We start from the raw sequence: 115,343 nt of genomic DNA, 5'->3' as shown, positions 1-115,343 counted from the left end.
TTCCAGGTCGCCCGGCGGACGCTGAACGAGGAGCTGGGGCTGGAGCCGTGCCGCGCCCTGCAGGACCTGCAGCGCGCCATCCTCACCGCCGACGACCAGCTGGAACTGTACGCGGCCGCGGTCTGACCCGGCCCGCCGCGCCCCGACGAAGTGGGAGATCATGACTGAGAGCCTCGTCTCCGAGCCCCCGGCCCCGGCCGAGCCGCCCGCCTTCCCCGAGGCGCGGGGCTGCCCGATGGACCCGCCCGACCGGTACGCCGAGTACCGGGCGCGGGAGCCGGTCAAGAAGATCACGCTGCCCACCGGGCGGACCGCCTGGCTCGTCCAGGGGCACGAGCACGTCCGGCGGATCCTCAACGACCCGCGGGTCAGCGTGGACCGGCTCACCGACGGCTACCCGCACCTGGTCGAGATGAACCCGCAGGCGCTGGCCCTGCTCGGGAAGATCAACAACTCGCTGATCGGGCTGGACCCGCCGCGGCACACCCTGCACCGGCGCATGATGATCAACGAGTTCACGGTCCGCCGGTTCCGCTCGATGCGGCCGGTCGTGCAGCGGATCGTGGACGAGCGGATCGACCGGATGCTGGCGCAGGGCCCGCCGGTGGACCTCGTCCAGGCGCTGTCGCTGCCGGTGCCGTCCCTGATGATCTGCGGGCTGCTCGGCGTCCCCTACGAGGACCACGACTTCTTCGAGGGCAAGACCCACGTCATCCTGGACCGCACGTTCACCACCGAGCAGCGCATCGCCGCGTTCCTCGAACTCATGGGGTACATGGACGAGCTGGTCACGTCCAAGGAGCGGGACCCGGGCGACGACCTGATCGGCCGGCTGGTGGTGAAGTACCGCGACCAGGACGCCTACGACCACGAGCACATGCTCGGCCTGGCCATGCTGATGCTGATGGCCGGGCACGAGACCAGCGCGAGCATGATCTCGCTGGGCACGCTCGCCCTGCTCCAGCACCCCGACCAGCTCGCGCTGCTCAAGCGCGACCCGGGCGTGACGCCCCGGGCCGTGGAGGAGCTGCTGCGGTACTGGAGCATCGCCGACATCGCCAGCGGGTCGCGGGTCGCCACCGCCGACATCGAGATCGCGGGCCAGGTCATCCGCGCCGGCGACGGCGTGGTGGCGCTGCTCAGCGGCGCCAACCGCGACCCGGAGGTGTTCCCGGACCCGGCCGAGCTCTCGCTGGAGCGCGGCGCCCGGCACCACGTCGCGTTCGGCTTCGGCATCCACCAGTGCCTCGGCCAGAACCTGGTGCGGCTGGAGCTGGAGATCGTGTTCGACACGCTGTTCGCCCGCATCCCGGACCTGCGCCTCGCGAAGCCGCTGGAGGAGCTGGAGTTCAAGGACGACGCCAGCATCTACGGCGTCCACGAGCTGCCGGTCGCCTGGTAGCGGAGGGGCCGTCATGAGGATCGACATCGACCGGGACAAGTGCATCGGGTCGGGCATGTGCGTGCTCACCGAGGACACCGTGTTCGACCAGAGCGACGAGGACGGCCGCGTCCTGCTGCTGAACGAGCGGCCGGGGGACGACCTGGCCGACGAGGTGCGGTACGCCGTCAAGTGGTGCCCCGGACGCGCGCTCACGCTCATCGAAGACTGAACGGGAACACGAAGGAGGGCGGCCCCGCCGTGGGGCCGCCCTCCTTCGTGTCCGAGAACCGCTCGCGTTCGGGGTCAGTTGCCGGGGAGCGCGCCGCGCAGCCGGGCGGCCCGCCACAGCAGGTCGAACACGGCCCGCTGCGGGAGCCCGGCCCCGCTCATCCGGACCAGCTCACGCAGGCACCACAGCTGGGTCTCGACGGTGTGCGCGGGCGAGCCGTGCACGTCGTCGTGCACGAGCATGCGCAGGTCGCGGACGCGGGAGGGCAGCCGCGCCGCCTCGGCGGGCGGGATGATCTCGTCCCGGGAGCTGGCCACGTACCGGACGGGGACGGCCAGCTCGGCGAGCTCCGCGTCGCTCAGCGCGAACGCGGCCAGTTCGCCGCCGAGTTCGTCGGTCGGCACGCCCGCCATGTGGGCGAGAGTGTCCATCGTGATGCGCGGGACGCGGGGCCGCCAGGCCGTGTCGGTGAAGAACTCCCGCACCGGCGCGCCCGTCGTGATGACGCCCCTGATCCGCGAGTCGTCCAGCGCCGCGCGCAGCGCCATGTGCCCGCTGAAGCTCAGCGTCATCGCGTAGGCGCGGGACGCGTCGGCGCGGCCGGCCACCGCGTCCAGCACCGCGGACAGCATCCGCGGGCTCTTGGCGTCGTACCGCAGCGTGTTCTCGCCGGTGCCGGGCATCTCGGTGACGATGCCCGCCATGCCGAGCCGCCCGACGCGGGCGAGCACGGGCGCCCACTGCTCCTTCACGGTGACGATCCCGCCCATGATGAGCAGCACGGGACGCGGCCGGTCGGCGGACAGCCCGGCGGTCCAGCAGCGCACCAGGCCGCCGACGGTCTCGACGTCCAGCCGCTCCACCCCGGCGGGCCTGGCCTGCTCGAACGCGGCGGTGCAACGTTCCAGCGCCCGCTGCCGGGCGGGCCCGTCCACGTAGGGGAAGCGGGCCATGGCGTAGGCGCGGCACGCGTCCATCGCGCGCCCTTCGGCGCCCAGCCGCTCGGCCGCCGCCGACCATTCGCCGACCCAGGAGCCGGGGGCGTCCCCGTCGTCGGTCTCGATGCGCGCCAGCACCTCCCGGTAGCCCGGGAGGTTCCCGCTGCGCGCGTGGACGACCGCGAACCGCTTCAGTTCCGCGACGTCGTTCATGGGGCCACCGCCTCCAGTCCGTCCTTGATCTCGGCGAGCACGTCGGCGGCCTCCGCGCCGTCGACCACCCGGTGGTCGAAGGTGAGGCTCAGCCGCATCACCGGGGCGACGGCGACCGCCCCGTCCCGGACCACCGGCCGGTCCGCCACCCGCCCGACGCCCAGCGTCACGGCGGTGCCGCCGTAGGAGTGGAAGGCGTCCACGGGCCGGTGCCCCAGCGAGGTGACCGCGACGGTGCCGAACACCGCCGGGCGGCGGCCGAGCGGCCCGGTCACCGCGCGGTACAGCAGCGACCCGGCGGGCCACGGCAGCCGGTGCAGCAGCCGCGCGCCCGCGAACTCGGGCGCGGTGCGGGGGTCGGCGTCCCGGAACCGGTCGATCTCGTCCTGGATCCGGTCGAGGCCGGCGGTGTCGAGGTCGGGCAGCAGCGCGGCGAGCACGACCCGGTTGCCGTTCAGCGTCCGGTCGAGGGTCAGCTTCCCGGTCACCGACGGGTAGCGCGCGACGCGCGGCCAGGGCCCGCCGCCGATCGCGGCGTTGGCCTCCGGGTGGTTCGCCAGGACGCGGCCCGCCGTCCGCAGCACGTACGCCACCAGCGAGTACTTGCGGGCGGTCTCGCGGTGCCGCAGCACGCCGCCCATGTCCACCTCGGTGTCGAGGTACACCGGCGCGGCCGGGCGGACGGCGCGCAGGAAGTGCAGGGTGTGCCGCCGCTCGCGGGCCACGGGCGCGGTGGTCATGTGCCGACCGCCAGCGCGTACACGTCCCGCAGGCTGGTGGCCTCCAGCATCTCGGGCAGCGGCACCCGCCGCCCGGTCCGCCGCTCCACGGCGGCGAGCAGCGCCAGCATGTGCAGCGAGTCCCACCCGGCCAGCTCGTCGAAGTGCCGCCCGGCCTCCTCCGCCGTGACCGGCAGGCCGAGTTCCTCCTCCACCAGGAGCATGAAGTCGTCGATGGTGTTCAACGGGGGTCCCCCTCCAGGTCCGCTTCCAGGTCCGCGGTCAGCTCCAGATGCCCCGGCACGCCGACGATCTCGGCGAGGTCGTGCCGGAAGGTCCGCGGCCACGGCCCGTCCCCGGCGGGCGCGAAGCCGTACCGCGGGTACAGGTCGGCGACCTTGGCGTTCCGGGGGCTCTCCCGGTACCCGGCGAGCACCGCGCGGGCGCCGGTCGCGCGCGCGTGCCGCAGCACCGCCGCCAGGCACGCCTGTTCGAGGCCGCGGGCGAACACCCGGCAGCTCAGCAGGAAGTTGTCGATGTGCAGCTCGTCGCCGTCCCGGCGCAGGAACAGCGCGCCGACCAGGCCGTTCTCGCCGAACCGGTCGCCGCTGCGCAGGGTGAGGACGAGCGCGTCCGGGTCGTCGGCGAATGCCCGCACCTCGGGCCGCTGCAGCCGCCGGGTCGTGAGGTTGAACTGGTTGGTGCGCAGGGTCAGCTGCGCGACGCGGGCGGCGTCCTCGTCCCGCATCCGCTCCAGCCGCGCCCGCACCCCGAGTTCGCGCAGGTAGTCCTCGATGGAGTCGAAGGTGTCGAGGAAGTCCTTGCGGTCGAGCTCCGCGCGGTACCGGGCCGCGCGGGCGCGGTCCTCGGCGGTCAGCTCCAGGACGTCGAACCACCCGTCGTACAGCAGCCGCTCCAGGTGCAGCGCGGGCTCGCCGTCGATGTCGACGACGGCGGTGCCGGGCAGCGAGTGCCGGACGAGCCCGCGCTCGTAGGGGCTGTCGTCCACGAAGACGAAGGAGTCGGCGCCGACGTTGAGCGCGGCGGCCAGCTCGGTGAGCGCCTCGGGCTTGGGCCGCCAGCTCGCCGCGACGCGGACGAAGTCGTCCTCCCGCAGCGTCATCCCCGGATGGTCGCGGAGCATCGCGCGGACCGGCTCCGGGTCGTTCTTGCTGACCGCCGCGAGGAGCGGGCCCTGCGACCCGAGCTGCTTGACCACCCGCTGGAAGGCGGTGAACGCCTCGCCGCGGTAGCCCTCGGAGACCGCCAGGCCCTCCGGGCCGTCCTCGCCGAGGACGCCGCCCCACAGGGTGTCGTCGAGGTCCAGGGCGAGGCACTTCTTCGTCCGGCCGGCCAGATGCCGGGCCAGGTGCCCTAGCTCGCGGGCGTACCTGCCGAGCAGCTCGGCCGACAGGTGCGCCTTCGCGTACAGGCTCAGCCGGACGTCGTCGGCGGGATGCCCCTCGGCCACGAGCGGGTCGAGGTCCACGACGGCGACGGACGGGTGCTCCTCGGCCAGCCGCAGCAGCCCGATGTTGAACTCGCGCCAGCGCACGCCGAGCCCGGCCCGGGAGGCGTGGTCGACCAGCTGGGCCCGGTACCGCTGCGGCAGCGGGACGGTGTTGAACACCAGCGTCCCCCGGCCGGTCTCCTGGTAGCGGGCGGCGAGGCGGCGCAGTTCGGCGAGCCGCCCGGCGGCGGCCTCGGCGACGTCCTCGACCCGCCACGGGACGGGCAGCCGGCCGAAGACGAGGTCGGCGTCCAGCACGCACACCACCAGGTCCGGGTCGGCCGCGTACAGCTCGCTCTCCGGGTCGCCGAGCGCGAACACGTGCCCGTCGTACTCGGTCACATGGGGGCGCATCAGCAGGCCGTGCCGCGCGAGCTGCCCGGTCAGCGCCGGGACGAGCGCGGCGAGCGTGCCGTGCCCGGTGACCGCGACGGTGACGGCCCGCACCCCCGGGTGGGCGCGCGTCACCGCGGCCGGGTCGAGCCGGGCGAGCAGCCGCCCCGCCGAGGCCAGCTCCTCGTCGGACAGGCCGTCCAGCAGCCGGACGGCCGCCGGGAAGCGGTCCGCGAGCTGCCCGTCGCGGTGCAGGCGCAGCAGCTCCGCGTGCGCCGGCGGGGCGCCGTCCATCCGGCCTTGTCCGGTCATCCGGCCTTCTCCAGGGCGAAGCCCGCCTTGATCCACTTGCTCGACTCCACCGCGACGCCGACGACGCGGTCGCCCTCCACGAGCTGCGGCAGGACCCGTTCGAGCTGGAAGAACGGCAGCGCGTTGCCGGTGTTGCCGGTCTCGGCGACGCAGTTCACCTGGCCCGCGCCGGGCAGGTCCAGCGCCGCCGCGATCCGCTCGGTCATCCGGCCGGAGAGCTGCGGCGGCAGCAGCCGGTCCACGTCGGTCTCCGCCCAGCCGAGCTCCTCCAGGATCTCCTCGAGGATCTCCACGGCCATCTTCGGCACGGACTCCTCGATCGCCTTGTAGTCCTCGCTGAGCGGCTGCCGGCCGGAGTCCCGGTCGCCGCGCCCGAACCACTCCACGATCTGGCCGGGCTCCCGGTTGAGGCCGGTCAGCCGGACCATCGTGTGGCGCAGCACGGCCGAGCCGGGGCCGGGTTCGGTGGACAGCACCGCCGCGCCCGCCCCGTCGCCGAACAGCACGCCGTTGACCTGCTCGGCGTGCGGCAGCGCGGCCGCGTCCACGGTGAGGTCCATGTGCTTGGCGCAGGTGTCGGCGCCCAGCACCAGCGCGGTGCGGTACGCGCCGGTGCCGAGCAGCCGCCGGGCCAGCTCCAGCGCCTGGACGGCGCCGCTGCACCCGGACTGCAGCTGGTAGGTGGGGATCTGGTCGATGCCGAGCCGGTCGGCGACGACGTTGACGGTGCCCGGCATCAGCCGGTCCGGCGACGACGTGCCGAGCACCATCAGGTCGATCTGCGACGGCCGCGTCCGCGCCGCCGACAGCGCCCGCAGCGCCGCCGTCTCGCCGAGGTCGGCGAGGGTGTGCCGGATCTCGCCGGTGTCGAGGTCGAGGGCGAAGTGACGGGTGCGGATGCCGATGAAGGAGTCGATCCACTGCTCCCAGACCGGCGGCATGCCGAACCGGCGGGTGAGGGCGGCGTTGTCGACCGGCGGGCCGGGGAGCGCCGTGCCTACCCCGAGCAGGTGGACGTCGGGACCGTTCGTCATGCCCCCATCGTCGGACGCGGGGCTAAAGACGCCCTTGCGCGCCGGCGGGGACCGGGTCGCCGAACCAGGCGGCGAGGGCGTCGCGGAGCCCGGCCGCGCCGCCGTCCCCGGCCGCCCACGCGACCCTCCCGTCCGGGCGCAGCAGCAGCGCCGTCGCGCCGATCTCGGCGGACGGCGCGGCGCGGACGACGTCGACCCGGCCGGCCCAGCCCGCGGCCTCCTCGGCGGGCACGTCACCGTCGCCGAGGACCAGCAGCACCCCGCGCGCGGCGTGCAGCGTCCCGGCGAGGCCGATCCCGCCGGACGCGGTGGTGAGCGGCACGTCGGGCAGCCGGCCGCCGACCAGCGGGTGGTCCAGTCCGAACGCGTAGCGGACGTCGCGGGCCGCCGCCATGTCCACCAGGAACTCGTTGACCTGGGGCAGCTCGACGAGTTCGGCGAACAGCTCGCGCAGCGGCGCGATCCGGTCCATCGGGTGCATGAGCGCCGACTGCGCCAGCGTCGTGCGAAGCGCGCGGGCCGCCACCGGGTGGCGTTCGGCCTCGTAGGTGTCCAGGAGCCCGGCCGGGGCGTCGCCGCGCAGCGCGGCGGCCAGCTTCCAGGCGAGGTTGACGGCGTCCTCGATGCCGGTGCTGAGCGCCTGCCCGCCGAGCGGGAAGATCACGTGCGCGGCGTCCCCGGCGAGCAGCACCCGCCCGTCCCGGTAGCGCTCGGCCTGGCGGGTGCGGTGCCCCCAGCGGGCGAGCCAGTGCGGTTCGGGGAGGTCGAGGTCCCGGCCGGTGAGCCGCCGGGCGGCGTCCCGCAGCTCGGCGACGCCGGCCGGGGCGGCCGCGTCCGCCGGCTCGACGCCGAACTCGCCGGTGGAGACGCGGAGCACGCCGGGGGCGGACGGCGCGACGGTGAACATGCCGCGGTCGAGCTGGTGCGCGCCGAACCAGGCGGACAGCGCGTCGGTGGCGGGCAGGTCCCCGGTGATGCCGTGGAACGGCAGGTCCTCGCCGGGGAAGCCGATCCCGGCGAGCGACCGGACGGTGCTGTCGGCGCCGTCGCAGCCGACGAGGTAGGCGGCGCGGACCGGCTCGTCCTCGGCGCCACCGGACGTCCGCACCCGGACGGTCACCCCGGTGCTGTCCTGGCTCAGGCCGACGACCTCCGTCCCGCGCCGGACCTCGATGCCGAGTTCGGCCGCGCGCTCCTCCAGCCTGCGTTCGAGCCGCGCCTGCGGGACGATGAAGTTGTTCTCGCGGCGCCCGGTCAGCCGGGCGGGGTCCAGCGGGACGTGCGCGAAGTGCGCGGCGGGCCACGACAGGCCGTGGGGGCGCAGCCCGTCCATGAGGCCGCGCTGGTGGAGCAGTTCCACGACGGTCGCGTTGATGGCCATGCCCAGCGCGTCCCGCCGCGGCTCGGGGGACCGCTCCAGCACGACCACCTCCATCCCGGCGACGCTGAGCTCGCAGGCCAGCATCAGGCCGACGGGCCCGGCTCCGGCGACGGCGACTGCAGGACTCATGGCGGTGTTCCTTCCGTTGTCAGTGCTCTTCGGCGGCGACCGGGCCGGCGGCGCCGAGCTGCGCGCTCAGCCGCCGCGCGAGGGCCGCCGGGGTCGGGTCGTCGTACACCTGGACGGGCGGGAGGCTCAGCCCGGCCGCGCTCAGCCGGTTGCTCAGCTCCAGCGCGGTGAACGAGGAGAAGCCGAGATCCAGCAGGTTGCCGTCGGCCTCGATCTCGGCGGCGGACGGCAGGCCGAGCACGGCGGCGGCGTGCCCGCGCAGCAGCTCGGTGAGGATCTCCCGGCGCTCGGCGTCCGGCGCCGCGGCCAGCCGTCCGGCCAGTTCGGCGTCGGGCGTCACGGCGGTGGCGTCGGCGACGCGCCGCGCCTCCGGGACGTCGCGGACCAGCGGCGCGGGCCGCTCGGCGGTGAGCGCGGGGAGCAGCAGCGGCCAGTCGAGGTCGGCGACCAGCACGGTGCCGCCGGCGGACGCGGCGTCCTCCAGCACGGCCATCGCCTGGTCGGGGACGACGGGGTTCAGCCCGCGGGCGCGCAGCACGTCGGCGGCGGGATGGCCGTCCCAGGGCCCCCACGCGACGGCGAGGGCGGGCGCGGACCGGGCGCGGCGGCGCCGTGCCAGCGCCTCCGCGAACGCCTGGCCGGGGGCGGTGCCGCCGAGGCCGGGGCCGCCGAGGACGGCGTCGGCGGAGCAGAGGACCACGAACGCGTCCACGTCGCCGGCCAGTTCGTCGAGGTTGGCCGCCGCCCGCACCGCCGGGTCGTCCATGCCCCGGCCGGCGGCCTCCGCCGCGACGTGCACGACGGCGGTCACCGGATGCTCGGCGAGCAGCGCGGCGAGCGCGTCGCGGTCCGCGGGGTCGCAGTCCACGGCCGTGCCGGGGCCGTCCGGGTCGGCCCCGCCGGTCACCAGGACGCGTTCGGCGCCGTGCCCGGCCAGCCAGCGCGCCGCCGCCGCGCCGAGCGCGGTGCCGCCCCCGGTCACGAGCACGGTGCCGCTGGGACGCCAGCCGCCTTCGCCGTGCCCGAGCCGGGTGCGCAGCAGCCTGCGGCCGAACACGCGGTCGTCCCTTATCGCGACTTGGTCTTCGCCGGACGCGCCCGCCAGCACTGCGGCCAGCCGCCGCCGTGCGGCGGGGCCGGGCTCGGCGGGCAGGTCGACCAGACCGCCCCAATGGCGCGGCCATTCCGCGGCCAGGACGGAACCCAGGCCCCACAGCGCTGCTTGGTCGGGCGCGGTGAGCGGGTCGTCGTCGCCGACGGAGACCGCGCCGCGCGTCAGCACCCAGAGCGGCCCGCCCAGCCCGGCCGGTTCCAGCGCCGTCGCGAGCCGCGCCGCGAGGTCCAGGTCGGGCGGGCAGAGGATCCCCGGCCCGGAGGCCCCGGTGGTCCCGGCCGCGCGGCGCAGCCGTCCGGCCAGTTCGTCCGCGTCGGCTCCGGCGGGCAGCGGCACGGCGGTCACCTCGGCGCCGTGCTCGGCCAGTGCTTCGGCCGCCGTCGCGACGAGCGGGTCAGCCGCGCCGTCGCCCGCGTTCTCGGGGACGACGGCGAGCCACGCGGCCGTCCGGGCCGGGGCCGGGACGTCGGGCAGCGGGGTCCAGCCGATCCGGTAGCCCCAGTCGCGCCGCCTGCGGAACGCCGACAGCGCGGGGAGCAGCGACTCCAGGGCGCCCCGCTGCCCGCCGGACAGCTGGAGCCGGTCCGCGAGCCCGCCCAGGTCGCCCTTCTCGACCGCGTCCCAGAAGCCGTGCTCGTCGCCGGGCCGTGCCGGGGCGGCCGGGTCGAGCCGGTACCGCCGCCGCTGGAAGGCGTAGGTCGGCAGCGCGATGCGGCGGGGCGGTTCACCGGGGAACCACGCCGACCAGTCCACCGGATGCCCGGACACGTGCAGGTGGGCGAGGGCGGTGAGCGCGGTCCGCGGCTCGGGCCTGCGCGCCCGCAGCACCGGTGCGAGCGCCGCGGGCGGCGCGTCCAGGCACTCCTGGACCATCGCGGTGAGCACGGCGTCCGGCCCGACCTCCAGGTAGCGGGTGACGCGCCGGTCGTGGAGCGCGCGGACGCCGTCGGCGAAGCGCACCGTCCGCCGGATGTGGTCGGCCCAGTAGGCGGGTGAGCACAGCTGCTCGTCGGTGGCGATGTCGCCGGTCACGTTGGACACGACCGGGATCGCGGGCGGGCTCATCGGGATCTCCCCGGCGGCCTTCTGGAACTCCGCGAGGATCCCGTCCATGTGCGGGGAGTGGAAGGCGTGGCCGACGCGGAGCCTGCGGGTGCGGCGGCCTTCGGCCTTCCACCGCGCGGCCAGCTCCAGCACCGCGCGCTCGTCCCCGGAGACCACCGTCGCGGCGGGGCCGTTCACCGCGGCGATCGCGACCTCGTCCTCCCGACCGGCGATGGCCGCCGCGACGGCGTCGGCGGGCGCGCGCACCGCCACCATGGCCCCGGCGGCCCGCGCAGAGCCCATGAGGCGGCCGCGCAGCGCGACCAGGCGGCAGGCGTCGGCGAGCGAGAACACCCCGGCGGCGTGCGCGGCGGCCAGCTCGCCGATCGAATGCCCGGCCAGGTAGTCGGGGCGGACGCCCCACGACTCCAGCAGCCGGAACACGGCGGTCTCCACCGCGAACAGCGCGGCCTGGGTGTACTCGGTGCGGTGCAGCGCGTCGTCGTCTGAGTCGCTGTCGCCGTCGCCGAAGACCACGTCCTTGAGCGGACGGTCGAGGTGCGCGTCGAAGTGCTCGCAGGCCGCGTCGAAGGCACGGGCGAAGGCGGGGGCGGTCTCGTACAGCTCGCGGCCCATGCCGGGACGCTGGCTGCCCTGTCCGGTGAACAGGAACGCGAGCTTGCCGCCCGGCACGGCCCTTCCCTGGACGAGCAGCGGATGCGGTTCACCGCGTCCGAGGGCGCCGAGCCCGTCGCGGAAGTCGTCGTCGCGGTCGGCAATGAGGACCGCGCGGTGCTCGAACGGCGTGCGCGTCGCCGCGAGGGCGTGCCCGACGTCCCGGACGGGAGCGTCCGGAAGCTGCGCCGCGAGCCGGGACGCCTGGTCGCGCAGCGCCTGCCCGGTCTTGGCCGAGACGAGCCAGGGGAGCACGCCCGGCATCGGGGCGTCGCTGACGTCGGCGTCCTCTGCTTGGCCTGCTCGCTCCTCGTCCTTGGGAGGGGCTTCGAGGATGATGTGGGCGTTCGTGCCGCTGATCCCGAAGGACGACACCCCGGCGCGGCGGGGCCGCCCGGTGTCGGGCCAGGGGGCGGCCTCGGTGAGGAGGGAGACCGCGCCCGCCGTCCAGTCGACGTGCGGGGACGGCTCGTCCACGTGGAGCGTCTTGGGCAGGACGCCTTCCCGCATGGCCATGACCATCTTGATGATCCCGGCGACGCCTGCGGCGGCCTGCGTGTGCCCGATGTTGGACTTGATGGACCCGAGCCGCAGGGGCCGGTCGTCCGGCCGGTTCTGCCCGTAGGCGGCGAGGAGGGCCTGGGCTTCGATCGGGTCGCCGAGCGTGGTGCCGGTGCCGTGGGCTTCGACGGCGTCCACGTCGGCGGGCCCCAGCCCGGCGTCGGCGAGCGCCGCCCGGATCAGCCGCTCCTGGGACGGCCCGTTCGGTGCGGTCAGCCCGTTGCTGGCGCCGTCCTGGTTGACGGCGCTGCCGCGGATCACCGCGAGGATCGGATGGCCGCCCGCCCGGGCGTCCGAGAGCCGCTGAAGCACGACGATCCCCGCGCCTTCGGACCAGCCCGCGCCGTCGGCGGCGGCGGAGAAGGACTTGCAGCGGCCGTCCGGCGACAGCCCGCGCTGCCGGCTGAACTCGATGAAGACCGTGGGGGTGGCCATGACGGTGACGCCGCCCGCGAGCGCGAGGTCGCATTCGCCGTTCTGGAGCGCCTGCGCGGCGAGATGCAGGGCGACCAGCGAGGACGAGCAGGCCGTGTCGACCGTGACGGCCGGGCCCTCGAACCCGAACGTGTAGGCCACCCGGCCGGACGCGACGCTGCCCGCGCTGCCGTTGCCGAGCAGGCCCTCGAACCCGTCGGGGACGTGGTGGAGGAGCCGCGCCGCGTAGTCCCCGTACATGACGCCCGCGAAGACGCCCGTCCGGGAGCCGCGCAGCGACGCCGGGTCGATCCCGGCCCGCTCGACGGCCTCCCACGCGGTCTCCAGCAGCAACCGCTGCTGCGGGTCGATCGCGAGGGCCTCACGGGGGCTGATGCCGAAGAACGCGGGGTCGAAGTGGTCGGCGTCGTACAGGAACCCGCCCTCGCGCGCGTACGTCGTGCCGGGATGGTCGGGGTCCGGGTCGTACAGCGCCGGCAGGTCCCAGCCCCGGTCGGCGGGCAGGCCCGAGACCGCGTCGGTCTCCTCGGCGACGAGCCGCCACAGCTGCTCGGGCGACCGGACGCCGCCGGGGTAGCGGCAGCTCATCGCCACGATCGCGACCGGCTCGCGGCGGCCCGCCTCGGCGTCCCGCAGCCGCTCGCGGGTCCGGTGCAGGTCGGCGGTCACCCAGCGCAGGTAGTCGAGGAGTCGCTCTTGGCTCGGCATCCGGCATCAGCCCCAGAACTGGTGGTGTGGTCGGCCCGGCCGGTCAGGACCGGCCGAGTTCCCGGTCGATGAATTCCAAGATCTCGTCGGCGGAGGCCGCCTGGATGCGGTCCGCGACCGCGGCGGACTCGGCCCGTTCCGTGCCGCCCCACTTGGCCGCGAGGGCGTGGAGCCGGGCCGGCACCGCGGGGTCGGCGCCGCCCGCGCGGTCGGCCGGCGCGGCGGCGAGCGCCCGTTCCAGCTCGTCCAGCGCCGCCAGCACCGGGTCCTGCGGGACGGCGGGCTCGGCGGGCGCGAGCCGTTCCCGCAGGTGGGCGGCGAGTGCGGTGGCGGTGGGGTGGTCGAAGGCGAGGGTGGGGGGCAGGCGGAGTCCGGTGGCGGCGTTGAGGCGGTTGCGGAGTTCGACGGTGGTGAGGGAGTCGAACCCGAGGTCCTTGAAGGCGCGGTCGGGGTCGATGGTGTCGGACGTGGAGTGGCTGAGGACGGCGGCGGTCTGGGTGCGGACCAGGTCGAGCAGCAGCGCGTGCTGCTCGTCGTCCGGCAGCCCGGCCAGGCGCCGGACGAGCGACGCGGCGTCGGCCTCGGTGCGCCGGGCGGGCAGCCGCACCAGCCCCCGGAACAGCGGCGGGAGCAGCCCGCCGGCCGCCATGCCGCGCAGCGCCCTCGGGTCCAGCCGCGCGGTGACGAGGTGCGGCCGGTCGGGGAGCGCGAGGGCGGCGTCGAGCAGCTCCAGCGCCGCGTCCGCGTCCATCGGGACGATGCCGTTGCGCGCCATCCGCGTCTGGTCGGCCCCGCTCAGGCCCTCGGTCATCGTGCTGGTGTCGGCCCACAGCCCCCAGGCGAGCGACTGGGCGGGCAGCCCTTGCGCCTGCCGGTGGTGGGCGAGGGCGTCGAGGTAGGTGTTGGCGGCGGCGTAGTTGGCCTGGCCCGCGCTCCCCACCGTGGCGGCGATGGACGAGTAGAGGACGAAGGCGGCCAGCGGACGGTCCTTGGTGAGTTCGTGCAGGTTCCAGGCGCCGTCGACTTTGGGGCGTAGGACGGTGTCGAGGTGCTCGGGTGTGAGGGTGGGGAGTGTGGCGTCGTCGAGGTGTCCTGCGGTGTGGACGACGGCGGTGAGGTCGGGGAGGGTGCCGAGCAGGTCGGCGAGGGCGGCGCGGTCGGCGGTGTCGCAGGCGGCGATGGTGACCTCCGCGCCGAAATCGGTGAGTTCGGCGGCGAGGTGGGTGGCGCCGGGCGCGTTGCGGCCTTGGCGGCTGATGAGGGTCAGCTTGCGGACGCCGTGGGTTGTGACGAGGTGGCGGGCGAGGAGGGTGCCGAGGGTGCCGGTGCCGCCGGTGATCAGGACGGTTCCGTCGCCGAACGCGGACGGCCGGTCGCCGGCGCTTGCGGCCGGGGAACGGGTGAGGCGCGGCGCGTAGAGGCGCCCTTCGCGGATCGCCAGCTGAGGCTCGCCGGTGGCCACCGCGCGGGAGAGCCGGTCGCGGCTCAGGCCGGGGTCGTCCACGTCGACGAGGAAGAACCGGTCGGGGTGCTCGCTCTGCGCCGACCGGACCAGCCCCCAGACCACGGAGGCGGGCAGGTCGTCCACCCGCTCGCCGGGCGCCGCCGCGACCGCGCCCGCGGTGACGACGGCCACCCGGGCGGTCTCGTCCGCCAGCGCGTTCTGCACGACGGCGAGCACCTCCCCGGCCGCCGCGTGCGCCGCAGCGACCGGATCGCCGCTTCCCGCGCCCGCGTCGCCGGTCGCGATCGGGACGACCACCAGGCCGGGGACGGGCTCGGCGTCGGGCTGCTCCTTCACCGGCGTCCAGTCGATCTGGAACAGCGCGTCGTCCGTGCCGCCGGGCGGGCGGAGCCGGTCCGGGCTGATCGGGCGGACGGTCAGGGCGTCGGCGGTGAGGACCGGTAGGCCGTCCTCGTCCATGAGCGCCACGGCGACGCTGTCCGGGCCCGCCTCCGTGAGCCGGGCCCGCACGGCGACCGCGCCGGGGCGGTGCAGCGTGACGCCGCGCCAGGCGAACGGCAGGCGGACGCCCTCCTCGCCCTGGTCGGCGTCGATCGCCATGGCGTGCAGCGCGGCGTCCAGCAGCGCCGGGTGGACGCCGAACTCGCGGGCCTGCTCGTGCTGCTCGGCAGGCAGCGCCACTTCGGCGAGCGTCGCGCCGTCCGGTCGCCAGGCGGCGCGCAGGCCCTGGAACACCGGGCCGTAGTCGAGGCCGGTCACCGCCAGGCGGGGGTAGAGGTCGGTCACGTCCACCGCCGCCGCGTCGGCGGGCGGCCATGGGAAGTCGGCGGGGTCGTCGGCGGGCGCTTCGGTGAGGGTGCCGGTGGCGTGCAGCGTCCAGTCGCCGGACGCGTCGTCGTCCGCTGCGCGGGAGTGGACGGTGAGGGTGCGGTCGCCGGACGCGTCCGGCTCGCCCACCCGGACCTGGAGCCGGACGGCCTCCTGACCGGGCAGCACCAGCGGCGCTTGCAGCGTCAGCTCCTCGACGCGTCCGGCGCCGACCTGGGCGCCGGCGTGCAGGGCGAGTTCGAGGAAGGCCGTGCCGGGCAGCAGCACGGTCCCGAGGACGGCATGGTCGACCAGCCAGGGCTGGGCGCTCTGCGAGAGCCGCCCGGTGAACAGGTGCCCGCCGTCGGGCAGGGCCGTGGCAGCGGCCAACAGCGGATGGCCCCCGGAATTCAGCCCGGCGGCATTCATGTCCCCCGTTCCCGACTGTCCGATCAACCAGTAGCGCTGGTGTTGGAAGGGGTAGGTGGGGAGTTTGTGTGGGGGTGTTTTGTGTGTGGGTTGGTGGTTCCAGGTGGGGGTGGTGCCGTGGGTGTGTGTTTGGGCGAGGTGTTTGTGGAATTGGGTGGGGGCGTGGGTGTTGCGGGTGAGGGTGGGGATGGTGGTGGTGTGGTGGTGGTTGTGGTGTTGGTGGGTTTGTTGGGTGGGGAGTTGGAGGATGGGGTGGGGGCTTGTTTCGATGAAGATGTGGTGGTGTTGGGTGGTGAGGGTGTGGATGGTTTGTGCGTAGTGGACGGGGTGGCGGAGGTTGTCGTACCAGTATTGGGCGTTGAGTTGGGTGGTGTTGTGGGGGGTTTGTGCGGGGTGGAGGGTGGAGTAGAAGGGGGTGGTGGCGGGTTGGGGTTGGATGTGGGCGAGTTGGGTGAGGAGTTGGTGTTTGAGGGGTTGGATGTGGGGTGAGTGGGAGGCGTAGTCGACGGGTATTTTTCGGGCGTTGATGTTGTGGTTGGTGTAGTGGGTGATGAGTTGGTCGATGGTGTGGGGGTCGGCGGAGATGACGGTGTGGGTGGGGCTGTTGATGGCGGCGATGGTGGCGTTGGTGTTGGTGGTGGTGAGGTGTTGTTGGATGTGGTGGTGGGGGAGGGGGATGGCGGCCATGGCGCCGGTGCCGGCGAGGGTGGTGAGGGCGTGGGCGCGGGTGGTGATGATGGTGGCGGCGTCGGTGAGGGTGAGGGCTCCGGCGGTGTAGGCGGCGGCGATTTCGCCTTGGGAGTGTCCGATGACGGCGTGGGGGTGGATGCCGTGTGTTTTCCAGAGGTGGGCGAGGCTGGTGGTGATGGCGAATAGGAGGGGTTGGATGATGTGGGGTGGTTGGTGGGTGGGGTCCAGGGTGGTGAGGGTGTGGATGAGGTCGGTTCCGGTGTGGGGTTTCAGTGCTTGGTTGCAGGCGTCCATGTGCTCGGCGAACGCGGGCTCGGCATCGAGGAGGTCGACGGCCATGCCGGGCCATTGCGATCCCTGCCCCGGAAAGATGAACACGATCTTCGGATCGTCGCCGAAGAATTCTCCGGAGACGACGTTCTCCGCGGGTTCGCCTTCGGCGAATGCGCGCAGGCCGTCCAAGAAGTCTTTTCGCGTGGAGCCGATGACTACGGCGCGATGGTCGAATACCGCTCGCTTCGACGTGAGTGAATGACTTACCTCGGCGGGAACGAGTTCGGGGTCGGCGGCGGCGAATTCCGCGAGCCGCGCCGCCTGATCGCGCAGCGCCTTCTCGGACTTCGCCGAAATGGGCCACGGCACGATTCTCGCCTCTGAAGCGTCGCCGTCCTCCCCGTCGCCGATCTCCTCCGAGGAGTCGCCTTCTTCGGCGGTCGGCGGGGATTCGAGGATGATGTGGGCGTTGGTGCCGCTGATCCCGAACGACGACACCCCGGCCCGGCGGGGGCGTCCGGTGTCGGGCCAGGCGGTGGTCTCGGTGAGGAGGGAGACCGCACCGGATTCCCAGTCGACGTGCGGGGACGGCTCGTCCACGTGCAGGGTCTTGGGCAGGACGCCCTCCTGCATCGCCATGACCATCTTGATGATTCCGGCGATACCTGCGGCGGCCTGCGTATGCCCGATGTTCGACTTGATGGACCCGAGCCGCAGGGGCTGGCCGTCCGGCCGGTTCTGCCCGTAGGTGGCCAGGAGCGCTTGCGCCTCGATCGGGTCACCGAGTGTGGTGCCCGTACCGTGGGCTTCGACGGCATCGATCTCGTCAGGGGTGAGGCGCGCATCAGCCAGCGCAGCCCGGATGACGCGCTGCTGTGACGGCCCGTTCGGTGCGGTGAGCCCGTTGCTGGCGCCGTCCTGGTTGAGGGCGCTGCCCCGGACGACCGCGAGGATGTGGTGGCCCTTGCGCCGGGCCTCCGAGAGGCGTTCGAGCACGACCAGGCCGACGCCTTCGCCCCATCCGGTGCCGTCGGCGGCGGCGGCGAACGGCTTGCAGCGGCCGTCGGGGGCGAGGCCGCGCTGCCGGCTGAACTCGGTGAAGACCATCGGCACCGACAGGACGGTGGCGCCGCCCGCCAGGGCCATGTCGCATTCGCCCTTGCGCAGCGCCTGGCAGGCCAGATGCAGGGCGACGAGCGAGGACGAGCACGCCGTGTCGATCGTGAGGGCGGGCCCCTCGAACCCCAGGGTGTAGGCGATGCGGCCGGAGGCGACGCTGGTCGTCGTCCCGGTGACCAGGTACCCGTCGGTGCTCTCCGGCAGGTTCGCGCCGACCGCGTAGTGCTGCGCGATGACGCCGGCGAACACGCCGGTGCGGCTGCCGCGCAGGATCCCCGGGTCGATCCCGGCGCGCTCGACGGCCTCCCAGGCGGTCTCCAGCAGCAGCCGGTGCTGCGGGTCGGTGGCGAGGGCCTCGCGGGGGCTGATCCCGAAGAACTCGGCGTCGAAGTCGCCCGCGTCGTAGAGGAACCCGCCCTCGCGGACGTAGGTCTTGCCGCGCCGCCCGGGGGCCGGGTCGTACAGCGCGGACACGTCCCAGCCCCGGTCGGTGGGCAGTCCGGAGACGGCGTCGCGGCCTTCGGCGAGCAACTCCCAGAGTTCCTCGGGGGTCCGCACCCCGCCGGGGAACCGGCAGCCCATGCCGACGATCGCGATCGGCTCGTCCGGCTCGGCGGCGGTGACGGGCGCCGCCGCGGCCGCGTCCGCCTCGCCGAGCAGCCGCGCCCGCAGATACGGCGCCAGCAGGGCGGGCGTCGGGTAGTCGAAGGCGAGCGTGGCGGGCAGCCGCAGCCCCGTGGCGGCGTTGAGCCGGTTGCGCAGCTCGACGGCGGTGAGCGAGTCGAAGCCGAGGTCCTGGAAGGGCCGGTCCGGCGGGACGGAGCCGAGGCCGTCGTGCCGGAGGACGGAGGCGACCTGCGTCCGCACGAACTCCAGCAGCATGCTCTGCTGCTCGTCCTCCGCCAGTCCCCGGAGCCGTTCCGTCAGCTGCCCGCCGCCCGCGTCCAGCCGCCGGAGAGGCGCGCGGAACAGTCCCCGGAGCAGCGGCGGCACCTCGCCGTCGGCCGTCCGCGCACGCAGCGCGGCGGTGTTGAGCTGCGCGGGGATGAGGGTGGGCCGGTCGCTGGCGAGTGCGATGTCGAGGAGGGCGAGGGCCTGGTGGGTGCTGAGGGGGGTCAGCGGGCTGCGGTCGACGTCGATCTGCTGGGTGAGGGCGCTGGCCTGTTGCCAGAGTCCCCAGGCGAGGGAGGTGGCGGGGAGTCCTTGTGCGTGGCGGTGGTGGGCGAGGGCGTCGAGGTAGGTGTTGGCGGCGGCGTAGTTGGCTTGTCCTGGGTTGCCGAGGGTTCCTGCGGCGGAGGAGTAGAGGACGAAGGCCGACAGGTCGCGGTCTCGGGTGAGCTCGTGCAAGTGCCAGGCCGCATCGACCTTCGGACGCATCACCGCGTCCAGGCGGTCGGGCGTGAGGTTCGGAACGGTGGCGTCGTCGATGACGCCGGCGGTGTGGATGACGGCGGTCAGGTCCGGCACGCCGTCCAGGAGGCGGGCAAGGGCGGCGCGGTCGCTGGTGTCGCAGGCGGTGACGGTGACGTCGGCGCCCAGCTCGGTGAGTTCGGTGGCGAGTTCGTTCGCGCCGGGGGCGTCCGGGCCTCGGCGGCTGACGAGCAGCAGCTTCCGGACGCCGTGCCGGGTGACGAGGTGGCGGGCGGCGAGGGCGCCGAGGGTGCCGGTGCCGCCGGTGACCAGGACCGTGCCGTCGGCGTCCAGGCCAGAGGGCCGGTCGTCGGCCGGGGGCTGCGCACGGACCAGCCGCGGCGCGTGGACACGCCCGTCCCGGACGGCCAGCTGCGGCTCGTCGGTGGCCAGCGCCGCCGGGACAGCGGACTCGTCCGTGCCGTCCAGGTCGATGAGGACGAAGGCGTCCGGGTTCTCGTTCTGCGCCACCCGGACCAGGCCCCAGACCACCGCCGCCACCGGATCGTCGACCGCGCCGCGAGTGAGCAGGACGAGACGGGAACCGTCCAGCCGGTCGTCGGCGAGCCACTCCTGAAGGAGGGCGAGCGTTTCGCGGGCGAGCGCGTGCGGGTCGTCGCCGGCGCAGTGGACGAAGACGGTGTCCGGGAGGTCGGCGCCTTCCGCGATGGCCGACCGCAACGCGGCGATGCCGGGGTGGGCGGGGCCGACCGGCCGTGCCGGTGCCGAGGCCGGGGCGGAGACCGGCGTCCACTCCAGCTGGAGGAGCGAGTCGCGCAGCCGGATGCGGTCGCGCTCGGCGGCGGCGAGCGGACGGAACGCGGCGCTCTCGACGGCGGCCACGAGCGTGCCCGACGGGTCGGTGAGGGAGAGCGCGCCGGACGGTGACCGGTGCACGCGCAGGCTGGTCGCACCGGTGGCGTGGAGGGTGATCCCCGACCACGAGAACGGCCGTTCGTCCGCGTCGGCGACGGCACGGTGCGCCGCCTCCAGGAGCGCCGGGTGGACGCCGAAGCGGGCGGCCTGCGGGTGCAGTTCCTCGGGCAGCGCCACGTCGGCGTCCCGCCCGCCGCCGTCCCGCGAATCCACGGGCGGGGCTTCACCGAGGTCGCCGAGCGTCCCGGTGGCGTGGCAGATCCAGGCCCCGTCGTCGCCCTGCGCCGCGACGGGCCGGGAGTGGACGGTCAGGGCGCGGTGGCCGGTGTCGTCGGGGGCGGCGACGGCGACCTGAAGCTGGACGGCGCCGCCGTCGCCGGACAGGTCGAGCGGCTCCCGCAACTCCAGTTCGGCGACCCGGTCGGCGCCGGTCTGGCGGGCGGCGTGCAGGGCCAGCTCGACGAACACGCCGCCCGGCAGCACCGGGTCGTCGGCCAGCCACGGGGACGTCCGGGCGGAGACGCGTCCGGTGAGCAGGTGGCCGTCGCCGGTCGCGAGGGTGAGGGCGGCGCCGAGGAGGGGATGGTCGGCGGTGTCCAGGCCGAGGCTGCCGGGCTCTCCGGCGCCGACCGCGCTCTCCGGCCAGTACCGCTGCCGCTGGAACGGGTAGGTGGGCAGCGGCACGGCGCGACGGGCGGCGGCCGGGGCGGGGCCGGGGAAGAACGTCCCCCAGTCGACGTGGACGCCGTGCGTGTGGGCGTCCGCCAGTGCGGTGACCAGGCTTTCGGGTTCGGGCGTCCGTCCGCGCAGCGCCGCGATCAGGACGGCCCGGTCGCCGTCCGGGGCGTCGGACAGGGCGTCGGTGCCCATCGCGGTGAGGGTGCCGCCGGGCCCGAGTTCGAGGAAGGCGACCGTGCCCGCATCGTGCAGCGCCCGGACGCCGTCGCGGAACCGGACCGGCATGCGGATGTGGTCGGCCCAGTAGCCGGGGGTGCGGATCAGGTCCGGGTCGGCGATCCCGCCGGTCAGGTTCGACACGATCGGGATCTGCGGCGCGTCGTACCGCAGTTCGGCGGCGATCGCGCGGAACTCGTCCAGCACCGGGTCCATGTGCGGGGAGTGGAAGGCGTGGCTGACGTTCAGCCGCTTGCTCTTGCGGCCCTGCTCGGCCCAGTGGGCGGCGACCGCCAGCACGGCCTCCTCGTCCCCGGAGATCACGGTGGAGCGCGAGCCGTTGACGGCGGCGATCGCGACGGTGCCCGCGCGTCCGTCCAGCGACCCGAGGACCTCCTCCTCGGACGCCTGGACGGTGAGCATGATCCCGTCCGCCGGGGCGCTCTGCATGAGCCGCCCGCGCGCCGCGACGAGGACGCACGCGTCGTCCAGCGAGAGCACTCCGGCGGCGTGGGCCGCGGTGACCTCGCCGATGGAGTGCCCGGCGAGGTGGTCGGGCCGCAGCCCCCAGTGGGTCACGAGCCGGAACAGCGCGGTCTCCAGGGCGAAGAGGGCCGCCTGGGTGTAGCGGGTCTGGTCGAGCAGGTCCCCGTCGCCGAACATGACCTCCTTGAGGGGACGGTCGAGGTGCGGGTCCATGCGTTCGCACACGGCGTCGAGCGCCTCGGCGAACATGGGGAACGCCTCGTACAGTCCGCGGCCCATGCCGGGGCGCTGGCTGCCCTGGCCGGTGAACAGGAAGGCCGTCTTGCCGTCGCGGGCCTGCCGCGCGGTGATCTCGGCCAGCCCGGACACGAGCTGTTCGCGGGTCCGGCCGACGACGGCGGCGCGGTGCTCGTGGTGGGCTCTGGCGGTGGCCAGCGTGCGGGCGACGTCGGCGGCGTCGAGGCCGGGATGCCGGTCGAGGTGCTCGGCGAGGCGGGCGGCCTGGTCGTGCACCGCCTGCTCGGTCTTGCCCGACAGCACCCACGGGACGATCTCCGGCTCGGGCGCGTCCGCCGGTCCGGTGGGCGTCTCCTCGGCGTCGGCTTCGGGCGGGGCTTCGAGGATGATGTGGGCGTTGGTGCCGCTGATCCCGAACGACGACACCCCGGCCCGGCGCGGATGGTCGGTCTCCGGCCAGGCGGTGTTCTCGGTCAGGAGGGAGACCGCACCGGATTCCCAGTCGACGTGCGGTGTGGGCTCGTCCACGTGCAGTGTCTTGGGCAGGACGCCCTCCTGCATGGCCATGACCATCTTGATGATCCCGGCGACGCCTGCGGCGGCCTGCGTGTGCCCGATGTTCGACTTGACCGACCCGAGCCAGAGGGGACGGTCGTCCGGCCTGTTCTGCCCGTAGGTGGCCAGCAGCGCCTGGGCCTCGATCGGGTCGCCGAGCGTGGTGCCCGTCCCGTGGGCCTCGACGGCGTCGATCCCGTCGGGGGAGACGTGCGCGTCGGCGAGCGCCGCCCGGATGACGCGCTGCTGCGACGGCCCGTTCGGCGCGGTGAGCCCGTTGCTGGCGCCGTCCTGGTTGACGGCGCTGCCGCGGATCACCGCCAGGATCTGGTGCCCGTTCGCCTGCGCGTCCGACAGCCGCTCCAGCAGCAGCAGACCCGCGCCCTCGCCCCACCCGGTGCCGTCGGCGGCGGCGGCGAACGCCTTGATCCGGCCGTCGGGGGCGAGGCCGCGCTGCCGGCTGAACTCGGTGAAGATGGCCGGGGTCGCCATGACGGTGACACCACCGGCGAGGGCCATGTCGCACTCGCGGCCGCGGAGGGCCTGGCACGCCAGATGGGTCGCCACGAGCGACGCCGAGCAGGCGGTGTCCACCGTGACCGCGGGGCCGTGGAACCCGAAGGTGTAGGCGATCCGGCCGGACACCACGCTGGCGGACGTGCCGGTCACCAGGTAGCCCTCGACGGTCTCCAGGTCGTTCAGCAGCCGCCGCGCGTAGTCCTGGCCGTTGCCGCCGACGAACACCCCGGTGCGGCTGCCGCGCAGCGCGTCCGGGACGAGCCCGCCGCGCTCGAACGCCTCCCAGGCGGTCTCCAGCAGGATCCGCTGCTGCGGGTCCATCGCGAGGGCCTCGCGGGGGCTGATGCCGAAGAACCCGGCGTCGAACCGGTCCGCGCCGTCCAGGAACGCGCCCCGGCGGACGTAGGTCCGGCCGGTGCTGCCCGGGTCGGGGTCGTAGAGTTCGCCGGCGTCCCAGCCGCGGTCGGCGGGCAGGTCCGACAGGACGTCGGCGCCGTCCACCAGGAGCCGCCACAGCTCCTCGGGCGACCCGGCGCCGCCGGGGAACCGGCAGCCCGCCGAGACGATCGCGATCGGCTCGTGCTCCCGCGACTCGGCCTCCCGCAACCGCCGGTTCGCCTGGCGCAGATCGGCCGTCGCGCGCTTGAGGTAGTCGCGCAGGCGCTGCTCGTTCACCGCGTTCATGCAGACCTCACCAAGGGTTCAGGAGATTCCGAGCTCGTTGTCGAGGACGCCGAACAGCTCCTCGTCGGACACGGCCGCCAGGTCCTCCTCGGCGCCGGACCCTTCGTCGAACTTCCACACCAGGGCGCGCAGCCGCGCGGCGAACCGCGAGCGCGCCTCCTCGTCGAGCGCGGCGCCGGCGAGCGCGGCCTCCAGCGCGTCGAGTTCGGCCAGCCCCGGCCCGGCCTCCGCGGGCGGCGCCACCCGCTCGCCGAGGAACCCGGCCAGCGCGGCGGGCGTCGGGTGGTCGAACACGGCGGTCGCGGGCAGCCGCACCCCGGAGACGATGCCGAGCCGGTTGCGCAGCTCCACCGCGGTGAGCGAGTCGAAGCCGAGGTCCCGGAACGGCCGCTCCGCGGCGACCGCGTCCGCCGAGCCGTGCCCGAGGACGGCGGAGATCTGGCCGCGCACCAGATCGAGCAGCAGCTCCGCCCGCTCGGCCTCCGCCAGCCCCGCCAGCCGCCGCGCGAGCGAGGAGGCGTCCGCCCCGGCACGGCGCGGCGGCAGCCGCAGCAGGTGGCGGAGCATCCCGGGCACGGCCGTGTCGGCGGCGCGGGCGCGCAGCGCCACGAGGTCCAGCCGGGCGGGGACGAGGTGCGGCCGGTCGGGGAGCGCGAGGGCGGCGTCGAACAGCTCCAGGCCCTCCGCCGATGCGAGCGGCATGATCCCGCCGCGGCGCAGGCGGACCTGCCCGGCCTGGTCGAGCCGCGCCGTCATCGTGCTGGTCTCGGCCCACAGCCCCCAGGCGAGCGACTGGGCGGGCAGCCCTTGCGCCCGGCGGTGCGCGGTGAGCGCGTCCACGAAGGCGTTGGCGGCGGCGTAGTTGGCCTGGCCGGCGTTGCCGAGCGTCCCGGTGGTCGACGAGTAGACGATGAACGACTGGAGCCCGCGGTCCTTGGTGAGTTCGTGCAGGTTCCAGGCGCCGTCGGCCTTGGGGCGTAGGACGGTGTCGAGGTGGTGGGGGGTGAGGGTGGGGAGTGTGGCGTCGTCGAGGTGTCCTGCGGTGTGGACGACGGCGGTGAGGTCGGGGAGGGCGTCGAGGAGTGCGGCGAGGGCGGCGCGGTCGGCGGTGTCGCAGGCGGCGATGGTGACCTCCGCGCCGAGGCCGGTGAGTTCGGCGGCGAGGTGGGTGGCGCCGGGCGCGTTGGGGCCTTGGCGGCTGGTGAGCGTCAGTTTGCGGACGCCGTGGGTTGTGACGAGGTGGCGGGCGAGGAGGGTGCCGAGGGTGCCGGTGCCGCCGGTGATCAGGACGGTGCCGTCGCCGAACGCGGACGGCCGTTCGCCGGGGTCCGCGGCCGGGGAACGGGTGAGGCGCGGTGCGTAGAGGCGGCCTTCACGGATCGCCAGTTGAGGCTCCCCGGTCGCGAGGGCGGCGGGCAGTGCTGCGGCGGAGGCGTCCGTCTCGTCCAGGTCCACGAGGACGAACCGGTCGGGGTGCTCGGCCTGCGCGGCGCGGAGCAGCCCCCACACGGCGGCGGCCGGGAGGTCGCGGACGTCCTCGTCCGGACGGGCGGCGACCGCGTTCCGCGTCACGACGGCGAGCGGGGTGTCGGCGGTCCGCTCGTCGCTGATCCAGTCCTGGAGCAGCGCCAGCATCCGGTGCGTGAGGGCGCGCGTCCGCGCGGGCGGCTCGGTTTCGCCGTCCTCGCCGGTGGCCTCTTGGACGCACAAGACTGCGGCCGGGGACGTTGTCGCGCCGGTGTCGAGAGCGGCGCGGAGCGCGTCGGCGTCCGGGTGCAGTGTGACCTCCGCTGCCGCCGCCGTGGCCGGGGTGGAGACGGCGTGCCACTCCACCTCGAACAGGGCGTCGTGGGTGCCGGTCCGGCGCGGTAGGTCGGCGGGGGAGAACGGCTTCAACGTCACCGCGTCGATGTGGGCGACCGGGGCGCCGTCCGCGTCGGTGAGGAAGACCGTGACGGTGTCGTCCCCGGCCGTGGAGATCCGCGCCTTGAGCGCGGTCGCGCCGGGCGCGCCGAGCAGGGTCACGCCGGTCAGCGCGGAGGGCAGCCGCAGCGCGCCGTCGTCGTCGCCGTCGAGTAGCACCGGCTGTAGGACGGCGTCGAGCAGCGCCGGGTGGACGCCGAAGTCCGCTGCGGTGGCGTCCTCGGGGAGGTCCGCCTCGACCAGCACGTCGGTGCCGTCGCGCCATGCCGCCCGGACGCCCTGGAACACCGGGCCGTGGCCGAGGCCGGTCCGCAGCAGCCGGTCGTAGAGGCCGGCAACGTCGATCGGGCGCGCTCCGGGTCCGGGCGTGACGGACCGCTCGGCGGTCGCGCCGCCGCTGCCGATCACGCCGGTGGCGTGCAGAGTCCAGGGGGCGTCGTCCGCCTCCCTCGCATGCAGGGTCAGCTCGGGAGCGGTGACCGTCACGCGCAGCTGCACCGACCCGTCCTCGGGGAGGACCAGCGGGGTGCGGATCGCCAGTTCCTCGACGCGGTCGCCGCCTTCGCGCAGCGCGGCGAACAGGGCGAGCTCGGTGATCGCGGAGGCGGGCAGGACGACCGCGTCCAGCACGGCGTGGTCGGCCAGCCACGTCTGGTCCTTGACGGACAGGCGGCCGGTGAAAACCGTCCCCTTCCCCTCGGGGAGTTCCACCGCCGTGCTCAAGAGCGGATGCCCGGTGGGCGTCAATCCCGCTGCGGAGACGTCTCCATTGCCGGGCGGAGTATCCAGCCAGTAGCGCTGGTGTTGGAAGGGGTAGGTGGGGAGTTTGTGCGCGGGTGTTTTGTGTGTGGGTTGGTGGTTCCAGGTAGGGGTGGTGCCGTGGGTGTGTGTTTGGGCGAGGTGTTTGTGGAATTGGGTGGGGGCGTGGGTGTTGCGGGTGAGGGTGGGGATGGTGGTGGTGTGGTGGTGGTTGTGGTGTTGGTGGGTTTGTTGGGTGGGGATGAGGAGGATGGGGTGGGGGCTGGTTTCGATGAAGATGTGGTGGTGTTGGGTGGTGAGGGTGTGGATGGTTTGTGCGTAGTGGACGGGGTGGCGGAGGTTGTCGTACCAGTATTGGGCGTTGAGTTGGGTGGTGTTGTGGGGGGTGGTTGCGGGGTGGAGGGTGGAGTAGAAGGGGGTGGTTGAGGGTTGGGGTTGGATGTGGGCGAGTTGGGTGAGGAGTTGGTGTTTGAGGGGTTGGATGTGGGGTGAGTGGGAGGCGTAGTCGACGGGTATTTTTCGGGCGTTGATGTTGTGGTGGGTGTAGTGGGTGATGAGTTGGTCGATGGTGTGGGGGTCGGCGGAGATGACGGTGTGGGTAGGGCTGTTGATGGCGGCGATGGTGGCGTTGGTGTTGGTGGTGGTGAGGTGTTGTTGGATGTGGTGGTGGGAGAGGGGGATGGCGGCCATGGCGCCGGTGCCGGCGAGGGTGGTGAGGGCGTGGGCGCGGGTGGTGATGATGGTGGCGGCGTCGGTGAGGGTGAGTGCTCCGGCGGTGTAGGCGGCGGCGATTTCGCCTTGGGAGTGTCCGATGACGGCGTGGGGGTGGATGCCGTGTGTTTTCCAGAGGTGGGCGAGGCTGGTGGTGATGGCGAAGAGGAGGGGTTGGATGATGTGGGGTGGTTGGTGGGTGGGGTCCAGGGTGGTGAGGGTGTGGATGAGGTCGGTTCCGGTGAGGGATTTCAGGGCTTGGTTGCAGGCGTCCATGTGCTCGGCGAACGCGGGTTCTGCGTCCAGGAGGTCGACGGCCATGCCGGGCCATTGCGACCCCTGCCCCGGAAAAATGAATACGACCTTGGGTTGACTGCTATTCGCAACACCCTGCACCACGAGCGAGCTTGGCTCTCCCCGGCGCAATGCGTCGAGCCCTTCGCGGAATTCCTCGGGTCGGGAGGCGACCACTGCGGCCCGGTGCGGGAAATGCGTGCGCGTGGTCGCCAATGCGTGAGCTATCTCGGCGGGATCGGCATCATCCGGAACGTGCTCCGCCAGACGCGCGGCCTGGTCGCGAACGGCCTGCTCGCTCTTTCCTGAAAGAACCCATGCCACGGGACGCGGCTCAGGGTTTTCCTGCCGTTCGGCAACGGCCTTTTCAGGGGCGGCTTCGAGGATGATGTGGGCGTTGGTGCCGCTGATCCCGAACGACGACACCCCGGCCCGGCGCGGCCGTCCGGTGTCGGGCCAGGCGGTCGTCTCGGTGAGGAGGGAGACCGCGCCGGATTCCCAGTCGACATGGGGCGTGGGCTCGTCCACGTGCAGGGTCTTGGGCAGGACGCCCTCCTGCATGGCCAGGACCATCTTGATGATCCCGGCGACACCGGCGGCGGCCTGCGTGTGCCCGATGTTCGACTTGACCGACCCCAGCCACAGCGGTGCCGCACCGTCGCGGTGCTGCCCGTAGGTGGCCAACAGCGCTTGCGCCTCGATCGGGTCACCGAGTGTCGTGCCCGTCCCGTGGGCTTCGACGGCGTCGATCTCGGCAGGGGTGAGGCGTGCGTCGGCCAACGCCGCGCGGATGACGCGCTGCTGCGACGGCCCGTTCGGCGCGGTCAGCTGGCTGCTGGCCCCGTCCTGGTTGACCGCCGAGCCCCGGACGATCCCGAGGACCTGATGGCCGTTGGCCTCCGCGTCCGACAGCCGCTCCAGCACCAGCAGCCCGACGCCCTCGCCCCAGCCGACCCCGTCGGCACCGGCCGAGAACGCCTTGCAGCGGCCGTCCGGTGAGAGGCCGCGCTGCCGGCTGAACTCGACGAACAGGCTCGGCGTCGCCATCACCGTGACGCCGCCCGCGAGGGCCAGGTCGCACTCGTCGGAACGCAGCGCCCGGCACGCCTGGTGGACGGCCACGAGCGACGACGAGCACGCCGTGTCGATGCTGACGGCGGGCCCCTCGAAGCCGAACGTGTAAGCCACCCGTCCGGACGCGACGCTGTAGGAGCTGCCCGTGCCGATGAACCCCTCGAACTCCGCGGGAACCCGTTCGATCATCCGTCCCGCGTAGTCGCCGTACATGATGCCGCTGAACACGCCGGTCCGGCTGCCGCGCAGGCCGTCCGGGACGATCCCGGCCCGTTCGACGGCCTCCCAGGCGGTCTCCAGGAGGAGTCGTTGTTGGGGGTCGATGGCGAGTGCTTCGCGGGGGCTGATGCCGAAGAAGGCGGGGTCGAAGTGGTCGGCGTTGTGGAGGAATCCGCCGTGGCGGGTGTAGGTGGTGCCGGTGTGGTCGGGGTCGGGGTTGTAGAGGTGGTCGGTGTTCCAGCCGCGTTGGGTGGGGAAGTCGGTGATGGCGTCGGTGCCGTCTGCGACCAGTCGCCATAGTTCCTCGGGTGTGGTGACGCCGCCGGGGTAGCGGCAGGCCATCCCCACGATCGCGACCGGCTCCCGCGACGCCTCGGAGAGGCGCTGGTTCTGCTTGCGCAGCCGCTCGTTCTCCAGCAGGGACGCGCGCAGCGCCTCGACGAGTTTCTCTTCAGCAGGCATCAGGAATCCCCGGTGTGCGTCACGTGTCGGTGTTGGCCAGCGCGATCTCGATCAGGTCGGCCGCGCCGGCCTCCGCGATGGCCTTCGCCTGGTCGGCGCCGGCACCGGCGTCCGCCGGTTCCGCAGTGGTCGCGGTCGCGGTGAGCCCGGCCAGCCGCGTCAGCACCTCCATCAGCCCGGCCTCGCGGAGCCGCTCCAGCGGGATCGCGGCGATCGCGCGGCGCAGCTCTTCGTCCTGCGCGGCGCCGTCCCCGCCGGCGACCCCCAACTCGCCGTGCAGGTAGCGGGCCAGCGCCAGCGGCGTCGGGTAGTCGAAGGCGACGGTGGGCGGCAGCCGCAGGCCCGTCGCGGCGTTGAGCCGGTTACGGAACTCCACGGCGGTGAGGGAGTCGAAACCGAGGTCGAGCAGGCCCCGCTCCGCCTCCACCTCGCCGGGGTCGGCGTACCCGAGCACCGTGCTGATCTGCTCGCGCAGGAACTCCAGCAGCATCCGCTCCTGCTCGGCGCCGTCCCGGCCGGTCAGCCGCCGGACCAGCGTGTCCCGCGCCACCGCGCCCCGGCGGGCCGGCTCGCGGACCAGGCCGCGCAGCGGGGGCGGCAGCATCCCCGCCGCCGCCACCGCGCGGAGCGCGGCCGTGTCGAGCCTGGCCGGGACGAGCAGTGCCCGGTCCTTCGTCTGGAGCGCCATGTCGAGCAGGGCGAGCCCTTCCTCGCTGGAGAGCGGAGTGAGTCCGCTGCGGGTGAGTCGTGCGTGATCGGCTTCGTTAAGAGCCTGCGTGATCCCGCTTGAGTCCTCCCAAAGGCCCCACGCGAGGGAGATCGCGGGAAGCCCTTGCGTGCGGCGGTGGTGGGCGAGGGCGTCGAGGTAGGTGTTGGCGGCGGCGTAGTTGCCCTGCCCGGGGTTGCCGAGCGTTCCGGCGGCGGAGGAGTAGAGGACGAAGGCCGACAGGTCGCGGTTCTGGGTGAGGTCGTGCAGATTCCAGGCGGCGTCGACTTTGGGGCGCAGGACGGTGTCGAGGCGCTCCGGCGTGAGGTTGGCGATGGTTGCGTCGTCGATGGCGCCGGCGGTGTGGATGACGGCGGTCAGGTCGGGGATGGTGTCGAGGAGGTCGGCCAGGGCGGTGCGGTCGGTCAGGTCGCAGGCGGTGATGGTGACGTCCGCGCCGAGGTCGGTGAGTTCGGTGGCGAGTTCGTTCGCGCCCGGGGCGTCCGGGCCTCGGCGGCTGACGAGGATGAGCTTCCGGACGCCGTGGCGGGTGATGAGGTGGCGGGCGGCGAGGGAGCCGAGGGTGCCGGTGCCGCCGGTGACCAGGACGGTGCCGTCCGCGTCCAGCGTGACCGCGTCGTCCGCACCGGGCGCGGACGCGCGACCCAGCCTCGGGACGTAAAGGCGCCCGTCCCGGACGGCCACCTGCGGCTCCCCGGACGAGGCGACCGCCCGGACCAGTTCGGGTGCGAGGTCGTCGGGAGCGTCGATCAGGACCAGCCTTTCCGGGGCCTCCCCCTGCGCCGACCTGACCAGCCCCCAGACGGCGGCGCCCGGCAGGTCGGTGACGTCCTCCCGAGAGCCGATCGCGACGGCGCCCCGGGTCACGACCGCGAGGCGTCCCGTGGCGTCCCCGGCCAGGAACTCCCGCACCTGCTCCAGCGTGTCCGCGACGGCGGTGTGGACGGCCGCCACCGGGTCGGCGCGTTCGGGCGTCCGGTAGGCGAACACGGTCGGCTCTGGCTCGGTCGTGTCTGCTGTCGCAGCGGTGGCGAGCGGCGTCCAGCCGAGCTCGAACAGGGCTCCGGTGGGCGCGAGCTGCTCGGACCGGACGGCGCGGACGGTGAGCGACTTCGCCGTCAGCACCGGCGCCCCGGACGCATCGGTCAGCTCAAGGGACACGGTGTCGTTCCCGGTCCGGGACAGCCGCGCCAGCAACGTCGTCGTGGTGGGCGCGGCGTAGAAGGCGACGCCCTGCCAGGCGAACGGCAGCCGTGCCCCGCCCTCGTCGCTCAGGAGCGCGATGCCGTGCAGCGCCGCGTCGAGCAGCGCCGGGTGGACGCCGAACGCGCCGCCCTCCAACTCGTCGGGAAGCCCGATCTCGGCGATGACGGCGTCTTCGTCCCGCCAGGCCTTCTGGAGGCCCTGGAAGGACGAGCCGTAGACCATCCCCGCGTCGGCGAAGCGCTCGTAGAGGTCGTCGACGTTCACGCGGGCGGCCTCTTCGGGGCGCGGCGCCGCGGGCGCCTCCCGGGGCTCGTCCGCGGTTTGCGCGAGCACGCCGTCGGCATGGCGCGTCCAGTCGCCGTTCTCTGAGCGCGACTGGACCGTGATCGTCCGATGCCCGCGTTCGTCCTCTGCCCCGATGGCCACCTGGAGTTGGGTGCCGTGGTCTTGGTGGAGAGGGAGCGGGGTGTGGAGGGTGAGGTCGTGGACGTGGGGCGTGCCGGTGGTGTTCGCGGCGTGGAGGACGAGGTCGAGGAGCGCGGTGGCCGGAACGAGTATGTGGTCCTGGATGGTGTGGTCGCCGAGCCAGGGGTGTTCCTGGGTGGTGATGCGCCCGGTGAAGAGGTGCCCACCGTCGGGGAGCGCGGTCTGCGCGTGGAGGAAGGGGTGGTCGGCGCTGTCGAGCCCGGCCGCTGAGATGTCGGTGCCCTGTGCGGGGTTGAGCCAGTAGGGCTGGTGCTGGAAGGGGTAGGTGGGCAGGTCGGTGGGTGTGCCGTTGAGGACGGTGTCCCAGTTGGGCGAATGGCCGTGGGTGTGGAGTTCGGCTAGCGCTGTGACGGCTGCGTGGACTTCGTCGCTGCTGGGATTTTGCGCGGCGGTGGTGGTGGGTTCGGGATCGGTGAGGTTGGTGTTCTGGGTGAGTGTGGTGAGGGTGTCGTCGGGTCCGATTTCGAGGTAGTGGGTGATTTGGTGCTGGTGGACGGTCGTGATCGCGTGGTGGTAGTCGACGGTGTTGCGGATGTGGTTGGTCCAGTAGTCGGGTGTGGTGATGTCTCCGGGGTTGGTCGTGGTGACGGGGATTTGCGGCGGGTGGTAGGTGATCTGCTCGGCGGCCTCCCGGAACTCCTCCAGGATTGGGTTCATGAGTGGGGAGTGGAAGGCGTGGCTGACGTTGAGGCTTTTGGTTTTGCGGCCTTGGTCGGTGAAGCGTGCGGCGACGGCGTGGGCCTGGTCGTGGTCGCCGGAGATGACCAGGGAGTGAGGGGTGTTGATGGCGGCGATGGCCAACTCGTCGGTGAGGTGAGGTTCGATCTCTTGGGCGGTGGCTTGGATGGCGATCATGGCGCCGGTGGCGGGGAGTTGCTGCATGAGGTGGCCGCGGATGGTGACCAGGTGTGCGGCGTCGGGGAGGGTGAGGGTGCCGGCGATGTGGGCGGCGGTGATTTCGCCGATGGAGTGTCCGGTGAGGTGGTCGGGCCGTAGGCCCCAGTGCTCGTAGAGCCGGTACAGCGCGGTCTCGAACGCGAACAGCGCCGGTTGGGCGTTCCCGGTCTGGTGCAGGTCGGGACTGTCGCTGAACATCAACTCTTTCAGGCCATCGGGCAGGTGCTGCATGGCCTCATCGAGAGCGTCCGCGAAGACGGGGAATGCCTCGTAGAGTTCGCGACCCATGCCGGGACGTTGGCTCCCCTGTCCGGTGAACAGAACCGCGAGTTTTCCGGGCTGGGTGCGGGTGGGAGTCAGTGCGGTGAGCCCGGAGAGGAGTTCGTCGCGGGAGCGTCCGACCACGGCGGCGCGGTAATCGAAATGCGCCCGAGTCCTCGCCAGTGAGAAGGCGATGTCGCCAATATTCGCTTCGGGATGGCGGTTGAGGTGTTCGGTGAGGCGGGTGGCCTGGTCGCGGACGGCCTGCTCGGTCTTACCTGACAGCACCCAGGGGACGATCTCCGGCTCGGGTGCACCCTCAGGCTCGTCGGTCTTCTCGGCGAAGGCTTCGAGGATGATGTGGGCGTTCGTCCCGCTGATGCCGAACGACGAGACCCCGGCGCGGCGCGGGTGGTCGGTCTCCGGCCAGGACGTGTTCTCGGTCAGCAGTTCCACGGCTCCGGCCGACCAGTCGACCTGCGGTGACGGTTCGTCCGCGTGCAGGGTCTTGGGCAGGACGCCTTCCCGCATGGCCATGACCATCTTGATGATCCCGGCGACGCCTGCGGCGGCCTGGGTGTGCCCGATGTTCGACTTGATCGAGCCGAGCCGCAGGGGACGGTCGTCCGGCCGGTCCTGCCCGTAGGTGGCCAGGAGCGCTTGCGCCTCGATCGGGTCGCCGAGCGTGGTGCCCGTCCCGTGGGCTTCGATGGCGTCCACCTCGGCAGGAGTGAGCCGAGCGTTCGCCAGGGCGGCACGGATGACGCGCTGCTGCGACGGCCCGTTCGGTGCGGTGAGCCCGTTGCTGGCGCCGTCCTGGTTGATCGCGCTGCCGCGCACCACCGCCAACACACGATGGCCGTTGCGTCGGGCGTCCGACAGCCGCTCCACCAGGAGCATGCCCACGCCCTCGCCCCAGCCGACGCCGTCGGCACCGGCGGCGAAGGACTTGCAGCGGCCGTCAGGTGAGAGGCCGCGCTGCCGGCTGAACTCAAGGAAGGTGGCCGGGGTCGCCATGACGGTGACGCCGCCGGCGAGCGCCATGTCGCACTCGCCGTTCCGCAGCGCCTGCGCGGCCAGGTGCAGGGCGACCAGGGAGGACGAGCAGGCGGTGTCCACGGTCATCGCCGGGCCCTCGAAGCCGAACGTGTAAGCCACTCGCCCGGACGCGACGCTGTACGCGCTGCCCGTCCCGATGTAGCCCTCGAACCCGTCCGGGGCGCGCTGGATCAACCGGGTGCCGTAGTCCCCGTACATGACGCCTGCGAAGACGCCCGTCCGGGAGCCGCGCAGCGTTCCCGGGTCGATCCCGGCGCGCTCCAGCGTCTCCCAGGTGGCCTCCAGGAGGAGTCGTTGTTGGGGGTCGATGGCGAGTGCTTCGCGGGGGCTGATGCCGAAGAAGGCGGGGTCGAAGTGTTCGGCGTTGTGGAGGAAGCCGCCGTGGCGGGTGTAGGTGGTGCCGGTGTGGTCGGGGTCGGGGTTGTAGAGGTGGTCGGTGTTCCAGCCGCGTTGGGTGGGGAAGTCGGTGATGGCGTCGGTGCCGTCGGCGACCAGTCGCCACAGCTCCTCGGGTGTGGTGACATCGCCGGGGTAGCGGCAGGCCATCCCCACGATGGCGATCGGTTCGTCGGGTGCCGCCGTCCCGACGGTGGTCACGGGCGCGCTTCGGTCCGCGCCGGTCTGGAGGAGTTCGTCGCGCAGGTGGGCGGCGAGTGCGGTGGCGGTGGGGTGGTCGAAGGCGAGGGTGGGGGGCAGGCGGAGTCCGGTGGCGGCGTTGAGGCGGTTGCGGAGTTCGACGGTGGTGAGGGAGTCGAACCCGAAGTCTTTGAAGGCGCGGTCGGGGTCGATGGTGTCGGATGTCGAGTGGCTGAGGACGGCTGCGGTCTGGGTGCGGACCAGGTCGAGCAGCAGCGCGTGCTGGTCGTCGTCCGCCAACCCCGCCAGCCGCCGGATCAGTGACGTGGTGGCCGCGCCCGAAGCGCGGGTCTTCGCCCGCACCAGCCCGCTGAACAGCGCGGGAAGAGATCCCGCCGTCGCCTGGGCGCGCAGGGCGCCGAGGTCCAGGCGGGCGGGCACTAGGGCCGGACGGTCGGGCAGGGCCAGGGCGGTGTCGAGCAGCGCGAGTCCCTGCTCAGCGGTGAGGGGGACCATTCCGGCACGGTTGATCCTCGCCTTGCCGGCGTCGTCGAGCATCTCGGTGAGCCCGCCGGCCTGTTCCCACAGACCCCACGCGAGTGAGGCGGCGGGGAGGCCCGCCTGGCGGCGGTGGTGGGCGAGGGCGTCGAGGTAGGTGTTGGCGGCCGCGTAGTTGGCCTGCCCCGGGTTGCCGGTGACTCCGGCGGCGGAGGAGTACAGCACGAACGCGGACAGGTCGCGGTCTTGGGTGAGTTCGTGCAGGTTCCAGGCGGCGTCCACCTTCGGGCGCAGCACTGCGTCGAGGCGTTCGGGCGTCAGGTTGGGGATGGTGGCGTCGTCGATGACGCCGGCGGTGTGGATGACGGCGGTCAGATCCGGGACGTTCTCCAGCAGGCGCGCAACGGCGGTGCGGTCGGTCAGGTCGCAGGCGGCAATCGTGACGTCCGCGCCGAGGTCGGTGAGTTCGGCGGTGAGTTCGTCGGTGCCGGGTGCGTCCGGGCCTCGGCGGCTGACGAGCAGCAGCTTCCGGACGCCGTGCCGGGTGACGAGGTGGCGGGCGGCGAGGGCACCGAGGGTGCCGGTGCCGCCGGTGACCAGGACCGTGCCGTCCGCGTCCAGCGTGACCGCGTCGTCCGCACCGGCTGCGGTACGGCTCAGGCGCGGGGCGAGCAGGTCGCCGCCGCGGATCGCGACGCGCGGTTCCCCGGTGGCGACGACCGCCGCGATGTCGACGTCGCCGGCCTCGGCATCGGTGTCGATGAGCAGGAACCGGTCGGGGTTCTCGTTCTGCGCGGCCCCGACGAGTCCCCACAGCGGCGATCCCGGCAGGTCGCGCACCTCGTCGCCGGTCCCGGTGGACACCGCGCCTCGGGTGACGACCGCGAGGCGCGCGGTGCCGAACCGGTCGTCCGCCAGGAACCGCTGCAGGACGGCCAGCACCCGCTGCGCGGCGGAGTGGGCGTCCGCCACCGGATCGGCGTCGGCGGGCGAGGCGCAGTGCAGCACCAGCACGTCGGGGACGTCGGTGATGTCCTCCAAGTCCCCGTCCAGCGGTGCCCAATTGACGGGGGTGGTCTCGCCGGATGCTGCGGCCGACCAGGTGAGCTCGTACATCGGCTCGGACCGCCGGGCATGCGTCTCGCGGGTCAGCAGCGTCCCGACGGACAGCAGCGCGGCACCGGAGTCATCGATCAGCTCCAGCGAGATCCCATCCTCAGCGGACGCGGACGCAGGGGTGAGTCGCGCCCGCAGCCGAGTGGTCGCGGGCGCGTGCACGGTGATGTCGCGCCAGGCGAACGGCAGCCGCACCGCTCGGCCCGGTTCGATGCCGGACAGCACGCCCGGATGCAGGACGGCGTCGAGCAGCGCCGGGTGCACCGTGAAACCGGCGACGGGCGTGTCCTCGGGGAGCCGCACCTCGACGTAGGAGGTGTCGCCGTCCCGCCACGCGGCCTGGACGTTCTGGAAGAGCGGACCGTACTCGTAGCCGTGCGCGGCGAGCCGTTCGTAGAGGTCCTCGACCGCGACGAGTTCGGCGCCCGGAGGCGGCCATGAACCCGCGTCGGCGGGCGGCGGCTCGGCCGCGCCGTCGACGCCGAGCGCGCCGGAGGCCAGCGTCGTCCAGGGGCGTTCGGGGTCGTCCGACTCGTCGGGCCGCGAGTGGACGGTGAGCGCGCGCAGCCCGCCTTCGTCCGGTTCCGCCACGGTGACGCGGAGCTGGAGGGCGCCGCGTTCGGGCAGGACGAGCGGCGCGTGCAGGGTGAGTTCGTCGATCCGAGCAGCGCCGACCCGCGCGGCGGCGTGCGCGGCGAGGTCAAGGAACGCCGTCCCGGGCAGCAGCACGACGTCGTTGACCGCGTGGTCGGCCAGCCACGGATGCGTCGCGAGCGAGAGCCGCCCGGAGAGCACCGTGCCCGCCCCGTCCGGCAGATCGACGGCCGCGCCGAGGAAGGGATGACCGGTCGCGTCCAAGCCCAGGTTTCCGGCGGTGCCCGCACCGCTGCCCCGCGCCACCCAGAAGCGTTCGCGCTGGAACGCGTACGGGGGGAGGTCCACGCGGCGTGCGCCGGTGCCGTCGAACAGCCGCGTCCAGTCGGGCGAGAGGCCGAGCGCGTGGAGCCGGGCCACGGCCGTCAGCACCGCCTCCGGCTCGGGATGGCCGGACCGCAGCGTGGGGATCGCGGGTGGCGCGACGTCCGGGAGGCACTCCTCCGTGAGCGGGCTCAGCACCGCGTCGGGACCGATCTCCAGGTAGACGGTGGCGCCGTCCTCGTGGAGGGTCCGCACGCCGTCGCCGAACCGGACGGCGCGCCGGATGTGCTCGGTCCAGTAGTCGGGCGAGCGGAGCTCGTCCGGCGTCGCGGTGCGGCCGGTGAGCGTGGAGACGAGCGGGATGCGGGGCGGCTCGACCGTCAGCGACGCTGCGACCTCGCGGAACGCCGCGAGGATCGGGTCCATCCGGGGCGAGTGGAACGCGTGGCTGACCCGCAGCCGGCGGGTCTTGCGGCCCTGCTCCGCGAGCTGTTCGGCGACGCGCCGCACGGCGTCCTCGTCGCCGGACACCACGACGGACTGCGGACCGTTGACGGCGGCGATGTCCACCCGATCCCGGATGCCGTCGCCCAGCCCGTCCAGGACCGTCCGCACGGCCTCCTCCGAAGCGCGGACGGACACCATGGCGCCGCCCTCCGGAAGCTCCTGCATGAGCCGCCCGCGCGCCGCGACCAGCCGGGACGCGTCGGCGAGCGGCAGCACCCCGGCGGCGTGCGCGGCGGCGATCTCCCCGATGGAGTGCCCGGCCAGCCGGTCCGGGCGCAGGCCCCACGACTCCAGCAGCCGGTAGAGCGCGACCTCCAGGGCGAACAGCGCGGGCTGGGTGTAGCGGGTCTGGTGGATCAGCTCCGCCTCGGGCGTCCCGTCGGCGGTGAACACCACCGCCGCGAGGGGCTGCTCCAGGTGCGCGTCGAGATGCCCGCAGACCTCGTCGAAGGCCCGCGCGAACACCGGGAACGCCTCGTACAGTTCCCGGCCCATGCCCGGCCGCTGGCTGCCCTGCCCGGTGAACAGGAAGGCGACCCGGTGCTCGCCGGAGACCTCGGCCCCGGCGAGCCCGGAGCCGGGACGCCCCTCCGCCAGTGCCGCCACCGCGGCCAGCAGTTCCTCGCGGCTCCGGCCGACGGCGGCGGCCCGGTGGTCGAAGGCGGTGCGCGAGACGGCGAGGGAGTGACCGACGTCGGCGGGACGCAGCGCGGGGTCGGCGGCGACGAACTCGTGCAGCCGCCGCGCCTGCGCGCGCAGCGCCTCACCAAACCTGGCGGAGATCGGCCAGATCACCGGCGCGGCGGCCTCGTCCGGTGCGTCTTCCGTCTTCGCCGGGCGGGCGGGGGCCTGCTCGATGATGACGTGCGCGTTGGTGCCGCTCACGCCGAACGACGAGACCCCGGCGCGGCGCGGATGGCCGTAGTCCGGCCACGGGCGCGCCTCGGTGAGCAGGGAGACCGCCCCCGCGTCCCACTCGACGTACGGGGAGGGCTCCTCGGCGTGCAGCGTCTTCGGCAGCGTCCCGTGCCGCATCGCCAGCACCATCTTCATGACCCCGCCGATTCCGGCGGCGGCCACCGCGTGCCCGATGTTGGACTTGATCGAGCCCAGCCACACGGGCCGGTCCCCGGACCGCTTCCCGTACGTGGCGAGAAGCGCCTGCGCCTCGATCGGGTCGCCGAGGGACGTGCCGGTGCCGTGCGCCTCCACCGCGTCCACGTCGTCGGTCCCCAGCCCGGCGTCGGCGAGCGCGGCGCGGATGACGCGCTGCTGCGACGGACCGTTGGGCGCGGTGAGCCCGTTGCTGGCGCCGTCCTGGTTGATCGCGGTGCCGCGCACCAGCGCCAGGACGGGCAGGCCGTCGCGGCGCGCCACCGACAGCGGCGCGAGGACGAGCGTGCCCGCGCCCTCGCTCCACGCGACGCCGTCGGCGGCCGCGGAGAACGACTTGCTGCGGCCGTCCGGGGCCAGCCCCCGCAGCCGGCTGAACTCCTGGAACATGCCGGGCGAGGACTGGATCGTCGACCCGCCGACCAGGGCGATCGGGCATTCGCCGGAGCGCAGCGAACGCACGGCCAGGTGCAGCGCCACCAGGGAGGACGAGCAGGCGGTGTCCACGCTGAACGTCGGCCCCTCCAGGCCGAGCGTGTAGGCGATGCGCCCGGACGCGACGCTCGGCGAGTTCCCGGTCAGCAGGTACCCCTCGACGTCCTCCGGACCGAGGTGGCCGAGCGCGAGGTACTCCTGCGCGGAGATCCCGATGAAGACGCCGGTGCGGCTGCCGCGCAGGCCGTCCGGGGCGATCCCGGCCCGCTCCAGCGCCTCCCAGGACGTCTCCAGCAGCAGCCGCTGCTGCGGCTCGATCGCCAGCGCCTCCCGCGGGCTGATCCCGAAGAAGGCGGCGTCGAACCGGTCCGCGTCGTGCACGAACCCGCCGTGCATCGTGTACGTCTTGCCCGGCGCGTCCGGGTCCGGGTCGTACAGCGCGTCGAGGTCCCAGCCCCGGTTGCCGGGGAACGCCGAGATCGCGTCCCGGCCCTCGGCGAGCAGCTCCCAGAGTGCCTCGGGCGAGTCCGCGCCGCCGGGGAACCGGCAGGCCATGCCCACGATCGCGATCGGCTCGTCGGCGGCGGGCGCGGCGCGGAGGCGGCCCGGACGGGCCGTCTCCTCCGGTTCCGGCTCGGGGTCGGCGCCCGTGATCTCGGTGACCAGGTACTCGGCCAGCGCGGCGGGCGTCGGGTAGTCGAACAGCGCCGTCGCGGGCAGCCGCAGCCCCGCGGCGGCCTTGAGCTGGTTGCGCAGCTCGACGGCGGTGAGGGAGTCGAAGCCGAGGTTCTGGAACGCCTCACCGGGCGCGACCGCGTCCGGCGAGTCATGGCCGAGGGCGCGGGCGGCGTGCGCGCGGACCAGATCCAGCAGGACCCGGGTGCGCTCCGCCTCGTCCTTCCCGGCCAGCTCCCGCCGCAGCCCGGACGCGTCCGCGCCGCCCCCCTGCGCGGCGGCCCGCCGGACGGGCGTCCGCACCAGGTCGCCGTAGATCCGCGCGAGCCGCCCGGCGCGCGCCTGCCGCTGCAGCGCGGCGGTGTTGAGCTGCGCTGGGACGAGCGTGGGCTGGTCGGTGGCGAGCGCGGCGTCGAGGAGGGAGAGACCTTGCCGGGTGGTGAGGGGAGTGAGGGCGGTGCGGTTGGGATCGATCTGTTGGGTGAGGGTGCTGGCCTGTTGCCAGAGTCCCCAGGCGAGGGAGGTGGCGGGGAGGCCGTGTGCGTGGCGGTGGTGGGCGAGGGCGTCGAGGTAGGTGTTGGCGGCGGCGTAGTTGGCTTGTCCTGGGTTGCCGAGGGTTCCGGCTGCGGAGGAGTAGAGGACGAAGGCGGACAGGTCGCGGTCTTGGGTGAGTTCGTGCAGGTTCCAGGCGGCGTCGACCTTGGGGCGCAGGACGGTGTCGAGCTGTTCGGGGGTGAGGTTGAGGACGGTGGCATCGTCGATGATGCCGGCGGTGTGGATGACGGCGGTCAGGTCGGGGATGGTGTCGAGGAGGTCGGCCAGGGCGGTGCGGTCGGTCAGGTCGCAGGCGGTGATGGTGACGTCCGCGCCGAGGTCGGTGAGTTCGGTGGCGAGTTCGTTCGCGCCGGGGGCGTCCGGGCCTCGGCGGCTGACGAGCACCAGTTTCTGGACGCCGTGGTGGGTGATGAGGTGGCGGGCGGCGAGGGCGCCGAGGGTGCCGGTGCCGCCGGTGATCAGGACGGTGCCGTCGGTGTCCAGGCCAGAGGGCCGGTCGTCGGCCGGGGGCTGCGCGCGGACCAATCGCGGGACGTAGACACGTCCGTCCCGGACGGCCAGCTGCGGCTCTTCCGCCAGCAGAGCAGGGGAGACGAGCACTTCGCCGGGCTCGCCCCCGGCGCGGTCGATCAGGAGCAGCCGGTCGGGGTTCTCGTTCTGCGCCACCCGGACCAGGCCCCAGATCGTTGCGGCGGCCAGGTCGCGGAGCGGGTCGTCCGCGCCGATCGCGACGGCGCCGCGCGTGACGACCGCGAGCCGGCCGGTCGAGTCCTCGTCCGCGAGGAACTTCTGGACGCGTCCCAGGACGTGCCGGGCGGCGGCGTGGGCGGCCTCGACGGGGGCGACGCCGTCAGGCGACTCCCACGACAGCACCTCCAGATGGGGAGCCTCGTCCAGGCTGACGAGGTCGGCGTCATCGGCTTCGACCGGCTTCCAGGCCGCGACATGAAGGGGGAGGCTCCCGCCGCTGAGCTGCGCCGGGTCGGCCTGCCTCGTCACGAGGGACTCCACCGTCAGCACCGGCGCACCCGCAGTGTCGACGATCTCCAGCGACATGGTGTCGGCGTCCACGACGCGCACACGGGCGCGCAACCGGCTGCCGCCGCGCGCGTGCAGTGCCACACCGCTCCAGGAGAACGGCACCCCGAGCCGCACGTTCGGGTCCTGCCGGAACTTCTCCGCGATGAAGGACTGGAGAGCGGCGTCCAGGAGCCCGGGATGCACACTGAACGCCCCGGCTCCGGTGCCTTCGGGGAGCTCCAGCTCGCTGTAGATCGTGTCGCCGTCCAGCCAGGCGGACTTCAAGCCGAGGAACAGCGGCCCGTAGCCGAACCCCATCGCGGCGAGCCCGTGCTGCATCTCCTCGACGTCCAGCGGCGTCGCCTCGGCGGACGGCGGCCACGGCACGGACGCGACCGGCGCGGGCTCGCCGGAGGCCAGCGTCCCGGTGGCGTGCCGGGTCCATTCGGTGTCGGGCAGCGCGTCGGCCGGCCGGGAGTGCAGCGTCACGGAACGGCGCCCCGACGCGTCCGCGACCGACACGGCCAGCCGCAGATGCAGCGCACCCCGCTCGGGAACCGCGAGGAAGGCGTGGTGGGTCAGCTCCTCGATGTGCCCGCCGCCGGTCTCCTCCGCAGCACGCAGCAGGAGATCGACGTACGCGGCGCCGGGGACGACGGCCACACCGTTGATGAGGTGCTCGGAAAGCCACGGGTGCGTGGCCGTGGACAGGCGCCCGGTGAAGACGTGCCCTTCCTCATCGGCCAACTCGATCGCGGCGTCGAGGAGCGGATGGTCGACGTCGCTCTGCCCCAGCTCGCCCGGACTGACCGCGACCGTGGAGTTGAGCCAGTAGGGCTGGTGCTGGAAGGGGTAGGTGGGCAGGTCGGTGGATGTGCCGTTGAGGACGGTGTCCCAGTTGGGATTGACCCCATGGGTGTGGAGCTCGGCCAGCGCTGTGAGGGCTGCTTGGACTTCGTCGCTGTTGGGCTTTTGTGCGGCGGTGGTGGTGGGTTCGGGGTCGATGAGGCCGGTGTTCTGGGTGAGTGTGGTGAGGGTGTTGTCGGGTCCGATTTCGAGGTAGTGGGCGATCTGGTGTTGCTGGTGGAGGGTCGTGACGGCGTGGTGGTAGTCAACGGTGTTGCGGATGTGGTTGGTCCAGTAATCAGGTGTGGTGATGTCTCCGGGGTTAGTTGTAGTGATCGGAATCTGCGGTGCGTGATAAGTGATTTGCTCGGCGGCTTCCCGAAATTCCTCCAGGATCGGTTCCATGAGGGGGGAGTGGAAGGCGTGGCTGACGTTGAGGGTTTTGGTTTTGCGGCCTTGGTCGGTGAAGTGTGCGGCGACGGTGTGGGCTTGGTCGTGGTCGCCGGAGATGACCAGGGAGTGGGGGGTGTTGATGGCGGCGATGCTGAGCTGGTCGGTCAGGTGTGGCTGGAGTTCTTGGGCGGTGGCTTGGATGGCGATCATGGCGCCGGTGGCGGGGAGTTGCTGCATGAGCCGGCCGCGGAGGGTGACCAGGTGGGCGGCGTCGGGGAGGGTGAGGGTGCCGGCGATGTGGGCGGCGGTGATTTCGCCGATGGAGTGTCCGGCGAGGTGGTCGGGCCGCAGGCCCCAGTGCTCGTAGAGCCGGTACAGCGCGGTCTCGAACGCGAACAGCGCGGGTTGGGCGTTCCCGGTCTGGTGCAGGTCGGGACTGTCGCTGAACATCAGCTCTTTCAGGCCATCGGGCAGGTGCTGCATGGCCTGATCGAGAGCGTCCGCGAAGACGGGGAATGCCTCGTAGAGTTCGCGACCCATGCCGGGACGTTGGCTGCCCTGGCCCGTGAAAAGAACCGCGAGTTTCCCGCTGCGGGCCTGCTGCACGGTAATCTCGGCAAGCCCCGCGAGCATTTCCTCACGCGTGCGTCCAATGACGGCAGCACGATGATCGAAATGTGCTCGGGTCGTCGCCAGTGAATAGGCGACATCACCGATATTTGCTTCGGGGTGCCGGTTCAGGTGTTCGGTGAGGCGGATGGCCTGGTCGTGCACGGCCTGCTCGGTCTTGCCCGACAGCACCCAAGGCACGATCACCGGCTCCGGTGCGTCCTCCGGCTCTTCGGACTCCTCGGCCTCCTCAGCAGCGGCCTCCAGGATGAGGTGGGCGTTGGTGCCGCTGATCCCGAAGGACGACACTCCGGCGCGGCGGGGGCGTCCGGTATCGGGCCAAGGCGTGGCCTCCGACAGCAGCTCCACGGCTCCCGCAGACCAGTCGACCTGCGGGGACGGCTCGTCCACATGCAGCGTCTTGGGCAGAACGCCCTCCTGCATGGCCATGACCATCTTGATGATCCCGGCGACCCCGGCCGCCGCCTGTGCATGGCCGATGTTCGATTTGATCGACCCGAGCCACAACGGCGCCGCGCCGTCCCGGCCCTGCCCGTAGGTGGCCAGCAGCGCTTGCGCCTCGATCGGGTCGCCGAGCCGGGTGCCCGTACCGTGCGCCTCGACCGCGTCCACCCCTTCCGGGGGTAGTTCGGCGTTGGCGAGGGCCTGGCGGATGACCTGTTCCTGGGCGGGGCCGTTGGGGGCGGTGAGCCCGTTGCTGGCGCCGTCCTGGTTGATCGCGCTGCCGCGCACCACCGCCAACACGCGGTGCCCGTTCCGGACCGCGTCCGACAGTCGCTCCAGCACGAACATGCCCGCGCCTTCGGCCCAGGCCGTGCCGTCTGCGCCGGCGGCGAAGGACTTGCAGCGGCCGTCCGGTGAGAGGCCGCGCTGACGGCTGAACTCCAGGAAGATCCCGGGGCTCGGCATCACCGTGGCGCCGCCCGCCAGCGCCATGTCACACTCACCGTGCCGGAGCGACTGGCAGGCCAAGTGCAGGGCGACCAGCGAGGACGAGCACGCCGTGTCCACCGTGACGGCCGGGCCTTCGAAGCCGAACGTGTAGGCGACCCGCCCGGACGCGACGCTCGCCGCGATGCCGGTCAGGACGTACCCCTCCGCCTCCTCGGGCGCCGGGTACCGCAGGGACGCGTACTCCTGCGCGGCGACGCCCGTGAACACGCCGGTGCCGCTGCCGCGCAGCGCCGACGGGTCGATGCCGCCGCGTTCGAGCGCCTCCCAGGTCGTCTCCAGCAGCAGCCGCTGCTGCGGGTCCATCGCCAGGGCCTCGCGCGGGCTGATGCCGAAGAATCCCGCATCGAAGCGGTCGGCGTCGTGGAGGAAGCCGCCGTGCCGGACGTAAGTCTTCCCCGGCGCGTCCGGGTCGGGGTCGTAGAGGTCGTCCACCGCCCAGCCGCGGTTGCGCGGGAACGCGGTGACCGCGTCGCGCTCCTCGGCGACGAGCCGCCACAGCGCCTCGGGGGAGTCCGCGCCGCCGGGGAAGCGGCAGGCCATCCCGACGATCGCGACCGGTTCGGGCCGCCGGTCCTGCTCCAGTTCCTTGAGCCGCCGGCGCGCCTGTGCGAGGTCGGCGGTCACCCGCTTCAGGTAGTCGCGCAGCTTCTCTTCGTTGGCAGTCGCCATCGAGCCCGCCCCCTTCGTCACAGTTCGTTGTCGATGAAGCTGAAGATCTCCTCGTCGCTGGCCGCGTCGAGCGCCGCCGCCGGATCGGACGGCGGCCCCTCGGCGGACTCGGCGGGGTCCTCAGCGGCGGCTCCGGCGAGCTCGTTGAGCCGGAACAGGAAGTCCTTGAGGCGGCCGGTGAGCCGGTCGCGCAGTTCGGCGTCGGGCGGGGCGGCGAGCACCCCGGCCTCCAGCCGCTCCAGTTCGGCGAGCGCGGCGGGGGCGGCGGCCTCCTCGGTGGGAGCCAGCGCACCCGCCAGGTATTCGGCGAGTTCGACCGGCGTCGGGTGGTCGAAGATCAGCGCCGCGGGCAGGCGGCGGCCGACGGCGGCCCCCAGCCGGTTGCGCAGCTCCACGGCGGTCAGCGAGTCGAAGCCCGCGTCCTTGAATGCGGTGTCGGGATCGACGGCGTCACCGTCCGCGTGTCCGAGGACTGCGGCGGCCTCGTCCCGCACCAACTGGAGCAGTGCCTCCGTGCGGCGTGCCGGGGGAAGCGCCGCCCAGTGCGCCTCCGCCGTCCGCCCGTCCCGGACGGCCGGGCTTCCGGTGGCGGCGGCGCGCGGCGGGCGGCTGCGGACCGTGCCGCCGGTCAGCGCGGGCCCGAGCCGGGCCGGGACCACGGTCGCCCGCGCGGACGGGACGGCCCGGTCGAACAGCGCGAGCCCGTCGTCCGGCGACATCGGCAGGATGCCCGTGCGGGCCATGCGGTCCCGGTCGGCGGCGGACAGGTCGCCGGCCATCCCGCCCGGCTGCTCCCACAGGCCCCAGGCCAGCGAGACGGCGGGCAGGCCGCGGGCGCGGCGCTCGTGCGCGACGGCGTCCAGGGCGGCGTTGGCGGCGGCATAGGCGGACTGGCCCGCGTTGCCGAGCGTCCCGGCCAGCGAGGAGAACAGGACGAACGCGGCCAGGTCGGCCCCGGCGGTGAGCTCGTCCAGGTGCCGGGCGGCCGTGGCCTTGGCGGCCATGACCCGGTCGAGCCGGTCCGGGGTGAGGGACGCGAAGGTCCCGTCGTGCAGGACGCCCGCCGCGTGCACGACGCCGGTCAGCGGATGCTCGGCCGGGATCGCGTCCAGCGCCGCCGCGAGCGCGTCCCGGTCGGAGACGTCGCAGGCGGCGACCGTCACCGTCGCGCCCAGTTCGCCGAGCGCCGAGGCCAGCTCGGCGGTGGACCCGGCGTCCGGGCCGCTGCGGCTGACCAGCAGCAGGTGCCGGACGCCGTGCGCGGCCGCCAGATGCCGGGCCACCAGCCCGCCCAGCGCCCCGGTGCCGCCCGTGACGAGCACCGTGCCCTCGGGGTCGAACGGCGCGGGGACGGTCAGCACCACCTTGCCGATGTGCCGGGCCTGGCTGACGAACCGGAACGCCTCCGGCGCCCGGCGCACGTCCCAGGCGGTGACCGGCGGCGGCGCCAGCACCCCGCGCTCGAACAGCCCGACCAGGTCGGTGAGCATGCTCTGCACCAGGTCCGGGTCGGCGTCGGCGAGGTCGAACGGCCGATACTCGACGTCCGGGTGCCCGGCCGCCACGTCCTCGGCGGAACGGAGGTCGGTCTTGCCCATCTCCAGGAAACCGCCGCCGCGCGGCAGCAGCCGCAGCGACGCGTCCACGAAGTCCCCGGCGAGCGAGTTCAGCACCACGTCCACGCCCTCGCCGCGCGTGGCGGCCTTCACGTCGGCCTCGAAGCCGAGCGTGCGCGAGTCCGCGAGGTGGTCGCCGTCGAAGCCGAGGGCCGCCCGCAGCACCGCGTGCTTGCCGGTGCTCGCCGTGCCGAAGACCTCGGCGCCCCAGTGCCGGGCGAGCTGGACGGCGGCCATGCCGACCCCGCCCGCAGCGGCGTGCACCAGCAGCCGCTGCCCGCGCCGCAGACCCGCCAGCTCCTTCAGCCCGTAGTAGGCGGTGAGGAACACGACCGGCACGGCGGCGGCCTCGGCGAAGGTCCAGCCGGACGGCATCCGGGTCACGCACCGCCGGTCGGCGACCGCGACCGGTCCCATCGCGCCCGGGAACAGGCCCATCACCCGGTCGCCGACGCCGACCCCGGTGACGTCCGCCCCCACCTCGGTCACCACGCCCGCGGCCTCGCCGCCGATCGACACCGCGCCCGGATACATGCCGAGCGCCATCAGGACGTCCCGGAAGTTCAGCCCGGCGGCGCGGACTGCGATCCGCACCTCACCCGGTCCCAGCGGACGGACGCCCTCGGGCGCGGGGACGAGCGCCAGTCCGGTGAGCGCGCCCGGCTCGACGGCGTCCACCCGCCAGGCGGGCGCGTCCGCCGGCGGCACCAGCTCCGCGTCGTCGGCGCCGGAGCTGAGCCGCGGCGCCAGGAACGCGCCGTCCCGCAGTGCTAGCTGCTCCTCGCCGGTCGCGAGCAGCAGGGCCACCGGCAGCGCATCGAGGTCACCGTCGATGCCGGTGTCGATGTCGGCCAGGACGATCCGGCCGGGCTCCTCCCGCTGGACCGCGCGGACCAGACCCCACACACCGGCGGCGCCGGGATCGGTGATCCGCTCGCCTTCGCGCGCCGCGACGGCGTGCCCGGTGACGACCACGAGCCGCTCGTCGGCGGGCGGCTCAGCGGCCAGCCAGTCCTGGACGAGCGTGAGCGCGTCGTGAACACCGTCGGGTCGGACGATCTCGTACGGGCCCGTGGACGGCTCCGGCGGCACCGCGACCGGCACCCAGTCCAGGCGGTACAGGGGGTCGTCGACCTCGAGCGCTGCGGCCAGCCGGCCGGGCGTCACGGGACGGACGGTCAGCGACTCGACCGTGGCCACCGGCGCGCCCGTGGTGTCGGTGAGCGTGAGTGACCATGCGTCGGGACCGACCGGCGACAGCGTCACCCGCACATGAGCGGCGCCGACCGCATGTAGGGCGACCCCGGACCATGCGAACGGCAGCACGACCGCACCGGGCGTCGTGCCCGGCGCCAGACCGAGCGGATGCAGCGCGGCGTCCAGGAGCGCCGGATGGATGCCGAAGCCACCGATCTCGCCGGGCAGCTCCACCTCGGCGTGCAGCGTCGTCCCGTCCTGCCAGACCGCGCGCAACCCTTGGAACGCGGGACCGTAGTCGAGGCCCAGCTCGGCGAGGACTTCATATGGGTCCGTCTCGACCCGCACGGCACCAGGCGGCGGCCATGCCGTTGTGGAGGCGGGTACATCAACCTCTGGCGCGTCCTGCGCGAGCACACCCGTCGCGTGCTCCACCCACGCCGCGTCAGGCCCGGACCGCGAACGGACGGAACACGACCGCCGACCGTCCTCGCCCTCTGCTCCGACAGTGATCTGGAGGTGGGTGTCGTGGTCTTGATGGAGCACGAGCGGGGTCTGGAGCGTGAGGTCGTGGATGTGGGGAGTGCCGATGGTCTCTGCGGCGTGGAGGACGAGGTCGAGGAGAGCGGTGCCGGGGAGCAGCGTGTGGTTGTGGACGGTGTGGTCGTGGAGCCACGGGTGGTCGTGGGTGCTGATGCGTCCGGTGAAGAGGTGCCCGCCGTCTGGGAGGTCAGCGCGCGCGTGGAGGAACGGGTGGTCGGTCGTGTCGAGCCCGAGGCCGCGCGCGTCGCTGGGGGCGGTGGAGGCGTGGAGCCAGTAGGGGTGGCGTTGGAAGGCGTAGGTGGGCAGGTCGGTGGGTTTACCGGTGATGACGGCGTCCCAGTCGGGGGTGACCCCGTGGGTGTGGAGTTCGGCTAGCGCATCGACGGCTGCGTGTACTTCGTTGGTTTTGGGCTTTTGTGCGGCGGTGATGCTGGGTTCGGGGTCGGTGAGTCCGGTGTTCTGAGTGAGTGTGGTGAGGGTGTTGTCGGGTCCGATTTCGAGGTAGTGGGCGATGTGGTGTTGCTGGTGGAGGGTCGTGACGGCGTGGTGGTAGTCGACGGTGTTGCGGATGTGGTTGGTCCAGTAATCAGGTGTGGTGATGTCTCCGGAGTTGGTGGTGGTGACGGGTATTTGCGGTGGGTGGTAGGTGATCTGCTCGGCGGCTTCCCGGAATTCCTCCAGGATCGGTTCCATGTGTGGGGAGTGGAAGGCGTGGCTGACGTTGAGGTTTTTGGTTTTGCGGCCTTGGTCGGTGAAGTGTGCGGCGACGGTGTGGGCTTGGTCGTGGTCGCCGGAGATGACCAGGGAGTGGGGGGTGTTGATGGCGGCGATGCTGAGTTGGTCGGTCAGGTGGGGCTGGAGTTCTTGGGCGGTGGCTTGGATGGCGATCATGGCGCCGGTGGCGGGGAGTTGCTGCATGAGGTGGCCGCGGATGGTGACCAGGTGTGCGGCGTCGGGGAGGGTGAGGGTGCCGGCGATGTGGGCGGCAGTGATTTCGCCGATGGAGTGTCCGGCGAGGTGGTCGGGCCGCAGGCCCCAGTGCTCGTAGAGCCGGTAGAGGGCGGTTTCGAACGCGAACAGGGCGGGTTGGGCGTTCCCGGTCTGGTGCAGGTCGGCGCTGTCGCTGAACATCAGCTCTTTCAGACCATCGGGCAGGTACTGCATGGCCTCATCGAGAGCGTCCCCGAAGACGGGGAATGCCTCGTAGAGGTCGCGTCCCATGCCAGGACGTTGGCTCCCCTGGCCCGTGAACAGCACCGCGATTTTTCCGCTGCGGGCCTGCTGTACGGTGATTTCGGCAAGCCCTGCCAGCATCTCCTCGCGGGTGCCCCCGACAACGGCCGCACGCTGATCGAAATTCGCCCGAGTCGTCGCCAGTGAATAGGCGATATCGCCGATGTTCAGTTCAGGGTGTGCGTGGATGTGTTCGGCGAGGCGGGCAGCCTGATCCCGCACGGCCTGTTCGGTCTTGCCCGACAGCACCCAAGGCACGATCACCGGCTCCGGTGCGTCCACCGGCTCCTCGGTCTCCCCGTCGGCGGCCTCCAGGATGATGTGGGCGTTGGTGCCGCTGATCCCGAAGGACGACACTCCGGCGCGGCGCGGGTGGTCGGTCTCCGGCCAGGGGGTGTTCTCCGTGAGAAGGGAGACCGCGCCCGATTCCCAATCGACGTGCGGGGACGGTTCGTCCACGTGCAGCGTCTTGGGCAGGACGCCCTCCCGCATGCTCATGACCATCTTGATGATCCCGGCGACCCCGGCCGCCGCCTGCGCATGCCCGATGTTCGACTTGACCGACCCCAGCCACAGCGGCGCGGCGCCGTCCCGCCCCTGCCCGTAGGTGGCCAGCAGAGCCTGGGCCTCGATCGGGTCGCCCAGCTTGGTGCCCGTCCCGTGCGCCTCGACCGCGTCGATGTCCTCGGTGGTGAGTCCGGCGTCGGTCAGGGCGGCTCGGATGACGCGCTGCTGCGACGGTCCGTTCGGTGCGGAGAGCTGGCTGCTCGCGCCGTCCTGGTTGACCGCGCTGCCGCGGATCACCGCGAGGATCCGGTGCCCGTTCGCCTGCGCGTCCGACAGTTTCTCCAGCAGCAGCAGGCCGGCGCCTTCGCCGAGGATCGTGCCGTCCGCCGCCGCCGCGAAGGCTTTCACGCGGGCGTCGGCGGCGAGGCCGCGCTGACGGCTGAACTCCAGGAAGCTGGCCGGGGTCGCCATGACGGTGACGCCGCCCGCGAGGGCCATGTCGCACTCGCCGTTCCGCAATGCCTGCGCCGCCAGGTGGACGGCCACGAGCGACGATGAGCACGCCGTGTCCACCGTGACCGCCGGGCCCTCCAGCCCGAGCGTGTACGCGACCCGCCCGGACGCGACACTGTAGGCGCTGCCCGTGCCGAGGTACGCCTCGAACTCCTCCGGGGGACGGTGCCAGAGCCGGCCGCCGTAGTCCCCGTACATGACGCCCGCGAAGACGCCCGTCCGGGAACCGCGCAGCGTCCCCGGGTCGATCCCGGCCCGCTCGAACGCCTCCCAGGCGGTCTCCAGCAGCAACCGCTGCTGCGGGTCGATCGCGAGGGCCTCGCGCGGGCTGATGCCGAAGAAGGCAGCGTCGAAGTGGTCGGCGTCCTCCAGGAAGCCGCCCTCGCGGACGTAGCAGCGGCCCGCGGCGGCGGGGTCGGGGTCGTACAGGCCGGCGTCCCAGCCGCGGTCGGCGGGGAAGGGGCGGATCGAGTCCCGCCCCTCGGCGACCAGCCGCCACAGCCCCTCCGGGGAGTCCACGCCGCCGGGGTAGCGGCAGCTCATCGCCACGACCGCGACCGGCTCCGGTCCGGCGGCGGCCTCCGCGAGCCGCCGCCGGGTCCGGTGCAGCTCGGTCGTCACCCGCTTCAGGTAGTCGCGGAGGCGTTCCTCGGCGGAGGCCGCAGGCGTGGACGACTCGGAAATGGACATCGGCGGCTGACCCTTCGCACTGGCGGACATCAGGTGATTCCGAGCTCCTTGTCGATGAAGTCGAAGACCTCGTCGTCGGTGGCGGACTCGATCCGGGCGCCGACCGCGGCGGCCGGGTCGGCGCCGGTCAGCTTCAGCAGGAAGTCCTCGAGGCGGGCGGCGAGTTCGGCGCGGGCCTCGCGGGTGACGGCGGGCAGCAGCGGCTCCAGCCGGCTGATCTCGTCCAGGACGGGCTGGGCGCCGGCGGCCTCGCGCGGTGCGAGCCGTTCGTCCAGGTGGCCGGCCAGCGCCGCCGGGTCGGGGTAGTCGAAGCCCATCGTGGCGGGCAGCCGCAGACCGGTCGCCGCGGCCAGGCGGTTGCGGAGCTCCACCGCGGTCAGCGAGTCGAAGCCCATGTCCAGGAAGCCGCGCTCGGGATCGACGCGGTCCGGGGAGCCGTGCCCCAGGACCACGGCGGCCTCGCCGCGCACCAGCGCGAGCAGCTCCGCGCGGCGCTCCGCCGCGTCCAGCCCGGTCAGGCGCCGTTTCAGGCCACCGTCGCCGGTCGCCGCCGCGCGTCCCGCCGGTACGCGGACGAGTCCGCTCAGCAGCGGCGGCAGCAGACCGGCGGCGGCCTGCTCGCGCAGCCGCGCGCGGTCCAGCCGCAGCGGCACGGCCACGGCCTCGTCCAGTGCGAGCGCGGCGTCGAAGGCGGCGAGCCCGGCGGCGGTGTCCAGCGGGGCGAGGCCGGTCCGGGCGAGGCGTGCCCGGTCGGCGCCGCTCAGGTCGCGGGTCATGCCGGTGTCCTGCTCCCACAGCCCCCAGGCGAGCGAGAGGGCGGGGAGGCCGAGCGCCCGGCGGTGCGAGGCCAGCGCGTCGAGGTAGGCGTTGGCGGCGGCGTAGCCGCCCTGCCCGGCCGTGCCGAGCACCCCGGCGGACGAGGAGTACAGGACGAAGGCCGACAGGTCGCGGTCTTGGGTGAGCTCGTGCAGGTTCCAGGCGGCGTCCGCCTTGGCCCGCAGCACGCCGTCCACCTGACCGGGGCTGAGCGACATGGCGGTGCCGTCGTCGCGGACTCCGGCGGCGTGCACCACCGCCGTCAGGTCCGGCAGCCCGGCGAGCAGTGTGGCGAGCGCGTCCCGGTCGGCGGCGTCGCAGGCGGCGACCGTGACCTCGGCGCCCGCCGCGGCCAGCTCGTCGCACAGTTCGGCGGCGCCCGGTGCGGCCGGGCCGCGCCGGCCGGCCAGCACCAGCCGCCGGGTGCCGTGGCGCTCCACCAGGTGGCGGGCGAGGGCGCCGCCCAGCGTCCCGGTGCCGCCGGTGATGAGCACCGAGTCGAAGGAGGGGGCCGCGCCGCCTCCGTCCGGCGGCGCGGCCCGGACCAGTCGCGGCACCCGGACGGCACCGTCCCGCAGAGCCAGCTGCGGTTCGTCTCCGGCCAACGCGGCGGGCAGCGCCACAGCGGACGCGTCCGTCCCGTCGAGATCGACGACGGTGACCCGGCCCGGGTGCTCGCTCTGGACGGACCTGACCAGACCCCACACCGCAGCGGCGGACAGATCGGGCTCGCCAGCGCCCGCGACCGCGTCCCGCGTCACCAGAACCAGCCGGGAGCCGGTGAAGCGGTCGTCGCCGAGCCAGCCCTGGAGCAGCGCGAGCGCTTCCCGCACGGTCGCGTGCACCTCGCCGCCCGTGATCGGGACGAGGACGGCCGAGGGGACCGGGGCGCCCGCGTCCACGGCGGCACGCAGCTCGTCGAGGCCGGAGTGCGTCCGTCCCGCGAGGCCGCCGAGCCGCAGAGCCGCGCGGGCCGCGTCGCCGCCGACCACCGCCCACGCCCGGCCCGGTGCGGTGCCCCCCTGAATCGGGGCGGCGACCCAGTCGACCCGGTGGAGCACACCGCCCGCGTCCCCGGACGGACGCAGCCGCTCGGGGCTGATGGCCCGGATCACGAGGGACTCGACCGTGACGACCGGACGGCCGTCCGCGTCGGTCGCCTCCAGCGAGACCGAGTCGTCGCTTGTCTGCGTGAGGCGCACGCGGAGCGCGGTGGGCGCGGCCGAATGGCACGTCACGCCCGTCCAGGCGAACGGCAGCGGCACGCCATCGGCACCCTGGCTCGCCGCCGGGCGCAGGAACACCGTGTGCAGGGCGGCGTCCAGCAGTGCGGGGTGGAGGAGATGGCCGCCTGTGTCGAGGTCTGGGCCTAGTTCAACCTCGGCGTAGACGTCGTCGGCGTGGCGCCAGGCGGCGCGCAGACCTTGGAAGGCGGGACCGTAGCCGAGGCCCTGGTCGAGCAGCCTCTCGTAGAGGTCGTCCACGGCAACCGGCTCGGCCCCAGGCGGCGGCCACGCCTCGGTGTTCTGCGGCCCGTCCACAGCCGAGACCGGGGCCAGGGTGCCGGTGGCGTGCTGCTCCCACCCGGCGTCCTCGGCACCGGACGGCCGGGACCGGACGGTCAGCGCACGCCGGCCGTCCGCGCCCGACTGCGGCCCAGCGAGCATCTGCACCTGAACGCCGCCGCCCTCCGGGATGACCAGCGGCGTGTGCAGGGTCAGGTCGTCCACGCGCCCGCATCCGACGCGTGCCGCCACGTGCAGGGCCAGGTCGGCGAGCGCCGCCCCGGGCAGCAGCACCACGTCCAGCACCCGGTGGTCGGCCAGCCACGGGTGGTCGTCCTGCGAGAGCCGTCCGGTGAACAGCCGTCCGCCGTCCGGAAGCTCGGTCGCGGCCGCCAGCAGCGGATGGTCCTGCGGGTCGAGCCCGGCCGCGGTGACACCCGCCGCCGCGTCCGTCTCGGGCGGCGCGTCCAGCCAGTAGGGCCGGTGCTGGAAGGCGTAGGTGGGCAGCTCCGGCACCGGCTCGCCGTCCCGGCCGGCGAAGATCTGGTCCCAGTGCACCGGCAGGCCGTGCGCGTGGGCCTGGGCGAGCGAGGTCAGCAGGCGGGACGCCCCGCCGTCGTCGCGCCGCAGCGTGCCGAGCGCGGCGGCGCCGGGACCCGCGTCCTCGGCGGTCTCCTCGACCGGCCCGGTCAGCACCGGATGCGGGCTCGCCTCGACGAACAGGCCGTAGCCGTCCGCCAGCAGCAGCCGGACGGCCTCTTCGAACCGCACCGGCCGCCGCAGGTTCCGGTACCAGTAGGCGGCGTCGAGCTCGGCGGTGTCGATCCGGGCGGCGGTGACGGAGGAGTAGAACGGGACCTCCGGAGCCTGCGGCCGGACGTGCGCCAGCTCGGCGAGCAGCCGCTCCTCGACCGCCTCCACGTGGTGGCAGTGGGACGCGTAGTCCACCGGGATCGTCCGGGCCCGGACGCCCGCGCTCCGGCAGTCCGCGACCAGCCGCGCGACCGCGTCCGGGTCGCCCGCGACGACGGTGGCGGACGGGCCGTTGACCGCCGCGACCCGCACCTGCTCGTACGCGCCCGCGAGCATGTCGCGGACCCGCGCGGCGGGCAGCGGCACCGCCGCCATCGCCCCCGTCCCGGCGAGCGCGGTGATCGCCCGGCTGCGGATCGCCACCACGGCGGCGGCGTCCTCCAGGCCGAGCGCCCCGGCGACGTGGGCGGCGGCGATCTCGCCCTGGGAGTGGCCGAGCACCGCGTCCGGGCGGATGCCGCACGCCTCCCACACCCGGGCGAGGGAGACCATCACGGCGAACAGCGCGGGCTGCACGACATCGACCCGCTCCAGCGGGGGTGCGTCCGGCGCGCCGCGCAGCACGTCCTCCAGCGACCAGTCGACGTGCGGGGCCAGCGCTTCGGCGCAGGCGCGCATGTGCCGCCGGAACAGCGGCGAGGCGTCCAGCAGCTCGACCGCCATGCCCTCCCATTGCGAGCCCTGGCCGGGGAAGACGAACACGGTCCCGCCGGACGCGCCTGCGGCGGCCGTGCCCCGGACGAGCGCGGTCGCGGGCTCGTCCCGAATGAGCGAGTCCAGTGCGTCGCGCAGGACGTCCGGCGTGCTGCCGACGATCACGGCGCGGTGGTCGTGGTGGGTGCGCGCGGCGAGGGCCCGCCCGACCGCCACGGGGTCGGACGCCGCCGGGTCGGTCTCCGTGGTGATGAAGTCCAGGAGGCGGGCGGCCTGGTCGCGGAGCGCGTCCGGGCTCTTGCCGGAGAGCAGCCAGGGCGTGACGGCGTCCGCCAAGACGGCGGGGGTGTCGTCGCGGGTGGCCTCGGCGTCCGCCGGTGCGGGCGGCGGCGGTGGCGACTCCAGCACGACGTGGGCGTTCGTGCCGCTGACCCCGAACGACGAGACGCCCGCCCGGAGGGGACGGTCCGCCTCCGGCCACGGAACCGGCTCGGTGAGCAGCCGGACCGCGCCCGCCGCCCAGTCCACGTGCGAGGTCGGCCGGTCCACGTGCAGCGTCCGGGGCAGCACGCCCGCCCGCATCGCCATGACCATCTTGATCACTCCGGCGACGCCGGCGGCGGCCTGCGCGTGCCCGATGTTCGACTTGATCGACCCGAGCCACAGCGGACGGTCGTCCGGCCGGTCCTGCCCGTAGGCGGCGAGGAGGGCCTGGGCCTCGATCGGGTCGCCGAGCGTGGTCCCGGTCCCGTGCGCCTCCACCGCGTCGACCTCGTGCGGGGCCACCCCGGCGGCGGCGAGCGCGGCGCGGATCACCCGCTGCTGCGACGGCCCGTTCGGCGCGGTCAGCCCGTTGCTGGCGCCGTCCTGGTTGACCGCGCTGCCGCGCACCACGGCGAGGACGCGGTGCCCGTTGCGCCGCGCGTCCGACAGGCGCTCCACCAGCAGCATGCCGATCCCCTCGGAGAAGCCCGTGCCGTCGGCGGCGTCCGCGAACGGCTTGCACCGGCCGTCGGGCGCGAGGCCGCGCTGCCGGCTGAACTCGATGAACGTCATCGGCGTCGCCATGACGGTGACGCCGCCGGCGAGGGCCATGTCGCACTCGCCGTTCCGCAGCGCCTGCGCCGCGAGATGCAGGGCCACCAGCGAGGACGAGCAGGCCGTGTCGACCGTGACGGCCGGGCCCTCGAAGCCGAACGTGTAGGCGACCCGGCCGGACGCCACGCTGCCGTGGCTCCCGTTGCGCAGGTATCCCTCCAGCTCCTCGGGGGCCGTCCGGAGCCGCGCCCCGTAGTCGCCGTACATCACCCCGGCGAAGACCCCGGTGCGGCTGCCGCGCGCCGTGTCCGGATCGATCCCGGCGTGCTCGAACGCTTCCCAGCTGGTCTCCAGCAGGAGCCGCTGCTGCGGGTCCGTGGCCAGGGCCTCGCGCGGGCTCATCCCGAAGAAGTCGGCGTCGAACAGCTCGGCGCCGTCGAGGAACCCGCCGTGCCGGGTGGTGCTGGTGCCCGGCCGGTCCGGGTCCGGGTCGTAGAGCTCCTCGACGTTCCAGCCGCGGTGCTCGGGGAAGGCGCCGATGGCGTCCCGGTCCGCCGCGACGAGCCGCCACAGGTCCCGGGCCGAACGCACGCCCCCGGGGAAGCGGCACGCCATGCCGACGATCGCGATCGGCTCGTCGGCCGCCGCGGACGCGGCGGCCGTGGGGGCGCCGTCCTCCGGGCCGCCGGTCAGCTCCGCCCGCAGGCGCGAGGCCAGCGCGGTGGGGGTCGGATGGTCGAAGACCAGCGTCGCCGGGAGCCGCAGCCCCGTCGCCGCCGTCAGCCGGTTGCGCAGCTCGACCGCCGTCAGCGAGTCGATGCCCAGCTCCTTGAACGCGCGGTCGCCGTCGGCGCGCTCGCCGGGCGCGTGGCCGAGCACCGCCGCCGTGTGGGTGCGGACCAGGTCCAGCAGCGCGCGCTCCCGCTCTTCGGGGGAAAGCGCCGCCAGCCGCGCCGGCCAGTCCGCCGGGCCGGTCGCGCCCGTCGCGGTTCGGCGCGCGGGCGTGCGGACTAGGCCGCGCAGGACGGCAGGGACCCCGGCGCGGTCCCTGCCACGGAACGCATTGGCGTCGATCCGGGCCGGGACCGGCACGGCCGTGTCGGTCGTCAGCGCGGCGTCCAGCAGCGCCAGCCCCTGGTCGGTGGGCAGCGGCAGGACGCCGCCGCGCGCCATCCGCGCCAGGTCGGCGGCGTCGAGGTGGCCGGTCATGCCGCTCGCCTCGGCCCACAGGCCCCAGGCAAGCGACCGCGCCGGCAGGCCCTCGGCGCGGCGCTGCTCGGCGAGCGCGTCCAGGAACCGGTTCGCGGCGGCGTAGCCGGCCTGGCCCGGCGTGCCGACCGTCCCGGCCACGGACGAGAACAGGACGAAGCCAGCCAGATCCAGGTCGCGGGTCAGCTCGTGCAGGTGCCAGGCCGCGTCCGCCTTCGGACGCAGCACCGTGTCGAGCCGGTCCGGGGTGAGCGCGCCGACCACGCCGTCATCGAGCGTCCCGGCCGCGTGCACGACGGCGACGAGCGGACGGTCGGCGGGCACCGCGCCGAGGACGGCGGCGAGCGCGTCGCGGTCGGCCGCGTCGCAGGCGGCGAACGTCGCGGCGGCGCCGTGCGCGGCGAGTTCGGCCTCCAGCTCCCGCGCGCCGGGCGCGTCCGCGCCGCGCCTGCTGAGCAGCAGCAGGTGACGGACGCCGTGCTCGGCCGCCAGATGGCGCGCCACCAGCCCGCCGAGGGTGCCGCTCGCCCCGGTGATCAGGACGGTTCCGTCACCGAACCGGGGAAGCGGCCGGGTGCCCGGCGTCGTCCGGACGAGCCGTGGTGCTCGTGCACCGTCGGCGCGCAGGGCGAGCTCAGGTTCGCCGGTCGCCAGCGCCGCCGCCACGTTCTCGGCATCCTCGGCATCGAGCAGGACGAACCGGCCGGGGTTCTCCCGCTCGGCGGAGCGGACCAGCCCCCACACCACGGCGGCGGCGGGATCGGGTGCCTCGTCCGGAGACACGGCCACGGCCCGCCGGGTGCGCACCACCAGCCGCGCCTCGGCGAAGCGGTCGTCGGACAGCCATCGCTGCACCGCCTCAAGGGCGGCGTGAGCGGCCGACCGCGCCGCGTCCGGCGGGGAGGTCTCGGGTGCTGCGGTCGGGGGTGTGTAGAGGACGAACTCCGGGACGGCCGCGTCCGACGGGAGGACGTCCTCGAACAGGGCCACCGCGACGGCGCCGTCCTCGGAGGTCTCGACCGGCGTCCAGGCGATCTCGTACAGCGCGTCGGACGTGGCGGGGGCGATCTCGTCCAGCCGCACCTGGCGCGTGGTCAAGGCCCGCACCGTCGCGACCGGATTGCCCGAGGTGTCGCTGAGCAGCACCTCGACCGTGTCGCCCGACAAGGGAGACCAGCGGACCCGCACCGCCGCCACACCAGAACCGGAACCGTGCAGCCGGACTCCCGACCAGGAGAACGGCAGCGCGATCCGGCCCGGCCCGCCGGACCCCAGCGGCCCGCCGAGCGCGAGCGCGTGCAGCGCGGCGTCGAGCAGCGCGGGGTGGACGCCGAACCGGCCCGCCTCGGCGGTCTGCTCCTCCGCGAGGACCGCCTCGGCGTAAACGGTGTCGCCGACCTTCCAGGCGTTCTGGAGCCCCTGGAAGGCGGGACCGTACTCGTAGCCGTCCTCGGCCAGCCGCTCGTACAGGTCGGACACCGGGACCGGGGTCGCGCCCGGCGGCGGCCAGGCGGCGAGCCGATCCGGCTCCGCGTCCCCGGCCGGAGCCTCGACCGCGAGGACGCCGGTCGCGTGCCGCGTCCACGGCTCGTCGTCGTCCGCGCCGCCGCGTGCGTGGACCGCGACCGACCGCCGCCCCGCCTCCTCCGGACCCACGGTCACCTGGATCCGGACTTCGGCCCCGTCCGGCAGCGCCAGCGGCGCCTCCAGAGTCAGATCGTCGATCTGCGCGCACCCCGCCCGCTCCGCCGCGCACGACACCAGCTCGATCAGCGCGGCACCGGGCAGCAGCACGGTGCCCGCCACGGCGTGGTCGGCCAGCCACGGGTGCGCCGAGGTCGAGACCCGGCCGGTCAGCACCAGCCGTCCGTCATCGGCGAGGTCCAAGGCGGACGTCAGCAACGGATGGTCCAGACCGTCGTGCGAGCCACCGCCCGCCGATGCGTCCAGCCAGTAGCGGTTGCGCTGGAACGGGTAGGTCGGCAGCTCGCTCTTGACGCTCCCGGCGCGGGAAGCGCTGAAGGCAGGTGCCCAGTCCACCTCGACGCCGCGGACGTGCAGCTCCGCTAGGGACGTCAGCATCCGATCCATGCCGCCGTCGTCGCGCCGCAACGAACCGGCGACCACGGTGTCCGCGGTATCGCCGCCGAGCGCGTCCGCGATGCCGGTGGTCAGTACGGGATGCGGGCTGACCTCGACGAACACCCCGTGACCGGCGTCCCGCAGCGCCCGCACGGCGGGCTCGAACAGCACCGTCCGGCGCAGGTTGGCGTACCAGTACCCGGCGTCCAGGGTCGCGGTGTCGACCGGCTCACCGGTGACGGTCGAGTAGAACGCGACGCCGGTGGAGCGCGGTTCGATCCCGGCGAGCGCCTCCGCCAGCGCCTCCTCGATGGCCTCCACGTGGGCGGAGTGCGAGGCGTAGTCCACCGGAACCGTGCGGGCGCGCACCCCGCCGGCCTCGCAGTCGGCGACGAACGCGGCGACCGCGTCCGGGGCGCCGGAGACGACCGTGGCGGCCGGCCCGTTCACCGCGGCGATCTCCAGCCGCCCGGCCCGGCCCTCCAGCCGCCCGGCCCGCTCCTCCAGCCGCGCCGCGACCTCGGCGGCGGGCAGCGCGACCGAGGCCATGCCGCCCGTCCCGGCCAGCGCCGTGAGGACCCGGCTGCGCAGCGCCGCCACCGTCGCGGCGTCCTCCAGCGACAGCGCGCCCGCGACGCACGCCGCCGCGATCTCGCCCTGCGAGTGCCCGACGACGGCGTCCGGGCGGACGCCGAAGGACCGCCACAGCGCGGCGATCGAGACCATCATCGCGAACAGGGCCGGCTGGACGACGTCCACCCGGTCCAGGCCGGGCGCGCCCTCGGCCTCGTGCAGCACGTCCAGCAGCGACCAGTCCACGTGCGGGGACAGCGCGCGGTCGCAGTCCTCCATCCGGGCGCGGAAGACCGGCGAGGACGCCAGCAGCTCGCGGGCCATCCCCGCCCACTGGGCCCCCTGCCCGGGGAACACGAACACCGTCCGGCCGGGAGCGCCCGCGACGCCCCGGACGGCCCCGGCGCCCGCGTCGCCCGCCGCCAGCTCCGCCAGCCCGGCCGCCGCCGCGTCCCGGTCACCGGCGACGACCACGGCGCGGTGCTCGAACGACGCGCGGCCGAACGCCAGGGACCGGCCGAGGTCGTCGAGGTCGAGGTCCCGGCCCGGCTCGGCGACGAACGCGCGGAGCCGCTCGGCCTGCGCGCGCAGCGCGCCCTCGGAACGCGCCGAGACCGTCAGCGGCACCGGGCCGCCCCGCGTCCCGTCCTCCGGAGCGCCGCCCGCGGCCGCGTCCTCGGGGGCCTGCTCGACGATCAGGTGGGCGTTGGTGCCGCTGATCCCGAACGACGACACCCCGGCGCGGCGCGGCCTGTCGGCGTCCGGCCAGGGCGCGGCCTCGGTGAGCAGGGACACCGCGCCCGCCGACCAGTCCACGTGCGGGGTGGGCTCGTCCACGTGCAGGGTCTTCGGCAGGACGCCCTCCCGCAGCGCCATCACCATCTTGATGACCCCGCCCACGCCCGCGGCGGCCTGCGCGTGCCCGATGTTGGACTTGAGCGAACCGAGCCGCAGCGGACGGTCCGCGGGCCTGCCCCGCCCGTAGGCGGCGAGCAGCGCCTCCGCCTCGATCGGGTCGCCCAGCGCGGTGCCCGTCCCGTGCGCCTCGACCGCGTCCACCGCGTCCGGCGCGAGGCCCGCGTCGGCGAGCGCGGCGCGGATCACCCGGACCTGCGACGGTCCGTTCGGCGCGGTCAGCCCGTTGCTGGCGCCGTCCTGGTTGACGGCCGAACCGCGCAGCACGGCGAGGACGGGATGGCCGTTGCGGCGGGCGTCGCCGAGCCGCTCCAGGACCAGCATCCCCGCGCCCTCCGCCCACGCGGTGCCGTCGGCGGCGGCGGCGAACGCCTTGCACCGGCCGTCGCGGGCCAGTCCGCGCTGCCGGGAGAACTCCACGAACATCCCCGGCCCCGCCATGACCGCGACGCCCCCGGCGATCGCGAGCGAGCACTCGCCCTGCCGGAGCGACTGCCGCGCCAGGTGCAGCGCCACCAGGGACGACGAGCAGGCCGTGTCGACCGTGACGGCCGGCCCCTCCAGCCCGAGGGTGTAGGCGATCCGGCCGGACGCGACGCTCGCCGTCCCGCCCGTGAGCAGATGGCCGTCCAGGCCCGCCGGCGCCTGGTGCAGGGGCGGCCCGTAGTCCTGTGACATCGCGCCGACGTAGACGCCGACGGGCGTGCCGCGCAGCGCGCCGGGATCGATCCCGGCCCGCTCCAGCGCCTCCCACGAGGTCTCCAGCAGCAGCCGCTGCTGCGGGTCCATGGCGGTGGCCTCGCGCGGGCTGATGCCGAAGAAGGCCGGGTCGAACCGGTCGGCGTCGTGGAGGAACCCGCCCTCCCGGACGTAGGACCTGCCGTGCGCGTCCGGGTCGGGGTCGTACAGGCCGGGGAGGTCCCAGCCCCGTCCCGCCGGGAAGCCGCCGATCGCGTCGCCACCGTCCAGCACCAGCCGCCAGAGCTCCTCGGGGGAGCCGACCCCGCCGGGGAAGCGGCAGCCCATCCCGACGACGACGATCGGGTCGGAGTCGTCCGCCGCCGGCACGGCCGCGGTCGCGTCGCCGACCGGCTCGCCCGCCAGTTCGGCGCGCAGGTGCCGGGCCACGGCAGCGGGGGTGGGATGGTCGAAGAGGAGCGCGGCGGGGAGCCGGAGCCCGGTCGCGGCGCCGAGCCGGTTGCGGAGCTCCACCGACGACACCGAGTCGAAGCCGAGTTCCTTGAACGTCCGGGCGGCGTCCACGGCGCCGGGCGCGGAATGCCCGGTGATGACGGCGATGTTCGCGCGGACGAGGTCCAGCAGATCGTGCTCCGAGGCGGTCTCCTGAGCCGCCTCCACGACCACCGGACGGGCGGGAGCCTCTACCGGAGCAGCCGTCGTGGTCGCGGTCTCGTCCGGCCAGTACCGCTCGCGGTCGAAGGCGTAGGTGGGCAGGGCGACCCGGCGGACCTCCCGTCCGCCGAAGACCGAGGCCCACGCCACCGGGACACCGTGTACATGGAGCCGGGCCAGCGCCTCCAGCATCCGTTCCCATCCGCCGTCGTCGCGGCGCAGCGAACCGACGACCACGGGGGACGCGTCCGGCTCTGCTGAAGCGTCCTCCCATGTCTCCTGCACACCCGCGGTGAGCACGGGGTGCGGGCTCGCCTCGACGAAGACCCGGTGGCCGTCCTCGGCGAGGGCCCGCACCGCCCGGTCGAACAGCACCGGCCGGCGGAGGTTGGTGTACCAGTAGGCGGCGTCCAGTTGCGCGGTGTCGATCCGCCCACCGGTCACCGTGGAGTAGAAGGCCACCTCCGACTCCTGGGGCGTGATGCCCGCGAGCGCCGCCAGCAGGTCGTCCTGGACGGGCTCGACGTACGGGGAGTGCGACGCGTAGTCCACGGGCACCGTCCGCGCGCGGACGCCGTCGGCCTCGCAGGCCGCGACCAGCGCGGCGACCGCCTCGGCGTCGCCTGACACCACCGTGGAGCGCGGGCCGTTGGCCGCCGCGACCGCGAGGCCCGGCCCGAGGCCCGCGATGCGGGCTTCGGTCTCGGCCCGGGACAGCGCGACGGCCGCCATGCCGCCGCCGCGCGGCAGCGTGGCGAGCGCCCGGCTGCGCAGCGCCACCACCTTCGCGGCGTCCTCCAGCGACAGCGCGCCCGCGACGCACGCCGCCGCGATCTCGCCCTGCGAATGGCCGACCACCGCGTCCGGCGCCACGCCGAACGACCGCCACAGCCCCGCCAGCGCCACCATGACCGCGAAGAGCGCGGGCTGGACGACGTCCACCCGGTCCAGCGGCGGCGCGCCGGGGGCCTGCCGCAGGACGTCGATGAGCGACCAGCCGTCGGTGTGCGGGGCGAGCGCCTCGGCGCAGCGCTCCAGCTCCCCGGCGAAGACCTCGGAAGAGTCGAGCAGGCCGACCGCCATCCCGGCCCACTGCGAACCCTGGCCGGGGAACACGAACACGGTCTTGCCGGGGTCGGAGGCGGTGCCCTCGGTCAGGCCGGCGGCCGGGAGCCCGCGCGCGAGCGCGTCCAGGCCGTCCAGCAGGTCATCGCGACTCCGCCCGACCAGCACCGCGCGGTGCGCGAAGGACGTTCTGGTGGTGGCCAGCGACCATCCCACGTCGCCGAGCGCGGATGCCGACCCGCCGCCGACGTGCTCCCGCAGCCGCGTCGCCTGCGCCCGCAGCGACCTCCGGCTCGCCGCCGACAGCACCCACGGCGTCCACTCCGGCGGGACCGCCGCCGCAGGGCCGGTGTCCGCGACGGTGGACGTCTCCGCACTCGTCGCGCCGAGCAGGACGTGGCAGTTGGTGCCGCCCATGCCGAACGAACTGACCCCCGCGACCGGCGTCCCAGACGGCCAGTCCTCGGGCTCGACCTGGACGGACAAGTTGGCGGCATCGAGGTCGATCGCGGGGTTCGGCGAGGCGAAGTTCAGGCTGGGCGGCAGGAACCGGTGCCGCAGCGCGAGCGCCGCCTTGATCAGGCCGGCGATGCCCGCCGCCGCCTCCAGATGCCCGATGTTGGTCTTCACCGAGCCGACGCGCAGCGGATCGCCCGGCGCCCGGGCCGAGCCGAGCGCACGCCCGAGCGCCGCCGCCTCGATCGGGTCGCCGACGCGGGTGCCGGTGCCGTGCAGCTCCACGTACTGGACGTCGGCCGGGTCGACGTCCGCGTCCGCGCAGGCCCGGCGCACCACCTCGGCCTGGGCGTCGCGGCTCGGCACGGTCAGCCCCGGCCCGTCGCCGTCGTTGTTGACCGCGCTGCCGAGGACCGTGCAGTAGATCGCGTCGCCGTCCGCGAGGGCGCGGGCCAGCGGCTTGAGCACCACGATCCCGGCGCCCTCACCGCGCACGTAGCCGTCGGCGCGGGCGTCGAAGGTGCGGCACCGCCCCTCCGGGGACAGCCCGCCGAACAGCTCCGAACTCCTCGTGCTCTCGCGCAGCACCGCCAGGTTGACGCCCCCGGCGAGGGCGAGCGAGGACTCGCCGCGCCGCAGGCTCTGCACCGCAAGATGCACCGCGACCAGGGACGACGACTGCGCGGTGTCCACCGTCATGCTGGGCCCGCGCAGCCCGAACGCGTACGAGAGCCGGTTGGCGATGACACCCCGGTTCATGCCGGTCATGGAGTGCCGGTTCATCGCCGCGCCGCCGTCCCGGTACAGCAGCGCGGCGTAGTCGCCCCACGTCGCGCCGACGAAGACCCCGGTGGCGGTGCCCGCCAGCGCCGCCGGGACGATCCCGGCGTCCTCCAGGGCCTCCCAGCCGAGCTCCATCACGAGCCGCTGCTGCGGGTCCATCGTCGTCGCCTCGACGGGGGAGACGCCGAAGAAGCCGGCGTCGAAGCGGTCGATGTGCTCCAGGAAGGCCCCGTGGCCGCCCGGACCGTCCACCGGACGCCCGCCCCAGCGGTCCGCGGGCGCCCGCGAGACGGCGTCGCGGCCGTCGCGGAGCAGGCGCCAGAAAGCGGCCGGGTCGGGGGCGCCGGGGAACCGGCAGGCGATGCCTACGATCGCGTACGCGTCGTCCATGTCGTCGTGTCTCAGCCGCAGAGCCGGTAATTCGTCTCGTAGACGTTGTGGCCGTCCCGCTGCTCGACGAGCCGGAACGTCCGCGTCCCGAACTTGCCCGCGTAACGGCCGCTCTTGCCGACCGCGCCGAGCGTCAGCACCTTGCCTTCGAGCGCCTGGTTGATGGACGTGATCCCGGTGGCCCGGATCGTCCCGTCGCCGTAGAGGTCGGTGCTGTCGACCCACTGCAGGTTGTCCAGCACCACGGGGATCAGCTTCGCCGTGCCGTCGGCCGTGCCGACCTTGGCGCCGGACGCGTCGAAGAACTCGTCGTGGAACGTCGAGACGTCCCCGAGGCTCGGCCCAGCAGGCGCGACATCGGTCCGGTCCACGATGGTCACGACCTCCGTGAGACCGGTGATGTTCACGCAGTCCCACCGCTTGCTCTCGGCGTGCGCGGCGGACCCGGCGCTCACGCAGGCGAGCGCCGTCAACGTCGTGAGCGCGATGGTCCCCGGCTTCCGCACGGACGGCCGCATGGCGGTTCCCTTCTTCGGTGTGCTGGTCGCTGTTCACCCTCCGGACGCGGCCTTAAGCCCACCTAACGCATGACTTGGCGGTCCCCGCGCGGCCGTGCTTTGCCGGTGCTTAAGAACGCGCTGGTGTGCTCGGGCCACCCTCATTCCGGGGAAGGGAGAAACCGTGCGGATCCTGTTCACTCCGCTGGCCGGCATCGCGCATTACTTCCACCTCGTCCCGCTCGCGTGGGCGTGCCGCGCCGCCGGGCACGAGGTGCGGATCGCGGCCCGGCCCCCGGTGGACGCCGTGGTCCGCTCGGGCATGCCCGTGCTCCGCGCCGGCGGGCGCTACGACTTCACCGCCGGGCTCGCCGAGGCCCACCAGGGCATCCAGCGCGAGATCGGCCGCGCCCCCCGCCCCGGCGACCTCGCCGCGCTGCCCCCGGAGACGGTCCGCCGGCTCCGCCACGCCCGGCTCGCGCCGCACGTGCGGGCCGCCGAGGACATGGCCGAGGACCTGGTGCCGTTCGCCCGCGCCTGGCGCCCGGACGTCATCGTGACCGTCCCGATCGTGCTCGCCGCCCCCCTCGCGGCGGCGGCGTCCGGCGCCCGCCTCGTCCGCCACCTGTGGGGCCCGGACATCTCCCGGCACGCCGGCTTCCCCGGCCTAGGGGCGCCCCCTGCCGAATGGCCGCCCGACCTGGTGCGCCTCTACGAGCGGTACGGGGTGGAACCCCAGGCCGACCACGCCCTGCGCAACATCGACCCGTGCCCAGCGTCCCTGCAGATCCAGGTCCCCGACCGGATACCGGTGCGCTACACGCCGTACAACGACAACGCCGAACTGCCCGGCTGGCTGGTCGAACCCCCGCGCCGCCCCAGGGTGTGCGTCACCTGGAGCACCGTGAACACCCAGCTTGTCGGCTCCGACGGCTACCTGGTGCCGGAGATCCTCAAGGCCCTGGAGAGCCTCGACGTGGAGATCGTGGCGACCATCCCCGAACGCGACCACGCCCTGGTCGGCGAGCTGCCCGCCGGCGCCCGCCTGGTCTCCGGCCTCCCGCACGACCTGCTGCTGCCGAGCTGCGACGCGGTCGTCCACCACGGCGGCGCCGGCACCCTGCTCACCGCCGCCCGCCACGGCGTCCCCCAACTGGTCATCGCCCCGGTCGCGGACCAGATCTTCAACGCCCAGCGCCTCGCCGCCACCGGCGCCGGCATCGGCATGATCGCCGACGAGACCGCCGCCGACGCCATCAAGGCCGCCGCGACGACCGTCCTCACGGAACCCGCCGTCCGCGCGGCCGCCACCCGCCTCCAAGCGGAGATCCTCGCCCAGCCGGCCCCCACCGACCTCGTCCGGACCCTGGAAGACCTGGCCTGACGCCGGGTACCGCGCGTCCGCGCGGGAGGCCGTTCAGGCGGGGATGGGGGCCTGGCAGTCGTCGAAGGGCGGGTAGTTATCGGCGGCGGTTCGTTCGGCCGCGTCGATGTAGTCGGCGAGGGCGTCGCGGGACTGCGCGAGCCTGGTCATCTGCTCGTCCAGGCGCTCCAGCCGCGACCGCATCGCGGTCAGCAGTTCGGGGCATCCGAGCAGCTCCGGGGCCTCTCCGACCGCGCAGGGCAGCAGGTAGGCGATGTCCTCGGACGACAGGCCGGCGCCGAGCAGATGCCGGATCTGCCTCACCCGCAGCACGGCGGACTCGTCGTACTCGCGGTAGCCGTTCGCGCGGCGGTCCGCCGCCAGCAGGCCGCGGGCCTCGTAATAGCGCAGTTGGTGGGCGTTGACGCCCGTCCGCCGGCTCAGTTCCCCGATCCGCACCCAGACCTCACTTGACTCTCACACCGGTATCAACGTTGACGATGCTGCCATGGACAGCAGAACCGATACACGTGTGACGATCATCGGACTCGGGCTCATGGGCCGGGCGTTGGCCAGTGCCTTCCTGAAGGCCGGCCATCCCACCACGGTGTGGAACCGTACGGCGGCCAAGGCCGCCCCGCTGGTCGCCGAGGGCGCGCAACTCGCACCCACGGTGGGCGACGCGGTCAAAGCGGGGAACCTGACGATCATCTGCCTCACCGATTACCGGGCCGTGCGCGAGTCGCTCGACGCGGACGGCGTCGAACTGGACGGCGCGACGCTGGTCAATCTGACCTCGGGCGACTCCGCCGAGGCCCGGGAGACCGCCCACTGGGCCGCGCAGCGCGGTGCCCGATATCTGGACGGCGCCATCATGGCCGTCCCACCGGCGATCGGGACGGCCGAAGCCGTGATCCTGCACAGCGGACCGCAGCAGGATTTCGAGGCGCACCGGCCGGTGCTCGAAGTGCTCGGCACCGTGACCTATCTCGGCGACGACCCCGGACTGGCGTCCCTGTACGACGTGGCCGGCCTGGCCATGATGTGGAGCGTCCTGAACGCCTGGCTCCAGGGCACCGCCCTGGTCAGGACGGCCGGCGTCGACGCCGCGACGTATGCGCCGTTCGCGCGGCAGATCGCGGAAGGCGTGGCCGGATGGCTCCCCGGCTACGCCGAGCAGGTCGACGCCGGCTCCTTCCCGGCCGAGGTGTCGGCCCTGGAGACCGACGCTGCGGCGATGACCCACCTGATCAAGGAGAGCGAGGCCGCGGGCGTCAACGCCGAACTGCCGAAACTCTTCAAGACGATCGCCGACCGCGCGATCGCCGCCGGCCACGGCGCCGAACAGTACCCCGTCCTCATCAAGGAGTTCACCAAGCCCCGCGGCAACTGACCGCCGTGCCCGTACACGTCGCCGATGGTTCGCCGGGTCGGGCTCGAAATTGATCTTCTACCATTCTTCGGTTCCGTTCTTTCCGCGGAATGAGGGAGTGGGCGAATTAGGCTGTGGGCATGGGGATGCCGGTGTGGCTGGACTTTGCGGATAAATTCGCGTCGGTCATCGGGGCCACCGCCGGGATCCTGGGGCTGGTGATCGCTTCCTCGCAGCGGCGGCGGGGCGATGATGACGGGGACGGCCCGCGCAGGCCGGCGTCGGCCTGGTCGGTCTGGCTCCGGACGGCCGCGGTGTTCGGGGCCTGCTCGTTGATCGTCCTGGCGGTGCGCGCGCTGGGCCTGACACCGCGGTCCTGGGATTGGCCCGTGTCGGCCATCGCGGGGGCGGTGAGCGCGCTCGCCTGCGCCGCCGCGGTCATGGCCTGGCTGTCGTTCCGCCGGCAGAGCATGCCGCTGCCGGCGGCCCTCCGGCTGCTGCTCACGGAGCAGTGGCAGGACGCCCGCGGGCACCAGTACGAGTATTTCGTCGGGGAGGCGCCGCCGCTTCCGGAGATCTACGTCGAGCAGAAGACCGAGGCCGTCCCGCAGCCGGGGCGTGCGGAAGCACAGCTGTTCACGATTCGGGAGATGCTCCTCGCCCACCGGAGCACGGTCGTCGTGGCCGAGCCCGGCGTCGGGAAATCGACCGCCGTGGCACTGGTCCTCAGGGAGCAGTGCCGCTGGTGGTTGGACGCATCCAGGTCGGACGACGCGGGCGACGCCCCCTATGGCAGCGTCCTTCCGGTGTCCGTCCCCGCCGAGCTCCTGGCGGACAGGAGCGTCTCGGAGGCGCTCGCGGCGCACTGCCGCCAGGTGACCGGGCGGTCGGTCGGGGCGGAGCTGTTCGATGACCGGCCGCCGAACGCCGAGTCCTGGCTGGTGGTCGTCGACGGGCTCGACCAGGTGCTCAGCTCACGCCGCCGGGCCCGGGTCCTGGCCAGGCTGGGCGATGCCGTGACGGCGAGCGCCGAGCACCGCCGATTCATGATCACGACGCGTCCGCTGATGCTCGGGGAACTGGGCAACCTCTCCGGCGAGCACATCACGCGCTTCGCGCTCCGCGGATTCGAGCGGCGGGATCTGTACGCGTTCGCCGAGCGCTGGGTCGCGCACCGCAACCGGACCCACAGTCCGGGGCTGGAGGCGCCGCCGATCACGCTGGAGCGGTTCGTGGCGGCGGTGTCGTCGTCCCGGTTATCGGCGATCGCCAGGGTTCCGCTCATCGCGACCATCACGGCGCTGATCCTGGAGACCGATCAGGACGACGCCTTGCCCACCAGCCGAGCCGGCCTGTACGAGCGCTTCATCCAGCATCTGCTGAACGCTCGCCGGGTCAGGGCGGACGAGGAGGAGGGCACGGCCGCCGACCTGGCCCGGCAGGGCCCGAGAGGCGGGCGGGCCTGGGACTGGCTGTCGGACAACCTGCGCGACCTGCTGGAAGGGACCGCGGACCTGTGCCTGTCACAGGGCGGGACCCAGGTGGCGGCCTCGGCCGCCGCGTGGGTGCGCGGTCATGCGCCGCCCGACCTGTTCGACGGCCTGCCGGGCTGGGAGGTGTCCGTGCGGGGGCTCCTGACGAGCACCAGCCTGATCGTCCCCCGCACGGGCGGCCTGCGGTTCGCCCATCCGAGCATCGCCGAATATCTCGCGGCCGGCCCCAGGGCGCGCGAGTTCGACCGCGCCAGCTGGCTGGCGGACGCGCGCAGCCCGGACGGCCGCAATCTGGCCCTGTTCACCCTCGCGCGGAGTGCCCATTCGGCCGACCCGCTGGTCACGCTGCTGATGGAGCGCGGCGGGGCGGACACCTGCGTCGCGGGCGAGATCATCGCGGACGGGATCCCGGTCGGCGCCCACCTTCGCGCCGAGGTCGTGGACCGGCTGTTCGACCAGTTGGTCCGGGACGACCGCAGCGCGCCCGAGGCGCTGGAGGTCCTGGTCAAGCTGACCTCGGACGAGCAGGTCACCGACCGGCTCACCGCCCTGGCGACGGGGGACGGGGGATCGCCCTGGGTGCGGGCGTTCACGGCCGAGGCCCTGTGCGCGGTGCTCCCGGACGGCAGCGCGATCCTGCGGACGGCCCTGAGAGAGTCCGATGCGGACGAGATCCGGCGCTGGCTCCTGGAACGGCTCGTCCTGCGCGGTGCGGCCACCGAGCAGGAACGGGAGACGCTCGCGTCCCTGGCCCCGGCGACCATCTCCGCGGCCGTCGGCGGCGCCATGGCCGCCCAGTGGTACCGGCAGATCACCGAGGACGCCGACGCCGATCCGGGGCAGCGGCTGCGCGCGCTGCTCGCCCTCGCCGACGGCGGCTACGCCGAGACCGTCCGCTGCCTGGAGGACGTCATCGTCCTGCCGGCGCTGACGGCCGAGGCCCGGTTGGACGCCGCACGGGCCATCCTGCAGGCGGGCCTCGCCGGCGTGCCGGAGGTGCTGCGCCGCGTCGGCGGCGGCGAGGGCCGGGACCTCGACGTCCGCGTCCCCGTGCTCGCGGCGCTGGCCGGCGGCGGCGACGCGGAGGCGCGCGTGCTGCTGGATGCGCTGTCGTCCGCCGGAGGCGAGGAGTTCGCCGCCCGGTTCCCGTCCCTGGCCCTGTGGTCGGAGACGAGCGGCATGCGGAGCACCGAACGGCAGGCCGGCCGGAACCCGCGCGTCTGGGGGCGGATCCCACCGCGCAACCCCTACTTCTCCGGCCGCGACGATGAACTGGCGGAACTGAGGCGCCGCCTTGCCGGCGGCGACACGACGCAGGTCCTCCACGGGTTGGGCGGTGTCGGCAAGACCCAGCTCGCGATCGAGTACGCCTACCGCTTCAGAGACGACTACGACATGGTCTGGTGGATCCCCTCGGACCAGCCGTCCCTGATCCGGGGGAACCTCGCCCGGCTCGGCGCCTACATCGGCGCACGGCAGGCCGCGGACGTCGGCACCGACGCCGCGATCACCTCGGTGCTGCACGCGCTCCAGACCGGCAGCCCCTACGACCGGTGGCTGCTCATCTTCGACAACTGTGACCAGCCGGACGAGTTGCATCACCTGCTGCCCTCGGGGCCCGGTCACGTCCTCGTGACGTCCAGGAACATCGGATGGGGGCCCGGGACGGCCGGGCTGGCCATCGATGTCTTCAGCAGGCCGGAAAGCCTGGCCTTCCTGCGACGCAGGATCCCCGGGCTGGACGAGACAACCGGCGACGCGCTGGCGGACTACCTCGGTGATCTGGCCACGTCACTGGAGAACGCCGCCGGGCTGCTCGCCGAGACCGGACGATCTGCCGAGGACTATCTGGCCGAACTGGAGAACCAGGCGGACGCCAGACTGCGGAACGGCCTCCCGACCGAATACCCGGTGAGCCTGGTGGCATCCATGGAGTCGGCCCTCAAGCAGGTCTTCGAGGAGGACGTGCTCGCCGCGATCCTGCTGAGGCACTGCGCGCACTTCGGTCCCGAACCCATCCCTTTCGACGTGCTGTACACCGCGCACCGCGTGGTCGTCGGCATGGAGTCGCTCGCCGACCCGCTGAGGTTCCTGGAGACGGTGAGCCGCCTGCGCCGCTACGGTCTCATCACGGTCGACACGCCGGGCCGCAAGATCCAGGCCAACCGCCTGGTCGCCGCCCTCGTCCGGGACGGCGTCCCCCGCGACGAGCGGCAGCACGTCCAGCACCACGTGCACCTGATGCTCGCCGCCGGCGCGAGCGACCCCGACGCCCCCGAGGCGCGGGACCAGTACTCGGAACTTGCCGGACACATCTACCCCACGCGGATGCTGGAGTGCCCGCACCCGGACGTCCGCTCCTTCATCCTCAACTGCGCGCGGTTCTTCGCCCTCACCGGCGACCACGCGTCTTGCCGGAGCCTCATGGACCGGGCGGTGTCCGCGTGGGAGGAGGACCTCGGCGAGGCCGAGCCGCTGATGCGGCAGGCCCAACTGCTGCGAGCCCGCGCCCACCGCGCACTCGGCGACTTCGCCTCGGCCCTTCGGATCGCGCACGACGTGTGGGAGGCGGTCCCCGAGGCGCGGCCCGAAGAGAAGTCGTCCGCGGCACGGTCACTCGGCGTCGGTCTCAGGCTCACGGGCGACTTCGGCAGGGCCCTCGACCTCGACCGTCGTGCCGCCGCGACCGCGGAAGAACTCTTCGGCGACACCGGTGAGCAGACCATCGGCGCCGCGCTCCACCTCGCTCTCGACCACGAGCTCGCGGGCGACTACGACTCCGCCCACCGAACCTACGCACAGGCGGCCCAGGCCCTGCTCGGCAGGAGGTCGGCGCGGCGATGGGCGCTCGCGGCCATGGCGCTCAGCGGTGCCGCGAGAGCGTCCACCCTCGCAGGCGATTACGGCGCTGGGCGGCTCCTCTCGGGAGAGGCACGGGCTGTGTCCCTCTCCTCCACCGTCGGCAACACGGTGAAGGCCATGGTCGGCAGGGACGCGGCCGTGATCCTGCGACTGATGGGCTCCGAGCGGGACGCCCCCCGTTCAGGGCCGGAGCAGGCGCTGGAGATACTGACCGATATCGGCACCCGGCACGATCCCAGCGGCGTGGACGATCTGGTCTTCCAGCTGAGCCTCGGAAACACTCTGCTCGCCGCAGGACGGCCGGACGAGGCGACCGACCAGCTCGGCGCCACGCTGCGCAAGATCACCGAGGTGCTCGGCGAACAGCACCCCTTCACCTACGCCGCCCAGAGCAATCTCGCCGCGGCATGCAGGCTGGACGGCGCCGGCTCGGGCTCTGCGTCCATGAACCACGCCGCCCATCATGGGTTGTCGCAGAGCGTCGGCCCTGACCATCCCTACACGCTCACCTGCGCCGTCAACCTGGCCGGCGATCACGCCGCCCAAGGCGATCTCGAAGCAGCCGCCGCCCTCGGGCGGACGACCCTCACCGCACTCCGCGCACGTCTCGGCGAGAGGCACCCGCTCACCCTGGCCGGTGCCGTCAACCTGTCCACCGACCTCCGCCGTCTAGGAGACCCCGACGCGGCGGCCATGCGCGACCAGGCCCTCCATCACCTCGCCGCCACAGCCGACGACATACGACCGGACGCGATCGACGCCCGCCGAGGCCGCCGCCTCACTCCGACCATCGAACTGCCTCCCCTGACGGACACGGACCAGCTATGACTCCGCCTTCGACCGGTCGGGCTGCAAGGCAGCCGATGGAGTGTCCACCCTTGATTGCGACAGGGCGTTCAGGTGGGTGGCGGCGGCTGCCAGGTCGGTGGCGGCGGTTGTGGCGGCCGTTATGTGGGCTTCGGCGGTTGCGGTGAACCAGGGGGGTGTCGCCGGGTCGTCCTGGAGGCGCTGGACCAGGGCGCGGAGGCGGGCCGTGGCGTGTTCGACGGCCTCGGCGTCGGAGCGCAGCAGGGCGGCGGAGTCGGCGACCGAGCGGCGGGCGGGCAAGGCGGCCTCCTAAGCGGGGAAGACGAGGGTGCCCGCGTCGCGGCGGAGCATCCGGTGCGGGTGGGCGAGGCAGAGGATCGGCCGGGCGCCGTCGAGGCCGAGGGCGCGCAGCCGGGCGGCCAGGGGGTCGTCGCCCGCGCCGGTGTGCAGCCGGGCCCGGGGGGCGGGGTGCAGCCGGGCCTGGCCATGGGTGTGGACGAGCGTGCGCTGTGTCGCGCCCGCGAGGGCGGAGTAGACGACCAGATCGCCGGAGCGGGCCGGGCTGCTCGGGCCGAGCGGCCCGGCGAAGGTCAGGACGCGGTCGTCCGGGGTGCCGACGGTGAGCGCGGCGGCGCGGCCGTCCAGGCGGACGCGGATCGGGGCGGTGACGGCGTGCTCGCTCCACAGGTTGCGGTGGGCGGCGCCGGCGGCGGGGGTGCTCAGCGCGGTGGCGAGCGTCCACAGCCCGGCGCCGCGCAGGTGCGGGCGGCGCAGCAGGTCCAGCCAGACGCCGACGGGACGGGGGCACCACGGATCGTGGACGACTAGCCCGAGGGCGACCTCCTGGTGCGGCCCGAGCGTGCTCGCCCGGTGGTCGTGGACGGACAGCGCGACCAGCGACCGCTTCCCCGCCCGCACCGGGACGGCGCCGCCCTCCTCCAGGACGGCGGCGGCGGAGGCGGCGTCGACCGCGAACCAGGCCGTGAGCGCAGCCGCGTCCGATGTCCGCGCGGGCACCTCCACCGGGCCGTCGGGAGTGGGCTCGGCGCGGGCGGCGACGCTGAGGAACGGGAAGCCCTCCGGGCGGCGGGCGTCGTCGTAGAGCTCGTATAGCCGGCGATTGACGACGGGGCCGTTGTAGGGCGCGAGCTGCTGTTCGATGTGCGCGCGCGCCTCGGGGAGGTCGTGCTCGATGTTGGCGGCGTAGTGCTCAAGCCGGTGGCAGGCGGGGAACAGGTGCGTCGGGTCGGTGTAGTCCACGACGTACCGGCCGGGTCCTTCCGTGAAGCAGTTCCCGGCGCCCTGCCCGTCGAGGCTCGGGATGATGTCGTGCCGGTTGGTGACGCTGGCGACCCAGGTCGCCGGGTCGGCGGGGGTCTTGAAGTCGATCGGCGACCCGATCGCGATGACGTGGGTGAGCCGGTACCGGGCGTTGAGGGCGGCGTCCTGGCTCAGGCTCATGACGGCCGCGCCGCCGGCGCTGTGGCCGATCAGGGCGAGGTCGGCGCCGGCGGGGATCCGGTAGTCGTCGATGGCCTTGGCGAGGGCGCGGCTGTAGGGGCCGCTGTCCTGGACGGTGCTGCTGAACGCGCCGAGCAGGTCGGCGGGGGACGCGCCGTCCGGTGCGCCGAGCCGCATCCCGGGCGCCAGCAGGACGTACCGTTCGGCGCCGTCGGGGCCGCGCACGGTGAGCAGCAGCGCGCGGCCGGTGGGCCCGACCGCGATCAGGTCGCCGAGCAGGCCGAGCAGGGACGCCTCGGCGCAGAACCGGGCGGCCTCCGCCGCGGTCGGCTCGGCGCGCAGGGCGGCGCCGCGGCCGCGGTCCAGCCGGGCGATGGCGCGGTTGCTCAGCCCGGTCAGCGGGTCGGCGGTCGCGGCGCCCGCGCCGGTGGCGATGAGCCAGGCGGTGTGGTCGTTCAGCGGGTTGCGGTCGAGCAGCGCGCGCAGCGCGAGGACCTCGCTGAAGACGGGGGACAGCGCGCTCAGCGCGCCCGCCGCGCCGCGGTCGGCGACCAGGTCGCGCAGTGCCCCGAGCATGCCGGACCGGCCCTCGCCGGCCGCCTCGACCAGCCGGCGGACCAGCGGGTCCTCGGTGAGCGCGGGCTCGGCGAGGGCGACCGCGGCGATGCGCAGCCGCAGCGACGTGGTCATGACCGCGACGGGCAGGCTCGGCGTCCCGGCGAAGCCGCCGAGCTTGGCGCCGAGGACGCCGAGAACGCCGCCCGCCGGTGCCCAGCCGAGCCCGGCGGGGTCGGTGACGGCGCGGGCCAGCGCCCGCTGCGCCCGCCACCCCTCGCGGGGCGCGCGGCACACGGCCGCGGCGACCTGCGGGTCGGACAGCGCCGCCGTGGCGTGCACGGCCGCCTCCCGGAGCGTGTGCGCGATCTCGGCGAGCTCCCGCGCGGCGGCCGGCAGCGGCGCGCCCGGGGCCGCGCCGGTGGGGGCGGTCATCGCGCCGCTCCCCGCCACGTCATGCCCACGAACCGGGGCCGCGGGTCCTCGGGGGTGTTGCGGGCGACCACGTCGCCGAGCGTGCGGGTCTCGGCGATCGTCCGCAGGCCGGCGGTTGTGAAGGTCGCGGCGTTCAGCACGCGCGGGGCCAGCAGCGGGTTGGTGAGCGCTTGCGAGAACGCGTCGATCGCGATGATCTTGGTGAGGAGGGGCGGCAGGACGGCGGCGGGCGATCCGGGCTCCTCGGCGAACAGGCCGACGTACAGCTCCAGGTCGTCCACGCTCCGGTACCGGTCGGCGAGGGCGTCCTGCACGCACGGGTCGCCGGACACCTGGGCGAAGCCGCGCGCCCTGGGGAAGCGGCAGTGGGCGCGGTAGTCGTTGTAGGACGCCAGTTGCAGGGTGCGGGCGTCCTTGATCGAGGAGATCTCGACCTCGCGCAGGATCGGGTCGGTGTTGAACAGGCCGATGCGCCCGGCACGCTGCTCGGAGGCGTCCTCGAACAGCCTGCCGAGCCCCGGGCCGGGGATCAGGGCGCCGCCGAACAGCGTCCGGGCCGTGGGCAGTTCGGTGTCGCCGACGACCAGGCTGGACGGGATGAGGCTGTGCCAGCGGTAGACCAGGTTGAACTCGACCGAGGCCCAGTTCTGCCGGTGCCAGGGCGCGCGCTGCAGCGTCCGGGAGAGGCGGGGGTCGAGCAGGAACCGGAAGTGGTACGGCGTGATGTGGTTGATGTACTCCTCGACGACCAGCCGGATGACCTCGACGATGACGATGTTGCGGGCGGTCTGGAAGAGCCGCTCGTCGTCCCAGCGGGGGTTCTCCGCCGCGAGCGCCCGGGCGACCCGGTTGTGCTCGCGCAGGAACAGCACCGTCATCATCGTGAAGCCGACCTGGACGTTGCCGCGGTCGCCGCCGGTCGCGAACAGGGTGTCGCGCTGCGCGTCGGTCAGCATGTCCATCCGGACCGCCGTCAGCGCCCAGAACTCCGGCTTGATCTTGCCGTTCTCGCAGAGGTACGGCGGGAACTCGCCGCCGTTGATCAGCTGGCTCTTGAGCAGCCCGCCCTCGCGGGCGCGCACGGCGCCGGTGGCCTCGGCCGTCAGCCCGTACAGCGGGTTGAGGTCGATCTCGTGGTTGGACGTGCTGCGCCGCGGGTCGCGGGGCTCCTCGGACTCGCCGCGCAGGAACCCGTCGGTGAACCACTGGGCGAAGTAGGCGAACAGGACCGTGGAGCGGGGGCAGGGGATCATCTCGCCGTCGCGGGCGAACAGGTCGGCCGCCTGCTCGACCGTGGGGCGGCCGGTCTCCTGGTCGGGGACGGGCGGCAGGTGCCGGCCGCTGTAGGTGCGGTCGGTCAGCGACGGCCAGGACGTGTACGGCGCCATCGTGCTCAGCGGTTCGGGCCGCGGCGGCATCTCCCGGCACGCCTGGTCGATCACGGCGGCGTTGATGCGGCGGCGCAGCGCGGTGGACGACTCGGCGAGCCGCCACAGCGGCCGGCCGTGGGTCAGCGCGAGGAACCGCAGCCGGTTGCGGGCGCCGTCGGAGGCGAAGCCGCGGGCGCTCGGGTGGGACTCTCGCACGGTCACGCCCCCTCCCGCGCCGGAGCGTCGAACCGCAGCGGGAAGCCGTCGGGGAAGACGTCCCGGTCGCGGCGCACCTCCCCGCCGGCGCGCAGCCCAGGTCTCAGCAGGACGCGGCGCAGGGTCTCGGCGATCACGACCCGGCCCGGGTGCACGCCCAGGCAGGCGTGCGGGCCGTGGCCGAAGTGCATCCAGGCGTCCGCGGGCCGGTCGGCCCGGAAGGCGGCGGGGTCGTCCACGGCGTCGTCGTCGAACATGGCGGAGGCGACCGCCGCCAGGACCAGGCGCCCGGCCGGGACGGTCGCCCCGCTGGGCAGCACGTGGTCGCGCACGCAGTAGCGGGCGATCATCTTGAGGAAGGGGTCGAACCGCAGCGCCTCCCAGACATGGCCGTCGAACCGCTCGGGGTCGCCGGCGGCCGCCACGGCCGCGGCGTGCAGCTCGGGCCGGCCGAGCAGCAGCGACACCACGTTCGTCATGGACCCGGCGGCGTTCTCGACGAACCCCAGCAGCAGGCCGGCGACGTTGACCGCGACGCGCTCGTCGTCGAAGCCGAGCTCGGCGGGCAGCCGGGTGCGGACCAGCCGGCCCAGCACGTCCGCGCCGTCGGGCGCGGCGCGCCGCTCGGCGACCAGGCCGCGCAGGTACGCCATCATCTCCGCGCCCGCGGCGACCGCCGCCGCGTGCACGCCGGGATCGCCGGTGAAGTTGGCGGTCACGTCGGTCATGATGGCCCGCGACCAGCGCGACAGCGTCGCCTCGTCCGGCCCCGGGAAGCCGAAGTAGCGGGCGCAGACCTTCAGCGGGACGCCCCGGAACACCCCGCCGACCGCGTCGAGCTCCCCGTCGGCCGCGTCCAGCGCCTCGTCGGCGAGCTCACCCGCGAGCGCGCGCACGGCGGGGACGTCCTCGGGCGCGAGCATGACCTGCATCAGGCCCTTCTCCCGCCAGTTCATCGGGGTCCCGTCGCGGGTCAGCATGATCGGGGCGCCGAGCGCGGCCTCCATCGACGGACGGTAGGCGCTGACCGGGAACGCGTCCGGCCGCGACAGCACCTCGGTCACGTCGGCGTGCCGGGTGACCAGGGTGAAGGCCGGCGCCGCGAGGACGGGCCGGTCCGCGCGCAGCTCGGCGAACAGCTCCCGCCAGTCGGTGCGCAACCACCCGGCCAGCCGGACCTGGGCGCTGCCCGGATCGGCCCGGACGAGGGCGTCGTAGGCGGCGAGGTACCCCTCTGGCTGCATGGCATCAGCTCCCAAGTCGTGACCGGCCGGATCCAGAGAGTAAGAGTCCGAACCGTCACCGCCAAGAGATTTGGCACTTTGAGTAGTTAAGTAGCTTCGGTCGGTGATGGTCGCCTATCTGTCAGGCGACTGCCGCCCGCCGCGTCGTCGCAGTTCAATGGGCCTCGACCTGCGGGCTGAACCGGATGGCGGGAGGAACGGATGGCGGAGGCGGATCGGGCGATGGGGGAGACGCTCCCGGTCTCCGGAACCCGCCGGCACGCCTACCTGGCCGTCCTGGTCGTGCTGCCCCCGCTGGCCCTGGTCGCGGCGGTCGCGGCCGTCTGGGGGCGCGCGGTCGGGCCCGTCGACCTCCTGCTCGCCCTGGCCATGTACACCGTCAACATCTTCGGCATCAGCGTCGGCTACCACCGCCTGCTGACCCACCGCTCCTTCAAGTGCCCCCGTCCCGTCCGGGTGGGGTTCGCCCTCGCGGGCGCGCTGGCCCTCGAAGGGCCGCCCTCGCTGTGGGCCGCCGAGCACCGCAGGCACCACAAGTACTCCGACAAGCCCGGCGACCCGCACTCGCCCTGGGCCTACGGCGACAGCGGCTTCGCGCTGCTGCGCGGCCTGCTGCACGCCCAGGTCGGCTGGTTCTACAGCGCCCGCAGGCGGTCCAACCGCGCGCACTGGGTGCCCGACCTGCTCGCCGACCGCGACATCCGCCGGGTGGACGCGGCCTACCCGGCGATCACCGTCGCGTCCTTCCTGCTGCCCGCCGCGGCCGGCGGCCTGATCACCTGGTCGTGGGCGGGCTTCTGGACGGCCCTCTTCTGGGCCGGCCTCGTCCGCTACGCGGTCGTCCACCACGTCACGTGGTCGGTGAACTCGATCGCGCACTGCTTCGGCGACCAGGACTTCCCCACCCGCGACCGCTCCTCGAACGTCCGGTGGGTGGCGCTGCTGACCTTCGGCGAGGGCTGGCACAACTGGCACCACATCGACCCGACCAGCGCCCGCCACGGCGTCCTCAAAGGCCAGACCGACCCCAGCGCGGCCCTGATCCGCCTCCTGGAGAAACTCGGCTGCGCCCACGACGTCCACTGGCCGTCCCAAGCCCGCATCGAGATGCGGGCGAACCACCCCACCGCGACCCGGGAACCCAACGCGAGTTGAGCGGAGAGGTTCGCCCGCGCGTGCGTCACTGGTCGGCGTGCTCGGCCGTGTTCTTCGGGAGCGCGAGCATCACGAGTGCCGCCACGGCGTAGAGCACGGCGGAGATGACGAGGACGATGCCGAGCGCGTCGGCGTAGTCGGCCCGTCCCGGTGCGCCGGTCGCCGAACCGGTGGCGGTGGTGAAGAAGACCGTGCCGAGAGCGGCGATGCCGGCGGCGCCGCCGATCTGGTTGACGGTGGAGAGCACGCCGCCCCCGGCGCCGGCGTCGCGCCCGGGGATGCCGGCGAGGACGACGTTGACGAGGATCGGGGCGCACAGACCGAGCCCGAGGCCGCCGATGAGGAGAGCGAGTGCGGGGAGCGGGTATCCGGGGTCGCCGCCGTCCCTCACGGCCGTCCACAGGACGAGCTGCGATGCCGCGACGGTGAGCGAGCCGGTGATCAGCAGGGCCCGTCCGGCCTTGGCGGCGAGCGCGACGCCGACCCCGGAGGTGACGATCGAGCCGAGCGCGTAGGGCAGGATCACCAGGCCGGTCTCCCACGCCGTCCGGCCGGTGCCGTTCTGGAGGTAGACCGACAGGGTGAGGAAGAACGCTCCGATACCGCCGAAGAAGAGCAGGGACGCGCACAGGCCGACCGCGAAGGCGCGGATCCGGAGCAGGGCCGGATCGAAGACGGGCTCGCCCCCGCGTCCGGCGAGGCGTCGCTCGTGGACGACGAAGACCGCGAGCACGACGATCCCGGCGGTGAGCAGGGCGTAGCTGGTCGAAGTCCATCCCCAGGAGTCGGTCTGGATGATCGGCAGCAGCAGGAGCAGGATGCCCGCGGCCGCGAGCAGCGCGCCCGGGAGGTCGAGGCGGGCGGTCGAGGCCGAGCGGGACTCCGGCAGCACCTTCGCGCCCATGGCGAGCGCCAGGACCGAGACGGGCACGTTGATCCAGAAGATGGTGCGCCAGCCCAGCCCGAACAGGTCGGCGTCGACGAGCAGCCCGCCGAGCAGCGGGCCCGCGACGGACGCGAGGCCCTGGACCGCCCCGTAGGCGCCGAACGCCTTGGCGCGCTCGCCCGGGGCGAACGACGCCCGGATGATCCCGAACACCTGCGGAACCATGACCCCCGCGGTCAGTCCCTGCGCGGCGCGGGTGCCGATGAGCATTCCGGGGCCGGCGGCCAGCGCGCAGAGCGCGGAGGTGACGGTGAACCCGGTCAGGCCGATCATGAACAGGCGCTTGCGGCCGTACCTGTCGCCGAGCCGTCCACCGGTGACCAGGCCCGCGCCCAGGGCGAGGAGGTAGGCGGCGATCGTCCACTGGATCTGGGCGTCGCCGGCCCCGAGGTCGCGGGCGATCGCCGGGGCGGCGACGGTGACGATCGTCCCGTCGAGGAGGTCCAGGAACGAGCCGAAGAGCACCACCAGGAGCGCCGCGCTCGCGCCCGCGCCGGAGACGAGCGCCGGCGGGGCGCCGGGCGCGCGCGTGCCCTCGTGAGGGATCTGTGAAGCGGTCATGCGGGCGACCCTCGCCGCTATAGTTGCCGCCGAGTGACCGCTTTGTCGTGAGGAGTGCGAGCGATGGCCGCCACCTCCGCCCGCACGCTCAAGCTGCTGTCGGTCTTCGGGACCGGCGCGACGCTGACCGCCGGGGACCTCGCCGCCAGGCTCGGGACGTCGGTGCGGACCGTGCGGCGCGACATCGACACGCTCCGGGAGCTCGGGTACGAGATCGAGGCCGTGCGCGGGGCGGGCGGCGGCTACCGGCTCGGCCGCGCCACCCGGTTGCCGCCGGTCGTCTTCGACGAGGACCAGGCCGTCGCGGCGGCCGTCGCGCTCCAGACCGTCCCGGCGATCCTGTCCGGCATCGGGGAGAACGCCGTCCGCGCCCTCGCCACGCTGCGGCAGGCGATGCCCGCCCGCAGCCGCGTCCACACCGACGCGGTCACCGTCTCCGCGGCGCGCAACTACTGGGAGTTCCCCGCGGCGCCCATCGACGCGGAGGCCGTCCGCGCCATCGGCGGCGCGATCAACCGGCGGCACGTCGTCCGCGCGGACTACACCGGCGAGGACGGCACGGCGACGCTCACCCTGGAACCGCACGACCTCGTCGTATGGGCGGCGCGCTGGTACCTCGTCGCGTTCGAACCGGACGCGGACCGGTGGCGTGCGATGCGCCTCGACCGCCTTGAACTGCGCATGCCCACGGGGACGCCCTTCCGGCGGCGCGACGTCCCGCACGGCGATCCGGCGGCCTTCGTCATGAGCACGCACGATCGCGGCGACACCCCGGCGGAGTGGCCGTGCCGCGGCTCGGCGCTCATCGCCCTGCCCGCGCCCGTCGTCGCCAGGTTCGCCCCCGGCGGGTCGACGGTCGAGCACGATACCGACTCCCGGTGCCGGCTCACGCTCGGCGCGTGGTCATGGGCAGGGCTGGCAGGACTCCTCCTGACCTTCGACGCCGACATGACGGAGATCGAACCGGCAGAACTCAGGCAAGCGCTGCGCTCCCTGCGAGACCGCATCGACAGAGCACTCGGCCCCGCCGGCTGAATGCGCCGGGAAGGGTCGTCCGTCACGCGACCCCCACATGATCATCGCGAACCGCCCGCCCTGGTGCGTGAGGGGTACCGGTCGGCGTGAGGGGTATGGGCGTCCGATCCGGAGTCGTTCGTCTGGGCAGCGACCAGGAGGAGCATGCGGCGATGAGGTCCACTCAGCCCGACCAGCTCAGGGTGCGCGGCGCCCGCGTGCACAACCTGCGGAACGTGGACGTCGACGTTCCGCTGCGCGTCATGGTCGGGGTCGCCGGCGTGTCCGGATCGGGGAAGTCGTCGCTGGCGCTGGGCGTGCTGTACGCCGAGGGGTCCCGCCGCTACATCGAGGCGCTGTCGACCTACACCCGCCGCCGGATGGCCCAGGCGCCGCGGGCGGCGGTCGACTCGGTGGAGCACGTCCCCGCCGCGCTGGCGCTGCGGCAGCGCCCCGGAGTGCCCGGCGTGCGGTCCACGTTCGGCACCTCCAGCGAGCTGCTGAACGTGCTGCGGCTGATGTTCTCGCGGCTGGCCTCCCACCTGTGCCCCAACGGCCACCGGGTCCCGCCGACGATCGATGTGGCGGCCGAGGTGTCGTTCACGTGCCCCGTCTGCGGTGAGCGGGTGCACCCCCCGGGCGCCGAGGACCTGTCGTTCAACTCCACCGGCGCCTGCCCCCGCTGCCAGGGCATCGGCGTGGTGCGCACGGTGGACGACGCGACCCTCGTCCCGGACCCGTCCAAGACGCTGGAGGACGGCGCGGTCGCCCCCTGGCAGATGTTCGGGTTCAACGTGCAGCCCGACATCGCGCGCGAGTTCGGCGTGCGCACCGACGTGCCGTGGAGCGAGCTGACCGACCGCGAGCGGGAGATCGTGCTGGACGGGCCGGAGGAGAAGAAGCACATCACCGTCACCAGCAAGAAGGGGGTCCACGAACTGGACTTCACCTTCCGCAACGCGCGGCTGACGGTGACCGAGGAGCTGAAGCGCGCCGACACCGACAAGCGGCTGGCCAGGGTCAGCCGCTTCCTGAGCGAGGGCACCTGCCCGGACTGCCGGGGCACCCGCCTCAGCCCCGCCGCGCGGGCCCCTCGGATCGGTGAGCGGAACCTGGCCGAGGTCACCGCGATGACGCTGGACGAGGTGCTGGCGTGGGCGCCCGGCGTCGTGGACGACCTCCCCGCCGACATGCGGGAGATGGCCCGGTCGCTGGCCGACACCCTGGTCGACATGGGCCGGCGCCTCGTCGAGCTCGGCCTCGGATACCTCGCGCTGGACCGGGCGGGGTCGACGCTGTCCACCGGCGAGCGGCAGCGGGCCCAGCTCGCGCGGGCGGTCCGCAACCGCACCACCGGCGTCCTCTACGTCCTCGACGAGCCGTCCATCGGCCTGCACCCGGCCAACGTCGACGGCCTGCTCGGCGTGATGCGCGACCTGCTGGCCGACGGCAACTCGGTCGTCTTCGTCGACCACGACGTGCAGATCCTGCGCGAGGCCGACTGGCTGATCGAGATCGGCCCCGGCTCGGGGGACGACGGCGGCACCGTCATCGCCGAGGGCGGCCCGGACGCGCTCGCCGCCGCGCCCCGCTCGCGGCTCGCCGGCTTCCTCACCGGTGCCGAACCGGTGATCGTCCGTGCCTGCGCCGAGCCGGCCGCCGTGTTCGAGCAGGGGGCGCTCCGCCTCAAGACGGAGGCCGTCCACACCGTCCACCCGCTGGAGGTCGAGTTCCCCCTCGGCCGGTTGACCGCCGTCACCGGCGTCTCCGGATCGGGCAAGACGACGCTCGTCCTCGAATGCCTGGTCCCGGCCCTGGAGGCACGGTCGAGATCGGCGGCCCTGCCGGCTCATGTGCGCGACCTGGAGGCGCCCGACGGCATCAAGGCCCACGTGGTCGACGCGACCCCGATCGGCATCAACGTCCGCTCCACCGTCGCCACCTATTCGGGCGTCATGGACGAGCTGCGCAAGGCTTACGCCGCGACCCCGGAGGCCCGCCGCGACGGGCTGACGGCCTCCGACTTCTCGTACAACACCGGGTCACTGGCCTGTCCGCGCTGCGGCGGCACCGGCGAGATCTCCCTCGACGTCCAGTTCCTGCCCGACGTGGACATCGTCTGCCCCGAGTGCGGCGGTAGCCGCTTCGCGCCCCGCGCGGACACCTACCGGCGCGACGGCGTCTCCCTGCCCGGCCTGCTCGGGTGCACGATCCGCGAAGCCCTCAACGCCACCGCCGACCTGCGGCGGGTGCACAAGCGCCTGGCGGCCCTGGACGAGCTGGGACTGGGCTACCTCACCCTCGGCGAGGCCACCCCGGCCCTGTCCGGCGGAGAGGCCCAGCGGCTGAAGCTGGTGAGCCAGATGCACCGGGACCAGACCGACGCCGTGTTCGTGCTCGACGAACCGAGCGTGGGCCTGCACCCGCTGGACGTGCGCACCCTCCTGGACGTCCTGCAGCGGCTGGCCGACCGCGGCGCCACCGTCATCGTGATCGAACACGACCTCGACCTGATCGCCAACTCCGACCACGTGATCGACCTCGGCCCCGGCGGGGGCGAGGAGGGCGGCGAGATCATCGCCACCGGCACACCGGGCCGGATCGCCCGCGACCCCGCGTCCATCACCGGGAAATACCTCGCCCGGCACCTGCGCGCCGTAGCGGGCTAACACGGCGCGCAGGTGGCCCAGGTCGTTCATGCCCTCGCCCGGCCCGAGCAGCCCCGCTCCGCGCAGGTTGTGGACGGACGAGTTCCCGCAGTCGACCAGGTAGAGGGCGTCACCGACGACGAGCGCGGACGACACGCCCACGCGGTCCGCCCCCTCCCACCAGATGGGCCCTCCGGAGGTGCCGAGGAGGACGAGCCGCGTCCGGTACCCCTGCGGGAGCGGCGCCGCCTTCACTCTGAGGGGAGAGGGGGCATCCATATCGCTACAGTTACGGAGTTACCGGGCGGGGCATCGATCGAGGTCAGGCGGAAGACGCAGCGCCCGATGGCTGCTGACTTGGTGCGCCGACGGATCGGCGCTGAACGGCGGGAGCATGGACGGGCATGGAGACGCTATCTGAGCGCATGCCGTTGCTTGATCGGCATTGGGAGCGTGCCGAGCTGGATGGCCTGTTGGGGGATGTCCGCTCCGGGCGTGGGCGGGCCCTGGTGCTGCGCGGCGAGGCGGGCGTGGGCAAGTCGGCCCTGCTGCGGCACACGGTGGGGCGTGCGGCCGACATGCGGGTGGTCCGCACCGTGGGGACGGAATCGGAGATGGAGCTGGCGTTCGCCGGCCTGCATCTCCTGCTCGCGCCGCTGCTGGACCGGATCGAGAAGCTGCCCGGCCCGCAGCGCGACGCGCTCGCGGTCGCGTTCGGCATGCGCAACGGCGACACACCCGACCGGTTCATCATCGGCCTGGCGGTGCTGACCCTCCTTGCGGAGGCGGCGGAGGAACGCGCCCTTCTCTGCGTGATCGACGACGCGCAGTGGCTGGACCAGTCGTCGGCGCAGGTGCTGGCGTTCGTGGCTCGGCGGTTGCTGGCCGAGCCGGTGGGGTTGATCTTCGCGGCGCGTGAGCCGGGCAGCCAGTTCCACGGGCTGGTGGATCTGGAGGTGCGCGGGCTGGAGAAGCAGGACGCGCAGGCGCTGCTGGGGTCGGTGGTCCGGTTCCCGCTGGACGAGCGGATCCGGGACCGGATCCTGGCCGAGACCAACGGGAACCCGCTGGCGCTGCTGGAGCTGCCGCGCGGGCTGAGCCCGGCGCAGCTGGCGGGCGGGTTCGGGCTGGTGGAGGCCCAGGCCGTCCCGGCGCGGATCGAGGAGGGTTTCCGGCGGCGGCTGGTAGGGCTGCCGGACGCGACGCGGTCGTTCCTGCTGGTCGCGGCGGCCGAGCCGACCGGTGACCCGGTGCTGATCCGGCGCGCCGCCGAGCGGCTGGGGGTGCCGGGGTCGGCGGTGGAGCCGGCGGAGGCCGAGGAGCTGCTGGAGATCGGGACGTGGCTGCGGTTCCGGCATCCGCTGGTGCGGTCGGCGGTGTACTCGGCCGCGTCGCCGCCGCAGCGGCGGGCGGCGCACGGTGCGCTGGCCGAGGCGACCGATCCGGCGTCCGATCCCGAGCGCCGGGCCTGGCATCGCGCGCACGCGGCGCTGGAGGCCGACGAGTCGGTGGCCGGTGAGCTGGAGCGGCTGGCCGACCGTGCCCAGGTCCGCGGCGGTATCGCGGCGGCGGCGGCGTTCCTGCGGCGCGCGACCGAGCTGACCCCCGACCCGGCCCGGCGCACCGCGCGCGCTCTGGCGGCGGCGCAGGCCGCGTTCGACTCCGGCGCCCCGGACATGGCGCTGGAGCTGCTGGTGTCGGCGGAGCGGGGGCGGCTGACCGAGCTGCAGAGCGGGCGGATGGCCTGGCTGCGCGCCCAGATCATCTTCGCGCGCAAGCGCGGGGGTGAGGCGCTGCAGCCGTTGCTGGAGGCGGCCGGGCGGCTGGCCCGCGTCGATGCCGGGCAGGCCCGCGAAGCGTACATCGACGCGATGGGGTCGGCGATCTTCGCCGGGAGGCTCGGCCGGCCCGGCCTCCTGCGGACCGTGGCCGACGCCGCCCGCACCGCACCCCAAGGACCACAACCGGCCCGCCCAGTCGACGCCCTGCTCGACGCGCTGGCGACACGCTTCTGCGACGGCTTCACCCAAGGAGCACCGCAGCTGAAGAACGTCCTGCAGATGTTCCGGCAACAAGCCCGCAGCGACCCCGACGACAACATGCGCTGGCTCTGGCTGAGCTACCTGGTCGCCGCGGACATGTGGGACGACGCCACCCTCCACGACCTGGCCGAGCACGCGGTCCGAGCCGCGCGTGAGATGGGAGCGCTCCACTTCCTCCCCCAAGCCCTCACCTACCGCGCCGCCGTCCACGTTTACGCAGGTCAGTTCGATGCGGCGGCCACGTTGGTGGAGGAGTCCGACGCGATCCTGAAGGTGACCGGCAACTCCTACTTCGGCTTCGCCATCACCCTGCTCCGCGCGTGGCGCGGAGCGGACGATGCGCCGGCGCAGATGGACGCCGCCGCCGAATCGGCGAGCACCTGGGGCGAGGGCCGAGCGGTCAGCCAGAGCCTCTACATGGGCGCCTTGGTTCACAACGCCCTTGGCCGCTACCAGGAGGCCCTGGACTATGCGGAACGTGCGTGCAGGCATGACGATCTCGGGGCCACCGGGTTCGCTCTCATCGAACTGATCGAGGCGGCCGCCTACAGCAAGGCCCCGGAAGCGGCCACGACCGCGCTGCGACAACTCATGGAACGCACCACCGCCAGCGGCACCGACTTGGCCCTCGGCATGCTCGCCCGATCGAAGGCACTGCTCTCCGACGGCGAGGACGCCGACCTGCTGTACCAGGAGGCCATCGAACACCTCCGGCGCAGCCGCGCCGCCGTCTACCTCGCCCGCACCCACCTGGTGTACGGCGAGTGGCTGCGCCGTGAGAAACGCCGCACCGACGCGCGCGAGCACCTGCGCACCGCCTACGAGATGTTCCAGGAATTCGGCGCCACGGCCTTTGCGAGCCGCGCCCAACGCGAACTGCAGGCCACCGGCGAGACCGTCCGCAAACGCACCATCGCCTCCGCCGGCGGCAACCTCACCCCTCAAGAAGGGCAGATCGCCCGCCTGGCCCGGACGGGCCTGTCGAACCCGGAGATCGGCGCCCAGCTCTTCCTCAGCCCCCGCACCGTCGAATACCACCTGAGCAAGGTCTTCACCAAGCTCGCCATCACCTCCCGCCAGCAGCTCGCGGAGGCGCTGCCCGACTAGGGCGACGACCGGGCGTGAGACCCCCGCAGTCCCCAACGAACCGGAGAGGCTCACATGACCGAACAGCAGCCCTGGCAGTGGGACGAGCAGACCTGGCGCGGCCACGTGGCGCGGGTCCGCGCCGGCCGCTCCCTGCACCCGGCGTCCTGGCCGGGAGGCGCCCGTGTCGCGGTCGCGCTCTCCTTCGACTGCGACCACGAGACGATCGCGTTGCGCGTGGGCATGACCGGGCCGGGCCAGCTCGCGCAGGGCGAGTACGGCTCCCGCGTCGGCTCCCGCCGGGTGCTCGCCCTGCTGGAGCGCTTCGGCATCCCGGCCTCGTTCTTCATGCCGGCGGTCTCGGGCCTGCTGCACCCGGAGGAGGTCCGCGACTACGTCGCCGCCGGCCACGAGATCGGCATGCACGGCTGGATCCACGAGAGCAACACGACGCTGGACCCGGCCGACGAGCGCGAGCTGGCCCTGCGCGCCGCCGACACCCTGGAGAAGCTGTCGGGCACCCGCCCGGTCGGCATCCGCACCCCGGCGTGGGACTTCTCCGACCACACCCTGGCCATCACCCGCGAGCTGGGCCTGCGCTACGACTCCTCCCTCATGGCCGACGACGAACCGTACGAGCTGCTCGCCGACGGCGAGCCGACCGGCGTGGTGGAGATCCCGGTCGAATGGATCAGGGACGACGTCCCGTACCTGCTGGTGGAGTTCGGCGGCACGCTGCGGACGTGCCCGCCGCCGCGGGACGTGGCGGGGATCTGGCGCGACGAGTTCGACGCCGCCCTGGAGGAGGGCGGGCTGTTCCAGCTCACCATGCACCCGCAGGTCATCGGCCACCGCTCCCGCATGACCGTCCTGCGCGAACTCCTTGAGCACATCGACGCCCAGCAGGGCGTCTGGTACGCCACCCACGCCCAGATAGCCGAATACGTCCTGAACCAGGCTTCATAACCTACGGATCACCGCCTGGCGGCCCGGATCGACGCACCCCACCGCTCGATCCGGGCCGTCCCTTTCCCGCTCGTCGCGCCTTCGGCCCATGACGATGCGGAGCGCCGTCCGGCGGCATGGAAGCCGCCGTCGCCGCATCGCGGCGAAGCAACGCGAATCTCTCGGGCACCAGACCGCCGCAGGGTGTGGCGGGGACCGGTGCTGCCAGACCTCCCTTGACGTGGATCGGGGTGAAGTATACAAACGTTCATACACCAAATCGAGGAGGCGGCCTTGGTCACTTACCGGACGGACGGGATGTCCCGGCGCGGGTTCCTGGCGGGCGCCGCGTCCGCCACCGCGCTCGGCGTGCTCGGCCTGGGAACGGCGGCGTGCGGCAGTTCGGGCGGCGGCGGGACGAAGGCCGCCCGGATCGGGTGGGTAGAGCCGAAGACCGGCCGGCTCGCCGCCGCCTACAAGCCGATCTACGTCGGCGCGCGGCTCGCCCTGGAGGACATCAAGGCGGCCGGCGGGCTGCTCGGCGAGGCCGTCCAGGTCACCGAGCACGACGACAAGGGGAGCCCGGCCAGCCAGCCCGCGGTGGCGCAGCGGCTGATCCGGGACAAGCCCACCTTCGTCGTCGGCCCCACCGGCAGCTCGCAGGTGCTGGCGTCGGTGACGGCGCTCGCCCGCGCCGAGCTGATCCAGTCGGCGTGGGGCGGGGCCGAGCTGCTCGGTGACGGCGACCGCTTCCCGCACCACTACCAGCTCGTCTACAACACCACCCAGCAGGCCAGGGTCGCCGCGCGCTTCCTCCACGAGGTCCGGGGGCTGCGCAAGATCGGCATCATCGTGGAGAACTCGGAGTTCGGCACCTCGATCAGGGACGCCGTCGTGGCGACGCTGCGGGACGCCTACTCCACCAAGCCGGTGGCCGTCGAGGTGTTCGAGGTGGACGCCTCCGACATGACGCCGTTCGTCCGCAACCTGGAACGCGCCGGCGTGGACGGGCTGGGCCTGTTCACCGGCCAGCCGCAGGCGACGGTGCTCATCCTGCGGGCGATGGCGGCGAGCGGCTTCCAGCCGGTGATCGTGTCGCACGACCTCAACTACATCGACGCGCTCGGGGAGTTCCCGCGTCCGCTGCTGGACGGGTTCTTCGGCACCACCTACCGGGGGCTCACCTACACCGGCCAGGAGAAGCCGTCCGCGGAGGTGACCCAGCTGGTCGAGCGCATCAACAAGCACCCGGACACCGCCGGCCTCGGCTACTCGGCGGTGACGAGTCCCTACTACGACTACATGATGCTGATGGCCGAGGTCGTCGAGGACACCAAGAGCACCGACCCGGCCAAGCTGAAGGCCGCGCTCGACAAGGTGAGCGGCTACCAGGGCATCCGCGCGAAGGTCTCCTTCACCGCGAAGCGGCACTCCGGCATCGCCGACGAGGACATCACCATCGGCACCCTGATGTCGGCGAAGGACCCGGAGAGCCTCGGCGGGGTCCTGCGGCGCCGCGCGGACGGGGTGTGACCCCCCGATGATCGCCGACATCCTGGTCGCCGGGCTGGTCTTCGGCAGCCTGTACGGCCTCGTCGCGATGGGCTTCAACGTGCTGCACCGGCCGACGAACGTGGTGAACTTCGCGCAGGGCGAGCTCATCATGATCGGCGCGATGCTGATGGCCGCCACCCCGATCGGCCGGCTCCCCTGGGGGATCGCCGTGCTGTGCGTCATGGCCGTCGTCGGGGTCGTGACGCTGGCCGAGGAGCGGGTGGCCGTCACCCCGGTGCTGCGCAGGTCGTCCCACGCCGCCGGCTGGGTGATCACCACGCTGGCGTTCTCGCTGCTGATCGCGGAGGCCGCCGGACGGCTCTGGACGGACCAGCCGAGCACCGTCGCGCCGCCGTGGCCGCTGTCCCTGGACGTCAACCACGTGGCGGGATTCCGGTTCTCCAGCTACCAGGTCGCGGTGGTGGCGGTCGCCGTCGCCGTGGTGCTGCTGCTCGGCCTGCTGGACCGGTCCCGGCTCGGCACCGCGCTGCGCGCGGTGGCCGCCGACCGCGACGGCGCCCGGCTGCGCGGCATCGACCCGCGGGCGCTGACCCGGCGCTCGTTCCTGCTCGGCGGCGCCCTGGCGGGGCTCACCGGCGTGCTGGCGGCGCCGCTGCTGCTCGCCTCGGTGACGATGGGCCTCGGCCTGCTGATCAAGGGGTTCGCCGCCCTGGCGGTCGGCGGCATCGGCGACAACCGCGGCGTGCTGGTGGCCGGCTGGGTGCTCGGCACCGTCGAGGCCGCCGGCGCCGCCTACGCCTCGCCCGGCTCGCAGTCGGTCGTGCTGCTCGCGGCGATGCTGCTCATCCTGCTCGTCCGGCCGAACGGCCTGCGGGGTCTGGCGGTGCAGCGCCATGTCTGAGGCCATCCGGAACCGGCCGGGCGCCGTGCGCCGTGCCGCGCCCTGGCTCGTCCTCCTGGCGGCGGCGGCCGTGCTGCCGCCCGCGACCGGGGACCCCACGATCACCTACCTCGCCACCACCGCCGCGATCTACGTGGTGGTCGGGACGGGCCTGAACATCATGTTCGGCTACACCGGCCAGGTCTCGCTCGGCCAGGGCGCGCTGGTCGCCGTGGGCGCGTACACGACCGGCGTCCTCATGGCCGACCACGGCTGGACGTTCTGGGCGGCGGCGCCCGCGGCGGTGCTGGTCACCACGGTCGCCGGGACGCTGATGGCGCTCCCCGCGTTCCGCCTGTCGTCCTGGTACATCGCGCTGGTGACGCTCGGCGCGGCGATGGCGGCGCGTAGCCTGCTCGTCGAGTTCGAGGGGCTGACCGGGGGCTGGTCCGGGCTCGTCGGCATCCCGCGGCCCGCGATCGGGTCGTGGGAGCTGGCGGAGCGGGACGTCCTGTGGCTGGTCATCGCCGTGAACGCCGTACTGTTCGTCATGGTCCGCAACATCGTCGACTCCCGTCTCGGGCGGGGCATGATGGCCGTCCGGGACGCGCCGGAGATGGCGCGGAGCGTCGGCGTCGGCCCCGCGCGGGCGAAGCTGTTCGCGTTCGCCTGCGGCGGCGCCACCGCCGGGCTGGGCGGGGCGCTGCTGGCCGTGCACCACGGGCTCGTCACGCCGGACGACTTCACGCTCGACTTCTCGATCCTCTTCCTGCTGGTCGTCATCATCGGCGGCGCGGCGCGCCTGGCGGGCCCGATCATCGGCACGCTGCTGTTCTTCGCGCTCCCGGAGCTGCTGACCGGCCTGGCGGAGTGGCGCGGCCTCATCTACGGCGCGGCGCTGCTCGCGCTGATGGTGTACGCACCGCAGGGCATCGCGGGCGCGTGGGACAAGCTGCTGGCGCGGTACCGCAAGGCCCGCCCGCCCGCCGCGACTCCCCGCACCGAGCCCGAGCCCGAGCCCGAGTCCGAGGCCGAGTCCGAGGCCGAGGCCGAGGGCACGGCCGAAGTGGGGCCGCCGCGCGGCGCGCCGCTCGGCGTCGAACTGTCCGGCGTCCGCAAGTCGTTCGGCGGCGTGCACGCCCTGCGCGGCGTCGACCTCACCATCGAGCCCGGCAGGGTGCACGCGATCGTCGGGCCGAACGGATCGGGGAAGACGACCCTGCTCAACGTGATCAGCCGCCTGCTGCGGCAGGACGAGGGCCGGGTCCTCCTCGGCGCCGAGGACGTCAGCCGGGCTCCGGCGGAGCGGCTCGCCCGGCGCGGTGTCGCGCGCGTCTTCCAGACGCCGCGGCTGCTCGGGGCGTCCAGCCTGCGCGACAACGTCCTGCTCGGCGCCTATGCGCGCGAACGGTCCGGTGGGCCGGCGACCGTCCTGCGGCTGCCCCGGGCCCGGCGCGAACGAGCGGCGCTGGCGGCGGAGGCCGACCGGCTGCTCGCCGCCCACGGCCTGGCGGGACGGGCGGACGAGGAGGCCGCCGCGCTGCCGCACGGCGAGCAGCGGCTGCTGGAGGTGGCGCGGGCGCTGATGGCGCGCCCGCGGCTGCTGCTGATGGACGAGCCGGCCGCCGGGCTCACCCCGCGCGAGCTGGAGGCGCTCGGACGGCTGATCCGCGCGATCCGCGACGCCGGCACCACCGTCGTCCTGGTGGAGCACCACATCGAACTCGTCGCGAACGTCGCCGACGCGGTGACGGTCCTCGACCGGGGCGAACTGGTGACGTCGGGGGCGCCGGAGGACGCCCTCGGCGACGCGCGGGTCGTCGAACTGTACCTGGGGGCACCGGCATGACGGCGCAGGGCGAGGAACTGATCAGCGTGTCCGGGCTGAGCTCCGGGTACGGGGCGGTGCCGGTGGTCCGCTCGGTGGACTTCGCGGTCCGGACGGGCGAGGTCTTCGCGGTGGTCGGCGGCAACGGCGCCGGGAAGACCACCCTGCTCAGCACCATCTCGGGGCTGCTGCGCCCCACGTCCGGGTCGGTGCGCTTCGGCGGCACCGACATCACCGGGTGGAGCCCGGAGCGGATCGTGGCGCACGGCCTCGTCCACATCCCCGAGGGCAGGCGCCTGTTCACCGGGCTCACGGTCGCCGAGCACCTGCGGCTCGGGCTGTGGAACGTCCCGAACCGGCGCAAAGTCGAGCGGGAGCGGACGGAACGGGTCGTCGACCTGTTCCCGGTCCTGGGCGAGCGGATGGACGCCTACGCGGAGGTGCTCAGCGGCGGGGAGCAGCAGATGCTCGCCATCGGCCAGGCGCTGATGCGCGAACCCCGGGCGCTGCTGCTGGACGAGCCGTCCATCGGCCTCGCGCCCGTGATCATCAAGCGGGTGTTCGCGGTGGTGGACCGGCTCCGCGAGCAGGGCCTGACGGTGATCCTGGTCGAGCAGCGCGTCGGCCAGGCGCTGGCGCTCGCCGACCGGGGGCTCGTCATGCGGCACGGTGAGGTGGAGGCGTCCGGGGACGCCGCCGCGCTGGCGGCGGACCCGGCGCTGCGGGTCGCCTACCTGGGCGCGGCGGCGGCCGGCGGGCCGCGGAACGAGGAGTGACATGAGCGACGAATGGTGGGGCCCGGCGGTGCCCGGGGCCGAGGACTGCGTGGTCGGGGAGCTCCTCGTCCGCCGTGCCGCCGAGCACCCCGACCGGGTGTACGCGGTCTTCCAGGACGGGACGCGGTGGACCTACGCCGAGACCCTGGCCGAGGCCGAGCAGGTCGCCGCCGGGCTGCACGGCCTCGGCGTGCGGCCGGGCGACACGGTGGTCTCCTGGCTGCCGAACGGGCCGGACGCGCTGCGGGTCTGGTTCGGCGTGAACCTGCTCGGCTGCACCCTCGTCCCGCTGAACACCGCCTACCGCGGCGGCCTGCTCGAACACGCGATCCGGCTGTCGGGGGCGCGGGCGGCGGTCGTGCACGCCGAACTGGCCGGGCGGCTGGCCGACATCGACACCGGCGCGCTGGAACGCGTGGTCGTGCTCGGACCGGACGATGCCCCGCCGGAGACGGCACCGAGCCTGGAAGTCCTCGGGCCGGAGGCGCTGGCCGCGCCAGCCCCCGGATTCCGGCCGGAGGCGCGGGCCAGGCCGTGGGACCCGTACGCGGTGATCCTGACGTCCGGGACGACCGGGCCGTCGAAGGGCGTCCTGTGCTCGTACGTCCAGCTCGCGGCGTGCGCGCGCGCCGCGTTCACGGGTTTCGGAGCCGCCGACCGCTACATGGTGAACCTGCCGCTGTTCCACGCGGGCGGCACCATCGGCACCTACGCCGCGCTGCTGTTCGGCGGCGGCATCAGCCTCGTGGACGCGTTCGACACCGAGTCGTTCTGGCCGACCGTCCGCGCGACGGAGACCACGCACGTCACGCTGCTCGGCGTGATGGCGACGTTCCTCGGCAAGCGCCCGCCCTCCCCGGAGGACCGCGCGCACCCGCTCCGGCGCGTCTTCATGATCCCGCTCATCGAGGACAGCGCGGCGTTCGCCGAGCGCTTCGGCGTCGACGTGGTCGCCATGTTCAACATGACGGAGGTCTCGATCCCGATCATCTCCGGGCCCGATCCGGAGGTGCCGGGCACGTCCGGGCGGCTGCGGCCGGGCGTCGAGGCGCGGGTCGTCGACGAGCACGACCGGGCCGTCCCCGACGGGGAGGTCGGCGAGCTGGTGCTGCGCACCGCGCAGCCCTGGGCGATGAACTCCGGCTACCTCGGGATGCCCGAGGCGACGGCCCGGGCCTGGCGCAACGGCTGGTTCCACACCGGGGACGCCTTCCGCACGGTGGACGGCGAGTACTTCTTCGTCGACCGGATGGGCGACACGATCCGGCGCCGCGGCGAGAACATCTCCTCGGCCGAGGTGGAGGCCGAGTTGCTGGCGCATCCGGCGGTCCGGGAGGCCGCGGTGGTCGCGGTGCCGAGCCCGCACGGCGAGGACGACGTGCTCGCGGTCGTCGCGCCCGTGGACGGCGCGGCGGTGGACCCCGCCGAGCTGCTGCGCTTCCTCATCCCGCGGATGGCGCACTTCATGGTGCCGCGTTATGTGCGCGTGGTCGGCGCGCTGCCGCACACGCCCACGAACAAAATCGAGAAGCATCGGCTGCGCGCGGAGGGCGTTACTCCGGATACGGCCGACCGCGAGCGGCTGGGCGTCGTCGTCCGGCGGGACCGCATCGGCGGGACGTCCGCCGCCCGCTGAACCGCCCGACCGGAGGGCGCACCGGCACGTCCGGTGCACCCTCCGGTCTCCGCGCGTGCGGGACCGTCCACGGGGGCGTCGGGTCTGCCGGGGCGTCAGGTCTGCTGGGGGTCGGCGCCGACGAGCTGGAGGGCCAGGAACGCGTACTGGTCGGCGAGCTCCCGGGCCGTCATCGCGCCCTCCGGCCGGAACCACTGCCCGGCGTTGATGCACATGTCGAGGATGGCCTTGGCGACCACGTCCACCTGCGCCGGGCGCTGCGAGCGCGGGTCGCTCAGCCGGAACCGGCCGGCGGCCAGGCCGCGCTCCAGCGTCCGCTCGAAGATCCGGCGGACGCGCCGCTGCGCGTCCAGGACCTCGCGGGCCTGCTCGGGCGGGAGGTGGCGCCACTCGGTCCGGGCGACGAGGCCCTCGATGCGCCGCTCGGTGTGGAACAGGGTGAGCTCTCGCACCAGCTCCGCGAGCTGCCGGTCGGGCCGGTCGCCGCCGTGCAGGAGGCCCTCCTCCAACAGGGCCTCCGAGTCCTCGTGGGCGCGTTTGAGGATCGCGTAGAGGACCTCCTCCTTGGACCCGTAGTGGTTGTAGAGCGAGCCCGCGGTGACCCCGCACGCGGCCGTGATCTTGCGGACGCTGGTGGCGGGGAACCCGTCCTCGTAGAACAGGCGCGCCGCCTCGTCGAGGATCCGCCGGCTCATCGAGGCCGCGGCCGGGGTGCCGGCGGCGGTCGTCCGGGAGCGTGTCGTAGCCACGCCTTGACGCTATCACCACATGAACGTTCATTGACCTGTCATCGGGAAATCTGGTAAACAAACGTTTGTACACAAGGGAGGCCGTGATGCGTGAACCGGTGATCGACGTCTGCGAGGTCGCCTATGACACCGAGTGCTGGACGGCCTATCTGGGCGCGCTGGCCACCGCCGCGCCCCGCTACCTCGTGCTGTTCGCCGGGCGGCTCGCCGCCCGCACCGGGCGGGCGCCCGGCGAGGTCGCGGCCGACGCGGCGCGCGACCCGGCCGGCACGGCGGAGCGGCTGGCCGCCGTCCTCGGGGACGGCTTCGACATCGACCGCCATGTCGCCGCGCTCGCCGAGACAGGGGTGACCCACCAGGTGCTGCACGGGGGGCCGTGGCCCGTCGCGGACGGCACCGTCAACGACCGGGTCGCCGGCTACGCCGCGCGGCACCCGGACCGGCTCAGCGCGTGGGCGGGCGTCGCCCTCGCCGACCCGCGGGCCGCGCTCGCCGAGGCGCGCCGCGCGCTCGACTCGCTCGGTGCGACGGGCCTGTCGGTGATCCCGTTCCTCGACGGCGTCGACCCGTCCGGGCCCGAGCACGCCGAGTTCTGGCGGTTCGCCGCCGACGCCGGCGTCCCGGTGTGGCTGCACTGCGGGCAGCACTTCCGCTCCGACGTCCCGATCGACGTCTCCGCGCCGCGCGTGCTGGACCGGATCGCCGGCGCCCACCCCGGCCTGGTCCTGATCGCCGGCCATGGCGGATGGCCCTGGGTCGCCGAGATGCTGGCCGTGGCGCAGCGGCACGCCAACGTCCACCTGGAGTTCTCCTCGCACCGCCCGTCCAGGATGGCGGCCCCCGGATCGGGCTGGGAGGCGCTGCTGGCGCTGGGCGCCGGGCCCGTCCGGGAGCGGGTCATGTTCGGGTCGACCAGCTGGACGCAGGCCCGCCCGCCCGCCGCGCTCGCCGCCGAGGTCGCCGGGCTCGGCCTGCCGGACGGCACCGTCCGGGCCTGGCTGCACGGCAACGCCGAGCGGCTGCTGGGCCGGGCCCGTACCGGGACGGCGGCGTGAACGGCCGCCGGGTCCTGGTCACCGGCGCCGCCGGAGGCATCGGCACCTCGCTCGTCGCCGAACTGCTCCTGCACGGCGCGCGGGTGCTGGCGACCGACATCGACGAGGCCGGATGCCGCCGCCTGGAGCGCCGCTTCGGCGCCGAGGTCGCGGACGGCCGGCTGCACACCATGCCGCTCGACCTGACCGCGAGCGGTGCGCCGCGGCGGCTCGTCGCCGCCGCCGCCGAGCGGCTCGGCGGCCTCGACGGCCTGGTCAACAACGCGGGCGTCGAGCACCGCGCGCCGCTCGGCGAGCACAGCACCGCCGACTGGACGCGCGTGCTGGAGGTCAACCTGTCGGCGCCGTTCCGGCTGGCCCGCGAGGCGGCCCCCGCCCTCGCCGGGCCGCCGGGCGCCGCCGTCGTCAACGTCTGCTCGATCGCGGTGACCGGGTTCGCGGGGCAGGCCGCCTACGACGCGAGCAAGGGCGGGCTGCTGAGCCTGACCCGGTCGCTCGCCGTCGAGCTGGGGCCGCTCGGCGTCCGCGCGAACGCCGTGTGCCCCGGCTTCATCGACACTCCGATGCTCGATGAGAGCGGGCTGCGCGGGCTGGCCGAGAAGGTCGCCGCGCGGCTGCCGCTCGGCCGCTGCGGGTACCCGGAGGAGGTCGCCGCCGCGGTCGTCTGGCTGCTGGGAACGAGCGCCGGCTACATCACCGGCCAAGCACTGTTCGTCGATGGAGGGATGGTCCGAGCATGACGCAGGGGCAGGAGAGCACGGCGTCCGGAGGCGGCGGGGTCCTGCTGGTCTCGCGGCCGGCGCCGGGGGTCCTGTGGCTGACCATGAACCGCCCGGACCGGCGCAACGCGCTCGACCGCGCGCTCGGCGAGGAGCTGCTGCGCGCGCTGGAGCGCGCCGAGACCGATCCGCGGGCCCGGGTCGTGGTGCTGACCGGCGCGGGCAGCGCGTTCTGCGGCGGGGACGACCTCGGCGCGGTGGACGAGCACCTCGCCGGGGAGCGCAGGCACTCGCCGGTCCTCGGCGACACCGCCGACCCGGTGTACCTGCGGATCGTCGAGGCGATCGTCACGGCGCCGCAGCCGGTCATCGCGGCGGTCAACGGCGCCGCCGCCGGAGCGGGCACCGAACTCGCCTGCGCCGCCGACCTGCGGATCGCCGCGGACACGGCCCGGATCGGCAGCTGCCTGGTCAACGTGGCGCAGACCGGCACCGCCGTCATGCTGGCCCGCATCGTCGGGACCGCGAAGGCGACGGAGATCTACCTGTCCGGGGGGCTGCTCGACGCCGCCGACGCCGAGCGCCTGGGCATCTACACCCGGGTCGTCCCGCCGGCGGACCTGCGGGACGCGGCGCTCGCCGAGGCCCGGCGCCTCGCGGCCGGCCCGACCCGGGCGATCGGCCTCTACAAGCAGCTGCGCGAGCGGGTCTACGGCCAGCCGCTCGAACAGGCGCTCCGCATCCAGAACACCTTCCACATCCGCAACAACAGGGAAGTGCACGACGCGGTCGAAGGCGCGCGGGCCTTCGTCGAGAAGCGCAGCCCCGAGTTCACCGGCCGCTGAGGAGAAACGCATGACCAGCACGGACGGCGACGTCTTCGGCCGCCTCGACGGCCGGGTCGTCCTGATCACCGGCGCGGCGAGCGGCATCGGAGCCGCCTCGATGAGACTCTTCCGGGCCGTGGGCGCCGAGGTCGTCGGCGTGGACCTGACGCCGGGGGAGGGGATCGTCCAGGCGGACGTCTCCGACCCGGCCCAGGTCGCCGAGGTCGTCGAGACGGTGGTCGCCCGGCACGGCCGGCTCGACGTCGTCCACGGCAACGCCGGCGTCAACGTCCCCGGGCGCCCGCACAGCCTCACCGACGCCGACTACCGCAAGGTGATGGGGGTGTGCTGCGACGCCAACTTCTACCTGGTGCGCTCCGCCGTCGGGCACATGCGCGCCGAGGGCGGCGTGTTCGTGTTCACGTCCTCGATGTGCGGGGTGGCGGCGACGCCGCGTTCCCCCGTCTACAACATGGCCAAGCACGCCCTCATCGGGCTGGCCCAGTCGGTGGCCGTCGACTACGGCGCGCAGGGAATCCGTGCGGTGGCGCTGGTCACGGGCCCGACGCACACCGGGATGGTGGACGAGCTGTGGCCGCCCGGCCCGCTGCGCGACTCCCTCGCCGCGACGACGTCCGCCGGGCGGCTCGCCACCCCCGAGGAGCAGGCCCGCGCCGCCGTGTTCGCGGCGCTGCCCGGCAGTTCGTTCCTCACCGGCTGCGCCCTGACCGTGGACGGCGGCGCGACCGCCGGATGGAACGAGATGGCCCGCACGATGCTCACCCTCAAGGCGGTGTGACGATGGAACTGGGGCGCATCGAAGGCGGCGTCGAGACCCCGATGCGGGACGGCGTGCTGCTGCGCGGCGACCTGTGGCGGCCCCCGTCCCCGGCCCCGGCCGTGATCTTCAGGACGCCGTACGGCCGTCGGCAGATCAGCTCCGACGCCCTGCACCCCCAGCACTGCCTCGCCGGCGGGTTCGCCGCCCTGGTGCAGGACACCCGCGGCCGGTTCGACTCCGGCGGCGAGTGGCAGGCCGTCATGTGGGAGCAGGAGGCCGAGGACACCTTCGACACCGTCGAATGGGCGGCGGCGCAGCCCTGGTGCGACGGCAACGTGTTCCTCGCGGGCACGTCCTACCTCGGCATCGTCGCCTGGCTCGGCGCGGCGCTGCGGCCGCCGCACCTGCGGGGCATCGCCCCGGCCATGACGACCGGCGCCGCGGCCGACGCCCGCGACACCGGCGGCGCGCTCCGGCTCGACCACCTGGTCGGCTGGCTGGCCTACATGGCCGCCGACTGGCTGGGCCGGCAGGGGCCGGACGCCGACCCGGCGCTCGCCGCGAAGGTCGCGGCCCTGATCCACGACCCGGAGCGGGCGATGCGGCGGCTGCCGCTCGCGGGCATGCCGGAACTGGACCTGCCCGGATTCCCCATCCGCATCGGCGACCTGCTGGACGGCCGAGTCCGGGCCCTGCCCGACTGGGACCACGCGGCCGTGGAGGTGCCGGTCCTGTCGGTGACGGGCTGGTACGACGTGTACGCCACCGCGACCGTCCGCGGCCACCTGGAGATGCGGCGGCTGCGCCCGGACCTGCGGCACGAGCTGATCGTCGGGCCCTGGGCGCACACCGGCGCCCTGACCCACCTGCAGGGTGAGGTGAACTTCGGCGTCGCGGCCTCGGCTGCCGCCGCCCGGCTCCCCGCCCGGCACCTGGACTTCTTCCGCCGCTGCCTGGACGGGCCGGGCGAATCCGACCCCGTCCTCTACTTCATGATGGGCGCGGACGAATGGCGCACCGCCGAGCGGTGGCCCCCGGCCGACGCCACCGGCCACGCCCTTTACCTGACCGGCCCCGCGGTCGCCGGTGGAACGCCCGGCAGGCTGACCGCCGTGCCCGACCCGGCGGAACCCGACGGCTACGTCCACGACCCGGCCGACCCGGTCCCGAGCCGCGGCGGGCGCGTCCTGCACCTCGGCCGGCTCGCCCCCGGGCCGCTGGACCTCGGCCGGATCGCCGCGAGACCCGACGTCCTGCTCTACCTCGGCGACGTGCTCGACGAGGACACCGACGTCACCGGCCGGGTCCGGCTGCGGCTCACCTTCGCGACCGACGCCGCGGACGCCGACGTCATGGCCCGCCTGGTGGACCGGCTACCGGACGGACGGCTCCTGCCGGTCTGCGAAGGAGTCGTCCGGCTGAGCCACCGCGACGGTCCCGGCACCACCGTGCCGCGCGGAGAACCCGTCCAGCTGGAGATCGACCTCGGGTACATGGCCCAGCGCTTCCGGGCGGGCCACAGCATCGGCCTGCTGCTGTCCAGCAGCAACTTCCCGCACTTCGACCGCAATCAGGGCGGTGGGGAGCCGGTCGCCACGGCCGGGCCGGGCACGCCGTCCAGCCAGAGCGTCCACTACGGCGCGTCGGTGCTCCTCCTGGGAGACGAGCCGTGACGCTGCGGCACCGGACCGTCCAGCGCACCGGCTGCGAGATCCACTACTGGACCGGCGGCTCGGGCGACGGACCCCCGATCGTGTTCACCCACGGCGCCACCCTCGACCACCGCACGTGGGAACCGCAGATCGAGAGTTTCGCAGCCCGCCACCGGATCCTCCTGTGGGACGTCCGGGGACACGGCCGCTCCATCCCCAACGGGACCCCATGGTCCCTGAGCGCGGCCACGGAGGACCTGCTCGCGATCCTCGACGGGGAGGGCATCGAGCGGACCGTCCTCGTCGGCCAGTCGATGGGCGGCAACCTCTCCCAGGAGATCGTCTACCACCACCCCGGCAGGGTCTCGGCTCTGGTCGCGCTGGGCTGCGCCGGGAACACCCTGCCGCTGACGCGCCGGGAACGGCTCCAGGCCGCGGCGGTCGTCCGCATGCTGCCCTGGTACCCGCGCAAGGCCCTGATCCGCCAGGAGGCCAAGGCGTCCGCCCGGGATCCGCGCGTCCGCGAGTACGTGCGCGACACGGCGAGCCGGATGGCGCACGCGGACATGGTCGCGGTCATGGCGAGCCTGGTCGGCGCCCTCCACCCCGAGCCCGGCTACCGGATCGACGTACCCGAACTGCTGCTGCACGGCGAACACGACCGGCTCGGCAACTTCCGCACCGCCATGCCCGCCTGGGCACGCCGGGACCCGCTGGCTCGATACCTCGTCGTCCCGGACTCCGCCCACCTGGCCAACCAGGACAACCCCGCCTTCTTCAATGACGCCGTGCTGCGCTTCCTCACCGAGCACGGACTCGACTCACCCAAGGACTGACATGACGATGTGGACCCGGGAGGACGGCGACGGCGTCGCCGTCCTCACCTACCGCAACCCGCCGCGCAACTTCCTCACCTTCGCCGCGCTCGAAGAACTGGACGCGGAACTCGCCCGGCTGGAGACCGACCCGGACATCGGCGTCGTGATGCTCACCGGCGGCGTCCCCGGCTACTTCATCGCCCACGCGGACCTGGACGAACTCGCCGAACTGTCCCGGGGCTCGGTGCCGCGGGCCAGGATCTGGTACACCGCGATGCGGCGCATCGAGCGCCTCCCGCAGCCGGTGATCGCCGCCATCGACGGCCAGGCGTGGGGCGGCGGCCTCGAACTGTCCCTGGCGTGCACGCTGCGCTGGGCCTCGGCCGGCGCCCACTTCAGCCTTCTGGAGACCGCGCTCGGCATCATCCCCGGCGCGGGCGGCACCCAGCGCCTGGCCAGGCTGATCGGCCCCGGCCGGGCCGCCGACGTCGTCCTTTCCGGTGACGTCCTCACCGCCGAGCAGGCCAGGACGGCCGGAATCGTCGAGCGGGTCCTCCCCATCCCCGCCTTCCAGACGGAGGCGCTGCGCCTGGCCCGCCGCATGGCGTCCCGTCCCGCCGCCGCGCTCGCCGCGGCGAAACGCGCCCTGGTCGAGGGCTCCCGGCTGCCGCTCACCGAAGGTCTCCGCCTGGAGGCCGGGCTCTTCGCGGAGCGCCTCGCGAGCCCCGAGTCCGCAGACCTCCAGCGGGACGCGCGGCGCCGCTACACCGAGGCGGCCGACGGCGACCGCGTGACGTTCGGAGAACGCCGATGAAGACCGCCGCCATCACCGGCGCCGGTCGCGGCATCGGCCGCGCCGCCGCCCTGGCGCTCGCCCGCGACGGCTACGCCGTGGCGGTCGGCTACCACCGGAACGCCGCGTCCGCCAACGGGGTCGTCGATGAGATCCACCGCAACGGCGGACACGCCGCCGCCTTCGCGCTGGACGTCGCGGACCAGGACCAATGCGCGGAGTTCGTGCGCGCCGCGAGCGAACGCCTCGGCCCCGTGCGCGCCGTCATCTCCAACGCCACGGGCTTCGGCGCGACCTCGCCGGCCCTGGGAAAGGCCCTCGACACGCCCTGGCACACCTATGAGCAGATGTTCGCCACCCGCGTCGGCTCCCTCCTCGCCCTGGTGGCGGCGGCGCGCCCCCACCTGGCCGACGGGGGACGCGTCGTCACGACCGTGAGCACCGGGACGAGCCGCCACGTCCCCGGCTACGCCGCGATCGCCGCCGCCATGGCCGCGGCCGAGTCCGTCGTCCGCTACCTCGCGGTGGAACTGGGCCGCGACGGCATCACGGTCAACCTCGTGAGCGGGGGCGTCATCGCCACCGACGCCCTGCGCGACATCAGCCCCGACCCGGAACGCCTCCTGTCCGCCGCCGCCCGCGCCACCCCCCTCGGCCGCGCAGGCACCCCGGAAGACCTCGCCGGCGTCATCTCGTTCCTATGCGGCGACAAGGCCGCCTGGATCACGGGCCGCTCACTCATAGCCGACGGAGGCAACTCCCTCCGCTGAAGCCGTGCCCCGCACTACTTTCAAGGGATGCAGACACCTCCGGACCCGGTCCCCGCGCTCCTCGACGGCCCGGGCACCCACGTCACGGACGCTCGTGAACTCCTCCTCGGCTACCTGGAGTGGTACCGCGCGGCCCTGATGCGGAAGATCTCCGGCCTGCCCGACGAACTGCTCCGCACGCCGGTCGAGCCGCTGGGCTGGTCACCGCTAGGACTGGTCCAGCACCTCGGCTGGGTCGAACGCCGATGGATGCGCTGGGGTTTCGCCGCCGAGGACGTCCTCGCCTACCCGCCCGGCGGCGACGAGGCCGAATGGAACGTCCCCGCCGACCGTCCCACAGCGCAGGTCCTGGCCGCGTACCGCGAAGAGGTCGCGCAGACAAGCGCCCTGGCGGCGGACGCCGCCCTGACCGACAAGGCCCGCCTAGGCGGCCGCTTCCAGACCCCCGACAAGGCCCCGTCCCTCGGCCGGATCCTCTTCCACCTGCTCCAGGAGTACGCCCGCCACACCGGCCACCTGGACATAGCCCGAGAGTTGATCGACGGCGAAACAGGCGAGTAACGCCCGCAGGGACGACCTACTGTCCCCAGAAACACGAAGTGGAGGCCCGAGAGATTCCGGAACCCCCACATGCGCGGTCAGTATGTGTCCGAGGACGGATCAAGCCAGTTCTCCCAAATCACGTACCCCCTACGCTCCACCTTGCCGTTCCAAGGTTGATCGGTTCGATGACCTCCAATTTAAGTGGAATTACCCCGTATTTGTTTGGCATGCTGAGCGGACATGGACGCAAGGGTGAATGGTAGGGGGCGGATCTGCTGGTGATTTGAGACTGGGCATTGATTGCGGACGCCAAGTGTCCTATTGCCGGTGGAGGCAACAGTTTTGATTTTTGCACATTGGTGCCCCAGGAAGGGGATCTAGCTGGGGCATCTCCTCGTAAAGGAGGGGATCGTCGTGAGCTATACGATTACGGAGTTGCTCCAGAGCCGGCCCAGGAAGACCCATATCTTCCTTTTTGAAGATCGCGTGTGCATCCTGATAGGCAGCGAGCGCTTCACCTTTGCGCCCCAATCGGTATAGCGCAAGCATTCGCAGTTGATGTAGGCGGACTTCGGTCGGCTCGTGGGTGATAAACTCTCTAAGAGTATCGGCTAGTTGTACGCCATGCTCCCCCAGAACGAGTTCTACTTCTGCATACCTTTCGATCGCGTCCCGATATTGCCGTTGAAGCGAGATGTAGTCGGGATGTTCTTCCATCGTAATCGTCGACGGAAAGTCGCAGAGTAGCGGGTATTCGTTGCCTCCTCGCCACGGCGCCAGAGCTTGCCTATACAAGTCTGCTGCGGCTCTTAAGTTTCCGTCCCTGTGGCTCTTTTGGGCGCTCACTAAAGCTTCGCGGAAAATGTCAATATCGAAGATATCGTTATCGGAATCAAAATCTAGGCGGTAGTAGGTTATCCGGCCTGGCCCTTGCTCGCTGACTAAGAATCCAGAAGGTAGTGATTGCCGTGCTCGTGAGACCAAGCTTGTCCAGGTGGAGGTTTTGTCCTTGTCGACATCCCCCCAAAGCAGTTTCTTTAGATATGCGCTAGTTGCCGGGACCCTGTGGAATGCTAGGACACAGATAAGCCCCCGGACCATAGATTTCGAAGGAGGTAGTTGATCTATGGATGACACTGAATTTCCGTCAGCGTCCTTCAGGTTTAGTTCGCGAAGAATTGAAACTTTCACTGATACGTCCAGAATTAACGTTCGGTATTTATTGAAACAGGTGCCGACGGCAGAAAACCTAAATCGGAAGAATCGCCGCGACGGGTTGGGTAGTTGCGAGGTTCAGGCTGCACGAGTGACTCCGACAGGCCGAGGCTAGTCATTCGCCTCGGGAAGGGGGGCAAAGCTGCGGTCCGCAGAGTAGGGTCCGAACATCGTATCCGCCTCTACGGTATCGATCCAAAGCGATCGGTGGAGAACGCTATGACGCAGGTCCGGGGGCACCGTGCGTTGCTGGATCACGCTCACCGCCAAGGCAGCGAGCGCAGTACACCCACGGTCAGGTGTCGGCAGCGGATGCGTTCGTCGAGCCAGCGAGCGGTCCGTTCCGAGGCCAGAACTTCCAGGACTTCAACGCACTCCCGTTCTGCCCCGGAGCGTGGCCTCAACGTGATCACGTGATTGTCAACTGCGATAGGGTTCGCTCCCCTGACGAGGATCCCCCTGGCACGGGACTCTGAACTGTCTCCTGGCCGCGAAGTCCGTCGCACCGCGACAAACGGAGGTTCCATCAGTCGGCCAGCGAAGGCCCGCCGCTGGATGGGCTCTCCCATGGTTCCCTTAACGGGCATACCTCGCGCGGTGAGGAATGGGACGGTTGGGCCGTCATGCGGATCGCGATTGTCTACCACGGGGCCAACCCGAATGTCGAAAACCTCCTCGAGGCGGACGGCGGCCTCAAGATCCGGCCACCACCTAGCCCGACTGGCGGCAGAAGCGCTAGGACGGCTGCGCCTGCCGCTCAGGAAGAAGACATCCACATCGGTGTGTCGATCGAAACGCCCTACAGGGATGATGTGCTCGATATCGAGTAGGCCTTCAGCCTCAGCGCGCCATGCCTGGTATCGGCTTCCGCTGCGCAACACGTCGGGAAGGATCGCCGTGAGCGGGTAACCCGGTGCTAGAGCCCGGGCCCCAGCCAGGAGGAAGACCCCGGCCTGTGCTGTTGCTCCAGTGGACCAGGTGCAGTCTCGGTCCGCTTCGACCAAGCCGAAGGGGGGGTTGAGCAGGATGTGTCCCCGGAACTTACTCGTGGCTTGCAGCGCTTCCAGACCGTCACCGGACTGGACATGACTGAAACGTTGGGCGCCGGCCTCTGGGGTCGTCCGAATGGTATCGCCGCGCTGACGATGCCGGGCAGCCGCAGCCACGAAGAGTCGGAGCCTGGCCGCCCGGACGAACTCCGGCTGGAGATCCTGCCCGTACAGCAGGCGGCTCCAACTGTCTAGGGTCTCGCTCAATGACGACCTGAGTGGGAGCCTGGCGCAGGCGGCAAGCAGTAGGTCGCCGGCGCCGCAGGCGGCGTCCCAGAACATCATCCGATTGCCGGACTCCCGAGTGTCCAGGAGAGCGGCGAACCGGTCTTTGATCGCTCCGCTGGTGAAGTATGCACCCGTCTCCCGGCGGAACTGTGCAGGAACGAGCTTCCGAACCCTTCCGGCGGCCTGGCCGTTGAGCACCGCGTACACGTCCGGCTCCGAGGCTTGCCACGGCTGTGTACCGATCTGGGACGCGAGATCCGAAAGCTCGTTGACGTAGCTTTCGTATCCCGCTGAGCTCACCGTGACCTCCTAGTATCCCGACAAACCGTCCCAGTCGCTTCGCGCTATTCTGCAGGAGCCTTGACGCGGCGTCGACCATGACCCACCAGGTCTTTTGTTCTTGGTCAGCGGCAGGCGGGTGGTTGGGTTACGATGCCGATACCGGCGGCCCGAGGCCCGTCGGCGGGAGGCAGCCGATGGAGACCCAGCTCCGCTTCGCCCCGGACATCCTGATCCGGCTGGGGGAGGAGCTCGTTCCTCACGCCGACCTCGGCGTGATGGAGCTCGTCCGCAACGCCTACGACGCCGATGCGCTGAACTGCACGCTTCACTTGATCGATGCAGACGCTCCGGCCGGCACCCTTGTGGTCAGCGACGACGGTGACGGTATGACCGCGGAACAGCTGGCTCGTGGGTTTCTACTGATCGGCAAGTCCGCTAAGACCGCCGATCCGACCACCCCTACAGGCCGCCGGAAGGTTGGCGAGAAGGGACTTGGCCGGATCGCGGCTCTGCGACTCGGAACCGAGGTGGAGATCCGAACTAGGTCCAGGACGCAGCCTGGCGTTGAACATACTCTGTCTATCGACTGGAAAGTCGTGGATTCGGCAGAGGCAGTAGAAGATGTCCGATTTTCTATATCCAGTCGCCCGACAGAACTGGATCACGGGACCGACGTGGAGGTCCGCGACCTCCGTCAAGCGCTGACCGATGCCGACGCGGAGCGGCTTGCCCGAGCGCTTCTGCTCCTGTCTGGACCTTTCAAGCAAGACACAAAATTTCAAGTCTCCTGCGATGCTCCAGGTTTTAGTGCCCTGTCGGATTTGCTGGGTGATCCGCCGCTTCAATGGTGCGAGTACCGCCTCGTCGCAGACCTTGACGACCACGGGTATGTGTCGGCGACGCTCTATAATTGGCGCGGCGAACCGGAGTTCAAGGCGGGACACGAAAAGGTAGCCGTGAATAGGCGGGGGCGCAGTCAGGAGGTCCTGCCCCTCGACGCTCCGCGTGCTCAACTTGAACTTTGGATGTTTAACCTCAACCCGAAGGCCAGCAAGGAGCCGCGTTTCGCGGACCAGGATACTGTTCTTCTGCGGCGATGGTTGAGACAGGTGGGCGGCATTCACCTTTATCATCATGGCCTTCGCGTTCAGCCTTACGGCGACCAGGGTAACGATTGGCTTGGAATCAACCTGAGCCGTGTTAGCTCGCCTGAGCTACGCCCGTCCACGAACACCTCTGTGGGACGTATTCGGGTGGAGGACCCCCTGGGGAGGCTCGTTCCAAAGACCGACCGCAGCGGCTTTGTCGATAACCAGGCTTTCGCTGACCTTCAAGCCTTTGCGAAATACGCCTTGGATTGGGCTGCAAATCAACGATTGCAGAAGCGCGAACAGAAGCGGTCTGGAGCGGCGAAGAGGGCTCGAGACAAAAGGCGCGAAGCTGAAGACAAGTTCAATCAGATGGTCAAGGCGATTCAGCCTGATCCCGATACGCCGACCCTCGAGATCGGTGACACGGCGTTGCTCGAACAGCTCTCTGATTCTGCGATTGAGCTCGTGGAGGCGCTTCAGGAGGAGAATCGTGTTCAGCACGAGGATCTGACTTTGTATCGCAATATGGCGACCGTGGGAACGAGCACCGCCGTCTTTGCCCATGAGGCGCTCCGACCCGCCAAGCGAATCATTACCGAGCTGCAAACAATTGCCCGCCGGGCACGTAAATGGACGTCTGACGAGATATACGAAGAGCATCTGAGCGAGTCGGTCGACGCCACTCGAGAGAGCGCGTTGACTCTGGAGACCTTTGCGCAATTGCCGCTTAGCCTGGTACGGAAAAAGAAGCGCGAACCCGGCCCGGTTGAGATCGACCGGACCTGCGAGGGCGTGGTTAGGCTTTTTGCTAGGTATCTCGAGGAGCGGGAGATTAGCGTCGAGTTCGACCTAGACACGGATGGAACTCCCGTGCACACGACTGTCGCTGACATGGAGTCGATTGTCTCGAATCTCCTTGCCAACGCCGCTCACGCGTTCACCCGGCGAGATGCACCAGATCGGGACCGCCTGATCCGGATTCGAACCAGATGCGAAGATCATTTCGAAAAGCCGGGAATTGCTCTGTACGTCGACGATACCGGTCCAGGAATTCGGGGCATCTCGCTCGGCCTGATCTGGCTTCCTGGCAAGTCGACGCGAGATAACGGTACCGGTCTGGGGCTGACTATTGTCCGAGATGTTGTCGCCGACCTCGGTGGCACTCAGGCTGCCGAGGAGAACGGCGCACTTGGAGGGGCCGGATTCCGTATCTGGCTACCCTCTAAGGCCGGGGAGGACTCCCCCGCATGACCGGCGCGCGGACTTTACCACAGGGCAGCCGGATCGCTGTCGTCGATGACGATCGCGACGACGCAGCTACCTGGACCAGGCTCCTCAAAGACTATGGCTTCCGCCCCGAACCGATCAGCGAATTCGAGCCCGCGCAGAGTGCGGATAGCTTCCTCGAACAGCTCCGTGGGCGCTATGACGCGGTGGTCGCCGACCATGTCCTTAGCGGTCGCCGCCGAGTCGGTTTCACGGGGGCCGAACTGGTCTGCAAGGCGAACCAGAGCAGCCCTACTCCGCTTCCTTCGGTGCTGATCAGTAGCCACGTGAACACTGACGAGACCCATGCGATCGCTCTTTGGCGTAGCGGTATCCCTGCCTTGGTGGATAAGAGCGAGCTTTCTGGCCAACTTTTGGACGCCTTGGAGTTGACGGTTAATGAACTCGCGGGTAAGATTGCCAGAGAGCGTAGGCCGATCACCACTCCAATCGAGATCCTCGATATTGGCGAGAGGTCGGAGACTCCGACTGCCAAGGTCATCGTGGTTGGCTGGAAGATCGCGACATCGGTTCTGATGCCGCTCGAACCGATCTGCGACGCCACCGGACTAAAACCAGAGCAGTTGCCTGGGACGTGGCTCGAAGCTGATGTTAATTGCTATGCCAAAGATCCAACCGACCTGTATTTCCGGAACATCATGCTAGCGCCTCCATTGGATGAGGATTGGTTCCCGGAATGATTGACGACGTGCTTGAGATGAAGATTCTCGACGTGGGCCATGGAAATTCCGCCATGGTCCGCGACGGCAACCGGTGCGCTGTTATCGATGCCGAGCCGAGCGTTAAGGTCGCCGATGAACTTGAATATGTGCAGTGCGAGCACATCGAGCACCTGATCCTTTCTCACTCGGATAATGATCACGCGGGCGGTGGGCCGCTGCTGCTCCTGGACCAATCCCGAACCATCGGAACTGTCTGGTTTAACGCAGACAGTCGCAAGAATACTAAGATCTGGAAGCGCTTGCGGTACGCAACGCAGACCAGGTTTCGACGCGGTGGTCTCGGTGGTCATCAGATGATTCATACTGCCACTGGCCGGGAGATAAGCTGCGGACGGGCGCGGATGGAGGTCTGTCACCCTAGTGCGGTAATGGCGCTGACCGGCCCTAAGCGCAGGACCGAGTTCGGTGAACTTACCGCAAACACGGTTTCTGTGGTCATTCGCGTGCACCTCGGGGAACTCCCTGCGGCTCTGCTTGCCGCCGATATCGACGGGATAGCTCTGAAGCACATTCAGGACTACGGCCATGAGTTATCTGCGCCTGTGCTTGTATTCCCTCACCACGGCGGTAAGCCCGGAAAGCATGCGCCGTATGAGTTCGCGAAGTCTCTGACGGAACTGGTCCGCCCAGAGGTCGTAGTCTTCTCGATAAGGGGTGGGTCCAGGCCAGCGAACCCACAACCCGAGATTGTGCGTGGAGTGCGGCACGCGATGCCGACGGCGCATATCGCATGCACGCAGTTGTCCGCGCACTGCCAAGTGCCGTCGTCGCCCGGCTCGCGCGACCGCGACCAGTGCTGCGCTGGGACCCTTACCATTCGCCAGACCTCCGACGGCCTGGCCTACACGCCTTCGCTCTCGGAGCACCGGCAGTTCATTTCGCTGAGGGTACCGGCCCCGCTGTGCCGGAAGGAGACCGTTACTCCGCCAGCACGCCAGCCCGTTGATTAAGGCGACGAGCGGGGACTGCCGAGGCTTTGGCTAGCATCAAGTCCCTGGTGGGGGCTAGTTGTGTGGCGAAGCGTCAGCGAGCGCTGCAGCGTGCGGCCGAAGTAGCCAGAGCGCTCGTGTAGAGAGTCAGTCTCTTGTGGCGTTGGTGGGCCAGATGACGTTGACGGGCTTGTTGAGGTCTTGGGCGGCTTGGACTACGTCGGCGGTGCCGCCGTAGCCGCGTGCGGGTTGGCCGTCCCAGACGGCCCAGAGTTCGTCGGCGAGGGTCAGCATGTGTTGGCTGGCGGACATGTGGGCTTCGCTGGTGGACTCGGTGAAGGGCATGCGGTTCACCTGCGTGGCTTGGGCGAGGAGCTTGCGGTACTCGGCGTGGTGCTCGTCGGGTAGGCCGGCGAGGTATTGCTCTGCTGGGACGATGACCTCGATCCGGCCACCGTGGGCGAGGACGGCTCGGGCGAACAGGGTGTCGGCGCCGTCGGCGAGGCAGGTCAGGCCGGTGATGTCGTCGATGATGGGGGAGAGAGCCTCGTCGAGCGCTTCGGCTACCAGAGCTTCGGTGGCGGGTGGTAGGGAGCGGTGGCCGGAGATGGCGATGCGCAACGGGTTCTCCTAGAGCAGGGTTGTTCTGAGCCGGTCGTCGAAGCGGGCGACGGTGGGCGTGGTCGTGGGGGCGTTGCTGTAGCGGAACTGGCGGGCTTGTCTGATGATGCGTTCCGAGCCGTAGGTGATGCCGGTGTTGAGGGCGTCGAGGGCGAGAGTGAACGCCTCGTCGGTTTCGCCGCGTTGGCAGGCTGCGGTTGCTACTTCCAGGGTGGTCAGTGCGGCCTGCTTGGGTGCTGGTTGGGCGGTCGGGAGCGATTCGCCGAACGCGCGGGCCGCCTCGGAGGGTTGGCCGAGGCGGACGGCGATGGAGGCTCGGATGCGTGCGAGCTTGGTCAGGTCGAAGGGGTAGACCCAGGGCCAGGGCGGTGGGCCGTCGGTGCGGGCGATGGCGTGCTCGGCGGTTCTGATTGCTTGGGTTGCGGCGTGCTCGTCGGGGTGGGGGGTGGAGGCGTGTGCAAGCGCTTCGAGGGAGGCGAGCCAGGCGGTGGGTGTGCTTCCCGCCGTGGGCGGCAGTGTCTTGCGGGCTCTGTCGATCATGGCGAGGCCGAGTAGCGGGTCGCCGGCGGCGTCGATCTCGAAGGCAGCGAGGCTTCCGGTCATGTAGACGGCGAGTACGTCGTTCTTGGCGAGCTTGGCCGCGGTGATTGCTTGGCGGTAGTAGGTGCGGGCGCTGCCGAGGTCGAGCATGTCCATCGACAGCCAGGCCGCGAAACCGGCGGCTTCGCTGACGGCTGCTGCGACGGCGGGGGCGTGCGGGCCTGCGGTGCGGTGCGCTCGGACGGCCAGCTCCAGGTGCGAGCGGACGCCGTCGATGAGGTCGCGGGAGCAGAACGAGGCGTCCAGACGCCGCTGTGCGCCGGTGATGGCCGTCAAGTCGGCGGCGGTGTTCTCGCCGGTGGTGAGTGCGGTGCGGGGTGAGGGCAAGAGAGCCAGTGCGGCGAGCTTGCCGAATTGCCTGCGATTCGTGGGATCTTCCTCGTCTGTCTGGTGATCGCCGAATCGGAGTAGTTCTGCGGGGATGCCGAGTCGGCGGATGATGATGCGGACCTGGGTGAGCGTGAGCGAGGTCTCCCTGCGTAACACCTTCGATGCCCAGCTCTGTGTGTAGCCGACCGCCTCTGCGAGGTCGGCCTGGCTCCAGCCCCTGACCTTTCGGATCTCGTCCATCAGGGCCGGCACATCGCAGGTGGCGAGGGCCTGACTCACGGCCGGAGTCGACCAGAAACCGAGGGGCTCGTCCATGAAATCTAGGCTACGCATCGCCTCTGAGCGGTGGAGAGTCCTGTTCGGAATGGCCGGGTCCTTGTTTCTAGTCGGGGGAGTGGTAGCGCCTTCCCCGAATATCAACTGGACGTGACGATCAGGTAGCCGACCGAACGCGGAGCGTCGCCGGCCTTGAATCGCTGACCGCCACCCTGAGGAGCTGTTCTCCCATGAAAGACGATGAACAGAGCGTAAGGGTGACGGGGGAGCATTACGGGCTTTTGGCGCCCGGTTATGGCGGCGGTTCACCTGTTCGTTTGGCTGAGTCAGTGCAGCGTGCTGTCGAAGGGCTGCGCGAACGATTCCCATGGGTGCAGTGCTGGTGGGGGCCGTATACGCGGCGCTGGTGGGCGTACGTGCCGGGCGTCGGGAGGCTGATTGAGGCGGGCGGTCCCGAGCAACTGGCTGAGGAGATCCTTCGGGCGTTGGACCGGTCATGGTGGTGAAGCCTGGCGAGTGCGTGCCGTTCGAGGTCTGCGGCGCGCTGGTTGAGGAAGCGATTCGCGAAGCGCCGTCCGGGCGGTCTAGGGGCACGGCGGTCGACGGGAGACGTCGGCTGTGGCCCACGGCAAGGTCGAGGAGCTTCGCTCTGACCTGGCTCGGCTGGAGGACCTTGCAGAGTCTTCCCGACTGCACTTCCTGCGCTGATCCGCGGGAGGGCGGGTGAGATCTGGACGGACTGGTTGGGTGGGTCCGGCGGGCCTCGGAGACGGCCGGGCTCCGAGATGCTCGGCACCTTTGGGCGAACCGGAGCCCCAGAGTGAGATGGTCCTTGATTCTCGACACCCGTCGTTCACGCATGCGTCCTGTTGTGTTTGGACGTGCAGGTTCGACTCGTCGGCGGGCACCGCCGTCTCGATCTCCAGGAACGGTCCAACACCGTCGACCTGGTCCAGCTATAACGACCACCGTTCCGTCAGGCTGGGCGGACGCTACTTGACTATCCAGACTGTTGGATAGAACGACACCAGTAGGAGCGGGGCGTGATCCGCTCGGTCTTGGCATGCCGACCACTCCGTGAAGAGTTTTTAGCCCGGGCGGACGGAGAACCCGGGAATTTTGTGACACCGAGCCGGGCGCAGTTCTTTAGGGAGGAATCGGGACTTGACCTCGGCTGCCGAGTCGAGCGTCAATCGTCATTCGGTCGTCCGTGATGGGTAGCCGGTCACCGGCGACGGACGGCAAACAGGGGAGGAAAACAAGATGGGGAACACAAAACTGGTTGGCGCGACGGCTGAGGAATGGCTGTGGTCGTCGGGAAGGATGCGGTGGCGCCGGGTGTATGCGGGCCGTGCCGACCAGGTGCGGGCGGCGAGGGCGTTCGCCGAGGCTCTGTTCGTTGGCATGCCCTGCGTGGACGTTGTCGCGCTGGCCGTTGGCGAGCTGGCCGCGAACGCGGTCCGGCACACGCGCTCGGGTGAGGGAGGCGACGGCTGGTTCGGGCTCGAGATCGTCTGCGAGAACCCGGTTTACGTCGCCGTCACCGACATGGGAGGACACGGCATCCCGACCGTGCTGCCGGAGGGGTACGGCGGTTCCTACAGCGAGGGCGGCCGGGGGCTCCGGATGCTGTACGAACTCGCGCTCATGTTCGGCATGCACGGTAGCAGCACCCTCGGACACACGGTCTGGGCCGACATCGACCTCAACCGCAAGCTGGAGGCCGAATCGCAGGTGCCAGCACAGCTGGTGTCATAGGGAGGGTCCAGCCTGGACCAATCAGGCTGGGCCCTCGTGACCAGGATAGCCAGCTCGCATGAGGCGGCTCCGTCTTTGCCCGGCTTCGGGTAGAGAGGGGGCCGCCGCCCTGTTTGGATGGCAAGCGCGTCAAGAATCAGAAGCTTGTTGAACCCTTCTTCTGCACCTTCAATTGCCCCTTCTCCTGGCCCTTCACATTATGAAGAGAACCCCCGAGCTTTTGCGTGTGCGCAGCTGGGGGCGCTTTTGTGCAGCCCGTGGCGCTCCCGACTCGTCCCTAAAGACGACCAGTAGTAGTTGTGCGCGTGAGGTGGCGTGCAGTTGCAGTACAAGGACTCCCCAGCGCGTGCCCTTCGCGTACCCGGGACCCGCCGGTGCCGGCCAGCCGAGAAGGCTGCCTCTTGCGCCGGGCGCGTGTTCTGGCGGGCTGGCCACCGCTGGCAGGTTGCCGGTCGAGTCTGAATTTGGAGCGGACTGGTCCAGGCATGCACGCCGAGGGCCTTGGACGCCGAAAACGACTTCCTCAAGTGACGGACGGAATCGCCATCGGCGCGCAAGTCAAGCTGCAAATTGAGTGCGGTCGGTAAATGTTTCGCTGACTGTGAATGTTAGGGAAGCCTCTCCAGCCGTTTTGGTGACGTAATTTGTTGGCCGGTCGACTTGAGGTCGGTGGCGTATCGAGCAACGGTTGTATCGGAACAGGAAAACGTGCCAACGAAATCCGGCAGCGGAAATGCTGCCGGGTGCCACCGAAAAGGAGTCACGAAATGGCCGAGAACACCGCCACCGCCAACACCGCTGCAACCCACGCCCAGGTAGCCGCTACGGTCCCCGCCACCGTCCAGGCCGTCCCGACTACGCCCGCCGTTCCGGTGGGTGTCAGCGGGGACGGTGCGGCCGTGTTCGGTGCGGTGGCTGCCGCCCCCGATGCGACCATCCCCGCCCTCGCCACCGCGACCGGACTCACGCGGGCGGTGGTGAAGAACGCCCTCACGGACTTGGTAGCGGCGGGGCACCTCACGCGGACGCCCGGCGCGAAGGGCGCCAACACCGACACGTGGGCGCCGGTTCCCGTCGCATCGCCGGACGGCATCAAGGACGAACCCCCGGCGGGCGTGTCGGCCGACACGATCGCGGCGGCGGTGAAGATCATGCAGGACGAGGCCGACCGGCGGGCGGCTGCTGAGGCCGACCTGAAGAAGGCGATCGCCGACGAGGAGGCCCGGCGCGCCCAGGCGGTTGCCGAATTGGCGCGGCGCCAGACGGCCGAGGCGACCCGGCGGGCACTGTCGGACCTGATCACGGCAGCCACCACCGCGTACGCGGCTGTGGCCGCTGAGGACGACGCCGCCATGACCAACGGGCTGGACCGGGTGTACGCGGCCACCGCTGAGGTGCGCCGCGCCACCAAGGCCACTGTCCGCAGTACGGGGACGGCCGCCGG

General features: G+C 72.7%; 54 protein-coding genes (2 of these 54 only partly in view). 30 read left to right on the top strand and 24 right to left on the bottom strand.

What is annotated here, in order from left to right; translation table 11 throughout:
* The 3 genes in view from ACGFI1_RS30135 to ACGFI1_RS30125 are tightly spaced (at most 34 nt apart) and all read left to right on the top strand, a layout consistent with a single transcriptional unit that may run on beyond the window.
* On the top strand, positions 1-126 hold the 3' end of the coding sequence (locus ACGFI1_RS30135) for an AfsR/SARP family transcriptional regulator (RefSeq protein WP_387074428.1). Its footprint begins 651 nt before the window's first position; 126 of the gene's 777 nt are visible here — the last part of the coding sequence; its start codon lies beyond the left edge, outside the window; the stop codon is at positions 124-126.
* A 34-nt stretch (positions 127-160) separates the two neighbouring features.
* Positions 161-1,402: a cytochrome P450 gene (locus ACGFI1_RS30130; protein WP_392790139.1), complete on the top strand. Its 1,242-nt coding sequence runs from the start codon at positions 161-163 to the stop codon at positions 1,400-1,402.
* A 13-nt stretch (positions 1,403-1,415) separates the two neighbouring features.
* Entirely contained in the window at positions 1,416-1,613 is a 198-nt protein-coding gene (locus ACGFI1_RS30125; RefSeq protein WP_301175129.1) for a ferredoxin, read from the top strand.
* Between the two features lie 74 nt (positions 1,614-1,687).
* Here the strand turns inward: ACGFI1_RS30125 and ACGFI1_RS30120 are convergent, their stop codons facing one another.
* The 13 genes from ACGFI1_RS30120 to ACGFI1_RS30060 are packed head-to-tail and all read right to left on the bottom strand — an operon-like array spanning position 1,688 to position 64,615.
* Complete coding sequence (locus ACGFI1_RS30120) at positions 1,688-2,764, bottom strand: alpha/beta hydrolase (protein WP_392790135.1); 1,077 nt, start codon at positions 2,762-2,764, stop codon at positions 1,688-1,690.
* Positions 2,761-3,504, bottom strand: coding sequence for a 2-oxo acid dehydrogenase subunit E2 (locus tag ACGFI1_RS30115; protein ID WP_392790132.1), 744 nt, complete (start codon positions 3,502-3,504; stop codon positions 2,761-2,763). Before ACGFI1_RS30115 ends, ACGFI1_RS30120 begins: the two co-directional genes overlap by 4 nt.
* Positions 3,501-3,728 carry an acyl carrier protein gene (locus tag ACGFI1_RS30110; protein ID WP_138634256.1) on the bottom strand — a complete coding sequence of 76 codons (228 nt, stop codon included), beginning with the start codon at positions 3,726-3,728 and terminating at the stop codon, positions 3,501-3,503. Before ACGFI1_RS30110 ends, ACGFI1_RS30115 begins: the two co-directional genes overlap by 4 nt.
* The gene (locus tag ACGFI1_RS30105) at positions 3,725-5,638 is read right to left on the bottom strand and encodes an HAD-IIIC family phosphatase (protein ID WP_392790131.1); all 1,914 of its coding nucleotides are present in this window, start codon (positions 5,636-5,638) and stop codon (positions 3,725-3,727) included. The genes ACGFI1_RS30110 and ACGFI1_RS30105 overlap by 4 nt, the downstream gene beginning before the upstream one ends.
* On the bottom strand, positions 5,635-6,672 hold the full coding sequence (locus tag ACGFI1_RS30100) for a 3-oxoacyl-ACP synthase III family protein (protein ID WP_392790129.1): 1,038 nt from the start codon (positions 6,670-6,672) through the stop codon (positions 5,635-5,637). Before ACGFI1_RS30100 ends, ACGFI1_RS30105 begins: the two co-directional genes overlap by 4 nt.
* Before the next feature lie 22 nt (positions 6,673-6,694).
* Positions 6,695-8,182, bottom strand: coding sequence for an FAD-dependent oxidoreductase (locus tag ACGFI1_RS30095; RefSeq protein WP_392790127.1), 1,488 nt, complete (start codon positions 8,180-8,182; stop codon positions 6,695-6,697).
* Between the two features lie 19 nt (positions 8,183-8,201).
* Complete coding sequence (locus ACGFI1_RS30090) at positions 8,202-12,719, bottom strand: type I polyketide synthase (RefSeq protein ID WP_392790125.1); 4,518 nt, start codon at positions 12,717-12,719, stop codon at positions 8,202-8,204.
* Between the two features lie 43 nt (positions 12,720-12,762).
* Positions 12,763-23,163 carry an SDR family NAD(P)-dependent oxidoreductase gene (locus tag ACGFI1_RS30085; protein WP_392790123.1) on the bottom strand — a complete coding sequence of 3,467 codons (10,401 nt, stop codon included), beginning with the start codon at positions 23,161-23,163 and terminating at the stop codon, positions 12,763-12,765.
* Positions 23,164-23,181: 18 nt separating this feature from the next.
* A complete protein-coding gene (locus ACGFI1_RS30080) occupies positions 23,182-28,605 on the bottom strand; it encodes a type I polyketide synthase (protein ID WP_392790120.1) in 5,424 nt (1,807 codons plus the stop codon).
* A gap of 19 nt (positions 28,606-28,624) precedes the next feature.
* A complete protein-coding gene (locus ACGFI1_RS30075) occupies positions 28,625-44,146 on the bottom strand; it encodes an SDR family NAD(P)-dependent oxidoreductase (protein ID WP_392790118.1) in 15,522 nt (5,173 codons plus the stop codon).
* Between the two features lie 17 nt (positions 44,147-44,163).
* Positions 44,164-50,445 carry an SDR family NAD(P)-dependent oxidoreductase gene (locus tag ACGFI1_RS30070; RefSeq protein ID WP_392790115.1) on the bottom strand — a complete coding sequence of 2,094 codons (6,282 nt, stop codon included), beginning with the start codon at positions 50,443-50,445 and terminating at the stop codon, positions 44,164-44,166.
* Positions 50,446-50,474: 29 nt separating this feature from the next.
* Positions 50,475-64,097: a type I polyketide synthase gene (locus ACGFI1_RS30065; protein ID WP_392790112.1), complete on the bottom strand. Its 13,623-nt coding sequence runs from the start codon at positions 64,095-64,097 to the stop codon at positions 50,475-50,477.
* Between the two features lie 11 nt (positions 64,098-64,108).
* Positions 64,109-64,615, bottom strand: a complete 507-nt coding sequence (locus ACGFI1_RS30060; protein ID WP_392790110.1) for an allene oxide cyclase barrel-like domain-containing protein — start codon at positions 64,613-64,615, stop codon at positions 64,109-64,111.
* A gap of 163 nt (positions 64,616-64,778) precedes the next feature.
* Here ACGFI1_RS30060 and ACGFI1_RS30055 point away from each other — a divergent pair, with 163 nt between their 5' ends.
* The gene (locus ACGFI1_RS30055; protein WP_392790107.1) at positions 64,779-65,978 is read left to right on the top strand and encodes a nucleotide disphospho-sugar-binding domain-containing protein; all 1,200 of its coding nucleotides are present in this window, start codon (positions 64,779-64,781) and stop codon (positions 65,976-65,978) included.
* Positions 65,979-66,011: 33 nt separating this feature from the next.
* Here ACGFI1_RS30055 and ACGFI1_RS30050 read toward each other — a convergent pair whose 3' ends face one another.
* A complete protein-coding gene (locus tag ACGFI1_RS30050) occupies positions 66,012-66,416 on the bottom strand; it encodes a MerR family transcriptional regulator (protein ID WP_392790104.1) in 405 nt (134 codons plus the stop codon).
* A gap of 73 nt (positions 66,417-66,489) precedes the next feature.
* Between ACGFI1_RS30050 and ACGFI1_RS30045 the strand changes: the two genes are divergently transcribed.
* Both ACGFI1_RS30045 and fxsT read left to right on the top strand, forming a co-directional pair.
* Entirely contained in the window at positions 66,490-67,350 is an 861-nt protein-coding gene (locus ACGFI1_RS30045; protein ID WP_392790101.1) for an NAD(P)-dependent oxidoreductase, read from the top strand.
* 119 nt (positions 67,351-67,469) lie between these two features.
* Complete coding sequence (fxsT, locus tag ACGFI1_RS30040) at positions 67,470-72,512, top strand: FxSxx-COOH system tetratricopeptide repeat protein (protein ID WP_392790099.1); 5,043 nt, start codon at positions 67,470-67,472, stop codon at positions 72,510-72,512.
* Here the strand turns inward: fxsT and ACGFI1_RS30035 are convergent.
* From ACGFI1_RS30035 to ACGFI1_RS30020, 4 genes are read right to left on the bottom strand one after another with little or no spacing between them, the layout of a single operon-like run.
* A complete protein-coding gene (locus tag ACGFI1_RS30035) occupies positions 72,507-72,791 on the bottom strand; it encodes a hypothetical protein (protein ID WP_392790097.1) in 285 nt (94 codons plus the stop codon). The genes fxsT and ACGFI1_RS30035 overlap by 6 nt on opposite strands.
* A gap of 9 nt (positions 72,792-72,800) precedes the next feature.
* A complete protein-coding gene (locus tag ACGFI1_RS30030; RefSeq protein WP_392790094.1) occupies positions 72,801-74,942 on the bottom strand; it encodes a hypothetical protein in 2,142 nt (713 codons plus the stop codon).
* Entirely contained in the window at positions 74,939-76,534 is a 1,596-nt protein-coding gene (locus ACGFI1_RS30025) for a peroxidase family protein (RefSeq protein WP_392790093.1), read from the bottom strand. The genes ACGFI1_RS30030 and ACGFI1_RS30025 overlap by 4 nt, the downstream gene beginning before the upstream one ends.
* On the bottom strand, positions 76,531-77,772 hold the full coding sequence (locus ACGFI1_RS30020; protein WP_392790088.1) for a cytochrome P450: 1,242 nt from the start codon (positions 77,770-77,772) through the stop codon (positions 76,531-76,533). The genes ACGFI1_RS30025 and ACGFI1_RS30020 overlap by 4 nt, the downstream gene beginning before the upstream one ends.
* 201 nt (positions 77,773-77,973) lie before the next feature.
* Here ACGFI1_RS30020 and ACGFI1_RS30015 point away from each other — a divergent pair, with 201 nt between their 5' ends.
* Positions 77,974-78,927, top strand: a complete 954-nt coding sequence (locus ACGFI1_RS30015; protein ID WP_392790086.1) for an acyl-CoA desaturase — start codon at positions 77,974-77,976, stop codon at positions 78,925-78,927.
* 25 nt (positions 78,928-78,952) lie between these two features.
* Here the strand turns inward: ACGFI1_RS30015 and ACGFI1_RS30010 are convergent, their stop codons facing one another.
* Complete coding sequence (locus ACGFI1_RS30010; protein WP_392790083.1) at positions 78,953-80,434, bottom strand: MFS transporter; 1,482 nt, start codon at positions 80,432-80,434, stop codon at positions 78,953-78,955.
* Positions 80,435-80,497: 63 nt separating this feature from the next.
* Here ACGFI1_RS30010 and ACGFI1_RS30005 point away from each other — a divergent pair, with 63 nt between their 5' ends.
* The 9 genes from ACGFI1_RS30005 to ACGFI1_RS29965 all read left to right on the top strand — a co-directional run bounded on the left by ACGFI1_RS30005 (position 80,498) and on the right by ACGFI1_RS29965 (position 94,804).
* Positions 80,498-81,469, top strand: a complete 972-nt coding sequence (locus ACGFI1_RS30005; RefSeq protein WP_392790081.1) for a helix-turn-helix transcriptional regulator — start codon at positions 80,498-80,500, stop codon at positions 81,467-81,469.
* Positions 81,470-81,621: 152 nt separating this feature from the next.
* A complete protein-coding gene (locus ACGFI1_RS30000) occupies positions 81,622-84,117 on the top strand; it encodes an excinuclease ABC subunit UvrA (RefSeq protein WP_392790078.1) in 2,496 nt (831 codons plus the stop codon).
* Between the two features lie 383 nt (positions 84,118-84,500).
* Complete coding sequence (locus tag ACGFI1_RS29995) at positions 84,501-87,245, top strand: helix-turn-helix transcriptional regulator (protein ID WP_392790076.1); 2,745 nt, start codon at positions 84,501-84,503, stop codon at positions 87,243-87,245.
* A 54-nt stretch (positions 87,246-87,299) separates the two neighbouring features.
* Positions 87,300-88,190 (top strand): polysaccharide deacetylase family protein, encoded by an 891-nt coding sequence (locus ACGFI1_RS29990; protein ID WP_392790074.1) that lies wholly within the window; start codon positions 87,300-87,302, stop codon positions 88,188-88,190.
* A gap of 273 nt (positions 88,191-88,463) precedes the next feature.
* Positions 88,464-89,702, top strand: a complete 1,239-nt coding sequence (locus ACGFI1_RS29985) for an ABC transporter substrate-binding protein (RefSeq protein WP_392790072.1) — start codon at positions 88,464-88,466, stop codon at positions 89,700-89,702.
* Between the two features lie 7 nt (positions 89,703-89,709).
* Positions 89,710-90,585, top strand: coding sequence for a branched-chain amino acid ABC transporter permease (locus tag ACGFI1_RS29980; protein WP_138641738.1), 876 nt, complete (start codon positions 89,710-89,712; stop codon positions 90,583-90,585).
* Complete coding sequence (locus tag ACGFI1_RS29975) at positions 90,578-92,413, top strand: branched-chain amino acid ABC transporter ATP-binding protein/permease (protein ID WP_392790069.1); 1,836 nt, start codon at positions 90,578-90,580, stop codon at positions 92,411-92,413. The genes ACGFI1_RS29980 and ACGFI1_RS29975 overlap by 8 nt, the downstream gene beginning before the upstream one ends.
* Positions 92,410-93,168, top strand: coding sequence for an ABC transporter ATP-binding protein (locus ACGFI1_RS29970; RefSeq protein WP_364548770.1), 759 nt, complete (start codon positions 92,410-92,412; stop codon positions 93,166-93,168). Before ACGFI1_RS29975 ends, ACGFI1_RS29970 begins: the two co-directional genes overlap by 4 nt.
* 1 nt (position 93,169) lies before the next feature.
* Complete coding sequence (locus ACGFI1_RS29965; protein ID WP_392790066.1) at positions 93,170-94,804, top strand: AMP-binding protein; 1,635 nt, start codon at positions 93,170-93,172, stop codon at positions 94,802-94,804.
* 95 nt (positions 94,805-94,899) lie between these two features.
* On the opposite strand, the gene ACGFI1_RS29960 is transcribed toward ACGFI1_RS29965, so the two are convergent.
* The gene (locus ACGFI1_RS29960) at positions 94,900-95,553 is read right to left on the bottom strand and encodes a TetR/AcrR family transcriptional regulator (RefSeq protein ID WP_138641884.1); all 654 of its coding nucleotides are present in this window, start codon (positions 95,551-95,553) and stop codon (positions 94,900-94,902) included.
* Positions 95,554-95,639: 86 nt separating this feature from the next.
* Between ACGFI1_RS29960 and ACGFI1_RS29955 the strand changes: the two genes are divergently transcribed.
* Genes ACGFI1_RS29955 through ACGFI1_RS29915 form a run of 9 tightly spaced genes read left to right on the top strand, consistent with a single transcriptional unit; the run spans position 95,640 to position 103,529 of the window.
* Positions 95,640-96,608, top strand: coding sequence for an amidohydrolase family protein (locus ACGFI1_RS29955; RefSeq protein WP_392790063.1), 969 nt, complete (start codon positions 95,640-95,642; stop codon positions 96,606-96,608).
* Positions 96,605-97,348, top strand: coding sequence for an SDR family NAD(P)-dependent oxidoreductase (locus ACGFI1_RS29950; protein ID WP_392790060.1), 744 nt, complete (start codon positions 96,605-96,607; stop codon positions 97,346-97,348). Before ACGFI1_RS29955 ends, ACGFI1_RS29950 begins: the two co-directional genes overlap by 4 nt.
* Positions 97,345-98,172, top strand: coding sequence for an enoyl-CoA hydratase-related protein (locus ACGFI1_RS29945; protein ID WP_364548781.1), 828 nt, complete (start codon positions 97,345-97,347; stop codon positions 98,170-98,172). Before ACGFI1_RS29950 ends, ACGFI1_RS29945 begins: the two co-directional genes overlap by 4 nt.
* A 10-nt stretch (positions 98,173-98,182) precedes the next feature.
* Entirely contained in the window at positions 98,183-98,953 is a 771-nt protein-coding gene (locus ACGFI1_RS29940; RefSeq protein ID WP_392790056.1) for an SDR family NAD(P)-dependent oxidoreductase, read from the top strand.
* Positions 98,954-98,955: 2 nt separating this feature from the next.
* Positions 98,956-100,608 carry a CocE/NonD family hydrolase gene (locus tag ACGFI1_RS29935; protein WP_392790053.1) on the top strand — a complete coding sequence of 551 codons (1,653 nt, stop codon included), beginning with the start codon at positions 98,956-98,958 and terminating at the stop codon, positions 100,606-100,608.
* On the top strand, positions 100,605-101,423 hold the full coding sequence (locus tag ACGFI1_RS29930; RefSeq protein WP_392790051.1) for an alpha/beta fold hydrolase: 819 nt from the start codon (positions 100,605-100,607) through the stop codon (positions 101,421-101,423). The genes ACGFI1_RS29935 and ACGFI1_RS29930 overlap by 4 nt, the downstream gene beginning before the upstream one ends.
* Position 101,424: 1 nt before the next feature.
* Positions 101,425-102,219, top strand: coding sequence for an enoyl-CoA hydratase/isomerase family protein (locus ACGFI1_RS29925; RefSeq protein WP_392790049.1), 795 nt, complete (start codon positions 101,425-101,427; stop codon positions 102,217-102,219).
* A complete protein-coding gene (locus ACGFI1_RS29920; RefSeq protein WP_392790046.1) occupies positions 102,216-102,968 on the top strand; it encodes an SDR family oxidoreductase in 753 nt (250 codons plus the stop codon). Before ACGFI1_RS29925 ends, ACGFI1_RS29920 begins: the two co-directional genes overlap by 4 nt.
* A 27-nt stretch (positions 102,969-102,995) precedes the next feature.
* Complete coding sequence (locus ACGFI1_RS29915; RefSeq protein WP_392790044.1) at positions 102,996-103,529, top strand: DinB family protein; 534 nt, start codon at positions 102,996-102,998, stop codon at positions 103,527-103,529.
* A 300-nt stretch (positions 103,530-103,829) separates the two neighbouring features.
* Here ACGFI1_RS29915 and ACGFI1_RS29910 read toward each other — a convergent pair whose 3' ends face one another.
* Both ACGFI1_RS29910 and ACGFI1_RS29905 read right to left on the bottom strand, forming a co-directional pair.
* Entirely contained in the window at positions 103,830-104,612 is a 783-nt protein-coding gene (locus ACGFI1_RS29910) for an AfsR/SARP family transcriptional regulator (RefSeq protein ID WP_392790600.1), read from the bottom strand.
* A gap of 374 nt (positions 104,613-104,986) precedes the next feature.
* Positions 104,987-106,303, bottom strand: coding sequence for a hypothetical protein (locus ACGFI1_RS29905; RefSeq protein WP_392790042.1), 1,317 nt, complete (start codon positions 106,301-106,303; stop codon positions 104,987-104,989).
* A 176-nt stretch (positions 106,304-106,479) separates the two neighbouring features.
* Here ACGFI1_RS29905 and ACGFI1_RS29900 point away from each other — a divergent pair, with 176 nt between their 5' ends.
* The 3 genes from ACGFI1_RS29900 to ACGFI1_RS29890 are packed head-to-tail and all read left to right on the top strand — an operon-like array spanning position 106,480 to position 110,335.
* A complete protein-coding gene (locus ACGFI1_RS29900; RefSeq protein WP_392790039.1) occupies positions 106,480-108,627 on the top strand; it encodes a sensor histidine kinase in 2,148 nt (715 codons plus the stop codon).
* Positions 108,624-109,343 (top strand): hypothetical protein, encoded by a 720-nt coding sequence (locus ACGFI1_RS29895; RefSeq protein ID WP_392790036.1) that lies wholly within the window; start codon positions 108,624-108,626, stop codon positions 109,341-109,343. Before ACGFI1_RS29900 ends, ACGFI1_RS29895 begins: the two co-directional genes overlap by 4 nt.
* Positions 109,340-110,335, top strand: coding sequence for a ComEC/Rec2 family competence protein (locus ACGFI1_RS29890; protein ID WP_392790033.1), 996 nt, complete (start codon positions 109,340-109,342; stop codon positions 110,333-110,335). Before ACGFI1_RS29895 ends, ACGFI1_RS29890 begins: the two co-directional genes overlap by 4 nt.
* Before the next feature lie 126 nt (positions 110,336-110,461).
* Here ACGFI1_RS29890 and ACGFI1_RS29885 read toward each other — a convergent pair whose 3' ends face one another.
* Together ACGFI1_RS29885 and ACGFI1_RS29880 are read right to left on the bottom strand one after the other, a co-directional pair.
* Positions 110,462-110,935, bottom strand: coding sequence for a hypothetical protein (locus ACGFI1_RS29885; protein WP_392790031.1), 474 nt, complete (start codon positions 110,933-110,935; stop codon positions 110,462-110,464).
* Positions 110,936-110,944: 9 nt separating this feature from the next.
* A complete protein-coding gene (locus ACGFI1_RS29880) occupies positions 110,945-112,180 on the bottom strand; it encodes a helix-turn-helix domain-containing protein (protein WP_392790028.1) in 1,236 nt (411 codons plus the stop codon).
* A gap of 1,224 nt (positions 112,181-113,404) precedes the next feature.
* On the opposite strand from ACGFI1_RS29880, the gene ACGFI1_RS29875 reads away from it, so the two are divergent.
* Positions 113,405-113,899, top strand: a complete 495-nt coding sequence (locus ACGFI1_RS29875; protein ID WP_392790025.1) for an ATP-binding protein — start codon at positions 113,405-113,407, stop codon at positions 113,897-113,899.
* Between the two features lie 767 nt (positions 113,900-114,666).
* Positions 114,667-115,343, top strand: the 5' portion of a protein-coding gene (locus ACGFI1_RS29870; RefSeq protein WP_392790023.1) for a hypothetical protein. Its footprint extends 274 nt past the window's final position; 677 of the gene's 951 nt are visible here — the first part of the coding sequence; it begins with the start codon at positions 114,667-114,669; the stop codon falls past the right edge of the window.

Source organism: Actinomadura geliboluensis (assembly GCF_043197915.1).
Classification (GTDB): Bacteria; Actinomycetota; Actinomycetes; order Streptosporangiales; family Streptosporangiaceae; genus Spirillospora; species Spirillospora geliboluensis.
The sequence above is the reverse complement of the archived record's forward strand: the minus strand, read 5'-3'. Positions and strand labels throughout refer to the sequence as shown.

Coding starts and splice junctions, on each gene's coding strand:
- ACGFI1_RS30130 (WP_392790139.1), top strand. CDS start 161: ATGACTGAGAGCCTCGTCTCCGAGCCCCCGGCCCCGGCCGAGCCGCCC.
- ACGFI1_RS30125 (WP_301175129.1), top strand. CDS start 1,416: ATGAGGATCGACATCGACCGGGACAAGTGCATCGGGTCGGGCATGTGC.
- ACGFI1_RS30120 (WP_392790135.1), bottom strand. CDS start 2,764: ATGAACGACGTCGCGGAACTGAAGCGGTTCGCGGTCGTCCACGCGCGC.
- ACGFI1_RS30115 (WP_392790132.1), bottom strand. CDS start 3,504: ATGACCACCGCGCCCGTGGCCCGCGAGCGGCGGCACACCCTGCACTTC.
- ACGFI1_RS30105 (WP_392790131.1), bottom strand. CDS start 5,638: ATGACCGGACAAGGCCGGATGGACGGCGCCCCGCCGGCGCACGCGGAG.
- ACGFI1_RS30100 (WP_392790129.1), bottom strand. CDS start 6,672: ATGACGAACGGTCCCGACGTCCACCTGCTCGGGGTAGGCACGGCGCTC.
- ACGFI1_RS30095 (WP_392790127.1), bottom strand. CDS start 8,182: ATGAGTCCTGCAGTCGCCGTCGCCGGAGCCGGGCCCGTCGGCCTGATG.
- ACGFI1_RS30090 (WP_392790125.1), bottom strand. CDS start 12,719: ATGCCGAGCCAAGAGCGACTCCTCGACTACCTGCGCTGGGTGACCGCC.
- ACGFI1_RS30085 (WP_392790123.1), bottom strand. CDS start 23,163: ATGAACGCGGTGAACGAGCAGCGCCTGCGCGACTACCTCAAGCGCGCG.
- ACGFI1_RS30080 (WP_392790120.1), bottom strand. CDS start 28,605: ATGCCTGCTGAAGAGAAACTCGTCGAGGCGCTGCGCGCGTCCCTGCTG.
- ACGFI1_RS30075 (WP_392790118.1), bottom strand. CDS start 44,146: ATGGCGACTGCCAACGAAGAGAAGCTGCGCGACTACCTGAAGCGGGTG.
- ACGFI1_RS30070 (WP_392790115.1), bottom strand. CDS start 50,445: ATGTCCATTTCCGAGTCGTCCACGCCTGCGGCCTCCGCCGAGGAACGC.
- ACGFI1_RS30065 (WP_392790112.1), bottom strand. CDS start 64,097: ATGGACGACGCGTACGCGATCGTAGGCATCGCCTGCCGGTTCCCCGGC.
- ACGFI1_RS30060 (WP_392790110.1), bottom strand. CDS start 64,615: ATGCGGCCGTCCGTGCGGAAGCCGGGGACCATCGCGCTCACGACGTTG.
- fxsT (WP_392790099.1), top strand. CDS start 67,470: ATGGGGATGCCGGTGTGGCTGGACTTTGCGGATAAATTCGCGTCGGTC.
- ACGFI1_RS30030 (WP_392790094.1), bottom strand. CDS start 74,942: ATGACCGCCCCCACCGGCGCGGCCCCGGGCGCGCCGCTGCCGGCCGCC.
- ACGFI1_RS30020 (WP_392790088.1), bottom strand. CDS start 77,772: ATGCAGCCAGAGGGGTACCTCGCCGCCTACGACGCCCTCGTCCGGGCC.
- ACGFI1_RS30015 (WP_392790086.1), top strand. CDS start 77,974: ATGGCGGAGGCGGATCGGGCGATGGGGGAGACGCTCCCGGTCTCCGGA.
- ACGFI1_RS30010 (WP_392790083.1), bottom strand. CDS start 80,434: ATGACCGCTTCACAGATCCCTCACGAGGGCACGCGCGCGCCCGGCGCC.
- ACGFI1_RS30005 (WP_392790081.1), top strand. CDS start 80,498: ATGGCCGCCACCTCCGCCCGCACGCTCAAGCTGCTGTCGGTCTTCGGG.
- ACGFI1_RS30000 (WP_392790078.1), top strand. CDS start 81,622: ATGAGGTCCACTCAGCCCGACCAGCTCAGGGTGCGCGGCGCCCGCGTG.
- ACGFI1_RS29995 (WP_392790076.1), top strand. CDS start 84,501: ATGGAGACGCTATCTGAGCGCATGCCGTTGCTTGATCGGCATTGGGAG.
- ACGFI1_RS29990 (WP_392790074.1), top strand. CDS start 87,300: ATGACCGAACAGCAGCCCTGGCAGTGGGACGAGCAGACCTGGCGCGGC.
- ACGFI1_RS29980 (WP_138641738.1), top strand. CDS start 89,710: ATGATCGCCGACATCCTGGTCGCCGGGCTGGTCTTCGGCAGCCTGTAC.
- ACGFI1_RS29975 (WP_392790069.1), top strand. CDS start 90,578: ATGTCTGAGGCCATCCGGAACCGGCCGGGCGCCGTGCGCCGTGCCGCG.
- ACGFI1_RS29970 (WP_364548770.1), top strand. CDS start 92,410: ATGACGGCGCAGGGCGAGGAACTGATCAGCGTGTCCGGGCTGAGCTCC.
- ACGFI1_RS29965 (WP_392790066.1), top strand. CDS start 93,170: ATGAGCGACGAATGGTGGGGCCCGGCGGTGCCCGGGGCCGAGGACTGC.
- ACGFI1_RS29955 (WP_392790063.1), top strand. CDS start 95,640: ATGCGTGAACCGGTGATCGACGTCTGCGAGGTCGCCTATGACACCGAG.
- ACGFI1_RS29945 (WP_364548781.1), top strand. CDS start 97,345: ATGACGCAGGGGCAGGAGAGCACGGCGTCCGGAGGCGGCGGGGTCCTG.
- ACGFI1_RS29940 (WP_392790056.1), top strand. CDS start 98,183: ATGACCAGCACGGACGGCGACGTCTTCGGCCGCCTCGACGGCCGGGTC.
- ACGFI1_RS29935 (WP_392790053.1), top strand. CDS start 98,956: ATGGAACTGGGGCGCATCGAAGGCGGCGTCGAGACCCCGATGCGGGAC.
- ACGFI1_RS29925 (WP_392790049.1), top strand. CDS start 101,425: ATGACGATGTGGACCCGGGAGGACGGCGACGGCGTCGCCGTCCTCACC.
- ACGFI1_RS29920 (WP_392790046.1), top strand. CDS start 102,216: ATGAAGACCGCCGCCATCACCGGCGCCGGTCGCGGCATCGGCCGCGCC.
- ACGFI1_RS29915 (WP_392790044.1), top strand. CDS start 102,996: ATGCAGACACCTCCGGACCCGGTCCCCGCGCTCCTCGACGGCCCGGGC.
- ACGFI1_RS29910 (WP_392790600.1), bottom strand. CDS start 104,612: ATGGTCCGGGGGCTTATCTGTGTCCTAGCATTCCACAGGGTCCCGGCA.
- ACGFI1_RS29900 (WP_392790039.1), top strand. CDS start 106,480: ATGGAGACCCAGCTCCGCTTCGCCCCGGACATCCTGATCCGGCTGGGG.
- ACGFI1_RS29895 (WP_392790036.1), top strand. CDS start 108,624: ATGACCGGCGCGCGGACTTTACCACAGGGCAGCCGGATCGCTGTCGTC.
- ACGFI1_RS29890 (WP_392790033.1), top strand. CDS start 109,340: ATGATTGACGACGTGCTTGAGATGAAGATTCTCGACGTGGGCCATGGA.
- ACGFI1_RS29880 (WP_392790028.1), bottom strand. CDS start 112,180: ATGGACGAGCCCCTCGGTTTCTGGTCGACTCCGGCCGTGAGTCAGGCC.
- ACGFI1_RS29875 (WP_392790025.1), top strand. CDS start 113,405: ATGGGGAACACAAAACTGGTTGGCGCGACGGCTGAGGAATGGCTGTGG.